Here is a 115,343-nt window from a genome sequence, read left to right on the forward strand (position 1 = left end):
GCGCCCTCCTCGCCGAGGAAGCCGTCCGCGGGCCGGCGCCCGGAGATCAGGTCGGTGATCAGTTTCTCGGCCGCGATGTCCATCTCGGTGACGACGTCGATCGGGCTCGACTTGGTCCTGGCCACCGCCAGGTCGGCGGGACGGCCGTCGCGCAGCAGCTCGCCGGCCCGGCGGGCGGCCTCACGGGCCAGTTCCAGCAGTTCCCGGTGGAGGGGGTCGGTCACGGGTCTCCTCAGGCGAAGGGGCTGTCGGCGCCGGCGGCGGCCGGCCGGGGCGCACGGGCCGGGCAGCAGCCGACGGGGCACAGGTCGTGGCTCGGGCCGAGCGCGCCCAGGGCGCACCTGGTGACGTCCTGCCCGCGTTCAGCCGCGGCCCGCTCCAGGACCAGCTCGCGGACGGCCGCCGCGAACCGCGGATCGGCGCCCACGGTGGCCGAGCGGCGCACCGGCAGGCCCAGTTCGCCGGCCTTGGCCGTGGCCTCGGTGTCGAGGTCGTAGAGGACCTCCATGTGGTCGGAGACGAAGCCGATGGGCGCCATGACGACGGCGGGGACGCCGGCGGCGTGCCGCTCCTCGAGGTGGTCGCAGATGTCCGGCTCCAGCCAGGGGATGTGCGGGGCGCCGGAGCGGGACTGGTAGACGAGCCGCCAGGGGTGCTCGACGCCGGTGCGCTCGCGGACCGCGTCGGCGATCAGCCGGGCCACGTCCAGGTGCTGCGCGACGTACGCCCCGCCGTCCCCGTGGGCCTCTTCCGGGCCGGAGGTGTCGGCCGCGGAGGTGGGGATGGAGTGGGTGGTGAAGGCGATGTGGGCGCCGTCGCGCACGTCGTCGGGAAGGTCGGCGAGGGAGCGCAGCACGCCGTCGATCATGGGCTCGACGAAGCCGGGGTGGTTGAAGTAGTGCCGCAGCTTGTCGACCCGCGGCACCCGCACCCCCTCCTCCTGGAGGGCGGCCAGCGCGTCGGCGAGGTTCTCCCGGTACTGGCGGCAGCCCGAGTACGAGGCGTAGGCGCTGGTGGCGAGCACCAGGACGCGGCGGCGGCCGTCGGCGGCCATCTCCCGCAGGGTGTCGGTGAGGTACGGCGCCCAGTTGCGGTTGCCCCAGTAGACCGGCAGGTCGAGGCCGTGCTCGGCGAAGTCCGCGCGCAGGGCCTTGAGCAGGTCCCGGTTCTGGTCGTTGATCGGGCTGACCCCGCCGAACAGGAAGTAGTGCTGTCCGACCTCCTTGAGGCGTTCCTTGGGGATGCCGCGCCCGCGCGTGACGTTCTCCAGGAACGGGACCACGTCGTCGGGGCCTTCGGGGCCGCCGAAGGAGAGCAGGAGCAGGGCGTCGTACGGGGTGGGATCGAGCGCGTCTGGCATGACTCGATCCTGCCACCCGGCGCCGACAGCCGGTGGACGGCGGGGGGATGAGTCGCGTTCGGGATGCTTGCGGTGCTGTTGCCCGGTTGTGCCCGCGGTGGCGCACCCGACCGTTTTCGGGGGTGCACTTAGGGCTGCCTAACTCGTAAGCTGTACCGATCGCATTCGCGCCTTACGAGCCGCCCCGGAGTCCACGTGCCAAGCCCCTACCGCGCCCTGTTCGCCGAGCCAGGCACCAAGGCCTTCTCCGCCGCGGGCTTCCTCGGCCGTATGCCGCTGTCGATGATGGGCATCGGCGTGGTCACGATGGTCTCCCAGCTCACCGGGCGCTACGGCCTGGCCGGCGCGCTGTCCGCGACCATCGCGCTGTCCGCGGCCGCGATCGGGCCCCGGATATCCCGGCTGGTGGACCGGCACGGGCAGCGCCGGGTGCTGCGCCCGGCGACCCTGGTCGCGCTCACGGCGGCCGCCGGGCTGCTGCTCGCCGCCTACCTCGGCGGGCCGGACTGGACGCTGTTCGTCTGCGCGGCCGGGATCGGCTCGGTGCCGAGCCTGGGCGCGATGATCCGGGCCCGCTGGGCGGCCCTGTACCGGGGGACGCCGCAGTTGCACACCGCCTACTCGTTCGAGTCGGTGGTCGACGAGGTCTGCTTCATCTTCGGGCCGATCATCTCCATCGGCCTGTCCACCGCCTGGTTCCCGGAGGCGGGGCCCCTGCTGGCCGCGTGCTTCCTGGCCGCCGGCGTCTTCTGGCTGACCTCGCAGCGCGCCACCGAGCCGCAGCCGCACCCGCGCGAGAAGCACGGCGGCGGCAGCGCGCTGCGCTCGCCCGGCCTCCAGGTGCTGGTGGCCACCTTCGCGGCCACCGGCACGATCTTCGGGGCGGTCGACGTGGTCACCGTCGCCTTCGCCGACGAACGCGGCCACAAGGCCGCGGCGAGCCTCGTCCTCGCGCTGTACGCGGCCGGATCCTGCGCGGCCGGGGTCGTGTTCGGGCTGATGCGGTTCGCCGGAGCGCCGGAACGCCGCTGGCTCCTGGGCGTGTCGGCCATGGCCGTGAGTATGATCCCCCTCCTACTGGTCGGAAACCTGCCGCTTCTGGCCGTGGCGCTGTTCGTTGCGGGACTGGCCATCGCGCCGACGATGATCACGACGATGTCCCTCATCGAAGAGCACGTACCTCGCGCGCAGCTCACCGAGGGCATGACCTGGGTGAGCACCGGCCTTGCGGTCGGCGTCGCGCTCGGCTCCTCCGTGGCCGGCTGGGTGATCGACGCAGCCGGGGCGCGCGCCGGGTACGGGGTTCCGGCCGTGTCCGGGGCCGTCGCGGTCGCGGTCGGTTTCCTCGGGTACCGCCGGCTGCGCAGGCCGGCCGTCGGTCGGGGAGGCGTCGTTGAGCACCATGTCGAGCGCGAGGAACGCAACCTGGCGTAACTGGGGCGGCAACGTCTCCGCCCGTCCCGCGCGCGAGGTGGCGCCGGCCTCGGTGGAGGAACTGGCAGCGGCGGTGCGCCGGGCGGCCGAGGACGGCCTGAAGGTGAAGGCGGTCGGCACCGGGCACTCCTTCACGTCCATAGCCGCAACGGACGGCGTGCTGATCCGTCCGCGGCTGCTGACCGGCATACGCGCCATCGACCGGGAGGCCATGACCGTCACGGTCGAGGCCGGCACCCCGCTCAAGAGGCTCAACGCGGCCCTGGCGCGCGAGGGGCTGTCGCTCACCAACATGGGCGACATCATGGAGCAGACGGTCTCGGGCGCCACCAGCACCGGCACCCACGGTACGGGCCGCGAGTCGGCCTCGATAGCCGCCCAGATCAAGGGCCTTGAACTGGTGACGGCCGACGGCTCGGTGCTCACCTGCTCCGCGGAGGAGAACCCCGCGGTCTTCGCGGCCGCCCGGATCGGCCTCGGCGCCCTGGGCGTCGTCACGGCGATCACCTTCGCCGTGGAGCCCCTGTTCCTGCTCACCGCGCGCGAGGAACCGATGCCCTTCGACCGGGTCGTCGCCGAGTTCGACGAACTGTGGGCGGAGAACGAGCACTTCGAGTTCTACTGGTTCCCGCACACCGGCAACACGAACACCAAGCGCAACAACCGCAGCGCGGGCCCGGAGCAGCCGGTGGGGCGGCTCGCCGGCTGGTTCGAGGACGAGTTCCTCTCCAACGGCGTCTTCCAGGTGGCCCAGTGGGCCGGCCGCGCGGCCCCGGCGACCGTCCCCGCGATCGCCCGGATCTCCAGCAGGGCGCTGTCCGCGCGGACTTACACGGACATCCCGTACAAGGTCTTCACCTCGCCGCGCCGGGTGCGCTTCGTGGAGATGGAGTACGCCGTCCCGCGCGCGGCCCTGGTGGACACGCTGCGCGAGCTGAAGGCCATGGTCGACCGCTCCGGGCTGCGCGTCAGCTTCCCGGTCGAGGTGCGCACCGCCCCGGCCGACGACATCACCCTGTCCACCGCCTCCGGCCGGGACAGCGCGTACATCGCCGTGCACATGTTCCGGGGCACGCCGTACCAGGCCTACTTCACCGCCGCCGAGCGCGTCTTCACCGCGCACGAGGGCCGGCCGCACTGGGGGAAAGTGCACACGCGGGACGCGGAGTACTTCTCCAGGGTGTATCCGCGGTTCACCGAGTTCACGGCGCTACGCGACCGGCTCGACCCGGAACGCCTGTTCCAGAACGACTACTTGCGGAGGGTTCTGGGAGCGTAGCGATTAGTTCCGTTTCCAGTGACTAAGTGAGGTTCGCCACCTCCAAGATCGCCGCGGCCCGGTTCTGAGGGGCCAAGTCGCACTCCTTGCGAGAAGTTGGGCGGCGCGCCCATCCACGCACATGGCCCAAATGGAGTACTGTTGCGATCCCTGGGTCCGGTCTCCCACCAGGCTGTCCGTGACCTTGCAGGACCGCCGGGAGGGGGCTAGTTGCACAGGGTGACGGATTTGGTCACTTAGCGTTGCGAACAGGTAACCGTGCCATAACGGCGGTCCAGGGCCCGCGCCCGACACGCCGGGCAACTCGGCAAGGTTGTGGCAGGCTGCACCCGGGCAGGCCACACTCGACTAGCGGAAGCAGCGACGCACGTGACGTCGGCAGGCACCACCCGGGAGGTCCCCATGCCCGAACTGCGTGTCGTGGCCGTCTCCAATGACGGCACACGGCTGGTGCTCAAGGCTGCCGACGCGACGGAGTACACACTTCCGATCGACGAGCGGCTGCGCGCCGCCGTCCGCGGCGACCGCCCCCGTCTCGGCCAGATCGAGATCGAGGTGGAGAGCCATCTCCGCCCCCGTGACATCCAGGCCCGTATACGGGCCGGCGCCACCGCCGAAGAGGTCGCCCAGCTCGCCGGCATCCCGGTCGACCGGGTCCGGCGCTTCGAGGGACCGGTGCTGGCCGAGCGCGCCTTCATGGCCGAGCGCGCCCGCAAGACACCGGTGCGCAGGCCGGGCGAGAACTCCGGTCCGCTGCTCGGCGAGGCCGTCCAGGAACGGCTGCTGCTGCGCGGCGCCGACAAGGACACCGTGCAGTGGGACTCCTGGCGCCGCGACGACGGCACCTGGGAGGTCCTGCTCGTCTACCGGGTCGCGGGCGAACCGCACTCGGCGAGCTGGACGTACGACCCGCCCCGGCGGCTCGTCCAGGCCGTCGACGAGGAGGCGCGCTCGCTGATCGGCGAGTCCGACGACCTCGCGGTGCCGGAGCCGAGCTTCCCGTTCGTGCCGCGCATCGCCCGGCTGCCGCGCGACCGGGGCATGGACCGTGCCCTGGAGCGCACCGACAGGGAGCGGCCGAGCCTGCCCGCGCAGGCGTCCGAGCCCGCCGAGGAGAGCACCGGCGAACGCGACTCGCTGACCAGCCTGCTGGAGGCGGTGCCGAGCTTCCGGGGCGACCTGGTGGTCCCGGAACGGCCGGTGGAGGTCTCGGAGGAGCCGCCCGAGGACATCGAGGAGGAGGAGCCCCCGGCGCCCGCGGCGTCGGCCGGGTCCGCCTACGCGGACGTCCTCATGCCGCGCTCGGTGGGCAGCCACCGGGACCGGCTCATCGGCTCCACCGACCGCCAGGCCGAGGCCGACGGCGTCCGCCCCGGCCGGCGCGCGGCGGTACCGAGCTGGGACGAGATCGTGTTCGGCACCCGGCGCAAGAAGCAGGAGTGAACCTGCCGTACGGCCCTGTGAGCCCTCGTACGACCGTGCGATGAATGGGTGGCACGCGCGCGTGCCACCCATTCCGGCCGTCTGCGCCTACCGCGGGTCCGGGCCCACCGCCACCGGACGGGACGGGTCCGAGGACCACTCCGACCAGGAACCGACGTACAGGGCCGCCGGAATGCCCGCGACCGCGAGCGCCAGCACCTCCTGGGCGGCCGACACGCCCGAGCCGCAGTAGACGCCCACCGGGACGTCCGTGGAGACGCCCAGGGCCTTGAAGCGGTCCCGCAGGTCGGCGGCGGGCAGGAACCGGCCGTCCGGCCCCACGTTCTCCGTCGTCGGGGCCGACACGGCGCCCGGGATGTGCCCGCCGACCCGGTCGATGGGCTCCACCTCACCGCGATACCGCTCCCCCGCGCGCGCGTCCAGCAGCACGCCCGAGCCGGCCAGCGCGGCCGCCTGGTCCGCGTCCAGCAGCCCGGCCGGATCCGGCGCGGGCCGGAAGTCGCCCTCGGCCGGAGCGGGCGTCTCGGTGGACAGCGGGCCCTGCCAGGCCGGCAACCCGCCGTCGAGGCACCGCACGTCCGGGTGACCCGTCCAGCGCAGCAGCCACCACGCGCGCGCGGCGGCCCAGCCCACCCCGCCGTCGTAGACGACGACCGGGCGGCCGGCCGACACGCCCGCGCGGCGCATGGCCGCGCCGAACTCGGCCAGGTCCGGCAGCGGATGGCGGCCGCGCTCACCGGGGGCCGAGGCCAGTTCCCGGTCCAGGTCGACGAAGACCGCGCCGGGGATGTGCCCGGCCGTGTACTCGGCCCGCCCGTCGAACTCCGGTTCGCCCGCCGCCTTCGCGAGGCTGAGCCGCCAGCGCACGTCCAGCAGGACGGGCGGGGTGTCCCCGTCGATCTCGTGGGCCAGTTCGGTGGCACTGATGATGGCTGTCATGGCGTCATCCTTACGTCAGGGGTGGCCGCGGCGTCCAGGTACGGCTACTCTCCCGCCACGCAGGTCCGATCACCCGGCGTACGGGATCGGGCACACGCTGTACAACTGTCGGACACTCGCCGGCCATCGTGAGGCAGCGGCGGGAGACGGCGGAGCAGGCATCCTTCCCGGTGCCCCGGGCGGCCGGCGCGGTCCGGCGCGCGGCACCCCGAAGGACGCGGGCCCCGGCGCGGGTGCCCGCGCGCCGACGGCACACCCCTTCCGGCGAGCGGAAGCGACACGGCCCCCGTGAGGGCCGGGGAGAGAGTGACGGATGACCGAGGCACGGGAGCCGGCCGGCCCGCACGAACGGCGTGCGCCCGGGACACCCTGCTGGGTGAGCCTGATGGTGCGCGAACCGGCCGCGACCGAGAGGTTCTACGGGGCCCTGTTCGGCTGGGAGTTCCGGCCCGGTCCGCAGCAGCTCGGGCCCTACGTACGGGCGCTGCTCGACGGCCGCCAGGTGGCCGGCGTCGGCCACCTGCCGCCGGACCGCCGGCTGCCGGTCGCCTGGACGCCGTACTTCGCCTCCAGGGACGTGGACGCAACGGCCGACCAGGTCCGGCTGTGCGGCGGCACGGTGGCCGTGGGCCCGCTGGACGCGGCCGAGGCCGGGCGGCTGGCCATCGCCGCCGACCCCTCGGGGGCGGTGTTCGGCATCTGGCTGGGCGCGGCCCACCTCGGCACGTCGATCGGCGGCGTCCCGGGCACCCCCGTCTGGAACGAGCTGCTCACCTACGAGACTTCCGTCGTCGCGAAGTTCTACGAGACGGTCTTCGGCTACGAGGAGGAACCGGAGGTCTCCGCCGGCCGCGACCACGTCACCCTGCGCGCCGGCGGCTGTCCGGTGGCCGGCCTGAGCGGCCTGGGCCACGCCCTGCCCGGCGACCGCGGCGCCCACTGGCTGACGTACTTCCAGGTCGCCGACACCGGGGAGACGCTGCTTCAGGTCACCGAACTCGGCGGCCGCGTCCTCACCGCACCCCACGACACCCCGCACGGCCGGGTCGCCACGGTGGCGGACCCGGAGGGGGCGGTGTTCTCGGTGGTCGAGGGGGTTCGGTGAACGCCGTCCGGGGTTCCTACTCTCCGCCCAGGGCCGCCTTCGCCTCGTTGCCGTCCCAGCCGGCCGGAGTGCGCCAGATGACATCGACGGTGAACACGTCGCGGATGGCTTGCGCGGACCAGGCCTCAGCCGGCGGCTCGGACAGCACGAGGTAGCGGCGGTCACCCTTGTCCGACACGGCGTGCTCGATCTCCAGGAGCCGGGCTGCTCCCGCACGCAGGTCGGCGTGGGACGACTGGCCGGCGCCGAGGACTTCGTAGTGCGCAAGCCCCTGCTCGGCCCGGCAGCTCACGTCCACGACCGCAGAACTCTCCGGCTGCAGGTCGGCGCGCAGCAGAGCCGCCATCAGTTCGAGACGCACTGCTTCATGCGTCTTGCACTTCCGGTCGGCGGCGACGGTCTCTTCCAGGTGGCGGAGCAGGTCCCCGGCCTGCTGGGGGCTCTGCGCGACGGTGGCCATGGAACCGGGCTCCTTTTCTTCGGACTCTGCGGTCTGGGTGATGACGGTCTGGGGCTCGCCCTCGGTGACTGCCGGCAGAGCCACTTCGGCTTCCACGACGGCCACGCGTTCCTCCAGGGCCTTCCGCGCGGTCGTCAGGGCGTCGGCCCATCCGCTGCTCGCCAGCTCGGCCTGGAACAGGGTCGGGTCGAACGTCCCCGCCTTCAGGGCGTGGTTGGTGCTCACGGCGAGGTTCTGCAGGCGGCTGAGACTCGCCTTGTCGGGAGAGCCGAGAACGCGCCACACGTCCAGCCAGTCGTGCTGGTCGAGTTTCATGCAGCGCGTTGCCATGCCCTTGAGCTCCGAGACCCGGGCACGGGCGTTCTCCGGGGCCTCGGCTCGGGTCAGCTCCTCCACAACACCGAGAGCGTCTACATAGCGCTTCAGCATGGTCGGGGAGATGGGCTGGCGGCCGGAGTCATCGGCTGTGACGAAGGTGGCGTTCGCCGTCTGGCGCATCACCCAGACGTCCAGTTCGGTTCCGATGGCCGGCGCCACGGCGTCCTTGCGTACGGCCACGTAGAGCGGGCGTCCGACGGGCCCCTGAAGGGCCTCGGCCTTGTACCGGCCTCCGCTGATCGAGACCACCCGCACCCGGAGCTCCGCCCCGATATCGAGGGTGCCGGCCGCTTCTCCGGCCTCGGAGGCCGGGGTCGTGGACGGCTCGGGGTGGTCGTCGGCACCGGTCAGCACCGCTGGAAGAGGAGTGGAGTGCATGATCGTGAGGCTCTGGGTGCTTCGGGTCAGGGAGATGTAGAGCAGGCGCAGACCGGCTGGTTCGTGGCCCGCTATGGCGGACGGTTCGACAACGAGGACGTGGTCGAATTCCAGGCCCTTGGCCTGCGAGGCCGGAAGCATGGTGATGGCCTGGCGCTCCTCGGCCGCGAGGCCGTCGGCTTCGTCCAGCCGGCGGTCGATCTCAGCGGTGGCCTCGTAGTCGTCGGGGACGATGACCGCCACCGAACGCATGAGGTTCTGGCCGTCGGTGGTGCCGGTCAGGTGGTGGATACGGGCGATGGTCTCCGCGACGAGTGAGCCCGGTTCGGTTTCGACCAGTCGCACGGCGTCTTCCCCGGCCGCACGGACCGCCTCCGGATACGGCAGCGTGGGTGCGACGGCGCGAGCCAGCGGCGCGGCGAATCGCATGATCTCGGCGGGGACGCGGTAGCTCGTGTTCAGTTCGGCCAGCCGGCAGTCTCCGTGGTCGGAGAGAAGTGTGCCGAGGCGGTCCCAGTCGGTGTAGGCGTGGGGGCCGGTGGCCTGAGCGAGGTCGCCGAGCACCGTCATGGAACCGCCGGCCGCGAGGCGGCGCCGCAGGGACCGGGCCTGCATCGGGGTCAGGTCCTGGGCCTCGTCGATGATGACGTGTCCGTAATGACGTGGGGTCTCACCCGTGATGAGGTACCGGAGCTCTTCGAGGCAGACGCGGTCGTCGAGCGTCCACGGCTCCTCGTCCGCCCTGGTCGCGCGCGGGCGTTGCAGGACATACTGCTCGATGTCCTCCAGGATGCCCTCGGCGCAGGCTCGCAGCAGCTGGGGCGAGTCGTAGAGGGTGCGCAGGGCCTCGGCCGGGCCGGGCGACGGCCAGACGCGTTCTATGAGGCGCTCCACGCGCCGGTTGCGCTCCAGTTCACGACGGATCGTCTGGTCGCGGCTACGCCGTGGCGCGACGGCGACGAGTTCGCGCAGCAGCAGGTCGACGACGAGTCCGCGGAACCGGTCGCGCCGTTCGCGGTAGGACCCTCCCCCCTGCCGCACCTCCTCCAGAGCGGCGAGGATCTCCGAGCGGACTACGCGCAGGGTCGTGCCGGCAGCGGTGACGACGAACGCGGGCTCGTCGCCCTCGAAGGAGGGTGGCGTGGTGAGGTCGTCGAGAGCCGCCGGGCGGTACTCCTTCTCGACACGTCGCCGCAGCAGGGCGCCCATGCGCTCGTCGGACTTCACCAGCCGGGTACGCGCACTGTCGGTGCCCCGGATGTCGCCGTCCCACAGGCGGGACAGCTGCACGGCGTTGACGTCCCGGGTGCCGAGGGTGGGCAGAACCTGGCCGACGTATTCGAGGAACCGCTGGTGCGGGCCGATGACCAGGATGTCCCGCGCCTTGAAGTGGTCGTTGTTCACCAGCCACGTCACGCGGTGCAGACCGACCGCGGACTTACCCGTTCCCGGACCACCCTGTACGACGAGGATCTCGGAGGGCGCCTCGGTGACGAGTGCCATCTGGTCGCGCCGGATCGTCTCGACGATGTCGCGCATGCGGCCGCTTCGTGAACGCTGCAGGTCACGTAGCAGGAGGTCGTCCGGCTGCTGAGGCTTGCGCCGCTGGATGCGGGCGATGTCGCCGGGGGTGGGGCCCGGGCGGCCGGGGGTGTCCGGAGCGGACTTCTCGCCCTCACGGGCCGCCCCGCTCCGGACGGCCGGCCGGCGAACGGCCGTGTCGGTCTCCTCGGACGCCTCCGCCGCGGTGCCCGGTACGGTCACCGGGCTGTCCGGAACCTGCGTCGCCGGTGCGGGAACCGCCGACGCGATGTCATCGGTGTAATCGTCGACGACACGCTGCGAGCAGATCAACCGCCGCCGCAGCACCACTTCTCCTGGTGACTCCGGCGATGCGTCGAACCACGTCCGGGCGAGCTGGTTGGTCCACTCCACGACCACCCGGTTGCTCTCGCTGTCCGAGACGCCTCGGCGCCCGACGTACCAGGTTTCGACCTCCTGGTGGGGAGCTCCGACGTCGACGCGGCCGATGACCAGACTCTCGCCCCCCAATCCGCCGTAGGCGGCCGCCTGCTCCTCGGCCTTGATCCGGTTGGTGACACTGTCCTTACCGCTGGCGGACGCCTTGGCCACGAAGTCGCCGGTCATCTGCGCCAGCCGGGCCTCGTAGCATTCGTAGGCGAAATCCACCTTCTTCTGCTCAGCGGCGATGACTTCCCTGCGCGCGGGCACTCCCATGTACTTCCCCTCCCTCACGGCCCTCCGGCCGCACCGGACGCATGGCGTCCGGTCCCCTTCACAGAATTATCACGTCTTGTCAGTTGCCGGAGGCACAGTCTCTGTTCTCGTCGTCACCGCATGGAGGGTGACGACGGCCTTCGCCGGCGTCTCGGCGAGCGGCGCCCGCCGTACGCCCTTCTGCTGGGGAAGAGTCAGGGTGACCCCGGGTGCAGCGAGTTCTGTGACGAGTGCTGCGACGGCCGCCTGCCAGACGCGCACCTGGGAGTGGCTCGGGCCGATCTCGTCGTGCTGGTACTTGCAGCCCGCGCTGAGCCGGCTCCAGAAGGCGGTGACGCGGTGGGCCAGATCAAGGCCGACGTAATGGCGGAGACAGAGCAGCTTGGCCCGCATGCTGCGGACTCCGCAGAATCCGGCTTCCTTGGACAGCAGGGTCGCGTCGACGGCCGCTTCCAGGGCGATCCGCAGGGCGTAAGCGGCGCCACGGGCGCGGCCCGCCTGGGTCAGGGGACCGCCCAGGCCTTCGCTGAGAAGGGCCTCAGCGGTAGCGAGGAGCCCGGCGATCGCCGGGGCGCCGGTCTCGGGAGCGGTCGTCACTTGGTCACCCCCGGCTTACGGATCTTCTCCGTGAGGGCCTCGATCCTGCGGACGAAGCCGACCCGATCCGTCAGGGGGAGCCCGCTGGGATGTGCACCCCGCTGGCACTGCCGGATCAGGGCCACGCTCTCCTGGCCGTACAGGGCGCCGAGGCGCGCCCTGACCTCGTCATCGGTGACGGACGCGAGGGTGAGGCCGTCGGCGTCGTCCGAGGCGGCCTCGGGGAAGAGAGCGAGGGCCGCGAGCCCGAGGAGCCGATCGGTCCTGTCGACGGCTTCCTGGATCTCCTCGGCAGGCTCACCGGCCCGCCGACGGCTGACCCAGGCCACTTCGACGAACGCCTGCGCCAGCGCCTCCCGGCACAGCGACGGCAGGACGTTGCGCAGCGCCGCCTCGGGGCAGTCACCCGTCTTGGCGAGCGCCATGGCGTCGGAGACGGCCTCCCGCACCGGATCCGTGTCGTCCGTGACCTTCACCCTGGACCGCTCGCCCCGCTCCACCTTCAGCACGGTCACCGGCAGGCCCTGGCTGCGGAAGGCGTGCGGGAGGCGGGTGTCGTGGGTGAAGACGACGACCTGCCGGTCGCGGCCGAGTTCGTCGAGCACCTGGGCCAGTCCGTCGACCTTCGCCGGGTCCATGGACTGCACCGGGTCGTCGATGACGACGAAGCCGAAGGGGCTGTCGGCGGTGGCGGCGCGCGGCAGGAACAGGGAGAGGGCGAGCGAGTGCAGTTCGCCCTGGCTCATGACGCCCAGCGCCGGGGCCTTGGTGTCGTCGACGGTGACGTCCAGGATCAGCTTGCGTACCGTAGCCCGCTCGGTGCCGTGCAGGCCGACGGGCTTGAGGTCGACGCTGCTCTGCTGGCGCAGCTTCTCCCAGATCCGCTGCGTGTGCCCGGCGAAGGCGTTCAGTCTCAGGTCGCGGATCTCGGTCGTGAGGTTCTTGATCCAGGTGTGGGCGGCGTTGGCGGCCGTCTTGCGCGGCTTGGCGGCAACGACCTCGCGGTGGAGCGTCGTCCACTCGGCCAGCAGGCCGACCACCTCACGCCAGCGTTCGTCCAGCGCCGCCAGTTCCGCGCCCGCCGCCCGGGCCACGACGTCGCATGCGTCCGCCAGCGTCACCGCCGCCCGCAGCGCCCGCTCGGCGAGCTCGGCGGGTTCCGTGATCCGCCGGCACTCGCCCCACTCCCGCCACGGGCCGGTGAGCGCGGCCGGGAACTCCCGCGGCACATGCACCAGATCATGCAGTGCGCGCATCCCGTCCCGCACTCCGGCCTCCGCCTTGCGCACGGCCTCGGCCTCCTGCAGGAGGGCGGCGACCTCCGCCTCGGCGCGCCTGGACCACTCCCGGTCCAGGACCTGCTCCGTGCCGCAGACCGGGCAGGCCGTCTCGTCGGCGTGACGGTCGCTGTGCCGCAGGGCCGCCTGGAGCAGCCCTGCCCTGCTGTGGGCATCGGCGGCCGCGGACCCCTTGAGGTCCTCGGCGTCGGCCATGGCACGCCGCAGCGTGTCGACGGCGGCGCCGATCCGGTCGAGGTCGGGGCCCTGGGCGTCGGCCTCCAGCCGCGCCTCGCGCAACCGGCCTTCGTCGGCCGTGGGTACGCCGCTGATCAGGGCGTCGAGTACGGCGTAGTCGGGGCCGCCCTTCTCGTCCATCGCCATCAGGGCCCTGAGCGCCCGGTCGTCGTGCCCGGCGTTCTCCAGGGCCGCGTGCAGGAGCGGCTTCTTCTCCTTCTCGGCCTTCTGGACGTCCTCGAGTTCCTTCTTGACGGCCGCCAGCCGCCGGGCGGCGGCGTTGAGGTGGTCGAGTCCGAGGATCGCGGCGACGTTGTCGTACATCTCGGCCGGCTTGCCGTTGATCATGTTGCCGAGGTCGGCGTACGACAGGAACGGACGGTGGGCGCGCATCGCCTGCTCCCAGCCGGACTGTTCCAGCGGTACGACGCCCTGTCCCGGCCGCTTCAGCACGGCCCGGGAGTCGGTGAAGGCGTCACCGGTCCAGGTACGGGTGAGAGTGCTCGGCGACGGATCGCCCTCTACGGCCAGCTTGGCCTCGACGGCGGTCGTCTCACCGTGGTGCAGGTTGCGCCAGCGGACCGCGTGGCTCGGGTGTCCTCCGGCGCAGTGGGCATTGGTCCCGGTGAACAGGGTCTCGATCGCCTCGGCGAAGCTCGACTTGCCGGACCCGTTGCGCCCGACGACGAGGGTGACCCCCGGCTTCGGCCGCAGGTTCAGCCGCGCCTGGGATCCGACACCGCGGAAGCCGGTGACCGTGACCTTCCCCAGGTAGACGGGGCCGGCGGCGGTACCGGCAGGGCTCTCGGCGCCCTCGGAGCCGCCGAGCGCCTCGCGGACGAGGGCCTTCGCGGCCACGCTGAGCTTCGTGTCGGCGGCCAGCCGGGCCTCGACGAGGTCGGGCAGCGGCAGGGCGTGGGTCGGGTCCGGTTCCATCGCGTCCATGTGGTGTCTCCCGTGGTTTCCGTACTGGTGCGGAAGGGGCGAGCACCGACAGGCCGGGGGCGGTGGGGCCGCCGGTACCTGTCGACGGATGGAACCGTAGGAGCGGACTGGGCTGCTTACGTATGGAGCGGTCGATAACCCGTGTTAGCAGTGCCGTTGACTCTGTGATGCCGGGAATACGTACTCCGCCCAGACGGTCTTGCCCGGACCGTCCGGGCGCGGGTGCCAGTCCCAGCGGGCGGCGAGCTGCGATACGAGAAGCAGTCCCCGGCCGGCCTCTTCCTCGGTGTCGGCTGCGCCCTGCGGAACGGCGGGGCGACGGGGAAGGCGTTCGCCGCGGGTGTCGGTGACCTCGACACGCAGGACGCGGTCGTGGGGCGGGGCGTGGAGGCGCAGGTGGAAGTCCCGGCCAGGGACGTGTCCGTGCCGCACGGCGTTCGCGGTGAGCTCAGCGACGATCAGTACGACCGCGTCGTGCGCGTCGGTGCCGTACGGGATCCCCCACCCATCCAGGCGGACGGCGGCCAGGCGGCGGGCGAGGCGGGCTCCACGGGGTGTGGAGGTGAAGCGCATCTCGAAGGTGTGCTCCGGGGGCGAGGTGCCGGGGGCGCCGGGGCTTAACAGGGCGTGCGGGATGGTGGGTTGGGTGGTGGCGGTGCGATTGATGGGTTTTGCCGTCATGCCGATCACGGTGCCGTCGGTCGCGTAGCGTGACCAGCGGTGACGCAGTGACAGAGCGCGACTGTACGCGCGGTGTCGGGGGGCGTAGGCGCTGTGCGCCGTAACGGCGTTCCTTGCGGGGGCGTTGGGTCGAGGAGGCGGTGATGGCGGACATGGCGGAGCGCGAGGACGCGGGGACCGGGCCGGTCGTGAGTCTCGGGGACGGCTGGGACAACGACGACGCGGCCGGGCGGCGCCCGGAGGACGAGGCCGGGCGCGGGGTCGTGGTCGCGTTCGGGCAGACCCTGAAGACGCTACGGCTGCGGGAGGGCCTGGAGCGCGAGGAGTTCGGGAGACGGCTCGGCTACTCGGCGTCCACGGTCGCGGCGTTCGAGCAGGGGCGGAGGATCCCGTCACCCCGGACGATCGAGCGGGCCGATGAGGTGCTGGGGGCGGGCGGGTTGCTGTGCCTGTGGAAGGACCAGGTGGAGCGGGCTCAGTATCCGGTGTTCTTCCAGGGGATGGCGGTGCTGGAGAAGGAGGCCATGGAGCTGCTTGCCTTTGACACCCTTGTGGTCAACGGCCTGCTTCAGACTCAGGAATACATGCGGGCGCTGCTCACCATGCGACGCCCACCCCTCAAGCAGGACACCATCGAGCAACGCGTGACCGCGCGACTGGCCCGGCAGGACATTCTTGGCAGGGAGCCCGCACCGTTGCTGAGCTTCGTGATGGACGAATCGGTGCTACGGCGTCGCTACGGAGGAACGGACGTACAGCGGGGGCAATTGGAACATCTTCTCCTCATCGGGCAAGAGCGCAACGTTCAGTTGCAAGTCATGCCACTGAGTTGCGAGGAGAGCGCAGGCGTGGACGGACCATTCACCGTCGTCATCCGCCAGGACGGCAAGCAGTTCGTGTACGCCGAAGCACAGGGATCCAGCGCACTCGAAACGGAGCCTGCACGCGCTGCTGTCGCCGCTGCGCGCTATGGGATTATCCGATCACAAGCTCTCACTCCGCGAGAGTCGATGGCGTTCGTCGAAGGGTTACTGGGATCGCTATGAACAACGCTGAGTCCTCGACCGTCGCTACTGGTCTCCTCTGGTTCAAGAGCAGCTACAGCGGAGCCGAAGGTGGGCAGTGCGTAGAGGTCGCCGCTGCTCCGGCAGTCGTGTGCGTGCGTGACTCCAAGGCCGTTGCCGGGCCCACACTGACAATCTCGCGTGAGGCGTGGGCGGGGTTCGTCGGACTGGTCTCATCGGAGCGGTGCGTCTGACGCTCGTACGGACGTGAGAGCCCTGTCAATTCTCTCGAACGGCAGGGCTCTCACGTCGGCGAAGGCCTTTTCAGTCCTCCGGCACCCCGTTCACGGACCACTCGTTGGCGAAGTGCTCCATCTGGCGGAGGACCAGGTCGATGGCCTCTTTCTGCTGGTCCGGCGGGTACTTGTTGCGGGCCAGGAGGCGTTTGATGGTGCTGCGCAGGCGGGCGCGGACGGACTCGCGGGCGATCCAGTCGGGCTTGAGCTGACGGCGGACCTCGGTGACGAGTTCACGGGCGATGCCGGCCAGGACCTCGTCGCCCATGAGCGAGCGGGCCGTGCCGTGGTCGGCGACGGCGTCGTAGAAGGCGAGCTCACGCCAGTTCAGCGGCGGTTCGAACTTCTCGCCGCGCCGGGCATCGGCAGCGACCTCCTTGGCCATCTCCACCAGCTTCGCGATGAGTTCGGCGCTGGTGTACTGCTGGCGCATGTACCGCACCATCAGGTCCTGGAGGCGCTCGGAGAACGTGGTCTGCCGGACGATGTTGTGCCGGGTGACCTCGCGCATCTTCCGCTCGACGAGCCGCCGCAGCGCCTCGGCCGCCAGGTGCGGGGTGTCGCTGTTCTGGAGCTGGGCGACGAGGGCGTCGTTCAGGTGGGTCAGGTCGGCGGTTTCAAGGCCCGCCTCGGCGAACAGGTCCGTCACACCGCCCGTCTCCACGACCGACGAGGTGAGCTGGGCGAGGTACAGCTCGACGTCGCGGGCCACCGGGAGGCCGCGTGCCTCCCGCTCCATGGCGTCCAGCTTGGCCATGTAGGCGCGGACCTCGGCGAAGAACTGAATGTGCCGCTTCCACGCGGGCCGGCCGGCGAAGCGGTCTCCCACGTCCTTCGAGCTGCCGGCCAGGGCCCAGAACCGCTCCAGGCGGTAGGCGTGGTCGCGGAAGCGGCGGCCCAGGGTCTGGCGCGGGTCGTCGAGCAGGTCGGGGTTGTTGCCGGTGGTGCGGGGGTCGCGCAGGTAGTTGGCCGTCTTCAGGGCCGCGTCGACGAACGCGCGGGGGCCGGGGCGGTCGAGCAGGGGCTCCCAGGCGAAGCCGCGCAGGGTGCCGGTGAGGACGTCGTACTCGTTGCGCAGCTCGTCCAGCGCGCGCTCGACGTCCTGGCCCAGAGTGCGGTCGCGCTGGTCCGCCTCGGTGTACTCGGCGATGGCCTTCTGGAGGTTCTCCGTCAGCGGGGCGTAGCCGACGAGGAGGCCGTCCTCCTTGCCGCGAAAACGGCGGTTGACGCGGGCCAGGGCCTGCATCAGGTTGGCGCCCTTGAGCGGCCGGTCCAGGTACATGGTGTGGATCGGCGGGGCGTCGAAGCCGGTCAGCAGCATGTTGTTGACGATGAGCAGTTCCAGCTCGTCGTCGGGGTCCTTGGCCCGGTTGATGACCGACTTGCGGCGGCTGTCGGTCAGGGCGTGAGCGAGCAGCGCGTCGCTGTCCTTGCGGGTGTTCGAAGAGAAGACGATCTTCATCGTTCCCTTGTCGAACTCGTCGCTGTGCCACTCGGGCCGCAGCTCGCGCAGGGCGTCGTAGACGCGTACGCAGATCTCGCGGGTAGCGCACACCACCATGGCCTTGCCGGGCGCCCCGCCCGACTCGGAGGCGCCGACGAACGGCTGCATGCGCTCCCGGCGGGCCTCCCAGTGCTCCACCAGGTCGGCGGCGAGATCCCTTATCCGGGCCGGCGCGCCGTACATCGCGTTCATCGTCGCCACGGCCTGCTCGACGCGGCGGCGCTCGGTGTCGTCGAGGCCGTCGGTGATGCGGTCGGCCTCTTCGTCGATGGTGTTCGGGTCGACGTCGCGGTCCAGGACGAGCTGGATCACGCGGCTCTCGTGGTAGACCTTCACGGTCGCGCCGTCGTCGGCGGCCCGCTTGAGGTCGTACACGTCGATGTAGTCGCCGAACACCTCGCGGGTGTTGCGGTCGGCCTCGGAGATCGGCGTGCCGGTGAACGCGAGCAGGGTGGCGTGCGGGAGCGCGTCGCGCAGGTGGCGGGCGAGGCCGTTGAGGTCGTCGTAATGACTGCGGTGGCCCTCGTCGACGACCACGACGATGTTCCGGCGGTCGGAGAGCATCGGGTGGTCGGTGCCCGACTCCCGCTCCTCCTTGGTCTTGCCGAACTTCTGGAGCGTGGTGAAGAGGATCCCTCCCGTCCTCTTCGCCGCGAGCTCCTCTCGGAGTTCGGCGCGGGTGACGACCTGCTTGGGCGTCTCCGGGAGGATCTCGCTCTCCTGGAAGGTCGAGTAGAGCTGGTCGTCGAGGTCCGTGCGGTCGGTGACGACCACCACGGTGGGGTTCAGCAGGGCCGGATCCCGCATCACCAGGGTGGTGGTGAGGACCATTTCCTCCGACTTGCCGGAACCCTGGGTGTGCCAGACGACGCCGGCCTTGCCGTCACTGGCGGCGGCCGTACGGACAGCCTCGGCGGCGCGGGTCACCGCATGGTACTGGTGCGGTTTCGCGATCCGCTTCATCCGCTTCGACGGGACGAAGTTGACGAACGACTGGGCCAGTTCGAGGAAGCGGGGCTGGTTGAACAGGCCGTGGATCGCCAGGTTCTGTCCCGACTCCGCGAACCCGTCCGCGGTCAGCGGGTCGACGCGGGCGCCGAACTCGTCCGTGTTCCAGGGGGCGAAGTGCTCGTACGGGGTGAACGGCGTGCCGTACTTCGCGGTGATGCCGTCGGAGAGCAGGACGATCGCGTTGTGGCGGAAGGCGGTCGGGAACTCCTCGACGTACCGCGCCACCTGGGCGTGGGCCGTCTGGAGCGTCGCGTCCTCGTCGCCGGCGCGCTTCAGCTCCACGACGGCGAGGGGCAGGCCGTTGACGTACAGGACGACGTCGAAGCGGCGGTTTCTGTCGCCGTCGATCACCGTGACCTGGTTCAGGGCGCGGTAGGTGTTCGCGTCCGGATCGGCCAGGTCGACAAGGCGGATCGTGGGGTTGTGCTCGGCGCCGAAGGAGTCGGTGTAGGTGACCGAGCGTATGCCAGAGGTGAGGTGGCGGTGGGCGGCCCGGTTCTCCTCGTAGGTGTCTTGAGAGCCAGGGGTGGCGGCGGTCGTCAAGGCTTCGTGCACGGCGTCCGGGGGCAGCTCTGGGTTCAGACGCTCGATCGCCTCCCGAAGGTCCGGGTAGAGGATCAGGTCGTCCCAGGACTTCCGGTGCCCGGAGCCGGGCGCGAACTCGTTACCGGAGGCCGGCAGCCAGTCCAACTCCGCTAGCTCGTCGAGAGCGAGCAGCTCCCAGTCTGCTTCGGTGGGGCGGCGGTGGGTTCTGTCATCGGGATCGTCTCCGTCGTGGTGCGTCACCGTCATGTGGCGTCCTCAACAATCTTCTCGGCGTCCTTGACGCGGAGGCGGCCGGACATGAGTTGGGGGAGGAGGGTGTCGCGGAGAGTGGCGAGAGTGCGGCTCTCAACTTCGGTAGCGGTAGCACGCTTGAAGAGCGGTCGCACCGTATCAGCAAGCGCCAGGCGGACATCTACCTCTGGAACGTTAATTTCACACTGCAGCGCCGTTTCTCTATTAAGGCCAGGCACAGCAGAATCACCCACAAGCCTTGGGAGACCAGCATTCTCAAGGATCAAGAAAGCTACTTCCGGCGACATTTCTGCATGCTTCAGCGACGCATAGAAGGCAGTATCGATGATCCAACAAGATTTTTCCGACCATGATACCCATCCGGCATTTGCACCCTTGCGTCCAACGATCACCGTCGATCCGGACGAAAGGCTTGTATCATGCCAACCAACCTGGCCAGTACATCCATAGACAGGAACATCGCCGTTGCGCCGATCAGGCTCACGCAGCGCCTTTCCGTACTTGAACTCAAAAAGGTCCCCTACGTGGATATTTTCAGTTCCTGAGGCAATCGCCTGCCGATAGTAAGCACGGGAGAGTTCGGAAGATATGGCCGCGATTCGCTCATTGACAGAGATCTTGTCATCCAGCGCCCCGAGCAGTGCCGATATGGCTCGCTGATCCTCCCTCGATGGGCAGACGAAGCTAAACTCCTTGATCTGATCCGAGCTGATATGTGGAACTGCGGTTCCTGTCTGCACCCCCTGTACATAGTTACTGAACGGCTTACCGCTGATCACGTATGCGAGGAATCGCTGCTCCAGTGGTTCCCTCGCTCGAAGTCGCGCTACTCGCTGCACAAGTAGGCACGGAAGGTCGGTTTCGCGCACCTCTGCCCACTTCAACCCGGAGGAGATCCATGGGCGATCCATGGCGAGGATTGTGTCGCCATCATGCAGGGCGTAATGCTCGAAGTCTGCAATGTTTTCCTTCGGCCAGTGCTTGGCGCTATCCCAGCGAAGAGTCCCGTGCCCGATGTTGTCGCCCCGCAAGAGTCTCACCCCTTGTGACGCTCCAACGAACTCAGCGCTCTTGAAGGGAAAACCCGTAACAAGTTCGACAACATCCCCCAATCGCGTCAGCTCAGCCACTGACCCTCCCCAACTGCTCGCGCACCGTCTTCTCCAACTCAGCCGATTTACCGAACAGCCCGTACAACTCCTCGGTCAGTGTGCTGATCTGCTCCGCGATCGCCTCCGCGTCCTCTTCCTCTGTCTCAACGGCCCCTACATACCGTCCTGGCGTCAGGGAGTACCCGTACTCCCGTACCTTCTCCAGATTTGCCGAATAGCAGAAGCCCGGCACGTTCTCATACGCCAATCCGGCCTCGCGAGCTGACACCGTTCCGCGCCACGCGTGATAAGTATCGGCAATTTGTCTGAGGTTGGCCTCGGTGAAGAAACGCTCTGTCCGATCCACCATCTCGCCCATGCCACGGGCGTCGATGAAGAGGATCTCGCCGCGCCGGTCGTCGAGCCGCCGTGCGCCCTGGGGGGTCTTATCCTTGGACAGGAACCAAAGACAAGCCGGAATCGGAGTGGTCCGGAACAGTTGGGGCGGCAACGCGACCATGCACGCCACGAGGTCCGCCTCGACCAGCGCCTGCCTGATCTCGCCCTCACCGCTGGACTGGGAGCTCATGGACCCGTTGGCCAGGACGATGCCCGCCGTGCCCTTCTCCCCCAGCTTGGAGATCATGTGCTGGAGCCAGGCGTAGTTGGCGTTGTTCTTCGGGGGGACGCCGTACTTCCAGCGCGGGTCGCTCTCGTCCCTCGCCCAGTCCTTGATGTTGAAGGGCGGGTTGGCCATCACGAAGTCGGCCTTGAGGTCCGGGTGCTTGTCGTCGGCGAAGGTGTCGCCCCAGCGGGCGGCGAGGTTGCCGTCTATGCCGTGGATGGCGAGGTTCATCTTGGCCAGGCGCCAGGTGCGCTCGTTCAGCTCCTGGCCGTAGACGGAGATGTCGGTCTTGTGGCCGCGCCCGCGGTGGGCCTCGATGAACTTGGCCGCCTGCACGAACATGCCGCCCGAGCCGCACGCCGGGTCGTACACCCGCCCCTCGTACGGCTCCAGGATCTCGACGATCAGGCGGACGACGGAGCTCGGCGTGTAGAACTCGCCGCCCCGCTTGCCCTCGGCGCGAGCGAAGTTGCCGAGGAAGTACTCGTACACCTCACCCAGCAGGTCCTGCGCCGGCCGGTCCTCGCTGCCGCCGAAGCGGGCGTCGCTGATGAGGTCGACGAGTTCACCCAGGCGCTTCTGGTCGACGCGGTCCTGGTTGAAGATCTTGGGGAGGACGCCGGTGAGCGCGGCGTTCTCCCGCATGATGGCGTCCATCGCCTCGTCCAGGAGCTTGCCGACGCCCTGGGCCTTGGCGTTGGCGGCGATCCAGGACCAACGGGCGGTCTCCGGGACCCAGAAGACGTGGGCGCCGGTGTACTCGTCTCGGTCCTCCAGGAAGTCGCCGATCTGGTCCTCGGAGATGCCGTCCTCGGCGAGCTCCTTGGCCAGCTCGGTGCGGCGCTCCTCGAAGGCGTCGGAAACGTACTTCAGGAAGATCAGGCCGAGGACGAACTCCTTGTACTGGGCGGCGTCGATGGAGCCGCGCAGCTTGTCGGCCGCCTTCCAGAGGATGTCCTGGATCTCCTTGGCGGTGGAGGCGGTGAACAGCTCCGCCTGGTCGGCGGGCTTCTTGCGTGGAGGCATCGGGTGAACCGTCTCCTTCAGTGGACGTCGGTGTTCGGGAGGTGCTGGATGGTGAGCGTGCCGTCGGCCATGCCGGCCGCCATCACGCGGGCGAGGTCGTCCAGCGCGGCGGTCTGCTCGCGCAGCAGGGCCGCCCGGAACTCGATCTCGGCGAGGACGGCCTCGTAGCGGTCGGCCTCGGCACGGCTCAGGTCGGGGACGACGAGGTCCTCGATGCTGCGGGAGGCGCGCACCGCTCCGCCGGCGCGGGCGTGCTCGGCCGCCGCCGCGCGCAGCAGCGCGGCCAGCACCCGGGGCCGCAGCGGCGGGTCGGCATCGGGGTGGACGCGCAGGATCCGGGCCGGGGCGGCGACCAGGGAGAGGCCCTCCGTGTCGACGTGGACGCCGAAGCGCGGGTGAGCGGTGACCACGAGGTCGCCCGGCTCGGTGAACTGGGCGTGCTCGTAAGCGGTGAGCAGTAAACCGCGATCGATGCGGCGGCCGCCGATGCGGGCCGTGCCGAGGACCTCCTCCGGGGTGAGGACCGTGTAGTGGCCCTCGGAAGTGAGGTGTGCGGGGTCGAAGCGGTGGCCGGGGCGGCGGCGCAGTCGGCGGGTGCGCAGGAGCCGGTCGACGGTGGTGCGGCGTACCGGCTGGTCCTCTGGGCGCAGCTCCGCCTGGGCGTCCAGCCGGAGTTCGCGGGTGCGGCCGCGCTCCTGAAGGTCGCTCAGGTGGCCCTGCAGATCGGCGATGATCGCCGGGCGTTCGACGACGGTGCGGGTGTGGCGGGAGGCGAGCGTGCGGTGCTGCGGAGTGAGAGCGGCGCCGGGGGCGTCGTCGAGGTCGGTGCCGCGGACGATGGCGGCTTGGCGCGGTTCGTGACGCGGGTCGGGCGTCCAGCCGGAGGCGCGCCAGATGGCGATGTCCTCGGCGAGGGTGTCGAGGACGGGTTCGCTGAGGGGCTGGGAGGAGTAGTCGGCGAGGAGGACGAGGCCGGTGCGCTGCTCCTCCCGCACTCGAGCGAGGACCCAGATGGCCGTGCGGTAGCCGGGGCGGTAGGCGTAGGCGCCGTCGGGCAGGCTGATCGCGGCCTTCAGCAGGCCGGGCTTCAGGAAGGAGCGGCGCAGCCGGTCGGCGTCGCCGTGCCGGGCGAGCGGGCCGGTGAGGACGTCGGCGGGGCCGAGGACGACGGCGGTGGAGCCGGTGTCGAGGTAGTCGGTGAGGGCAGCGACCTGGTCCAGGACGGCCTTGGGGTCGCGGGTCTCGGCGGCCTCGTAGGGCAGGGCGCAGACGAGGAGGTTCGGGTAGCCCCACTCGTCGGCGGTCAGTTCCTCGCCGTCGGCGACGTCCAGTCGGAACTCGTACACCCCGCGTACCAGCATCCGCCGGCGCACGAGCCGCACACGGGCCGGGTCGGGGTCGGCGGCGAGGTGGATGTGGCCCGAGTCCTCGGCCGCGCGGTCGTGGAGGGCGGCCAGGAGGTCGCCGGTGCGGGCGTGCGGGACGGCGACGACCGCGCCCTCGTCGAGGGTGTCGACGCCGGAGAGGGCGGCGAGGGCGCGGACCACGGCCGGGACGGGCTCGTCGGCGGCCAGGTCGCGGGAGCCGAGGCGGTGGCGGGCCTGGAGGATCCAGTCGAAGGCCTCGGCGGGGTTGTAGGCGGCGTCGATCAGCTCGTCGGCCAGGTGGGCGAGGGCCGGGCCTGTGCGGTCCGGGTCGGGAAGGGCTCGCAGCTCGGAGACGAGGAAGCGGTCGTCCGGGTCGAGTTCGGCGGCCCGCTCCAGGGTGGTGTCCCAGGGGCGGCCGTCGGCGGCGGGGGCGTCGAGCTGCTGATGGAGGCAGACCAGGGCGGTCAGGGCGCCGATCAGGACGGGCGCCGGCAGGGACGGGGTGCGCCAGGCGGCCAGGGTGTACAGGGCCAGCTCGGCGCGGAGCCGACGGGGGTCGGTGTTGCCGCGGCGGGTCGAGGCGAGCCAGTCGACGACCGCACGGGCGTCGAACAGGGGACGCCCGTCCTCCTGCGTGACCGGGGCGGGAAAGTCGGCGTGGCGGCGGGCCCAGGTGGTGGGCACCGGGCGCTTGACCTGCGCGAGTGCGGCGATCTCGGCATACGTCATCCGCCAGGCAGGGGTTTCGGGCAGGATGGGCGACGTCTGTGAGGGTGCCGGAACGGCGGTGTACGTCGTCAACGGACGTGCCCCCCTCTCCCCTGGCGTCCTGAGGCCGGCGTTCACCGCCTCCGCGCTTCGCGGCCCGCCCCTCGGTGGGGCAGGCGTCAGCAATCTACAGCTGATCAAGGAAGCGTGGCACAGCCCGCTTGATAATACGGGTTATCAGTGGTCCCTAGCGACGTGATCCTGGACGGCGGGCACCTTGAGGTCGCCAAGCGCCGCAACGCCGACCGGAGGATCACCGCCATGAGTCACACGCCCTCGATGCCGCCCAGCAGCCCGCAGCCCTCCGGCGTCGGCGCCGGACCCGGCTGGAGCGCCGCGCCGCCGGTGCCGCCGGCCGGGGGCTGGCAGGTCCCCGCCGGCCCGCCCGCGGGACCGAAGCCGTCGCGCCGCAAGGCGTGGCTGACCCACGGCGCGACCGCGTTCGTCGCGCTCCTGGTCGGCGCCGGCATCGGCGGCAGTGGGGAATCCGACGGTACGGGCGACTCCGCCGCTCCCGCCCCGAGTGTCACCGTCACCAAGACCGCGGCCCCTGCCCACGACAAGCCGAAGCCGAGGGTCACCGTCACGGCGAAGGTCACCGTCAAGCCGAAGCCGGCCAAGAAGCGCGGGCCTGCCACCACGGTCGAGGGCGAAGGCCAGTACCTCGTCGGGGAGGACATGCAGCCCGGGACGTACAAGACCGCCGGGCCCGACAAGGACAGCATCATCGAGAACTGCTACTGGGCCCGCACGAAGAACGCCTCCGGGGAGTTCGACGCGATCATCGCCAACGAGAACCTGCAGGGGCAGGGGCGCGTGACGGTCAACAAGGGCGAGTACTTCGAGAGCAAGGGCTGCCAGAAGTGGACCAAGGTCGGCTGACCGGCCCCCGCATACGCCGCCGCGCTCGTGGGGGGGACGCGGCGGACTCGGTGGGGCGGCTCGGTCCCGGGCCGCCCCACCACCTTCCTTCCCGTCTCTCACTCCGCCACCCGCCCTTCCCTCCCGTTTGAACAGGAGAAACCGCCGATGGGCCGTCGCTCTCCGCTCGCCCGCGCACCCCGCCCCACCGCTCCGGGTCGTCACCAGGTGCACTTCGACAGCTCGGTCAAGGCCGTCGACCGGGCGCCGATCGTCGTCGCCACGGACGCCTCCGTCGCCGCCGGCAAGGTGGGCACCGGTTACCTCGCCACCACCGGTGAGACCGGACTGCGTGCCCACCTCTACCCGCAGTACCTCACCACTCCCCGGGTCCGTGTGGTCGTCAGCGAGCTCCGGGCCGTGTACTGGGGCCTGCGACGTGTCCTCGCGGCACATCCTGGCCGGCCCGTCGAGGTGCGCGTCGACAACCTCGACGCCCTCGACCTCCTGCACCAGTGGCAGAAAGGCGGCGACCGGATGCCCGACGGCTACGAGACCCGGCTGCGCTCGCGAGGCCGGAAGGCCAGCCTCGTCAAGCTGCAGATGTACGCGGAGTACACGCCCGGCCTGACATTCGTCCACGAGAAGGCGCACGTCGGCAACCCGCTCAACGAGGCCGCCGACTCCCTGGCCAAGCTCGGTCTGCGCTCCCTGAACGGCATGGTTCCGGCGACCGAGATACCCCGGCTGGTCCCGCTGTGGGCGGGCGGGGCGCTCGCCGAGTACCGGCGCGGCCGGAGCCGCGGCTGAGCCCCGTCCTCCCCCACCGCTCACTCCTTCCGTCCCACCTCCCTGACTTTCGCACCGAGAGGAAGTCCAGCAATGTCCGTCCCCGAACAGCAGGCGCACAACCCTGCCCCCGCCACGGCCCCCGAGACGGTCCATGAGGCGGCCGAGGCGCCGGCCCCCGCGGCTGCCGAACCGGTACCCGCCCTGCCCGACCACCCGCCCACCTCGCTCGTCCCGTCCGCCTCCCGCTGGTCGCGGCTGTCGCGCGGGACCGTCCTGGCAATCGGCGCCGGCATCGGGGCCGCCGTGGTGGGAGCCTGCTGGGCTGGGTTGTCGCTGGCCGGTAGCGCGGAAGAAACGTTCAGCACCGACGGGACGCTCACCGTCAACGGAATCGGCTCAGGGCTCGACTCCGGCGACCCGTGTTCCGGAACGGACGGCTACTCCGACATCGACTTCGGCACCCAGGTCAGCGTCACCGACGCCGCCGGAACCCTCGTCGCCAAGGGCAGTCTGGGCCTCGGCAAGGAGACCGAGCTGGGCTGCGAGTTCCCCTTCACGGTCGACGACATCACGCCGGGCTCGAAGTTCTACACGGTCGAGGTCTCCCACCGCGGCGGTCTGACACAGACCGAGGACGAACTGCGCGCGGGCGGTCTCGCGTTCACCCTCGGCGACTGAGCGGCGGCCGAAGGGCACGGGACAACCGCCCAGTGCCTTCCTTGCGCATCCCCGCCCCTTTGGGAACTTGTTACTGGAACGATGGACTTCGCCCACATGTCGGTTGGCAGGGCGTGGTGGGCCCGGCGATGGCAGTCGAATTGGAGACCCTCAGTGAGCACTTACGTCGACCCACTCGTCGATGGTGCGACCCCGATGAGCGAGTACGAGAGGCAGGTATGGGACACGCTCAACGAGCACTGGCAGCGCCGCAGCGACCGCCGTGGTCTGCCGAACTGGGCGAGCACTGCACTCGGTCGCACCGGTGAGGCCGCGGGAAACGCGGCGAGACGGGTCAAGGACGCTGTGCCGGAGGCGGTCGCGGAGCCTATCCGTCGCGCAGGTGACGCGGTTGCCGACACGGCCCTGCGGCCGGCGCTCGCAGGCGCGGCCGCGTTGCTCGAGCTGGTCAATGACAAGGCCATGGATCTCAACGACCCGAAGGGCGTGGAGGAGCTCGCCCGCAAGCAAGGCCTCGACATCGACAGTTTCACCGAACTGCGGCAGCAGGACCTCAAGGTCTGCGACCGGCTGCTGACCCGCAACACCCTCAAGTGGCGGACCACCGGCGCGGTCGAAGGCGGCGCCATGGGCCTGCTGGCCCTGGTGCCCGTCGCCGGTATCCCCGCTGCGATGACAGCGGACATCCTGGTCGTCCAGGTCCTGAGCACGTCGATAGCCGCGCGCATCGCGTACTCCTACGGCTACGACGCCAAGGATCCCCTGGAGCAGGAGTTCATCCAACGCCTGGTACAGCGGTCCTTCATGGCACAGGCGGCCAAAGCCAAGCCGTTGCGGGACACCGCACGCGCTGCGAATGCGATCAAAGGGCGCATAAGGTGGTCGGACAAGCTTCGCCAGGACCACCGTCTCCTGGCCGCCCTTGAGAAGCTGATGCAGCAGCTGGGCCCGACCGGCTCCAGGGTGCCGGTTCAAAACGTCGCCAAGGTCGTGCCGTTCGTGGGAATCCTCATCGGTGCCGGAATGAACTCCGCGGTCCTCGGCAGGGTCGCCGCCGACGCCCAGCGGTACTGCCAGACCCGCTTCCTGTGCGACAAGTACGGGATGCCGCTGCCGACCACACTGGCGACCGACCGGGACGACGACCTCCAGACCGACGCCACGTGACCGATGGCCGCTCGGTCCACGAGGTGCCCTCCGGAATAGCCGCGACACCGCCCCGTGTTGCCGCGTGCATGACGACCAACGCGCCACGGCCCGAGGTACTGCGCTACACCGCCTTCTCCAGTGACCCCGTCGGCGGGAACCCCGCCGGCGTCGTGCTGGACGCCACCGGCCTGGACGACGATGACATGCTGGCCATCGCCGCCGAGCTCGGGTACTCGGAGTCCGCGTTCCTGACCGCACCCCCGGAAAGCCTCGGTGGCCGGCAGGGGCGGGCTTACGGCATCCGTTACTTCAGCCCCAAGGCCGAGGTGCCGTTCTGCGGGCACGCCACCGTTGCGACCGCCCTCGCGCTCGCCGAGCGGCTCGGCCCCGGTGAGCTGGTGTTCGCCACACCTGCCGGCACCGTGCCGGTGGAGGTCACCGAGGAGGACGGGACGGTGCGGGCCACGCTCACCAGCGTCGAGCCGCACATCGAGGAGATCGCCGACGCCGATCTCGCGGAGGCGCTCACCGCGCTCGGCTGGCCGGCCGGGGATCTCGATCCGGCCTTCCCGCCCCGCATCGCGTTCGCCGGAGCCCGCCATCTCGTCCTCGCCGCGGCGACCCGCGCCCGCCTCGCGGACCTCGCGTACGACTTCGCGCGCCTCGAAGCCCTGATGCACCGCCTGGACCTGACCACGGTCCAGTTGGTGTGGCGGGAGTCGGCCACCGTCTTCCACGTCCGTGACCCGTTCCCCGTCGGCGGCGTCGTCGAGGACCCGGCGACCGGAGCGGCGGCCGCCGCGTTCGGCGCGTACGCCCGTGAGCTGGGCCTGGTCCCCGAGGACGCCGTCCTCACCCTGCACCAGGGCGAGGACCTGGGCCGTCCCGGCGAGCTCACGGTGACGCTGCGCGCGGGCGACCCGCGCGTCCGGGTCGGCGGCGCGGGGACTCGCATCGGCTGAAGCGCCGGTGACGCGCCACGGACGGCTCCCAGGCCGACGGGGAGGCACGGCGCCGAACGGCTGCGCCTCCGCGACGGTGTCAGGCCGGGGACACCGGCAGCACGTCCGGGGACAGGGCCGCCGCGCGGGAGGTCGCGGCGGTCATGCGGCGGCGGTGGTGGCGGCGGCACAGCACCTCGTAGCCGATCTCGCCCGCCGCGTGGTTGACGTCGCCGACGACCACCTGGGCGCCCTCCACGACCATCTCGCCGCCGACCGTGCGGGCGTTGTGGGTGGCGCGGGCGCCGCACCAGCACAGCGCCTCGACCTGGAGCACCTCTATGCGGTCGGCCAGTTCGACGAGGCGCTGGGAGCCGGGGAAGAGCTTGGAGCGGAAGTCGGTGGTGATGCCGAACGCGTAGACGTCCAGGCCGAGGTCGTCCACCACGCGCGCGAGCTGGTCGATCTGCTCCGGCGCGAGGAACTGCGCCTCGTCCGCGATGACGTAGTCCGCCCGGCCGCCCTGGGAGAGGTGGTCGACGAGGTAGGCGTACAGGTCCTGGCCGTCCTCGACCTCCACCGCATCGGTGACCAGGCCCAGCCGGGAGGACAGCTTGCCCTCGCCCGCGCGGTCGTCCCGGGTGAAGATCACGCCGGCGAGGCCGCGCGTGGAGCGGTTGTGCTCGATCTGCAGAGCCAGGGTCGACTTCCCGCAGTCCATGGTTCCGGAGAAGAACACCAGCTCGGGCATGAGGGGATGAGCACCTTTCGGCGAGGTCGGGCGGGGGGGTTCAGGAGCGTACTTCGAGCAGCGGGACGAGCTGCTCGGCGGGGGTCATCGAGCCGTGGTTGCCGACCAGCGCCGATTCCTTGGGCTCCCGCCGGGAGGCGATGACCAGGACGTCGTCGTGCGCGGCCGCGATCACGTCGCCGAGCCGCGCGTACACGCGCTCGTCGACGCGCGGCCCGAACCAGCCGGCCTCGATCGCCTCGTCCCGCGAGGCCACCCAGAACTGCTCGCCGAGCACCTCGCGCCAGACGGTCAGCACGTCGGCCTCGGCGCCCGGCACCGCGTACACGTGCCGCGCCCGGCCCTCGCCGCCGAGCAGGGCGACGCCGGCGCCCAGCTCCCAGTCCTCGTCGAAGTCGATCCGGTGCTCCTCGTCGAACGGCACGTCGACCATGCCGTGGTCGGCGGTGACGTACAGGGCGCTGCGCGGCGGGAGCTGCTCGGCGAGGCGCTGGGCGAGCCGGTCGACGTTCATGAGCTGGCCGCGCCAGGTGTCGGAGGCGACGCCGTAGCGGTGTCCGGCGCCGTCCAGCTCGGCGTAGTAGGTGTACACCAGCGAGCGGTCGCCGGCGGCCAGTTGCCCGGCCGCGAGGTCCATGCGGTCCTCGCCGGTGAGCCTGCCGTGGAAGGTGCCGCCGCTCAGCGCGACCTTGGTCAGCGGGGTGCTCGCGAAGGTGGGCGAGGACACCTGGGCGGCGTGCACACCGGCGTCGTGGGCCAGTTGGAACACCGTGGGGTACGGCTGCCAGAGGCGCGGCGGGGCCCAGGGCTGCCAGCGGAGCTGGTTCATCAGCTCGCCGGTGTCGGGGTTGCGCACGGTGTAGCCGGGCAGGCCGTGCGCGCCGGGCGGCAGGCCGGTGCCGACGGAGGCCAGGGAGGTCGCGGTGGTGGCCGGGTAGCCGGCGGTGAGCGGGCGGCCGGTGCCGCCGCGCGAGCTGCCGAGCAGCGAGTTGAGGAAGGGCGCCTCCTCGGGGTGCGCCCTGAGCTGCTCCCAGCCGAGTCCGTCGACCAGGAAGACGCAGACCCGGTCGGCCGGGGTCAGTTCCCCGATCGTGGCGGTCATGCCGGGGACGCCGAGGCCCGCGGCCAGGGTGGGCAGCAGGTCGGCGAGCGAGCCGCTGCCGTACTGGGGCAGCGGCGCGGTGTCCAGGGCGAGGGGCTCCGGGTGGTCCCAGGCGGAGAGCTGCGCCATCAGCGCGTGGTGTCCGCGGTCGCCTCGGAGATGGCCTGTGCGAAGGCGAGCGCCTGGCGCACCGTCTCGGGGCCGTCGCCGGCCTCGCTCACCCGCAGGCTGAGGTCGTCCGCCGTGGAGCTGCCCGTGTAGCCGTGGTCGGCCTCGCAGTTGGGGTCGCCGCAGGCGGCGGGCTCCAGGTCGATGCGGCTGACCGCGCCCCAGCCGATGGTCAGCACGATCTCGCGGGGCAGGGTGCCCGGCTTGTACTGCTCCGGGTTGGCGACCACCCGGCTGACCACGACGGACGAGATCCGGCCGAGCTTCACGGACTCCGTGGAGGTGGTGGCGTACGGCGTCGGGGAGGTGCTGTCGGCGGCCTGCTCGTCGGTGTGGCTGACGATGAAGCGGTTGCCGGTGAGGACCAGCACGGTCACGTGCCGGCGGACCTCGTTCTGGTCGAACGTCGTCTCCTGGTGGACCAGGTACGACCGGATGGGTTCGCCGCCCACTGCGGCCTCCACCGCCTCGGCCACGAGGGCCGGGTAGTAGCCGCTGCGCTCGATCGCCGCGCGCAGCCCCTGGGTCGTCGTACTGGTCTTGGCCATGGCGTCCATCCTAATCCGTGGGCAAGGGCGGTCCGGGCCAGTCGCCGCCACCCGCGACTGCCCGGCCCGCCCGCGCGCGGGCGCCGTGCCACGGACCCCGGCGGGCGGCCCGGACACTTCCCGTCCGGCGGGCCCGGGCGCTCCCCCGTCCGACGGGCCCGGGCGCTTCCCCGCTCAGTACGCCGGCATGGTGCGCGGGCCGTGGTCGTCGCGGGCGGGTGGCGGCGCGAGACGGACGGTGGCGCCGAGGACGCTCACGCCCCGCTGGGCGACGACGACGGGCTCCAGGGTGACGGCGACCACCTCGGGGTGGTCGTCCACCAGCCGGGACACGCGCAGCAGCAGCCGCTCGAGCGCGGGGGTGTCCACGGGTGCGGAGCCGCGCCAGCCGAACAGCAGCGGCGCGGTGCGGATGGAGCGCACCAGCGAGGTCGCCCCCCGGTCGGTGACCGGGACCAGACGGTGCGCGGTGTCGTCGAGCAGTTGCGAGGCGGGGCCGGCGAGCCCGAAGGACAGCACGGCGCCGGCCGCCGGGTCGATCACCGCGCGTACCACCGTGTCGACGCCCCTGGGCGCCATGCCCTGCACCACCGGCCGCAGCTCGTCGGGCTTGCCGAACAGCCCGGTCAGCTCCGCGTACGAGCGGCGCAGCTGCTCCTCGTCCGCGAGGTCGAGGCGTACCCCGCCGAGGTCGGCCCGGTGTCGCAGGTGCGGGGCGGTGGCCTTGAGGGCCACCGGGTAGCCGAGGGTGCGGGCGGCCTCGGCGGCCGCGTCCGGGGTGGGCGCGGGCAGGGAGCGGCGGACCGGGATGCCGTACTTGCCGAGCAGCTCGCAGGTCTCCGCCTCGCCGAGGGTGAGCCCCTGGCCGCGTTCGAGCAGGACGCCGATCAGTTCGGCGGCGCCCTTCTCGTCGATGTCGTCGTACTCCGGGACCTTGCCGGGGTCGGTGGCGTCGCGGCGCCACTGTCCGTACTTCACCACTTCGGCGAGGGCGCGGACGGCGCGCTCGGCGGCCGGGTAGGCGGGGATGAGGCGGCTGCCGTCCCCCGGCGGAGGGGCCGGCGCCTCCGGAGCGGCCGGCGCCTCGGCAGCGGTGAGCACCTGTGCCGCGGCGGGCGTCTCGGACGCAGCGGGCACCGCAGGCGCGGCGGGCGTCTCGGACGCGGCGGGCCCCGGGGCCGGTGGCCGGTGCTCGGGGCGGGACGGGCCGGTGCCGTCCGGGGTGCCGGGTGCCGGGGTGGACCGGGGCGGGGCGCTGGTGGCGCCGGGCGCCTGCGGGGCCGTGCTCGCCGCGGCCGACAACGCCTGCGCGAGCCCCCCGAGTTCCACGTGCACCACCAGCACGGGCTTGCCGGGCGCCCCGGCCGCCGCCGACCGCAGCGCCTCCGCCAGTTCCGCGTCGCCCGGCGAGCCCTCCCCGATCGCGGGGATCGCCGTGACCACGACCGCGTCGCACGTGTCGTCGGCCAGCGCCCGGGACAGCGCGCGGTGGAAGTCTTCCGCCGTCGCGCCGGTCGTCAGGTCCAGCGGCGGCGAGGGCCGCAGTCCCTCCGCGAGGCAGCGGTCGTACGTCAGCAGGCCCAGCGACTCGGAGTTGCCGAGGATGGCCACCCGGGGTCCGGCGGGCAGCGGCTGCCGGGCCAGCAGCAGGCCCGCGTCGACCAGTTCGGTGATCGTGTCGACCCGGATGACGCCGGCCTGCCGGAGCAGCGCGGACACGGTCGCGTGCGGCAGCCGCGTGGCCCGTACCGCGTGGCCCTGCGGCGCGGATCCCGCGCTCTGCACCACGACCAGCGGTTTGGCCGCCGCCGTGCGCCGGGCGAGGCGGTTGAACTTGCGGGGGTTGCCGATGGTCTCCAGGTACATGAGGACCACGTCGGTGTCGGGGTCGTCGTACCAGTACTGGAGGACGTCGTTGCCGGAGACGTCGGCCCGGTTGCCGGCCGACACGAAGGTGGAGACGCCCGTGACGCCCGTGACCCCTCCCCCGCGCCGGTGCAGCCGGGACAGCAGGGCGATGCCGATGGCGCCGGACTGGGAGAACAGCCCGATGCGGCCGGGCCGGGGCATCTCGGGGGCCAGTGAGGCGTTCAGCCGGACGCCGGGCGCGGTGTTGATGACCCCGAAGGCGTTGGGGCCGATGATCCGCATGCCGTACGCGCGCGCCTGCCGCACCAGGGCCCGCTGCCGCTCGCGCCCCTCGGGCCCGCTCTCGGCGTACCCGGCGGACAGCACCACGAGCCCCTGCACCCCGTGTGCCCCGCACTCGTCGACGACCGCGGGCACGTGCTCGGCCGGGACGGCGACGACGGCGAGGTCCACGGGCTCAGCGATCTCCCGCACCGAGCGGTGCGCGGGCACCCCGTCGACGTCCTGGACGTCCTCGGGGAACGCCTTGTTGACGGCGTGCAGCCGGCCCGGGTAGCCGGCCTCGCGGATGTTGCCGAGGACGCTGCGGCCGACTCCGCCGGGCGCGCGGCCGACGCCGACGACGGCGACGGAGCCGGGCGCCAGCAGCCGGCGCACCGAGCGCGCCTCGGCGCGCTGCTCGCGCGCGAGCTGGACGGCGACCGAGCGGTCGGTGGGCTCGAGGTCCAGCTCCAGGCGTACGACGCCGTCCTCGAAGCTGCGCTTCTGGGTGTACCCGGCGTCCGTGAACACCTTGATCATCTTGGTGTTGGCGGGCAGCACCTCGGCGGCGAAGCGGCGGATGCCCCGCTCGCGGGCGACGGCCGCGACGTGCTCCAGCAGCGCGGAGGCGACCCCGCGGCCCTGGTGGGCGTCCTGGACCAGGAAGGCGACCTCGGCCTCGTCGGCGGGCGCGGAGGCTGGCATGCCGTCGGTGCCGATGCGGTCGTAGCGTACGGTGGCGATGAACTCGCCGCCGACGGTGGCCGCGAGTCCCACCCGGTCCACGAAGTCGTGGTGCGTGAAGCGGTGGACGTCCTTGGCGGACAGGCGTGGGTACGGCGCGAAGAAGCGGTAGTACTTGGACTCGTCCGAGACCTGCTCGTAGAAACTGACCAGGCGGTCGGCGTCATCGACGGTGATGGGCCTGATGCGCGCGGTACCCCCGTCGCGCAGCACCACGTCCGCCTCCCAGTGAGCGGGGTACTCGTGCCGGTCCTGCCGGTCCGCCGGGCTCTGCATGGGCCCCAGGGTACGGCTCGCGTCGGACAGCGTCGCGAGGCAGTCTGTGGGGGACGACAGCCGGACCGAGGCCGCGGTCCGGCGGCACACCCCGGCGGGGCACGGGACCGCGCGGGGCATGCTTCGCGATATGGGAAACTGGTCTAGACAACCTGAACACCGAAGGGCAGCAACACATGGCTGAGCGCCGCGTCAACATCGGCTGGGCCGAGGGCCTCCACGCCCGCCCCGCCTCCATCTTCGTCCGAGCCGCCACGGCCACAGGCGTCCCGGTGACGATCGCCAAGGCCGGGGGCGACCCCGTCAACGCGGCCTCCATGCTGGCCGTCCTGGGTCTGGGCGCCCAGGGCGGGGAGGAGATCGTCCTCGCCTCCGACGCCGAGGGCGCGGACGTCGCCCTGGACCGGCTGGCCAAGCTGGTCGCCGAGGGCCTTGAGGAGCTGCCCGAGACGGTCTGACCGCCGGCTCGCCGACAATTCCGGAGCCGTGCCGCCCTTTACGGGTGGCACGGCTCCGGCATTTCACCGGGCATTCAGGAGGAGCGGGAAATGCGGGCAGCGAGAAATACCCGCCGCCGAATTACCTCCTCTTTGTATACGGTGCCCGTGTTAATGCCGTGGGCCCGACATGTTTACAGCATGTTGCGAAGTCCTCACACGGTCAGGGCCGGCCCCGCCCCCGGAAAAGCGCAGCCGGTGCGCGGCCGTCGTCCGCTCGGTGTGCAGGGCCGTGATCGCACGCGCGCGTTCGACGTCGCCGCGCGCCACCGCGTCCGCGATCGCGCCGTGCTCGGCCCACAGGTCCACCGGGCTCGGCGGGGCGGCCACCGCGTACATCCAGGCGATCTTGTGCCGCAACTGCGTCAGCGCCGACGCCAGCGAGGGGCTGCCCGAGGCCTGGGCGAGCGTCTCGTGGAACCAGCCGCCCAGCGCGCGCAGATCCTCGCTGTTGCCCCGCCTGGCCCGCTCCTGACCCAGCCTGACCAGGCCGCGCAGCACCTTCAGATGGGCCTCGGTGCGCCGCTGGGCGGCCCGGGAGGCGCCGAGCGGCTCCAGCAGCACGCGCATCTCCAGCAGGTCGGCGGCCTCCTGCTCGGTCGGCTCGGCCACACACGCGCCCGCGTGCCTGCGCGTCACCACGAAGCCCTCCGCCTCCAGGGTGCGCAGGGCCTCGCGGACAGGGACGCGCGAGACGCCGTAGCGGCGGGCCAGGACCTCCTCGGTGAGCCGGCCGCCGCGCTCGTGGACGCCGGCGACGATGTCGTCCCGGATCGCGGTGCACACCGAGTGCGCCGGAATACGCATGACCGACCTCCGCCTTGAATCCCCGTGAAACGCCGACGATGGACGTGTTGACCTGTGACTCTATTCCAATGCCGTGGAATTTCCGACGGCGGGCCGGAATCCATGCCTGTTTTTTGGACAGCGGGTCCCGTGGGTTCCGTGGAAAACGGCGAAAGCCCCGGCTCGGGGAGCCGGGGCTTTCGGTTGCGCGCGGGGAGCGGTCAGACGTGCACGCCGTGCTCGCGGAGATAGGCGACGGGGTCCACGTCGGAGCCGTACTCGGGGGAGGTGCGGGCCTCGAAGTGCAGGTGCGGGCCGGTGACGTTGCCGGTCGCGCCGGACAGGGCGATCTGCTGGCCGGGGGTCACCTTCTGTCCCACCGTGACGCCGATGGACGACAGGTGGCCGTACTGGGTGTACATGCCGTCCGCCATCCGAATCACGATCTGGTTGCCGTACGCCCCGCCCCAGCCGGTGGAGACGACGGTGCCGGCGCCGACCGCGTGCACCGAGGTGCCGCTGGCGGCGTGGAAGTCGATGCCCGTGTGCGAGCCGGACGACCACAGGGAGCTGCTGGCCTGGTAGGCCGTGGAGACGAACGAGTGCACGATCGGGGCGACGAACGCGTTCAGGCGCTTGCGCTCGGCCTCACGGGCGGCGCGCGCGGCAGCCGCGCGCTCCTTCTTCGCCTCCTCGACGGCCGCCTTGGCGGCGGCCTCCTCGGCCGCCTTCTGCTCGGCGGCCTGGGTCTGGGCGATGGCCTGCTCGTCGATCTGCGCGGCGACCTGGTCGCTGACGGTGATGACCGGGGTGAGGCCGCTCTGCTCGACCGGCTTCTCCGCGGCGAACGCCGGGGAGGCGGCGAGGGTGCCGATGACACCGGTGGTGGTGAGGGCGGCGACACCCGCCGCCTGAGCGGTGGTGCGCTTGACGCGGCCGGGCTTGCGGTGCTTCCCGGAGGCGCACATGAACGCCATGAAGTGGCTGGTCCTTTCCTTCCCTCTCGCCTACCGGGTTAGCTGACGGGTTCGGAGCAGGAAGGTCTCCTACGGACCCCCTCGCTCGCGCGCGGGCGTCCGATTCACCCCAGGGATCACGATGGGTCCCCGGCTCCCCTGGCTCGCGCCGTGCGGGGACTCGGCGATGACTGTCCGGTGCCGCGGGTGCGGCGCAGTGCCTGACGGACAGCCCGGAAGACGCTAAGCGGCCCGGTCTCCGGCGCCCAAACGGATCCGGGCTTTTGTAGCGCATCCCACAGGGCAGACAGGCAACCTCCGCCTCAATTCGGACATTCGAACAAAGGCGGCTCACCCGCTTCGGGAAGGGCCGCGTACACGAAGGGGACCTGACGGCACGTCGGCCGCCGGGTCCCCCGCGCGCGTGTGAGCGTCCGGCGCTACTCGGCGGCGACGACGGTGACTTCGCCGATGCCGAGCGCCCGCACGGGCTCCTTGATCTGCGACGCGTCACCGACGAGGACGGTCACCAGGCCGTCCACCGGGAAGGCGCTGACGACCGCCGCGGTGGCCTCCACGGTGCCGGTGGCCGCGAGCTGCTGATACAGCGTCGCCTGGAAGTCGTCGGGCAGGTGCTGCTCGACCTGGTCGGCCAGGGTGCTCGCGACGGCCGCCGCGGTCTCGTACTTCAGCGGCGCCACGCCGACCAGGTTCTGCACGGCGACGTCCCGCTCGGCGTCGGTCAGGCCCTCGGCCGCGAGGGTGCGCAGCACCTTCCACAGGTCGTCGAGCGCCGGACCGGTGTTCGGGGTGTCGACGGAGCCGCTGATGGCGAGCATCGCGGCGCCGGTGCCGTCCGGGGCCGACCGCAGGACCTGCCCGAAGGCGCGCACGCCGTAGGTGTAGCCCTTCTCCTCGCGCAGGACGCGGTCCAGCCGCGAGGTGAGCGTGCCGCCGAGGCAGTAGGTGCCGAGCACCTGGGCGGGCCATACCCGGTCGTGCCGGTCGGGGCCGATGCGGCCGATGAGCAGCTGCGTCTGGACGGCGCCGGGCCGGTCGACGATGACGACACGGCCGGTGTCGTCGGCGGTCACCGGCGGCACCGGACGCGGCTCGGCGGCGGTGCCGGACCAGGCGCCCAGGGTGTCGGCGAGCAGGGCGTCCAGGTCGGTGCCGGTGAGGTCGCCGACCACGACGACGGTCGCCGTGGCGGGGCGCACGTGCCGGTCGTAGAAGGCGCGCACCGCGGCCGCGTCGATCTTCTCGACCGTCTCCTCGGTGCCCTGGCGCGGCCGCGACATGCGCGAGGTGGCCGGGAACAGCTCCTTGGAGAGCTCCTTCGCGGCCCGGCGCGAGGGGTTGGCCAGCTCGTGCGGGATCTCGTCCAGCCGGTTGCGCACCAGCCGTTCGACCTCGCTCGCGGCGAAGGCGGGGGCGCGCAGGGCGTCGGCGAGCAGGCCGAGTCCCTTGGCCAGGCGGGAGGCCGGCACCTCGAGGCTGAGCCGGACGCCGGGGTGGTCGGCGTGCGCGTCGAGCGTGGCGCCGGCCCGCTCCAGCTCGGCGGCGTACTCCTCGGCCGAGTGCTTGTCGGTGCCCTCGGAGAAGGCCCGCGCCATGATCGTGGCGACGCCGTCCAGACCGGCCGGCTCGGCGTCCAGGGGCGCGTCGAGCAGCACCTCGACGGCGACGACCTGCTGGCCGGGGCGGTGGCACCGCAGCACGGTCAGGCCGTTGTCCAGCGTGCCGCGCTCGGGGGCCGGGAACGCCCAGGGCCTGGCCTCGCCCGGCTGCGGCTGGGGGTGGAAGTCCATCGGGGCGAGCTCGCTCACTTGGCCGTCTCCTCGTTGTCGTGTCGGCCCTCCACGGTCGCCTCCGCCTCCGGGTCCTCGGGGACGCGTGCGTCCTCGACGGTCTCCGGGGACTTGGGCTCGTACACGAGGACGGCGCGGTTGTCCGGGCGCAGGCGCGCCTTGGCGACCGCCTGCACCTGCTCGGGGGTCACCTCCAGGACGCGCTCGACGGCCGTCAGGGCGAGCTGCGGGTCGCCGAACAGGACGGCGAACCGGCACAGTTCGTCCGCGCGGCCGGCGACCGTGCCCAGCCGGTCCAGCCACTCGCGCTCGAGCTGGGCCTGGGCGCGCTCCATCTCCTCGGGCGTGGGGCCCTCCTCGGCGAACCGGGCCAGCTCCTCGTCGATCGCGGCCTCGATCACCGGCACCTCGACGTCGCCGGAGGTCTTCACGTCCAGCCAGCCGAGCGAGGGCGCGCCGGCCAGCCGCAGCAGGCCGAAGCCGGCCGCGACGGCCGTACGGTCGCGGCGCACCAGCCGGTTGTAGAGCCGGGAGGACTCGCCGCCGCCGAGGACGGTCAGGGCCAGGTCCGCCGCGTCCGCCTCGCGGGTGCCGTCGTGCGGGAGCCGGTAGGCGGCCATCAGGGCGCGCGCCGGGACCTCCTCCTCGACGACCTCGCGGAGCTGGCCGCCGACGACCTCCGGCAGCGAGCCGTCGCGGGGCGCGGGCTTGCCGTCGTGGCCGGGGATGGAGCCGAAGTACTTCTCGATCCAGGCGAGGGTCTGCTTCGGATCGATGTCGCCGACCACGGACAGCACCGCGTTGTTGGGCGCGTAGTAGGTGCGGAAGAACTGACGCGCGTCCTCCAGGGTGGCCGCGTCCAGGTCCGCCATCGAGCCGATCGGCGTGTGGTGGTAGGGGTGGCCCTCCGGGTAGACCAGGGCGGTCAGCTTCTCGAAGGCGGTGCCGTAGGGGACGTTGTCGTAGCGCTGGCGGCGCTCGTTCTTGACGACGTCCCGCTGGTTCTCCATGGACTCCTCGTCCAGGGCGGCCAGCAGGGAGCCCATGCGGTCGGCCTCGAGCCAGAGCGCGAGCTCGAGCTGGTGGGCCGGCATGGTCTCGAAGTAGTTGGTGCGCTCGAAGCTCGTGGTGCCGTTCAGCGAGCCGCCGGCGCCCTGCACCAGTTCGAAGTGGCCGTTGCCCGTCACCTGCGCCGAACCCTGGAACATCAGGTGCTCGAAGAGGTGAGCCAGGCCGGTACGCCCCTTGACTTCGTGGCGGGAGCCGACGTCGTACCACAGGCAGACCGCCGCCACCGGAGTCAGGTGGTCCTCGGAGAGCACCACGCGAAGACCGTTGGCCAGGCGGTGCTCGGTCGCTGTCAGGCCCCCGGAGCCTGCCTCGGCTGTGGTCGTGTGACCCATGGGCATGTACGTCCCTTCGCGAGCGGAGGCGGTTGATGGAAACCGCGGTTTTCCTGCCGGTCCTGCCACTGTATGCAAGCGTGCGCGGCCTCGGCGAAGTTCCCGCCGGACGTACGCCCACAGCGGATCGCGTAGCCTGCGTCCCGCGTGCCGTGGGACGGCTTCCCGGCACCGGGCGAGACCGCGGGGGACCGGGTCGCGGCCCGGGTTGTCAGTGCCGCGGTCCACAATGGTCCGCGTCAGGTCCGTCAACCGCGAGCGAACAGAAATCTGGAGGAGCCGGCAGCGATGGCCCGCCGCAGCACGAAGACCCCGCCGCCCGACGATTCGTACGAGGAGAGGATCCTCGACATCGACGTCGTGGACGAGATGCGTGGCTCCTACCTCGAGTACGCGTACTCGGTCATCTACTCGCGCGCCCTGCCGGACGCCCGTGACGGACTCAAGCCCGTGCACCGCCGGATCGTCTACCAGATGAACGAGATGGGCCTGCGCCCTGACCGGAGCTACGTGAAGTGCGCCCGCGTCGTCGGCGAGGTCATGGGCAAGCTGCACCCGCACGGCGACTCCTCGATCTACGACGCCCTGGTGCGCATGGCGCAGCCGTTCTCGATGCGCGTCCCGCTGGTCGACGGCCACGGCAACTTCGGCTCGCTGGGCAACGACGACCCGCCGGCCGCCATGCGGTACACCGAGTGCCGCATGACCGAGGCGACGAGCCTGATGACCGAGTCGATCGACGAGGACACGGTCGACTTCGCGCCCAACTACGACGGCCAGGAGCAGGAGCCGGTGGCGCTGCCGGCCGCCTTCCCGAACCTGCTGGTCAACGGTTCCTCGGGCATCGCGGTCGGCATGGCGACGAACATGCCGCCGCACAACCTGCGCGAGGTCGTGGCGGCGGCCCGCCATCTGATCAGGTACCCGAACGCGGACCTGGACGCGCTGATGAAGCACGTCCCGGGCCCCGACCTGCCCACCGGCGGCCGAATCGTCGGCCTGGACGGCATCCGGGACGCGTACGCGTCGGGACGCGGCACGTTCAAGATCCGGGCGACGGTCGCCGTCGATACCGTGACCGCCCGCCGCAAGGGCCTCGTCGTCACCGAGCTGCCCTTCGCGGTCGGCCCGGAGAAGGTCATCGCCAAGATCAAGGACCTGGTCAACTCGAAGAAGGTCCAGGGCATCGCCGACGTCAAGGACCTCACCGACCGTGAGCACGGGCTGCGCCTGGTCATCGAGATCAAGAACGGCTTCGTGCCGGAGGCGATCCTGGAGCAGCTCTACAAGCTGACGCCGATGGAGGAGTCCTTCGGCATCAACAACGTCGCGCTGGTCGACGGCCAGCCGCTCACGCTGGGTCTGAAGGAGCTGCTGGAGGTCTACCTCGACCACCGTTTCGACGTGGTCCGGCGCCGCAGCGAGTTCCGCCGCGGCAAGAAGCGCGACCGGCTGCACCTGGTCGAGGGCCTGCTCACCGCCCTGGTCGACATCGACGAGGTCATCCGGCTGATCCGGTCCAGCGAGAACTCCGCGCAGGCCAAGCAGCGCCTGATGGAGCGGTTCTCGCTGAGCGACGTCCAGACGCAGTACATCCTCGACACGCCGCTGCGCCGGCTCACCAAGTACGACCGCATCGAGCTGGAGGCGGAGAAGGACAAGCTCACCGCGGAGATCGAGGAGCTGACCCGGATCCTGGAGTCGGACGCGGAGCTGCGCAAGCTGGTCTCGGCCGAACTGGCCGCCGTGTCCAAGAAGTTCGGCACCGACCGACGCACGGTCCTGCTGGAGTCCGCGGGCACGCCGGTGGCCGCGGTGCCGCTCCAGGTCGCCGACGACCCGTGCCGGGTGATGCTGTCCTCGACGGGTCTGCTGGCCCGTACGGCGTCCGACGAGCCGTTCGCGGAGGCGGCCGGCGCCAAGCGCGTGAAGCACGACGTGATCCTCTCGGTGGTCCCCGCCACGGCGCGCGGCGAGATCGGCGCGGTGACCTCTGCGGGCCGGCTGCTGCGGATCAACGTCGTCGACCTTCCGCAGCTGCCCGCGGCCGCGACGGCGAACCTGTCCGGAGGGGCGCCGCTGGCGGAGTTCGTCTCCCTGGAGGACGACGAGACGGTGGTCTGCCTGGCCACGCTGGACGAGTCGTCCCCGGGCCTCGCGCTCGGCACGGCGCAGGGTGTCGTCAAGCGCGTGGTGCCCGACTACCCGTCCAACAAGGACGAGTTGGAGGTCATCACGCTCAAGGAGGGCGACCGGATCGTCGGCGCGGTGGAGCTGCGCACCGGCGAGGAGGACCTGGTGTTCATCACGGACGACGCGCAGCTTCTGCGCTTCCAGGCGTCCGCCGTGCGCCCGCAGGGCCGGCCGGCCGGCGGCATCGCGGGCATCAAGCTGGCCGAGGGCGCCAAGGTCATCTCGTTCACGGCGGTCGACCCGGCCGTCGACGCGGCGGTCTTCACGGTGGCGGGCTCGCGCGGCACGCTGGACGACTCGGTGCAGACGACGGCCAAGCTGACCCCGTTCGACCAGTACCCGCGCAAGGGCCGCGCCACCGGCGGCGTGCGCTGCCAGCGGTTCCTGAAGGGCGAGGACTGCCTGTCGCTGGCCTGGGCGGGCCCCGTCCCGGCGCGGGCGGCGCAGAAGAACGGCACCCCGGTGCAGCTCCCGGAGCCGGACCCGCGCCGCGACGGCTCGGGCACGTCGCTGCCGAAGACGGTGGCGGTGGTCGCGGGACCGGTGGCGTAGGGCGCCCGCCCGCGCGCCCCGCGGCCGCTACGCCCCGTAGGTCTCCGTGCCCGGCTCCTCCTCGGAGCCGGGCACGTAGCGCAGGACGCCCCACATGCCGTGCTCGTCGGCGTGCGGGGCGTCGTTCCCGCACGCCTCGAGTTCCTTGTGGAGGGCGTCCGCGTCGATGCCCGAGCCGATCAGCACGAGCTGGGTGCGGCGGGAGCCGGCCGCCGGCCAGGGCTCGGGCCGAAAGCGCAGGAACCGGCCCACGGCGTGCACGGCGTACCGGTTGAGGGGGTCGTACGGCCCGAAGTCGACGTATCCCTTGATCCGGTAGAGCCCCTCGGGGCGGCTGTCCAGGAAGCGCATCAGCCGGCGGGGGTCCATCGGCGGCCCGGAGGCGAAGGACAGGCTGTCGTAGCCGGTGTGCAGGTGGCCGGCGTGGTCGTCGTCGCGGTGCTCGTGCAGGTCGTCGAAGGAGAGCTGGCCGATGCGCTCCTCGCTCGGCCGGCAGTCGAAGAGGAACTCCGGGTCGACACGGCCGTAGGTGGCGGGGAGGACCGCGGCCCGGTCGGTGAGCGAGCGGACCAGCGCGAGCACCCGGCCGGCGTCCGGAGCCCGGTCCAGCTTGTTGACCACGACCAGGTCGGCCAGGGCCAGATGCCGGTCGATCTCCGGGTGCCTGGTGCGGGTGTCGTCGAACTCGGCGGCGTCGACGACCTCGACGAGGCCGCCGTAGACGATCCCCGGGTGCTCGCTGGCCAGCACCATCCGCACCAGTTCCTGCGGCTCGGCGAGTCCACTGGCCTCGATGACGATGACGTCGACGCCGGCGGCGGGCGCGGCCAGCCGGTCCAGGTAGACGTCGAGTTCGCTCGCGTCGACGGCACAGCACAGGCAGCCGTTGCCGAGCGAGACGGTCGAGTCGCCGAGGGCGCCGGCCACCGCCATCGCGTCGATCTCGATGGCGCCGAAGTCGTTGACGATCGCCCCGATGCGGCTGCCTCCGCTGTGGTGCAGCAGGTGGTTGAGGAGCGTGGTCTTGCCGGAGCCCAGGAATCCGGCGAGCACGACCACCGGGATCTGCTGCGGGCTGCGGCTGTTCGCCGGGCTGTTCCCCAACGGGCGACCTCTCTCACGCGGACGCGCACGCCGGATCGTGGCCCGGCGCGCGGACGGAAACTGACTGGGCGACCAGGATACGAGCGGGCTGAAACCCGGCGAAGTGAACGATTGTCGGCAGGCCGCGCCGGGCACACGTTGGACAAGGCGCCGGAGTGTGCGACCCTCGCATCCCTCCGTGCGCCTTCTCTCCGCCTCCCCGCCGGTCAGAGCCGCTCGGCACTCTGGGAGACGGCAAGCGCCGCCCTTAGCTCGCCGGTCCCCTACCGTCGACCCGCACTCCGACGACCGGCGGACGGCCGCCTGATTCGGGGGTTGACATGGCCACACAATTTTTTGGTTCCCAGGGGCCGTCGCGCATGGCGGCCGCCCTCGCGCTCTCGGTGGCCGGCACCGTGACCTCGTTCCTCGTCCACCGCCGGGCCGTGGACGCCCTCTCCCGCGCCGGCGTCGAGGTGCTGCGCCGTCTGGACGCCCTCGAGGAACAGCGCCGGGAGGCCTCCCGGCACGAGGACCGCGTCGAGTACCAGCGGGAACACCGGCGGCTGCTGCTGACCGCGATGGAGGACCGGGATCTGCTGCCCCTGCTGGACGCCTACGAGGGCGACCTGCCGCCCGAGGTCCAGAAGCAGTACCTGTTCGCCAACACCCTGTACGTGCACGCCGTGCACGGCCACCGGATCGGTCTGTTCGGCGCGGCCGAACTGCGCGGGCACCTGCGGGGTCTCTTCCAGAGCCGGACGATGCGCGCCTACTGGGAGGCCACCCGCCATCACCGTGCGACCCTGCCGCCCGACTCGGAGGAGGCCCGGATCGGCCGCATGACCGACGACCTGCTGGCCGAGCTGGACGACGCGGACACGGACGAGTGGTGGGTGGTGGGCGGCACCGACGACGACTGACACGGTGTCACCCCGCGTTCTCACGACATCATTCACCCGGATTCACTCGTTCGGCGGTCGAAGTCCGTCGCCGGAGCGCGATCAGTGCGGCTAGGTTGTCCCCACCTGCCTGGCGCACACCCCGCTCGCCTCTCCAGCAGGCCTTTCCACGTCCTCGCCGCCCCGGGCGCACCCCTTCCGGCGGCCGGCCGGGGGCAGCCACTGACCATGAACCAACCAAGGACCGGGATCCACTTGAAGATCGTGCGCCGCATCGGTGTCCCACCTCGTGACAGAGGCAGCGTCAACGGGCAGACCTGCCCGGACATCTTTGAACTGCAGGACGGCAGTTTCGCCGTGATCGGCACCGACCGGACGGCCCAGCTCGACGCCGAGCTGCCCGCCGACGCGGCACGTGCCGACCACGAGCGCATCGTGGTGATCGACCGCGAGACGCTGCTGCGCGCGAAGGCCGACATCCCGGACGCCTGAGGCCTCCCGTCCGGACGATGCCGAACCCACGGCGCCCTCCCCGCCGGTCCGGCGGCCGCGGGGTGCCGGGCTCGGCCCGGGGCGGCCAGGGGTGGGCCGAGGGCCGCGGGGTGTCCTCGTCGTCTCAGGCCGCCGGCGGCACCGCGACCGGCGGCTCCGGACCGACGTACCGGGCGACCGGCCGGATGATCTTCGGATCCGCCGCCTGCTCCAGGACGTTGGCGCTCCAGCCCACCACCCGGGCGGCCGCGAAGGTGGGGGTGAACATCTCCCGGGGCAGGCCGCACAGTTCCATGACCACGCCCGCGTAGTACTCGACGTTGGTGTGCAGTTCGCGGCCCGGTTTCAGCTCGGCCAGAACCGCCTCGACGTGCTTCTCGACCTCGACGGCCAGGTCGACGCGCGGGCCGCCGAAGCCGAGGGCGATCTCCCGCAGCATCCGGGAACGGGGGTCCTCCGTGCGGTAGACCGCGTGGCCGAAGCCCATCACGCGGTCACCGGCGAGGACCCGCTCCCTGATCCATGCGTCGGCCCGGTCCGGCGTTCCGATGGCGTCCAGGGTGTCGAGCGCGCGGCTCGGCGCCCCGCCGTGCAACGGCCCGGACAGGGCGCCCACGGCTCCCGCGAGACAGGCCGCCACATCGGCGCCCGTGGAGGCGATCACCCGTGCGGTGAACGTCGACGCGTTGAAGCCGTGGTCGATCGTTGAGATGAGGTATTGCTCGACGGCCCGGGCCCGCCGCGGGTCCGGCTCCTCGCCGGTGAGCATGTACAGGTAGTTCGCCCCGTACGGCAGGTCCTCGCGGGGCTCCACCGGCTCCAGGCCCCGCCCGAGCCGGTGGAGCGCGGTCAGCAGCGTGGGCACGGCCGCGCAGGCGGCGATCGTGTCGGCACGCCGCTGCTCCGGGTCCGTGTCGTAGACCGGGCGGAACCCGCGGGCGGCTCCCAGCAGCGAGAGCGCGGTGCGCAGACCGGCCAGCGGCCCGGAGCCGCGGCCGGCCGCCGCGACGGCGGGCAGGGCCGCGCCGACCTCCGCGGGCAGCCGGCGCAGCTTCGCGGTCTCGGCGGCGAAGGACGCGGCTCGCTCGGGCTCCGGCAGGGCACCGTGCACCAGGAGGTGCCAGACGTCCTCGAAACCGCGGGTCCGCGCGAGCTCGACGGCCGAGTACTGCCGGTAGTGGTAGAAGCCCTCGATACCCCGGACATCCCCGACCCGGGTGTCGGTGACGACGACCCCCGCGAGGCCACGCGGTACCTCGACCCGGGGTGCGGTCCTGTTGACGGACATGGTGTCTCCTCCTTGGTCTCGATCCGACTGTCCATGCTTGACTTAATCCGTGTCAATATTGATTCTGTCAACATGTACCGATCAAGGTATGAAGAGACAGCTACGGTGGCCTCCATGCGCGATCACGAACCCGCTCACGACCGGCGTCCCGGACGAAGGCTGAGCACCAGGGAGACCGCCGAACTGCTCGGCGTGAAGCCGGAGACGGTGTACGCCTACGTGAGCCGCGGCCTGCTGAGCAGCAGACGCGAACCCGGCGGCCGCGCCAGCACCTTCGACGCGAAGGACGTCGAGGCGCTCGCCCGGCGCAACCGCCGGGAGGCCGCGGGGAGTCCGGGCTCCGGAGGCGACCTGTCCGTACGGACCCGCATCACCCTCATCGAGGAGGACCGCTACTACTTCCGCGGCGTGGACGCCACGGAGCTGGCCGCACGGCACTCCTACGAGGAGGTCGCGGAGTGGCTGTGGACGGGCCGGCTGACGCCGGGCACGGCCTTCACCGCACCCGGGACCACCGTCGAGGTCGCCCGCCGCGCCGTGAACGCCCTCCCGGGGCACACCTCACCGGCCGACCGGCTGCGGGTGGCGGCCATCGCCGCGGCGGCCGAGGACCCGCTGCGCTTCGACCTCTCCGAGGAGAGCGTGCTGGGTACCGGGCGCATCCTCATCCCCACGCTCGTGGCCGCGCTGCCGCCCGTCCGGCACGACCACGAGGACGGCGGCCCGCTGGCTCACCGCCTGTGGGGCCGCCTGACCGGCCGCCGCCCCGACGACGCCTCGCTGCGCGTCCTGGACACCGCCCTCGCCCTCCTCGCCGATCACGACCTGGCCGCCTCCACGCTCGCGGTGCGGGTCGCCGCCTCGGCCCGCGCGCACGCGTACGCGGCCGTGTCGGCGGGGCTCGGCGTCCTGGAGGGCCCGCTGCACGGCGCCGCGAGCGGTCTCGCCCACCGGATGCTGCTCGACGTCCTTGACCAGGGCACCGCGGTCCCGGTGATCGCGGACGAGCTGCGGGCCGGGCGCCGTGTCCCCGGGCTGGGCCACCCGCTCTACACCGGCGAAGACCCCCGCGCGCGCGTGCTGTTCGCACTGCTGGAGCAGGTGCCGCAGGCGGAGCCCGCGCTCCTCGCCGCGCGCGACGTCGTCGCCACCACCGCGCGGCACGCTCCGCTGCACGCCAACGTCGACCTCGCGCTCGCGGTGTTCACCGTCTCCAGCGGCATGCCCGCCACCGCCGGGGAGACCATCTTCGCGGTCGCCCGTACCGCGGGCTGGATCGCCCACGCCCTGGAGGAGTACGGCGAACGCCCGCTGCGCATGCGCCCGAGCGGTCACTACGTCGGCCCGCGTCCCCCGCAGCCCCTGCCGTAGGAGGCCGTCCGTGCCTGCGGCTCGGCGGACACGGGGCCCGGCCGGAAGTCGCCCCAGGGAGAGTCAGGTTAGGCTCACCTCTGTGAGTAGGTGTGCGACCGTCTCCCGGAGTCTCGACGAGCCCGTGTCCGCCACGGCCGCCACGGCGACGACGTGGCTGCTGCTGGAGCAGTCCGGGCCCTGGGGCGCCAAGGCGCTCACTTCGAGCCATCTCGACCCCGCGCTCGGCCGCGCGCTGGAGGCCGCCGCCGAGGGGACCGGCGTCCGCGTCGCGCTCATCCGGCGCCCCGGCCGGCACGCCGACCCCGGCACCCCGGAACCGCGGCAGGTGTACGCGGCCCACACCGTCCCCGGGAACGTATGGCTGCACAGCGCCACCGCCGACGACCCGCGCCGTCTGCTGGACCTCGACCTCGCCGCGCTCGGCGCCGGCGACCACCGCTCCTTCGGCACCGCGCTCGGCGGCGCGCCGCACACCGGCGACCCGCTCGCCCTCGTCTGCACCAACGGCAAGCGTGACCGCTGCTGCGCCCTCCTCGGCCGTCCGCTGGCGGCGGAGCTGGCCGCCTCCGGCGTGCGGGGCGTCTGGGAGGTCACCCATCTGGGTGGTCACCGTTTCTCCCCGACGGTGCTCGTGCTGCCGTACGGCTACTCCTACGGCCGGGTGGAGGCGGACACGGTCGAGGCGGCCCTGCGGGGCGTGCGGGAGGGGAGCGTGGTGCTGGAGGGCTGCCGCGGGTGCTCCGCCTGGGAACGGCCGGGCCAGACCGCCGAGCTGGCCGTGCGTTCGGTGGCGGGGGTCCGCCGGGCCGGCGCGCTGAGGGTCGTGCGGACCGAGGGCAGGGCGCCCCGCTGGCAGGTCACCGTCGCGCACGCCGACGGCCGCCGCTGGCGCGTCTCGGTGGCGCAGGGCGCGTCGCTGCCGCCGCGCCCCGAGAGCTGCGGCGCCGAGGTGCTCGGCGCGCCGGCGCGCATGGACGTGGTCGCGGTGCGCGAGCTCGGGACGACCGCGCTGGCGAGCTGAGACCCGGCGTCACCGGCCCCGCGCGGAAGAGGGCGGGAGATCCGTGCCACACCCGCTGGGGGCGGCCAGGCTCGCCCACGTACCGTCTTGGGCATGAGCCCCAGTCTCCCCGTACGCCGCCTGCGCCTCGGCCTGCCCCGGCGGGTGTTCTCGCAGGTGCTGCTAATGCAGGTGGCGATCGCCGCGGGAGTCGCGGTGCTCGCGACGGGGCTGTTCCTGGCACCGCTCAGCAAGCAGCTGGACCAGGAGGCGATGCGCCGGGCGCTGGCCATCGCCCAGACCACGGCGCAGGACCCGGAGATCGCCGAGGGCGTGCTGACCACCCCGCCGAGCCGGAACGGCCCGGTGCAGGAGAAGGCCGAGCGGATCCGGCACGCCACCAACGCCGAGTACATCGTGGTGCTGGACCGCCACTGGGTGCGCTGGTCGCACCCCACGCCCGAGCGGATCGGCCAGCGCGTCTCCACCGATCCCCGGGACGCGCTGGGCGGCCGCGATGTCATGGAGATCGACCGGGGCACCCTGGGCCGCTCCGCGCGCGGGAAGGTGCCGCTGTACGACGCCGACCACCGGATCATCGGGGCGGTGTCGGTCGGCATCGCCTACGACAGCGTGCGCGCCCGCCTGCTCGCCGCGATACCGGGGCTGCTCGCGTACGCGGGCGGAGCCCTCGCGGTGGGCGCGCTGGCCGCCTGGCTGATCTCCCGCCGGGTGCAGCGCCAGACCCGCGACCTGGCCTTCTCCGACATATCGGCGCTGCTCGCCGAGCGCGAGGCGATGCTGCACGGCATCCGGGAAGGCGTGGTCGCCCTCGACCGCGGCGGCCGCATCCGCCTGCTGAACGACGAGGCGCGGCGGCTGCTCGGGATCGGTGACGAGGCCGTCGGCAAGTCGCTGGACGAGGCACTGGGCGAGGGCCGCACAGCCGCCGTCCTGGCCGGCCGGGTGACCGGCACCGATCTGCTGACCGTGCGCGGGCAGCGCGTCCTGGTCGCCAACCGCATGCCCACCGATGACGGGGGCGCCGTGGCCACCCTGCGCGACCGCACGGAGCTGGAGCAACTGGGCCGTGAACTCGACTCAACCCGCGGTCTGATCGACGCGCTGCGCGCGCAGGACCACGAACACGCCAACCGCATGCACACCCTGCTCGGCCTGCTGGAGCTGGAGATGTACGACGACGCCGTGGAGTTCGTCGGCGAGGTGGTCGGGGACCACCGGGTCACCGCCGAGCAGGTCACGGAGAAGATCCAGGATCCGCTGCTGGCCGCCCTGCTGGTCGGCAAGGCGACCGTCGCCGCCGAGCGCGGCGTCGCCCTGTGGGTGTCGGAACGCACCCGGCTCCCGGACCGGCTCGTCGACCCGCGGGGACTGGTGACGGTCGTGGGGAACCTGGTGGACAACGCGCTGGACGCGGTCGCGGGCACCCCGCACGCGCGCGTGGAGGTCGAGTTGCGCACCGAGGGCCGCACGGTCGTGCTCAGGGTGCGCGACACCGGGCCCGGCATCCCGGCGGACCAGCGGGAGCTGGTCTTCACCGACGGGTGGTCGACCAAGAAGCCGCCCGCGCACGGCAAGCGGGGCCTGGGCCTGCCGCTGGTGCGCCGGCTCGCCGAACGGCAGGGCGGCGGAGCGACGGTGGGCACGGCGGACGGCGGCGGCGCGGAGTTCACCGTCGTACTGCCCGAGGCGCTGACCGACGCGCTCGGCGGGCCGGAGGAGGAACCCGCGCCCGGCGGGACGGACACGTCGGAGGCGGGCACGGCCGGGGTGCCGGCCCAGGCCGCGGAGGAGGCACGGTGATCGAGGTCCTGGTCGTGGACGACGACATCCGCGTCGCCCGGGTCAACGCCGCCTACGTCGAGAAGGTGCCCGGCTTCCACGTGGCCGGCGAGGCGCACAACGCGGCCGAGGCGCTGCGCCGGCTGGACTCGCTGCCCCGGCTCGACCTGGTCCTCATGGACCACTACCTGCCGGACGACACCGGGCTCGCGGTCGTCCGGGAGATGCGCCGGCGCGGCCACCAGACCGACGTCATCATGGTGACGGCCGCGCGGGACGTCTCGACCGTCCAGGCGGCCATGCGGCACGGTGCCCTGCAGTACCTGGTGAAGCCGTTCGCGTTCGCGGGACTGCGCGCCAAGCTGGAGGCGTACGCCGTGCTGCGCCGCAAGCTGGACGGCGGGGGTGAGGCCGAACAGGCCGAGGTGGACCGCATCTTCGGCGCCCTGTCCGTGCCGTCGGAGCCCGGGCTGCCCAAGGGGCACTCCCCCACCACGGCCGAGCTGGTGCGCCGGGCCCTGGTGCAGGCCGAAGGCGCCCTGTCCGCGCAGGAGATCGCCGAGCTGACCGGAGTGAGCCGGCAGACCGCCCAGCGTTACCTCAAGCTCCTGGAGCGGACCGGACGGGCCCGGCTGACCCTGAGGTACGGCGACGCGGGCCGCCCGGAACACCGTTACGTGTGGGCGGCCCGCGCCTGAGCGGGTCGGTCGCGGACGCTACTTGGCGGCCTCGACGAACTCGGTGGTGTACGTCTTCTTCAGGTCCACCTTGGCGTTCTTGATGTTGGGGTTGAACGCCTTGAGGACCTTCTCGACGGTCTCGGGGCCGTTCGCCGGCATCACGCCGTCCTTGGTGAACATCGGCAGCGTGCTCTTGATGGCGTCCGCGTAGAGCGCCTTGTCGCCCTGGGAGTAGTCGGCGGGCATCTTGGCGGCGATGTCGGCGGCGCTGTGGGTGGACATCCACTTGAGCGTCTTGACGAAGGCGTTGGCCAGCTTCTGGACGGTGTCCTTGTGGCTGTTCACCCACTCCGTCTGCATGTACAGGCTGGACGACGGGTACGGCCCGCCCAGCGCCTCCTGGGAGCCCTCGGGGGTGCGCATGTCGAGGAGGATCTTCCCGGCCTTCTTGTCCAGGATGGTGGCGACGGTCGGGTCGGTGGTCATACCGGCGTCGATCGAGCCCTGCTGCAGCGCCGCGATGAAGGTGGGGCCGGCGCCCACGGCGACCGGGGTGAACTCGCTGACGTTCACGCCGTTCTTGACCGCGAGGTACTTGGTGAGGAAGTCGGTCGACGATCCGAGACCCGTGACGCCGAGCTTCCTGCCCTTGAAGTCCTTCGGCGAGGTGACGTCCCCCGCGCTCTTGCTCGAGACCACCTCCACCTCGCCGGGGGCGTGCGAGAACTGCACGACGGACTCCACCTCCTTGCCCTTCGTCTGCAGGTCGAGGGTGTGGTCGTAGAAGCCGACGGCGCCCTGGACCTGGCCGGAGACCAGCGCGGTCTCGGCCTGGACGCCGGCGGGCTCGCTGAGCAGTTCCACGTCGAGGCCCTCGGCGCCGAAGTAGCCCAGGCGCTGGGTGAGCATGGCCGGCAGATAGATGACCTTGTCCAGGCCACCGACCATGATCTTGACCTTCGTGCCCTTGCCGTCGCCCTTGCCGCCGGCGGCCGAGGTGCTGCTCGCCGCGTCATTGGCGCAGGCGGTGAGCGAGGAGAGGGCCAGCAGGCCGGAGACGGCGAGCGAGGCGTATCTGGCGGTCTTGCGCATGGAGGTTCACGTCCTTGTGAGTGTGCGGGGAGGAGCAGATGCGTACGACGGCGCCGCGGCTGCACGACAGCGCCGGGCGGGCCGGGCTCAGTGGTCGGAGCCCGCCGGCTTCCAGCGGAAGATGCGTCGTTCGGCGAAGGTCAGCAGGCCCTCGGCGAGGAGCGCGACGACCGCGAGGATGACCATCGCGGCGTAGACGCCGGCGGCGTTGAAGGTGCCCTGTGACGCGGCGACGAGCAGGCCGATGCCCTTCGTGGCGCCGATGTACTCGCCGACGATGGCGCCGATGAGGGCGAAGCCGAAGCTGACGTGGAGGCTGGTGAAGATCCACGAGGTCGCCGACGGCACGACCACCTGAAGCGTCACCTTGCGGTCACTCGCGCCGAGGATGCGGGCGTTGGCGACCAGGTTGCGGTCGACCTCACGGGCGCCCTGGAAGGCGTTGAAGAACACCGGGAAGAACACCAGCACCACGGCCGACGCGACCTTGGAGGCGGGACCGAGGCCGAACCAGATCACGAAGATCGGCGCCAGGACGATCCTGGGCAGGGAGTTGAGGACCTTGATGTACGGGCCGAGGACATCGGCGAGGAAGGCGATCCGCCCGAGAGCGATACCGAACACCACACCGGCGACGACGCCGATGCCCCAGCCCAGCAGCGCCTCGTGCAGCGTGTACCAGACCTGCTCGCCCAGCGAGCCCTGTGCCGTCCCGTGCATCACCCAGGTGCTGATCTGGTCCCAGATCTTCGAGGGCATCGAGAAGTTGAACGGATCGATGACCTCGGCCCGGGACAGCACCTCCCACAGGCCGAGCACGACCACCAGGAGGAGCACCCGCGCGGCGGTGACGACCACCTTGCGTCTGCGGGCGGCCTGGGCCCGCGACTCCGCGCGGCCCGGAGCCTTCACCGTGTCGACGACCGGCGTGCTGAGCACCTCAGGCGACATTGGCGGCACCCCTTTCCCGGGTGATGCGGACCTCTTCGCCGAGCGACTCCCAGATCTCGCGGTAGATCTCGATGAACCGCGGCTCGAGCCGGATCGACTCGACCTTGCGCGGCCTGGGCAGATCGATGTCGAAGACATGCTTGACAGTCGCGGGCCCCGCGGTCATCACGACGACCTTGTCGGCCAGCGCGATCGACTCCTCGAGGTCGTGGGTGACGAAGACGACCGAGGCGCCCGTGCCCTCCCACAGCTCCAGCAGTTCGTCCGACATCAGTGCCCGGGTCTGCACGTCGAGCGCCGAGAACGGCTCGTCCATCAGCAGGATCTCGGGGTCGTTGACGAAGGTGGCGGCGAGGGCGACGCGCTTGCGCTGGCCGCCGGAGAGCTGGTGCGGGTAGCGGTCCTCGAAGGCCGCGAGGCCGACCCGGGCCAGCCACTCGCGTGCCTTCTCCTTGGCCTCCGCCTTGGGCACGCCCCGGAAACGGGGGCCGGCCATCACGTTGGACAGCACCGTCCGCCAGGGAAAGGTGGCGTCCTGCTGGAAGACGAAACCGACCTTGTCACCGACGCCGTCGACCGGCTCCCCGGCCACCAGCACCTCGCCCTCGCTGGGCTCCTCCAGGCCGCTGACCAGGGTCAGCGTGGTGGACTTCCCGCAGCCGGTCGGACCGACGACGGCCACGAACTCGCCGCGCTGCACGGTGAGGTCCAGGCCGCGCACGGCCGTGTGCAGACCCCCCGACGGGGTCCTGAAGGTTTTGCTCGCGCCCCGTAGCTCGATGGCGGGGCTGGTGTCTGTGCTCATGGCCCGGGACGGTAGATGTGGCCCCCGCCACAGCAGCAGTCTTGTGAGCACATGCCGTTCTTTTGCTCGCAAGCACCTGTTGTGCTCATTTTGCTCGCGTTAGAACTGCGGAGCCGAAACACGGGCTTAACGCTCGCCGGCCTTGGAGGAGAGGCCCGATGATTGACGTCCTGGTCGTGGACGACGACTTCCGCGTCGCTGAGATAAACGCGAAGTACGTGGGAAAGGTTCCCGGTTTCCGGGTGGCCGCCCGCGCACACAGTGCCGCCCAGGCACTGGCCGCCCTCGAACGCGCCGCCATCGACCTGGTCCTGCTCGACCACTACCTGCCGGACGGGACCGGTCTCGAACTCGTCCACCGCATGCGGGAGCTGGGGCACGGCACCGACGTCATCATGATCACGGCGGCCGGCGATGTGGCGACCGTCCAGCGGGCCATGCGCCTGGGCGCGCTGCACTACCTGGTCAAGCCCTTCACGTTCGCCGCCCTGCGCACCCGGCTGGACTCCTACGCGGCCCTGCGCCGCACCGTGGACCGGGTCGGCGGCCGGGGGCTGACGGGCCAGGAGCAGGTCGACCGGATCTTCGGCGCGCTGCGCACCTCGACGGTGCCGTCCGCCCCGGGCCTGCCCAGCGGCCATTCGGAACCCACCACGGACCTCATCTGCGGTGTGCTGCACGGCGCGGACCAGCCGCTGTCCGCGCACGAGGTCGCGGCACGCACCGGGCTGAGTCGCTCCACGGCCCAGCGCTACCTCCGCCACCTGGAACAGGCGGGCCGCCTCAGCCTGTCCCTGAAGTACGGCGACACCGGCCGCCCGGAACACCGGTACGCATGGGTGGCGCCGTAGGCGCGGGGCCACCGAGACGCGGGTGACCGTCGCCTGCCGCGCGGTACGTCCGCCCCTGCCCCCCTGCTACACGGCGCCCGCGCCGGTCAGCGAGCGGACCTCCGTTTCCGCGTACCCGGCCTCGTCGGCGACCTCGTCCGAGGTGATCGTGCCCAGCCAGCCGGCCAGGAAGCCCAGCGGGATGGAGACGATGCCCGGGTTCTGCAGCGGGAAGTACTGCAGGTCGATGTCCGGGAAGAGCGATCCCGGGCTGCCGGACACCACCGGCGACAGCAGCACCAGCACGAGAGCCGGGACCAGCCCGCCGTATACGGCCCACACCGCACCGCGTGTGGTGAAGGCGCGCCAGAACAGCGAGTACACCAGCACCGGCAGGTTCGCCGACGCGGCCACGGCGAAGGCCAGACCGACGAGGAAGGCGACGTTCAGGTCGCGGGCCAGCAGACCGAGCGCGATCGCGACGACGCCGATGCCCACGGCCGCGGTCCGGGCCACGGTGACCTCGCCGTGCGCCCTGGTGCGCGGCCGCCGCAGTGAGGCGTACAGATCGTGCGCCACGGACGCCGAGGAGGCGAGCGTGATCCCGGCGACCACCGCGAGGATCGTCGCGAAGGCGACGGCGGCGACCACCGCGAACAGCACCGTCCCGCCCGTGGATCCGACACCCCCGCCGAGGTCGAGGGCGAGCAGGGGCATCGCCGTGTTACCGGCCGCGTTCGAGCGCTTCAGCGCCTCCGGGCCCACCACGGCGGCGGCCCCGAACCCGAGCACGATCGCCATCAGGTAGAAGGCGCCGATCAGGCCGATGGACCACACCGCGGAACGGCGGGCGGCCCGCGCGGTGGGCACGGTGTAGAAGCGGGAGAGGATGTGCGGCAGCCCCGCCGTGCCCAGCACCAGGGCCAGCCCCAGACTGATGAAGTCGAGGCGGGCGGTCCAGCTCCCGCCGTACTTCAGCCCCGGCGCCAGGAACGCGTCCCCGTGGCCGCTGCGGGCCGCCGCGGTGACCAGCAGCCGGTTCACGTCGCCGTGGAAGCGCACCAGCACCAGCACGGTCAGCGCGACCGTCCCGCCGAGCAGCAGCACCGCCTTCACGATCTGGATCCAGGTGGTGGCCCGCATCCCGCCCAGGGACACGTAGGTCACCATCAGGGCGCCGACCGCGATGACCGCCCACGTCTGGGCCGTCCCGCTGGTGCGCCCCAGCAGCAGTGCCACCAGGCTGCCGGCGCCCACCATCTGGGCCACCAGGTACAGCACGGACACCGTGACCGAGGAGGTTCCCGCCGCGATCCGCACCGGCCGCTCGCTCATCCGCGCGGCGACCACGTCGGCCAGCGTGAACCGCCCGCAGTTGCGCACCAGTTCCGCCACCAGGAACAGCACGACCAGCCAGGCCACGAGGAAGCCCACCACGTACAGCAGCCCGTCGTACCCGTACAGCGCGATGAGCCCGGTGACCCCGAGGAACGAGGCGGCCGACACGTAGTCGCCCGAGACCGCGAAACCGTTCTCCATCGGGGAGAACAGCCGCCCGCCGGCGTAGAACTCCTCCGCGGAACCCTGCCGCCTGCGGCTCACCCATGTCGTGATCGCCAGGGTGACGGCCACGAACCCGATGAACAGCAGCAGCGCCAGTGTCTGGTGGTCGCCGGTCACGAGGCGCCTCCCCGGGCTCCACGGGTCAGTTCCTGCGTGTCCCAGCGCAGTTCCAGCGCGAGCCGGTCCCGGCGCAGCCGGGCGTGCCGGGCGTAACCCCAGGTGAGCAGGAAGGTGCTGAGGAACTGCCCGAGCCCGGCCAGCATCCCCACGTTCACCGCACCCGTCACCGGCCGGGCCATGAGCCCTGGAGCGGTCGTGGCGACGACCACGTACCCCACGTACCAGACCAGGAAGATGGCGGCACCCGGCACCACGAACCTCCGGTACCTGCCGCGCACTTCCTGGAATGCCTCGCTGCGCTGCACCTCGAGGTACACGTCGCGGGCTCGGGCCGTCTCCGTGTCCCGCTCCCCGCGCGGGGCCGGTACGGCCCGGGCCGGCGTGCCGGCGCCTTCCGGTTCGCCCCAGCCGGAGGCCAGGGAGTCGTACCAGGGGTCCTCGTACCTCACCTCGCGGGAAGCCGTGCCGTGGTCTTCGTGATTGCCGGCCGAACTCCCGGCACCGTCCCCGGCTCCCCGGGCACGACCGTCGCTTGACTGCATGCCCAAGGATGGACAGACCGGGAAGATCCGTGACTTCTCTTCCCCGGGCACTTCACCCCATCAGGTGACTCATTTCACGGGAGGCCGCACCAGTCCCTTCGCATAGGCGTAACGCACCGCCTGCGCACGGTCCTTGAGGCCCGTCTTGGCGAAGAGATTGTTGATGTGGGTCTTCACGGTCGCCGTGGAGACGTGCAGCCGGCGGGCGATCTCCTGATTGCTCAGGCCCTCGGCGATCAGCACCAGGACCTCGGCCTCCCGCGCGGTCAGCCCGTCGGGCGCCTCGGTCACGGCGGCCGCGGGCGCCGGTTCGGACAGTCTCTCCAGCAGCCGGCGCTGGACGCTCGGCGACAGGCCCGCCTCGCCCGACAGAACGCTCTCCACGGCCCGCACGATCTCGTCGCCGCCCGCGTCCTTGGTCAGATAGCCGCGGGCTCCCGCGTGCAGCGCTGGGAACAGCGAATCGTCGTCCCCGAAGGTGGTGAGCACCACCACCTGGGTGCCGGGGTACTCCGAGCGGATCCGGCGCGTGGCCTCCACTCCGTCGCAGCGGGGCATCCGCAGGTCCATGAGCACCACGTCCGGGGCCAGTTCGGCGACCAGGCGCACCGCCTCCTCGCCGTCCTCGGCGGATCCCACGACCTCGAGACCCGGCAGCAGACCCAGCAGCATCACGATGCCTTCCCGGACCACGGTCTGGTCGTCGGCGACCACGACCCGGGCGGGCTTCTTCTCCCCCGGCTCCGTCATACGGGCACCTTCAGCGTCACCACGAACCCTTCCTCGTCCGGCCCCGCGTCGAGCGATCCGCCCAGCAGCTCGGCTCGCTCCCGCATCCCCCGCAGACCGTACCCGCCGCCGGATCCGGTGAGTTCTCCCGGACGGCCGCCCGAGTCCCGCACACCCAGTGTCACTTCGTGCTCGCCGTAGTCGAGGCGCAACTGCACCTTGGCGCCCTGGGCGTGCTTGCGGACGTTCGTCAGCGCCTCCTGGGCGACCCGGCGAACCGCCTGCGACGCCTCGGCCGGCAGGGGTCTGCGCTCACCCGTGACGGTGACATCGGCGCCGTCGGCCGTACTGACGAGCCCGGTCAGGAACTCCTCCAGCGGGGTCAGCTCGCCGCGCAGGGCGCTCAGCGCCTGCCGGGTCTCGGCAAGGCCGTCGCGGGCCATGCCGCGGGCGGCCACCACCCGCTCCAGGATCTGGTCCCGGTCGGCGCCGCGCTCGATCAGCAGCCTGGCGGCCTCCAGGTGCACGAGCTGCGCCGAGAGGCTGTGCGCGAGTACGTCGTGGATCTCCCGGGCGATCCTCGCCCGCTCGGCCAGCGCCGCCGACTCCGCCTCGGCGGCCCGGGCGGCGCGTTCCTGGGCGAGCAGCCGCTGTGCGCCGCCCCGGGCCTCCGCGTCGAGCCGCAGGACGTATCCGGCGAGGGCCATGCCCGCCACCGTGGCGGCCGTGGTGAGCCACACATCGTTGTTGAACGCGGAGAACGAGGCCAGCGCCACGGACGTCACCGGCAGTGCGGCGCCCAGGGGCAGCCGTTCCAGGGCGGAGACTCCGCAGCCGCACCAGATCACCAGGGCCGGACCTCTGAAGCCGGTGGCCTCGGCCGCTACGGCGATGCCCAGGAGCACCGCCATGAGGGCCAGCGAAGGCATCAGCCGGTGGTCATAGGTGGTGCGGAAGAACGCCCAGGAGACGAGGCCGGCCAGCAGGACGCCCGCCACGGCCGCGAGCATGCCCCAGACACCCACGTGTCTCTGGCTGACGGCGGCCCACAGCAGCAGGGCGAGTACCAGCACCCGGACCGCCTGGGCGAGCATCCGCCGGGGCCGGCCGGCGCCCGCCTTGGCGAGTGCCTCCCGGGTGGGCCACCGGGTCAGAGCGTGCTCCGTCACACGCGCTCCTTCCACGCGAGCCGCATGCCGTCACCGTACGCGGGGGCCGGGCGGTCAGAGGCGCCGAGGGACCGCGCCCGCCGGTTCACGACCCCGGCGCGCACCAGCAGCATGGCGGCGAGGCCGAGCACCAGCGCGGAGCCGTCCTGGTGCACACCGGACGCGACGCCGAGGGCGAAGACGCCTGCTCGCAGGGCTATGCCCGCGATCCAGACGGCGGCGCCCGCCTTGGTGCCCCTGGTCCACACGGCTCCGTCCGGCTCGGTCCAGATCCGCGTGGTCCAGGCCCAGCCGGCCCCTGTCAGCGCGGCGATGAGCAGTTCGACGGCGAGCAGGGCCACCGAGACGGTGGGGTGGTGGTCGTCGAGTATGCCGGGTTCGCGCAGGGCCACCACCGCGAGGATCACGGGGAGCAGCCACCAACGCCGGTCCGTGTTGATCGCGCGGGCGCGAAACTGCCGCACGATCACCACAGCGACGACGGCCACGATCACCAGCGCGTTGACGAACCCGGACATCACTGCCTCCGTAGGCGGGAAGACGGTGTCGGGAGCGGGTGCCGCCGACACCATCGAAGCTACGGAAAGCGGCCGGTCGGGAGATCGGAGCGGGGGTGGACCGAAGGTGGATTCCGGAGGCCGGACCGTCTCCACCCACGGGTGGAGACCGCGCGGCCGGCCGGTCTCCTCCACGCGTGGGAACCCCGGGATCTACCGGCCGGTCCCCTCCACGCATGGGGACCCCAGGATCCACCGGCCTCCTCGCCGGGGAGGACCACATGGCGGCAGGCCGGTCCGCTCACCTCGGGCGGACCGGCCTGCCTGGCCGACCACTGCGGCTACGCGTCGATCCGCGACCTGTCCAGGGTCGCCGCCGAACCGGAGATGAACTCCTTGCGCGGCGCCACGTCGTTGCCCATGAGCAGGTCGAAGACCTGCTCGGCGGCCTCCAGGTCGGAGAGGTTGATCCGGCGCAGGGTGCGGTGGCGCGGGTCCATCGTGGTCTCGGCGAGCTGGTCGGCGTCCATCTCGCCCAGGCCCTTGTAACGCTGGATGGAGTCCTTGTACCGGACGCCCTTGCTCTGGAACTCCATGAGCTTGTCGCGGAGCTCGCGGTCCGAGTACGTGTAGACGTACTTGTCCTGGCCCTTCTTCGGCTGGATCAGCTCGATGCGGTGCAGCGGCGGCACCGCGGCGAAGACCCGCCCGGACTCGACCATGGGCCGCATGTAGCGCTGGAACAGCGTCAGCAGCAGACAGCGGATGTGCGAGCCGTCCACGTCGGCGTCGGTCATCATGATGATCTTGCCGTAGCGGGCCGCGTCGATGTCGAAGGTGCGGCCCGAGCCCGCCCCTATGACCTGGATGATCGCGCCGCACTCGGCGTTCTTGAGCATGTCGGTCACCGACGACCGCTGCACGTTGAGGATCTTGCCCCGGATGGGCAGCAGCGCCTGGAACTCGGAGTTCCGGGCCAGCTTCGCCGTGCCGAGAGCCGAGTCGCCCTCGACGATGAACAGCTCGCTGCGGTCGACGTCGTCGCTGCGGCAGTCGGCGAGCTTGGCCGGCAGGGACGAGGACTCGAGGGCGGTCTTGCGCCGTTGCGCGTCCTTGTGCTGCCGGGCCGCGACCCGGGTGCGGGCGGCGGCGACGACCTTCTCCATCACGACCCGGGCCTGGGCGGCCGCGTCCCGCTTGGTGGAGGTCAGGAACGCCTTCAGCTCCTTGGTGACCACGTTGTTCACGATCCGGCGGGCCGCCGAGGTACCGAGTACCTCCTTGGTCTGGCCCTCGAACTGCGGCTCGGCCAGGCGCACCGTGACGACGGCGGTGAGGCCCTCCAGGGCGTCGTCCTTGACGATGTTGTCCTCGGCGACCCGGAGCATCTTCTTGGCCCGCAGGACCTCGTTCATGGTCTGGGTGATGGCCTGCTCGAAGCCGGCGACGTGGGTGCCGCCCTTGGGCGTGGCGATGATGTTGACGAACGACCGCAGCTTCGCGTCGTAGCCGGTGCCCCAGCGCAGCGCGACGTCGACGCCGAGTTCACGCGCGACCTCGGTCGGGGTCATCTGGCCGTGCTCGTCGAGGACCGGGACGGTCTCCTTGAAGGTCCCCTGCCCGGAGAAGCGGAGGACGTCGCAGACCGCCTTGTCGCTCGCCAGGTACTCGCAGAACTCGCTGATGCCGCCGTCGAAGCGGAAGGATTCCTCGCCCTTGCTGCCGCCCTCGCCGAGTCCGAACTCGTCGCGCACGACGATGGTCAGGCCCGGCACCAGGAACGCGGTCTGCCGGGCACGCTGGTGCAGCGTCTCCAGGGAGAGCTTGGCGTCCTTCAGGAAGATCTGCCGGTCCGCCCAGTACCGCACGCGCGTGCCGGTACGCGACTTGGGGATCTTCTTGCCCTTGGCCAGGCCGCTCCCGGGCTCGAACTTGGCCTCGGCGCCGTTCCCGCGGAAGGCCCCGGGGACGCCGCGCCGGAAGCTGATGGCGTGGGTGTTGCCACCGCGGTCCACCTCGACGTCGAGGCGGGCCGACAGGGCGTTGACCACGGAGGCGCCGACGCCATGCAGGCCGCCGGAGGCGGCGTAGGAGCCACCGCCGAACTTGCCGCCGGCGTGGAGCTTGGTCATCACGACCTCGACGCCGGAAAGGCCGGTCTTGGGCTCCACGTCCACGGGGATGCCGCGGCCGTTGTCCCGCACCTCGACGGAGGCGTCGTCGTGGAGGATCACCTCGATGTGGTCGCAGTAGCCGCCCAGGGCCTCGTCCACTGCGTTGTCGATGATCTCCCAGAGGCAGTGCATCAGACCGCGGCTGTCGGTCGAGCCGATGTACATGCCCGGGCGCTTCCGCACGGCCTCGAGGCCCTCGAGGACGAGCAGGTGCCGCGCGGTGTAGTTGGAACCGTCCCGGTCTGCTCCTGCCAGCAGCGCTGTGGACGGCACGGACGTATCGGCGGTCACGCGGTTCGCTCCTCGCTGAATTTCAGGTGACCCCCTCGTGGGTAAGGGGGCGGCTTCGGTTGCCGCTCAGAGGGTACCGAGGCCTGGTAGAGCCGTTGTAACGCCACCCTCGTCGAAATCTCAGCCTAGTCCACGGTCGCATGGATGTTCGATCCCTCGATGGAGTGAAGTCCACATCACGTTCCCTTGGAGGCATGAACCATTTAGGCTCCGGGCACGTCCTCATGAACAACCGGCAACCCGGCCGGGAGGACTGAGACCGGATACAGCGCGAACCCGTAAAGCACACAAGACACGCACTACGGCACATTCGCCGCCACCCGGCAGCAGACAGCCGCCCCGAAAGATTTTTTCGAGGAAAAGCCACGAGCGGGAACGTTTTGGGGCTGGTTGGATGTTGACCCTGGTACGACAGCTCGTCGAGCTAGAGAAGAGGCGACGTGACTACTGTTCTGACCCCCGCGAGCCCACTGACGGCCGCCGATCGCTGCGACCGCTGCGGCGCCCAGGCATACCTGCGCGTCGTCCTGCTGAGCGGCGGAGAACTGCTCTTCTGTGCCCACCACGGGCGCAAGTTCGAGCCGGAACTCAAGAAGATCGCCGCTGAGATACAGGACGAGACGGAGCGGCTGACGTCCGCCCCGAGCAGCACCGCGAGCGACGAAGAGCGCTGAATCTCGCAATCACGACGAGCCAGCCCCGGTACAGGCCGGTGAACGGGCGGCCGCTCCTCTCCCAGGAGCGGCCGCCCGTGCTCATGCCCCGCTGAACGCCCTCAGGAGCCCCTGTGGGGCCGCTGGGGCCCTGCGGCAGCTCTTCCCAGGTCCCGGAGGATGTCGGACACCCGTGTGTACACACCGGGACTTCCGGGCTGCCCGCATCCGCTTCCCCAGGACACCAGCCCGATCAGCCGGCCCGACGCCACGAGCGGGCCCCCGCTGTCGCCCTGGCAGGCGTCCGGACCGCCCGCGGGTTCTCCCCCGCAGAGCATGGTGTCGGCCCGGTAGGTCCCGTCCGGGCCGTCCCGGTACGCACGGGCGCAGACGTCGTCCGCCAGCACCCGCACGTGTGCGGCGTGGAGGCGGTTCGGGTACGCCCCACCGCCCGTGGTGTCGCCCCAGCCGGAGACCAGGGCGCGTGTCCCCGGCCTGTACGCGGGGTCGCCCTCCGGCGCCATCGCCACCACGGCGCCGCCAGGCAGCGGCTCGGCGAGGGTGAGCACCGCGTAGTCGCCGGAGTTGGCAGTAGGGTCGTAGCGCGGGTTCACCCGAACGTCCCGGACGGCGATCTCCTTGCCCTTGGTGGAGAGCAGGTCCGTGCGGCTCGCTATGACCCGCAGGTCGCGCACCCGGTCCGGGGGCGCCCCGAGGACCTCGTCGGCCATGCAGTGGGCCGCGGTGAGCACGGTGGTCCGCGAGATCGCGACGCCGCCGCAGAACTGTCCTGCCCGCGTACCCCCGAACCGGTCACGGCTGGACAGCGCCACGGTCCACGGGGCCTGCGAGACGTCGATCGGGAATCCCCCGACGACTACTCCATCGGGGGCCGCGGACGCCGGGGTGGTCAGGGGTATGGCGGTCATCGCGGCCGCTAGGGCCGCTGGCCCGATCAGTGCCCGGGCGATCGAACGACGCATACGGCTTCCTCACTCTGGGAGTGGTACTGGAACACCCAGAGTCATTCAGTCCGCCGTGGCGCGCAGCACGAAGGCCCGGCCCCCGAGGGGGGCCGGGCCTTCGGTGCCGCGGAGCCGGGTCCTAGTCGAGGTAGTCGCGCAGCACCTGCGAACGCGACGGGTGGCGCAGCTTCGACATGGTCTTGGACTCGATCTGGCGGATGCGCTCGCGCGTCACGCCGTAGACCTTGCCGATCTCGTCGAGGGTCTTCGGCTGGCCGTCGGTGAGGCCGAAGCGCATGGAGACGACGCCCGCCTCCCGCTCGGACAGGGTGTCCAGGACGGAGTGGAGCTGCTCCTGCAGCAGCGTGAAGCTGACCGCGTCGGCGGGGACGACGGCCTCGGAGTCCTCGATGAGGTCACCGAACTCGCTGTCGCCGTCCTCGCCCAGCGGGGTGTGCAGCGAGATGGGCTCACGGCCGTACTTCTGGACCTCGATGACCTTCTCCGGGGTCATGTCGAGTTCCTTGGCCAGCTCCTCCGGGGTGGGCTCGCGGCCCAGGTCCTGGAGCATCTGGCGCTGCACGCGCGCGAGCTTGTTGATGACCTCGACCATGTGCACCGGGATACGGATGGTGCGGGCCTGGTCGGCCATGGCGCGGGTGATCGCCTGCCGGATCCACCAGGTGGCGTACGTGGAGAACTTGTAGCCCTTGGTGTAGTCGAACTTCTCGACCGCGCGGATCAGACCCAGGTTGCCCTCCTGGATGAGGTCCAGGAAGAGCATGCCGCGGCCGGTGTAGCGCTTGGCCAGGGAGACCACCAGTCGGAGGTTGGCCTCCAGCAGGTGGTTCTTGGCGCGGCGACCGTCCTCGGCGATGATCTCCAGCTCGCGCTTGAGCTTGGGGGCGAGCTTGTCGGAGTTCGCCAGCTTGTCCTCGGCGAACAGACCGGCCTCGATGCGCTTGGCCAGCTCCACCTCCTGCTCGGCGTTGAGCAGGGGGACCTTGCCGATCTGCTTGAGGTAGTCCTTGACCGGGTCGGCGGTGGCGCCGGCCGCTGCGACCTGCTGGGCCGGGGCGTCGTCCTCGTCCTCGTCGGACAGGACGAAGCCCGCGTTCTCGGTGCCCTCGGGCTCGTCGGCGACCTTGGTGTCCTCGAGGACCTCGTCCTCGATCAGTTCGTCGTCCTTCTTCGCCGCGGTCTTCTTGGCGACCGTCTTCTTGGCGACGGTCTTCTTCGCCGTGGCCTTCTTCGCGGTCGCCTTCTTGGCTGCGGCCTTCTTGGCGGGTGCGGCTTCTTCCGCGGGCTCGTCGGCGGCAGGAGCGGCGGGCGCGACCGGGGCGGCCGTGGTGGCGGTGGCCTTCCTGGTGGTGGTCACCGTCTTCGCCGCGACCGTCTTGGTGGCGGTGCGCTTGGCCGGACTCTTCGCCGCGACGCTCTTTCGGGTGCGCTTGGGCTCTGCTGCACTGACCATCAGCGTCACACCCTCTTCCTCAAGAATCTGGTTGAGGCTGCGCAGTACGTTTTTCCACTGAGTGGCCGGAATCTGGTCGGCTTCGAAGGCCCGACGCACATCGTCGCCGGCGATCTGCCCCTCAGCCTTTCCCCGCTCGATGAGCGCCATGACAGAGACGGACTCGGCGATCTCCGGCGGGAGCGTACGGGATGTGCTGGCCGACACGAACAACCTCTCGGAACGTTGGAAAACGACTTCCGGCCCCGTCCACAGCGGACAGGAGCCGACCACCGGCCGGGGGTGGGCCGACGGAGCGGGCGGGGGCCGGGGAGATGCACAGCGCCTTGCCAGGCGTCCGTATTCCTCCGCGGCTGTCACCTCTTAGGTCATCGCACTGCTCCCACGAGCGTTACGCCCAATCTGCGTGGCCCGAGTCACACCCCATAAGCAGCCAAAGCCTGTCGAAGGCAGGCGTAAGGGATCACTGGTGCGGCCGGCCCGTCAGACGCTGCCGGTCACGTGAGCCGCGGCGGACCAGGCCCCGCCGGTACCCCGGGAACCCGGCGGGGGCCGGCGACGGCCGGCCCCCGAGCCCTGCCGTCGCGCCGGCCACCACACCACGGCGCATCCGCGAGCGATCCGCCGGGTCCGGTTCAGTGCTCGCGCGGCGCGGGGACCACGCGCTCCACCTCGGGGTGGACGGTGAGGAGCTGGCGCATCGCCGTCTCCGCCGCCGTGCCGTCTCCGGTGCCCAGCGCGTCGACGATCCGGGCGTGCAGCGCGAGCGAGGCCTCGTTCGGCCGGTCACAGCCGGTGACCGGACCTCCGGACACCTGGAGTGCGGCCGAGACGATCCCGGAGAGGTGCTCGAGCATGCGGTTACCGGCCATCTGGATGAGCAGCCCGTGGAACTCGGCGTCGGCGCGCGAGAACGTCAGCGCGTCGCCCTGCGCCATGGCGTGACTCATGATCTCCACCATGTCGGACAGGCGCTGCTGCACCTCCTCACGTCCGTGCCCGGCGGCGAGGCGGGCGGCGAGCGGCTCGATCGTCCAGCGCAGCTCGCTCAGCTCGCGGCGCTGGTCGTCGCGCTGCGGCCCGAAGGCCCGCCACTCGATGATGTCCGGGTCCAGGAGGTTCCAGTCGCTGACGGGACGCACGCGCGTGCCGACGTTCGGACGGGCGCTGACGAGGCCCTTGGCCTCCAGGACGCGGAGGGACTCGCGGACGACGGTGCGGGAGACCTCGAAACGCTGGCCGATCTCCTCGGGGACGAGCGGGCGGTCCGCCCCCAGGTCACCCGATACGATCATCTGACCCAGCTGCTGAACGAGTTGGCCGTGCAGTCCGCGTCCGCGGCTGCCCGCGGCGCGCCGGCCCACGCGGCCCAGCTCGGACTCCCCTCCCTCCCAGGCGGGCGCTCCGACCCGGTCGGTCACCGGGGCGTCGGTGTAGGGGTAGCGGTCGAGTTCGCCCGGGCCGGCCAGACCGGAGTCTGAGGAGCGGGCGGCGGTCATCATGGTGTGCGCAAGGGTACTCACGCATCCTTTGTCGGCGTCGTTTCCAACTCCCTTGAGGTCTTTGGTGAAAAGCACACGAAAGGGTGATCGCTCACCCCGTCGCAATTGACGCCTTATCGGAAGGAAACGAGCCGTATTCGGGGAGTAGTTGGCACGGCGGGACCGGATGCGTTCGCGAGGGGTGTCATCGGACCCTGGTTCGCACGGTCGTGACCAGAAAGGCGCACAACAGCGCGGTCAGGGACAACGTCAGCGCGCTGCCGACGGGTTGGGCCACGATCCGGGCCGTGGCCAGGAGGTAGCGGTCACCCCCGAAGGGCCACTGCATCAGCAGTAGCTCCCGCATCCGCATCGGAAACCCGGCGGCGGTATGCGCGGCCGGGCCGGCCAGCACCCACTGCAGGACGGGGACGATGACGACGGGTACGGCGAGGACGGCCGCGAGACCCGCCGTGGTGGACCGGAAGATTCCGGCCGCGAGCACCCCGGCCCAGGCGCATCCGGTCATGAGCCCGAACCAACTCGCGCTCAGGGAGAGCCAGTCCGAGGGGATCCGGGTCAGCTCCCGCCCGTATACGAGGTAGAGGACCTCGGCGTCGCAACCCAGCGTGAGGAAGGCCAGCACGACGGCGGTGACCCCGGAGACGAGGAGTTTGGCGGTGAGCAGCCCGAGCCGGCGGGGAACGGTGCCGCGGTCCGCCGCCAGCGCGGGGTGACGGAACTCGTCGCCGAAGGCCAGGGCACCCAGCAGCCCCGCCGCGAGCGCCGCGGGTGGCAGCGGCAGTTCCCTCGGCCAGGCGGCGAACAGCCGTGCCTGTGGGGTGTGACCGACCCGGGCGAGGAGGACGGTGGTGAGCGCGGACACCAGCAGTGCGGCCCCGCAGGTGAGGAACCCGGTGCCGATTCCCACGGCGCGCCGCAGTTCGTAGCGCAGTGGGCGGAGGGGGCCGCGGGCGGTGCGGACCGTGATCGGCGGTGGCAGGAGGGACAGGGCGTCGAGGGCCCGGTCCGCGCCGGCCGGCGAGCGCGGCGGCGGTTCGGCCGCCGGCTGCCCGCCGCCGGCACGCCCGGAGCCCGGATTCCGTGCGCCTGGGACGGTGGTGGCGGCCGCGGGTGCGCCGGCGGCGACCATGGTCGTGACGTGGGCTCTGGCTTGCGTTCCGGTAGCCGCCTCGGAGGAGCCGGCCTCCGCGGAGGGCGCGACCGGGCGGGCGCCGGAGGTGATCACGGAGGCGCTGGTGGCCGCCGTGTCGGCGCCGTCCTCCGGTGTCTCGGCGGCCGAAGCGGCGGGGGGTGCTGGGTCGGCAGCGGGGGCGGTGCCGGGTTTCGACGGGCCCTCGGTCTGCGCCTCCGTGAGGGTGTCGGCGCTCCCGGTGGGAGCAGCGTGCTTCCCCGTGGGTGCCGGACACGGGCTTCCGGCTTCCTGCTCCAGCGTGTCGCCCGGCAGGGAGACACGGGACACCAGCCGTTCGCACTCGTCGGCGGGAGGATCGGAAACCGCCGACGCCGCCGCGGCACTTCTCTGCGGTGACGCGCCGGACGCGGCCTGCGTCCGGGCCTGCGGAGTGCGGGCCAGAACGGCCCGGTCCCGCTCCGCGGACGTCGCTCCCCCGCCCGCGGTCTCACCGCCTTCGGGTTCCGCCCCCGACCCCATGTCACCGATCTCGTCCGCGAGTTGGTGTACCAGGATGCCGTGCCGGAAGGCGATCTCACCGACATCGGCGGTCGTGCTGCCGTACACCGACAGGTGGTTGCCGGCTTCCCGTACGACCTCGACGGAACGCTGCGCGGTACGGGCCTCCTTGGTAAGCAGGGCCGCGAGACGCGCGGCGTGGGGGCTGCGGACGGCGACGCGCGGACGCAGCCGGGTGCGGGCGAACTCCCCACCCTCCTGGTCCGCGGCGATTCGGCCGCCGTCCAGGGTGACGACCCGGTCGCCCGTACGAGCCGCTTCCTTGGGATCGGCCGTCGTGAGCAGGACCGTGCCGCCCTGGTCGGCGTGCGCGCGCAGCATGCCGTGCAGCCAGCGTGCCTCACGGGCGGACAGACACGCGGCGGGTGCGTCCAGGACGAGCGTGTGCGGGTCGGCCAGCAGAGCGCAGGCCAGTCCGAGCCTGCGGTCCATGCCGCGCGAGAGGGTCCCGAGGCGTTCCTCCCGGAGGCTGACGAGACCGACGACTTCGAGCACCTCGTCCGCACGGCGGACGGGGACGCCGGCCGCCGCGCACAGCATGCGCAGGTGGCCGCGGACCGAGCGGGCCGGGTGACCGGGCACGTCCCCGAGGAGCACGCCGACTTCCCGTGACGGATGAGCGATCCGGTGCAGCGGCCGTCCCCGGAAGCAGGTGATGCCGCGGCCCTGTTGCAGTTCGAGCATCAGCCTGAGCGTCGTCGTCTTGCCCGCGCCCCCGGCTCCGTGGAGCACGGTGACATGACCGGCGCGCGCCTCGAAGGAGACGTCGTCGACGGCGGGCGGGTGCGCCTTGCGGGGGTTGCTGGTCAATCCGAAGGCCTGGATCACCCGCAGAAAGATAGCGCGCTATGTCCTGTTTTTCTGGTATCCCCCTATCTGTTCTTCGGCGGTGCGCAAGTCGAGCGGGACACGCGTCCGCCATTAGGCGGACAGGGTCCCGGCGCGCACCTTCCGGCGCCCGCCTGACGGGTGCCGGTCGCCGTTCCGGTCAGACCTCGGGACGGAGCATCGGAGGGTTGAGCAGGGTGGCGCCGCCGGCCCTGAAGAGCTGGGCCGGCCGGCCGCCCTGGCGGGTGGTGGTACCGCCGGTGGGCACGAGGAATCCCGGTGTCCCGGTGACCTTGCGGTGGAAGTTGCGCGGGTCGAGAGCGACCCCCCACACGGCCTCGTACACCCGCCGCAGCTCCCCCACGGTGAACTCGGGCGTGCAGAACGCGGTGGCCAGCGAGGAGTACTCGATCTTGGACCGGGCCCGCTCCACGCCGTCGGCGAGGATCTGGGCGTGGTCGAAGGCGAGCGGCGCCACAGGCTCGCCGTCGCGGCCGTATCCGCCCTGCTGGAGCAGTTCCTCGACCGGCGCCCAGCGCGCGTTGCTGGCGTCGCCGCCGGCACGGGGCGCCGGCAGGTCGGGAGCGAGTGCGAGGTGGGCGACGCTGACGACCCGCATCCGCGGGTCCCGTTTCGGGTCCCCGTAGGTGGCGAGCTGTTCCAGATGGGCGCCGTGGTCCTGGGCCGGAGCCGAGGGCTCATGAGCACACAGCCCGGTCTCCTCGGCCAGCTCCCGCGCCGCCGCCTGGGACAGGTCCTCGTCGGCCCGCACGAATCCGCCGGGCAGCGCCCACCGCCCCTGGAACGGCGCCTCGCCCCTGCGCACCGCCAGCGCGCACAGCGAATGGCGGCGCACGGTCAGCACGACCAGGTCCACGGTGACGGCGAAGGGCGGAAAGGCTGACGGGTCGTAGGGCATGCCGCGATCATAGTCGTCTGCCTGACGATAAACACTCCCTCCACAGGCCGCACCGGCACCGGATCCGCGTCGTTCCACTGAGGGGTGCATAGCGGGCTCACCGCTCTCGCTGCCTACCCCGTCGGGCTCCCCGCCCTAGTGGTCTCATCCGTCGCCCTCGCTCTCCCGGGGTCCACTCGCCGCCGCGATGCCGCGGGGTGCACCGTCGCCCGCACGCACCCGGGCGGCACCCGGCTCGGCTCCGCCCGGACGCGAGGACCCGGTGGACGGCGCCTGGGGATGGGAGCCGGCCGGGCGCCTCCGCCGTTCGGACCCGTCCCCCGGCCGAGCGGCGCTGTCACCGGTGCCCCCGGCGCGGGTCCGCCGCCGGCGCCGTGAACCACCGGCCGGCTCGGCGCGCACGGTGGCGTGATCCTCGGGCCATGGGGCGGTTCCCGGCCCCTCCACGGATGTGGGCGCGGGCTCGTCGGGAGCGGACTCGGTCGCCGGAGCGGCCGGCTGCGCCGTCTCCGGCCGGGCAGGCCGCTCACGTTCCGCGCGCAGGCAGCGGCGGATCGACTCGGGGTCGAGCCCTTCGTTGCAGGCCTGGTGGAGCAGCCGGGCGAACAGGTAGTCGGGGTCGGCGCCGAGCGCCATCGCGAACGCCTCCCTGGCCTCCAGTCCGTCGCCGGACGACCAGGCCACCCAGCCCGCCAGGGTCAGCGGGGCGGCGGCGTGCTCGCCGTAAGGACCCACGCAGCGGCGGGCCAGCGCGCGCCACAGCCTCAGGGCGGGACCGGCCTCCTCACCCTCCATCCAAGCGGCCGCGCGGTCACGGGTGGTGCGGTCCTGGAGCCCGAGAATCAGCGTCGCCGCCTCGTCGTGGGCGAGCAGGCCGTCGTCGCGGAGGTCCGCCTGATGGTTGCCGGACACCGGCGCCGCCGCGGTGAACCGGCGGATGACACGGCCGGCGAGGTCGAGGGTCTCCTCGGCGACGGACACGCGCTCGGCGTCGTCCAGGATGCGGGGCACCAGGGACATGCCCGCCGCGTCCAGGGCGATCTCCTGTTGCAGGGCGGCGCCCGTCTCCCAAGGCAGCAGCCTGGCCCGCAGTTCGCGGAGCGTGCCGCGCACCTGGAGTCCCGCATAGGTGGCCGCGGCGGCCAGCACGGAGGTGCCCGGCAGGCCCATCGGCGTCCCGTCGTCGGGGCAGCACCCTTCGGCGACCGGGCAGCAGTACGACCAGAACCTGCCGTCCGAGACGCACAGCGCCTCGATCACCGGTACGTCGAGGCTGCCGCACTCGGTGCGCAGCAGTTGGGCGAGCGGCTCGAGACGCTTCATCACGTCCCGGCCCGTCTCGCCGGGGCCCGGCTCCTGGCAGACGTAGGCGACCATCCGCTCGGGACGTGCGCCCCGTCGTTCGCTGCCGGTGACCAGGCCCCGGGCCAGTTGGCGGGCGGCCCCGGTCCAGTCCTCCTGGCTCGCGGGGATGCCCAGCCGGGCGCGGCCGCCGAACCTGCCGCCGCCCTCCCGGTCGTGCAGGGCCACGAGCACCATGCTGTCCTCCGGCCGGTAGCCGAGCAGGTAGGGCAGCGCGTCGGCCAGCTCGGCGGGGGTGCGTAGCGTGACCTGGGAGTCGTGTGCGGGCCGGTCGTCCGGCGGGCCGCTGAGAGGCTCGCGCCCCGCGATATCGCCGTTTTCGAAGGGTCCGGTCATTTCGCCGTGATTCGTCATGCGCCGACGATCTCGCGGATGCTGAGATTCCGCTTGAGCCTGTGGACAAGTCGAATCAGGTGCACGACAAGGCACGCGGCGAGCGGGTCCCGTCCCGGACGCTTTTCCACAGCCCGGCCGCCGTGGCCGCCCGCTCGCCGCAGCCGTCCCGCCCGTTTGTCAGTCCCGTCCTGTTGTATGGGACCCATGGAGCACACCAGCAACGCGGACCTCCGGGCACAGGCCGACGCCGTCCTCGCCCGGCTCGTCGGGGACACCACGGCCACGGCGCGGCTGCGCGAGGACCAGTGGCGGGCGATCGAGGCGCTGGTCGCCGACCGGCGCCGGGCCCTGGTCGTGCAGCGCACGGGATGGGGAAAGTCCGCGGTGTACTTCGTGGCGACGTCGCTGCTGCGGGCCAGAGGCAGCGGCCCCACGGTGATCGTCTCGCCGCTGCTCGCGCTCATGCGCAACCAGGTGGAGGCCGCGGCCCGGGCCGGCATCCACGCCCGGACCATCAACTCGGCCAACACCGAGGAGTGGGAGGCCGTCCAGGCCGAGATCGAGCGCGGCGAGGTAGACGTGCTGCTCGTCAGCCCGGAGCGGCTGAACAATCCCGACTTCCGTGACCAGGTCCTGCCCAAGCTCTCCGCGGCGACCGGGCTCCTCGTGGTGGACGAGGCCCACTGCATCTCCGACTGGGGCCACGACTTCCGTCCGGACTACCGCCGGCTGCGCACCATGCTGGGCGACCTCCCGCCCGGTGTCCCCGTGCTCGCCACCACTGCCACGGCCAACGCCCGCGTGACCGCCGACGTCGCCGAGCAGCTGGGCACCGGCGGCACGTCCGACGCCCTGGTGCTGCGGGGGCCGCTGGACCGGGAGAGCCTGAGCCTAGGCGTGCTGCGGCTGCCGGACGCGGCACACCGGATGGCCTGGCTCGCCGACCACCTGGACGACCTGCCGGGCTCCGGCATCGTCTACACGCTCACCGTGGCGGCCGCCGAGGAGGTCACCGCGTTCCTGCGGCAGCGCGGCCACACCGTCGCCTCGTACACGGGCAGGACGGAGAACGCCGACCGGCAGCAGGCCGAGGACGACCTGCTCGCCAACCGGGTCAAGGCGCTGGTCGCCACGTCGGCGCTCGGCATGGGCTTCGACAAGCCGGACCTCGGTTTCGTGGTGCACCTCGGTTCGCCGTCCTCCCCCATCGCCTACTACCAGCAGGTCGGCCGCGCGGGCCGTGGCGTCGAGCACGCCGAGGTACTGCTGCTGCCGGGCAAGGAGGACGAGGCGATCTGGCAGTACTTCGCCTCGCTCGCCTTCCCCGCCGAGGACCTCGTGCGCCGCACGCTGGACGTCCTCGCCCGGGCCGACGGACCGCTGTCCCTCCCGGCTCTGGAGCCCCTGGTCGAACTGCGTCGGTCCCGCCTGGAGACGATGCTGAAGGTCCTCGACGTGGACGGGGCGGTACGGCGGGTCAAGGGCGGCTGGACCGCGACCGGCCGGCCGTGGTCCTACGACACCGAGCGCTACGACTGGGTGGCCAGGCAACGAGGGGCCGAGCAGCAGGCGATGCGTGAATACGCGTCCACCACGGGCTGCCGGATGGAGTTCCTGCAACGCCAACTGGACGATGAGGGCGCCAAGCCCTGCGGTCGCTGCGACAACTGCGCGGGACCCCGCTTCACCGCCGACGCCACGACGGCGGCACTGGACGCCGCGCGTGTCGACCTCGGCCGCGCCGGGGTCGAGGTGGAGCCCCGACGCATGTGGCCGACCGGGCTGCCGGCGATCGGCATCAACCTCAAGGGCCGCATCGCGGCCGCTGAACAGGCCGCGCCCGGGCGAGCCCTGGGCCGGCTGTCGGACATCGGCTGGGGAAACCGGCTGCGGCCCCTGCTCGCGCCCCAGGCACCGGACGGGCCGGTACCCGACGACGTGGCCCGAGCCGTGGTCGACGTACTGGCCGACTGGGCGAAGGGCCCGGGCGGGTGGGCCACTGGGGCGGCCGACGCCCAGGCCCGGCCGGTGGGTGTGGTCACCGTCGCCTCCCGCTCCCGGCCCGCGCTGATCGGCTCCCTGGGCGCCCGCATCGCCGAGGTGGGCCGGCTGCCGCTGCTCGGCTCCGTCGAGTACGCCGGGGAAGCGCCCCGGGTACCGCGCAGCAACAGCGCCCAGCGACTGAAGGCCCTGGACGGCTCACTGACGTTGCCGCCGGCCCTCGCCTCCGCGCTCGCCGAGGCCGGCGGTCCCGTCCTGCTGGTGGACGACTTCACCGAGACCGGCTGGACCCTCGCCGTCGCGGCGCGCCTGCTCAGAAGGGCCGGCGCCGAAAGTGTGTTGCCGCTGGTGCTGGCCGTCCAGGGGTGACGGCGCACCGCGCGCACCGGGCCGGAGCGGCTCGTCGGGCACCGACTTGCCGCGGCCGGACGTCACAGGGGTCGCCGGCGTCTGCTGTGGGTAGGGATATAAGCCACGCACCACCAGATAACCGTCGGCGGCTCCAATTGCTCGTTGCCGCATCCAAGTTCGACAGGAAGAATTGAAGTCCGCTCCCCGCACGGCTCGCCCACGATCCGTGGGCTTCGCCGCGGTGCGCGCTCCCCCGAATCCGACCTCGCCCGCAGTGTGGGCGCGTAGCCGAAGGGAGGAACGTGACCTTCGGATTCGCCTCGTCCTCGGCGGCCTCCTTGTCGACGTCCGCGTCCGCCGCTTCCGCCAGTCGCCTGCTCGAGCCCGCGGAGTGGGCAGCCGCCGGGATCCCACTGCTGCGCAACCCCCGTGAGGTGGTCAGCGGGCTGCACGCCCGCCACCGTCCGCGGCCGTCCATGGCGGTCGTGGCCGTCCTGGATCCGGACGAACGGCTTTGCGCCAGCGCGTCGTTCATACGGCGTCCCGCGCCGGCCGACGGCTGGATGTTCCGCAACGCGCTGCTCGCCCAGTTGCGCCGGGTCATCCCGCACGACCTGCGCCGGCGCACACCGGTGCGCACCGCCGTGCTGCTCTACTGTCGTGACGGCGACGCGCATTGGACCGAGGAGGACGGCGCCTGGATGTGGGGGCTGCGCGACGCGTGCACATTGCACGGGCTGCGCTGCGGCGCGTACATCACGCTGACCGGGGACGGCTGGCAGGTGCTCGGCGAAGGGCGGGGCGGACGCCATCCGAACGCCCACTCGGAGCCCGAGTCGTTCGCGATGTCTCAGGCCGCGCCCCTGCCTCCGCGCACCGGTGGCCCGGTCTCCGAGGTCCTGCGCCGCGCGGCTGCCCGCTGACGCCGGCCCGGGCCGAGGTCACTGAGTTCCAGGGGTCCGGGTGCGGCGGCAGCGATCCGGCACGCCACGAGCCGGTCGCCGGCGTGCCACGACGACGGCTGCCGGCCCTGCGGGCTTCCGCACCGCTGACGCTGACTCCTGCGGGCCGCCCGCACCGTCGACGCCGGCTCTCGCGGGCCGCCCGCAGCACTAACGCCGGCTCCCGCGGGGCTTCTCGCGCCGCCGCCGCGGGCACCTGCCCACGAGTCCGGCGCACGCCGTACGGGACGGCCGCTGCCGGTCGTCCGGGCATGCCGAAAGCCGCACCGTACTGATGTCGCCGGAGCGGCTCTTCGTCATGCCCGGCCCCGACGGGCCCGGGCGTACCTCAGACGCCCGTACCCAGCACCGCGTTGATCTGCTGCGGGTCACCGCAGACGATCAGCAGCGCACCGGCCCGGGCGTGGGCCGGCGGAAGGACGGAGGCGGCAGTGGAGGCGGCGCCGTTGACGGCGACGACGACCACGGGACGGGTCGCGGCCCGGGAGAGGCGGGCGGCGTCCGTGTAGAAGACGTCGTCACCGGCGTCGTGCTGCGTCCAGTAGGAGGCTTCGCCGAAGGACAACTCGTGCTCCGCCCACGGGTGCTGGGAACCGGTGGTGACCACCAGCACCTCTCCGGGGGCGCGGCCCGAGTCCAGGAGCAGGTCCACCGCTTCGTCGGCGGCGTCGAGCGCGCCGTCGGCCGAGGCAGGGATCAGCTGGATCTGCGGAGTCGCCTTCGTGGCGGCGGGAGCGGCCGGGCCCGACGGGCCTGGCTTGGCCGGAGCCGCGTCTCGCGTAGCGCGCTGCGCCGGCGGCACGGGCCGCGGGGGGCCAGGACGGCCGGGGCGGGACGGAGCCGCGGGACGGGGGCCGGGTACGGGGCGTGGGGTCGGCGCGGTGCGGCCGCTGGCCGGAGTGGCGCGGGGACCCTGGGCACTCTCGTGAATCTGAGGCTCCTCGGGAATGAGAGGCATGAGCTGATTTTTATCAAACGTTGGTGCGGCACGGTTGGCCGGGTGGCACATCAGTGCGAGCGGAACCGTCAGAAGTCGAAGCCGAGCTGACCCTCGATCTCCGGAACGCTTCCGTCCGCCCAGCTACGGACCTTCTTGAGGTGCCGCCACTGGGGCAGCGCATCAAGATACGCCCATGACAAACGGTGGTACGGGGTGGGCCCCCGCTCCTCCAGTGCCGCCTTGTGCACGGGCGACGGATACCCGGCGTTGTCCGCGAATCCGAAGTCTGCATGGTCGACACCCAGTTCGGCCATCATTTTGTCGCGCTGCACCTTGGCGATCACCGATGCCGCCGCGACGGCCACGCAGGACCGGTCACCCTTGATGACCGTGCGCACCCGCCACGGGGCCCCGAGGTAGTCGTGCTTGCCGTCGAGGATCACGGCGTCCGGGCGGACCGGCAGGAGGTCCAGGGCGCGGACGGCGGCGAGCCGCAACGCGGCGGTCATCCCCAGCCTGTCGATCTCCTCGGGGGAAGCGTGCCCCAGGGCATAGGCCGTGACCCACGAGTGCAGTATCCCGGCCAGTTCCGTACGCCGTTTCACCGTCAGCAGCTTGGAGTCGGTCAGACCCTCGGGCGGCCGACGCAATCCGGTGATCGCGGCGCAGACGGTGACGGGACCGGCCCAGGCGCCCCTCCCCACCTCGTCGACACCGGCGATGACCTTCGCTCCGGTCGTGGCGCGCAGGGAACGCTCGACGGTGTGAGTGGGTGGTTCGTACGGCATGGCGCCCTTAGATTACGCCGCCGGGAGGGCCGTGCGACACCCCGGTCCCCCTGGATCGGGCCCCGGGCGCCGCGGACCGCGGTCAGGACCCGTGCGGCCGCAGCAGCGGCATCATCAGCCGGTCGATCATCTCCTCGAGATCGTGATCGCTCCATTCGCTGGCGCACATCTTGGATCTGTACATCATCATGGCCGGAACAGCGTCGAAGACGTAGCCGTTGTCCGCGTCGGGACGCACCTCCTCCCGCCTGATTCCACGGATGATGACCTCTCGGAGCTGGTCGATCATCGGCTCGACCACCCCCTCGAAGATCACGGCATGGAAGCGCTCCACCTGCGCCGGATCGCATTCGTGAATCACCGCGCGCAGGGCGGAGCCGGGACGCGAGAACATGGCGTCCCGGGCCCGCCGGCACAGGGCCAGCAGATCCTCCCGGACGCTGCCGAGGTCTGGGATCTCCTCGACCGGGGGCAGCCCGGCCTCGAGCGCATCGGCGACCAGGTCCTCCTTGGAGGACCAGCGGCGGTAGACCGCGGCCTTGCCCGTCTGGGCGCCGACCGCGACGCCCTCCATCGTCAGGCCGTTCCAGCCGACCGTGCTGAGCTGCTCCAGGGCGGCGTCAAGGATCGCGCGCTCGAGCACCGCGCCGCGCCGACGGGGAGAGGCCGCCTGAGCGGGAGCGGCCGTGCAGCGCGAGATGTCCATCCGTATCTCTCCAGCAGGCAAGGGGAAGCGGGGGTTCCGGGGCGGGGCCGCGCCACGTCGCAGGGAGGGGGAGGCGACACGTGACGCGGAATCAAGTGAACGCTTGCGTTCACTGTCGGGGACTCATTACCGTTGACGCGGAAGTGAACGCGAGCGTTCACTAAAGCCTTCGTGGGGGACTCACAGTGACAACCTCTCAGCTCCTTCAGGAACAGAAACCGGGTGCGGCCCGCCGGGTGGGGCACCCCGGCATCGCGCTCACCGTCATCGCGGCCTGCCAGCTCATGGTGGTACTCGACGCGACGATTGTGAACATCGCGCTGCCGCACATTCAAGACGCTCTCGCGTTCAGCACCACCGACCTCACCTGGGTGGTCAGCGCCTACACGCTCACGTTCGGCGGCCTGCTGCTGCTCGGTGCGCGGGCCGGCGACATCCTCGGCCGGCGCCGGGTGTTCATGGCCGGCATCCTGCTGTTCACCTTCGCCTCGCTGCTGGGCGGACTGTCCCAGGAACCCTGGCAACTGCTCGCGGCGCGCGCCCTGCAGGGAGTCGGCGGCGCCATCGCCTCGCCCACCTCGCTCGCCCTGATCACCACCACGTTCCCGGAAGGCCCGGAACGCAACCGGGCCTTCGGCGTGTTCGCGGCGGTGTCCGCGGGCGGCGGCGCCATCGGCCTCCTCGCGGGCGGCATGCTCACCGACTGGCTCGACTGGCGGTGGGTGCTCTTCGTCAACGTGCCCATCGGCCTGCTGATCGCGTTCCTGGCCCCGGTGTACATCAGCGAGTCCGAACGGCACCCGGGACGGTTCGACATCGCCGGTGCGCTCACGTCGACGACCGGTATGGCCGCCCTGGTCTACGGGTTCATCCGCGCCTCGGAGGACGGCTGGCGGGACGGTCTCACGCTGGGGTCCTTCGGCGCCGCGGTGGTGCTGCTGGTGGCGTTCGTCCTCATCGAGCTGCGTGCCAGGGAACCGATCACCCCGCTCAGGATGTTCGCCGACCGCAACCGCTCCGGCACGTACGTGATCATGCTCAGCCTCGCGGCGGCGATGTTCGGCATGTTCTTCTACATCGTGCTGTTCGTGCAGAACGTGCTCGGCTACAGCGCCATCAAGGCCGGTCTCGCCTTCCTCCCCGTGACCTTCGCGATCGCGGTCGGCGCCGGCCTGTCCCAGCGCTTCCTGCCCACGCTGGGCCCCAAGCCCTTCATGATGACCGGCTCGGCGCTCGTGGTGACGGGACTGGTCTGGCAGACGTTCATCACGCCCGACAGCTCCTACCTCGGCGGGGTGCTGGGGCCGATGCTGGTGTTCGGCTTCGGCATGGGTCTGAACTTCGTGACGGCCACCGTCACGGCCGTCTCCGGTGTGGCCCAGCACGAGGCGGGCGCGGCCTCCGGGCTGCTCAACGCCATGCAGCAGGTCGGCGGCTCGCTGGGCCTGTCCATCCTGACCACCGTCTTCGGCTCCGCGAGCACGGACGAGGCGAAGAAACAACTGCCGAAGTTCCTCGCCGGCGGTACGCCCGAACAGCAGGCGCAGTTCGCGAAGACGCACCAGTTGCCCGCGCCCTGGGGGCACGAGGTGCTGGCTCACGGGATCTCCGCGGCCTTCGTCCCGGCCGCCGCGATGGCCGGGCTCGCGTTCCTCACGGCATGGCTGGTGATCAGGGTCCGCAAGAGCGATCTCGATGCCCTCGCCGGGACGTCCGGCCCGGCCATCGGCTGATCGCCGCGCCGCCCGGCGAAGCCACGGCAGGCCGGACCGCGGCCGGGAGCAGGACCGAACCCACCGCGGCCCGGCCGGCCGCGTCGCCCGCGCGGCCGCGGCCAAGAAGACCAGGAGCGCGACGAGCGCGATCGGCACAGCGTCGACGACCACCATCACCCACGCCCCCTCCCGGCCTCGCCCGTCACCAGGACGGACCGTGTCACCGTCCGCCCCGAATATCGCGGCGGTCATCTGAGCAACGGTGGACGGTCACGCAGAGTTCCCAGCCGGTACGGAGAGTCCCGACTGTCCGTGACTCGGGGCGACTATGAGGGGCTCAGAGCGCTGTCGGCACCCAGCCGGGCAGGGCCTCGGTGCGCTCCACCCACTGAGCGGGGGGTGTGCCCGCCTTGCCGGAGCCGAGGACGCCGCCCATGATCGCGCAGGTCGTGTCCACGTCGCCGCCGACCTGGGCGGTCGTCCAGAAGGCCGTCTCGAAGTCGCCCAGCGACCGCGCGGCGGACCAGAGGGCGAACGGGACGGTGTCGTGGGCCGAGGTACGGCGTCCGCAGCCGAGCACGGCGGCGACGGTGCCCGGATCCCCGTAGTCGAGCATGTCGCGGGCCCGGCGCAGACCCGCGCCGACGGCGCTCTTCGGCACGAGCGCGATGACGCCGTCGAGGAGCGCCTCGGGGCCGGGCGGCCCGCCCGGCGAGGCGGCCAGCGCGGCGGCAGCGGCGACGGCCATCGCTCCCACCACGGCCTCGCGGTGCTGGTGCGTGGGGTACGCCGAGATCTCGGCCTGGTGGGTCGCCTGCTCCGGATCGTCGGCGTACCAGGCGCCCAGCGGCGCGATGCGCATCGCGGCGCCGTTGCCCCAGGAACCCCGGCCGTTGAAGAGGCCGGCCGCCAGTTCGCGCCAGTCCTGACCCTCGCGGACGAGGCGGAGCAGCCGGTTGACGGCCGGGCCGTAGCCGCGGTCGAAGTCGTGGTGCTCGGCGAAGGAGCGGGCCAGGGCGTCCTGGTCGAGGCGGTGGTGGGCGGCGAGGACGGCCACCACGGAGCAGGCCATCTCCGTGTCGTCCGTCCACTGCCAGGGGCCCGCGGGCAGTTCGCGGCGCTTGAGCAGGGGGTGGTTCACCGGGACGAAGAACTGCGAGCCCAGCGCGTCTCCCACCGCGAGTCCGCGCAGGCTGGCCAGGGCACGGTTCAGGCGCCCGAGAGAAGAGGAATCAGCGGTCATCGGTCTGCCACTCTATCCGGAACCCCAGTGCGGCACCGGATCCCGCCATCGCTCGAAGGGCCGGTCGAGGCTGTATCTGCCGTCCTCACCGAGAACGAGCATCCGCATCTCGGCGTTCCCGGGATTCGACAGCGACTCGAATTCCGCCACCGTCCAGTGGAACCAGCGCATGCAGAACAGCCGCATCGCGAGCCCGTGCGTCACCAGGAGCACGTTCGGCGGATGGTCCGGGGCCTCGAAGCTGCGGAACAGGCTCTCCAGGAAGCCGCCGACCCGGTCGTAGACGTCGGCGCCGGACTCTCCCTGCGGGAACCTGAAGAAGAAGTGGCCGTAGGCGTCCCGGTAGGCCTTCTGCAGGCGTACGTCGTCGCGGTCCTGCCAGTTCCCCCAGTCCTGCTCGCGCAGCCTGGGCTCCTCCCGTACCCGTATGAGGCCCGGGTCGAGGTGGAAGGCGCGCAGTGTCTCGTGGGTGCGGCGGTACGGGGAGACGTACACGCTCACGCGTTCCCGGCCGAAGACCTCGCGGAGCTCCTTGCCGGTCTCCTCGGCCTGCCGCAGGCCGCGCTCGGTCAGCGCGAGAGCGTGGTCGGGCTCCCGCTCGTACACGGAGTCATCAACATTGCCCGTTGACTCGCCGTGCCGGACAAGGACGATGCGCCGTGGTCGTGCCATGCCGAAACCCTAGATCGAACGGGGGACGGTCGGGCACTCGAGCGGGTCCCGTACGGCGTAAGTCACACGCGTCCCGCACGTACCGGCACGATCAGACCGTCCAGGACGGCTCCAGCTCGACTATGTCCCCGGTGAGCGCCTCGATGTCCGCCTCCGTCTGGGCGCGCAGCGCGAGGCGTTCGATCCGCTCGGTGCGGTACTTGCCGTGCTCGGCCGCCGACCGCCACATGGACAGGATGAGGAACTCCTGCTCGGGCGCCTCGCCGAACATGCCCCGGATCATGCCCGGCGACCCGGCCATGGCGGGGTTCCAGACCTTCTCCTGCATGAGGGTGAAGTGCTCCACCCGCTCCTCGTGGACCCGGCACAGGGCGACCCGGACCAGGTCGGAGTCGGTGAAGCGCGGCTCGAAGCCGGTCTTCACGTCGAATCGGTACTCGAACAGCTTGACCTGCGGATCCTTGAACGTGCCGGACTGGGCGGCCGCGAGCCGGTCGTGGGAGCGGGCCATGAAGGAGTCGTAGAAGGCGCGGCTCTCCCAGAAGGAGAAGACGTGCGCCACCCCGGGCCGGTGCCGGCTCCAGCCTCCGCCCTGCCCCCGGAAACCCGGCTCCCCGGGAAGCCCCGCCCACTTCCGCTGCCCGCGCTCGAATCCGCGGCGGTCCACCACGGTGCAGCGAATCCACTTGACCAGCACCGCGCCATCGTAAGGCCACCGGGCGTGGCGCCGGTCACGCTCCGGCTGAGATCACCCGCGCACGCTCCGCGCGCGCGTGGCACGATGAACAAACGGCCCTGTCTTCAGGGCAGTTGGCAGACACGGCACTTCAAGGGGGTGGCGAAGCCCGGTGGCTGGCTTCAGCAAGGGAATCCGCAAGGTCGAGGTCGCGCTCAAGTGGGACCCCAGTCCCGCGGGCCGACCGCCCACCGATCTGGACATCGTGGCGGGACCGTACGAATCCGGCGACCCGTACGGGGCGCCGGCCTATCTGGTGCACTTCGACAGCCGTTCGCCGGACGGCACCATCTTCCTCAACCGGGACAGCACCGACGGCAAGGGCTTCGGCTGGGACGAGGTCATGACGATCGAGCTCGACCGACTCGACGGCCGCTACACGCGCGTGGTGGCCGGTGCGGTCATCCAGCAGGGGGCGGGGCGCCGGACTTTCTCCGACGTGCTCAACCCGGCCCTGCGCATCCGTGAGGGCTACACGGTGCTCGCCGAGGACGACTTCGGCTCGGTCGCCGGGGCCACGGCGGCCACGATCGGCGAGTTCCTGCGGGACGAATCCGGCGGCTGGACGTTCCACGCGGGGGTCCACGGCTACGACGAGGATCCGGCGGCCTTCCCCCGGGTCATGGGCAGCAGGCGCCGGTCCTGACGCGGGCACCCGCGGGTGAGGGGCGCCGGCCGTGGCCGGCGCCCCTCACCTCAGGTACGGCGTGTGATCAGCTGCAGCCGCTGGTCGAGCCGCAGCCCTCGCAGATGTAGCAGGAACCGGCCCGCTGCATCTTCGTACCGCAGGAGAAGCACAGCGGGGCGTCGGCCTGGATGCCCAGCTGCATCTCCACCAGCTCGGCGCTGGTGTGCGCCTGCTTCGGGGCCGGCTTGGCCACCTCGGACTCGGCCTTCGGCGTGGCGACCGCCTTCAGCTCCTGGGCGCGCGGCGCCGACTGGGCCAGGCCCTCGACGTCGACCTCGTCCTCGGCCGGCTCGTAGGAGCCGGTCTCCAGGTGCCGCTGACGCTCCTCGGCGGAGTGGATACCGAGCGCGGAGCGCGTCTCGAAGGGCAGGAAGTCCAGCGCCAGGCGGCGGAAGATGTAGTCGACGATCGACTGCGCCATCCGCACGTCCGGGTCGTCCGTCATGCCGGCCGGCTCGAAGCGCATGTTGGTGAACTTCGAGACGTACGTCTCCAGGGGCACGCCGTACTGCAGACCCACGGAGACGGCGATGGAGAAGGCGTCCATCATGCCCGCGAGGGTCGAGCCCTGCTTGGACATCTTCAGGAACACCTCGCCGAGACCGTCGTCGGGGTAGGAGTTGGCGGTCATGTAGCCCTCGGCGCCGCCGACCGTGAAGGACGTGGTGATGCCGGGGCGGCCCTTGGGGAGGCGCTTGCGGACCGGGCGGTACTCGACGATCTTCTCGACCGTCTCGCGGATGGCCGCCTCGGCCTTCTCCGTGACCTCGGCCTTCTCCTTCTCCTTGGTCTTGGCGGAGAGCGGCTGGCCGACCTTGCAGTTGTCGCGGTAGATGGCGAGCGCCTTGACGCCCAGCTTCCACGCCTCGTAGTAGATCTCCTCGACCTCCTCGACGGTCGCCGTCTCCGGCATGTTGACCGTCTTGGAGATGGCGCCGGAGATCCACGGCTGGATCGCCGCCATCATGCGGACGTGGCCCATCGGGGAGATGGCGCGCTCGCCCATGGCGCAGTCGAACACCTCGTAGTGCTCGGGCTTGAGACCGGGGGCGTCGATCACGTTGCCGTTCTCGGCGATGTGGGCGACGATCGCCTCGATCTGCTCCTCCTGGTAACCCAGGCGGCGCAGGGCCTGCGGGACGGTGCCGTTGACGATCTGCATCGAGCCGCCGCCGACCAGCTTCTTGAACTTCACCAGCGCGAGGTCGGGCTCCACACCGGTGGTGTCGCAGGACATCGCCAGACCGATGGTGCCGGTCGGGGCGAGCACGGACGCCTGGGAGTTACGGAAACCGTTCTTCTCGCCGAGACGCACCACGTCCTGCCAGGCCTCCGTGGCGGCGGCCCAGACCGGGCTGTCCAGGTCGTCCATGCGGACGGCCCCGCCGTTGGCGTCGGCGTGCTGCCGCATGACGCGCTTGTGGGCGTCGGCGTTGCGGGCGTAGCCGTCGTACGGGCCGACGACGGCGGCCAGCTCGGCGGAGCGGCGGTAGGCCGTGCCGGTCATCAGCGAGGTGATGGCGCCGGCGAGGGCGCGGCCGCCGTCGGAGTCGTAGGCGTGGCCGGTGGCCATCAGCAGGGCGCCGAGGTTGGCGTAGCCGATGCCGAGCTGGCGGAACGCGCGCGTGTTCTCGCCGATCTTCTGGGTCGGGAAGTCCGCGAAGCAGATCGAGATGTCCATCGCGGTGATGACCAGCTCGACGACCTTCTGGAAACGCTCGGTCTCGAAGGACTGGTGGCCCTTGCCGTCGTCCTTGAGGAACTTCATCAGGTTCAGCGAGGCCAGGTTGCAGGACGTGTTGTCCAGGTGCATGTACTCGCTGCACGGGTTCGACGCGGTGATCCGGCCGGACTCGGGGCAGGTGTGCCAGTTGTTGATCGTGTCGTCGTACTGGATGCCCGGGTCGGCGCAGGCCCAGGCGGCCTCGGCGATCTTGCGGAAGAGCGCCTTGGCGTCGACCTCCTCGATGACCTCACCGGTCATGCGGGCACGCAGGCCGAACTTGCCGCTCGACTCGACCGCCGTCATGAACTCGTCGTTCACCCGGACCGAGTTGTTGGCGTTCTGGTACTGGACGGAGGTGATGTCGTCCCCGCCCAGGTCCATGTCGAAGCCCGCGTCGCGCAGGACGCGGATCTTCTCCTCCTCGCTGACCTTGGTCTGGATGAAGTCCTCGATGTCGGGGTGGTCGACGTCGAGCACGACCATCTTGGCGGCGCGGCGGGTGGCGCCGCCGGACTTGATGGTGCCGGCGGAGGCGTCGGCGCCGCGCATGAAGGAGACGGGACCGGAGGCGTTGCCGCCGGAGGAGAGCAGCTCCTTGGAGGAGCGGATGCGGGAGAGGTTCAGACCGGCGCCGGAACCTCCCTTGAAGATCATGCCCTCTTCCTTGTACCAGTCGAGGATCGACTCCATGGAGTCGTCGACGGACAGGATGAAGCAGGCGGAGACCTGCTGCGGCTGCGGGGTGCCGACGTTGAACCAGACGGGGCTGTTGAAGCTGAAGATCTGGTGCAGGAGGGCGTAGGCCAGCTCGTGCTCGAAGATCTCGGCGTCGGCGGGCGAGGCGAAGTACTTGTAGTCCTCACCGGCCTTCCGGTACGTCTTCACGATGCGGTCGATCAGCTGCCGAAGGCTGACCTCGCGCTGCGGGGTGCCCACGGCACCGCGGAAGTACTTGCTGGTGACGATGTTGACCGCGTTCACCGACCAGAAGTCGGGGAACTCGACGCCACGCTGCTCGAAGTTGACCGAGCCGTCGCGCCAGTTGGTCATGACGACGTCACGGCGCTCCCAGGCCACCTCGTCGTACGGGTGCACGCCGGGGGTGGTGTGGATGCGCTCGATGTGCAGTCCCTTGCTACCCGCCTTGGCTCCCTTGGCTCGGGAACCTCGCGCCGGACCGCTCGCCGTCTCTGTCATGCCGCCTCCCTGTACGGGCGAAAACGCCCTGAAGTGCCCCGATGTTCCTGGGCACGGTGTTCTGTCTTGTGTTGCGGGCTCCCTCATCTGCCACCCGCAACAGGTCTTGGTCGCCGCCGTCCGAGGCGGAACCCGGCCCTCCGTCCGGGTTCCGCAGCGCCGGTCAGTCGGCGGCGTGGGCGGGCACGGGGACCTCCGTGGTCCCTCCGGGCCCGCGCGCGTCTTCCTGGCTCCCCGCTCCCGCGTCCTCGTCGTCCGCGGCGGGGCCTCGTGCCTGCCTCAGCTCCGCGATGGCGGCCTCGAAGTCGTCCAGCGAGTCGAAGGCCCGGTAGACGGAGGCGAACCGCAGATAGGCGACGAGGTCGAGTTCCTGCAACGGGCCGAGTATGGCCAGACCTACGTCGTGAGTGGTCAGCTCGGCGCTCCCGGTGGCCCGCACCGCCTCCTCGACCCGCTGGCCGAGTTGGGCGAGCGCGTCCTCGGTGACCGGCCGTCCCTGGCATGCCTTGCGCACACCGTTGATGACCTTGGTACGGCTGAAAGGCTCGGTGACCCCCGACCGCTTCACCACCATGAGCGAGCACGTCTCCACGGTCGTGAAACGACGGGAGCAGTCAGGACACTGGCGGCGCCTGCGGATCGACGTGCCGTCGTCGGTCGTACGACTGTCGACCACACGGCTGTCGGGGTGCCTGCAGAAGGGGCAGTGCATGGATCTCCAACCCTCCTCACAGCAGACTCAACAGCCTCGCTGGGCCACATGGGCCCCGCGAAGCAGCCCTAAGCATAGGCGATGACTGAGCCGTCCAAGACCCGGGGGACCACAACTTGTGGGCCCGGGTAAGCATCCAACCACTAGATGTAGGGCCTGGCCCATACATCGAGGCAATCACGCGTGTCGCCCTGACGGAGCACGCCTCGAATACCCGCGCGCTGCAATTCCGAACACGCGGGCGCCGGGGCGTACCGATCCGCCGGTTGCGGAGATACCGTGGGCGCCGCACGGAGGCCGCGTGGCACTCCGGCACAGAAGGGAGCCCGGATCCAGGAGGACGGGGTTCCGGATGGCAGACTGAGGGCACGACCCACAAGGTCACCGATCCCGGCGGTGAAGAGTACAACAAATGGGCACTTTTGCCCGCCAGGTGCCGCGTTAGCTATACACCCAGACACGTGATCGCGTCAGGTGATTCGCACTTTTTCACTCGAACGTGTGTTTGGCGCAACCTTTCGAAAGCAACTACCGTTGTCCAGCAGGGAGACCATCGAGAGGGGCCGACGTGACCACCACCGCAGACAGTGCCACCATCACCGCCCAGGACCGCTCCATGGGCCGAGTCGAGCCGGTACATGCGATGAACGAAGCCACGAATCCCGAGGGGCACAAGCGCTCCCTGCCTGGCCGACCTCCAGGCATCCGGGCGGACAGCTCGGGGCTCACCGACCGGCAGCGCCGGGTGATCGAGGTCATCCGGGATTCCGTGCAGCGGCGCGGTTACCCGCCGTCGATGCGCGAGATCGGCCAGGCCGTCGGCCTCTCCAGCACCTCCTCGGTCGCGCACCAGCTGATGGCGCTGGAGCGCAAGGGCTTCCTGCGCCGCGACCCGCACCGTCCCCGCGCGTACGAGGTCCGCGGCTCCGACCAGGCCGTGACGGTGCAGCCCACCGACACCGCCGGCAAGCCCGCCGCGTCCTACGTCCCGCTGGTCGGCCGCATCGCAGCCGGCGGACCGATCCTCGCGGAGGAGTCGGTCGAGGACGTGTTCCCGCTGCCCCGGCAGCTCGTCGGCGACGGCGAGCTGTTCGTGCTGAAGGTCGTCGGCGACTCCATGATCGAGGCCGCGATCTGCGACGGCGACTGGGTCACCGTCCGCCGTCAGCCGGTCGCCGAGAACGGCGACATCGTCGCGGCGATGCTCGACGGCGAGGCCACCGTCAAGCGCTTCAAGCGCGAGGACGGCCACGTCTGGCTCCTGCCGCACAACGCGGCCTACGAACCGATCCCCGGCGACGACGCCACCATTCTGGGCAAGGTCGTCGCCGTACTGCGCCGCGTGTGACGGCGCGGCGGGCGGGCCGGACACGGCCCGACCCCCTTGACCGGGCCCCGGAACCCCTGCGCCGGTTCCGGGGCCCTGTGCTGTCCGGACTCCCCCGGAGCCGCCCCTGTGCACGCATGGACCGCCGAGCAAGGCGCGGGGCCGGCATCGGCCGCCCCGCCCCGCCCCGCTCCGCTTCGGACCGGCCCGGAGATCACTGTTCTTGGCCGGACCAGCCCAAGATCACTGCTCCTGCGTCTGCGCCTCTTCCGTCTTCCGGGCGGCCGCGTCGATGGCCGCGAGTGACCTGCGCACCTGGTTGCGGTCCGTGGTGTACCAGAAGTCGGGCAGCGAAGCCTTGAGGTAGCCGCCGTACCGCGCGGTGGCGAGTCGCTGGTCCAGTACCGCGACCACGCCGCGGTCCCCCGAGGCGCGGACCAGACGGCCTGCGCCCTGGGCCATGAGTAGGGCCGCGTGTGTCGCGGCCACCGCCATGAAGCCGTTGCCGCCCGCGTCCTCCACCGCCTTCTGACGGGCGCTCATCAGCGGGTCGTCGGGGCGCGGGAAGGGGATCTTGTCCATGACCACCAGCTGGCAGCTGGGACCTGGTACGTCCACGCCCTGCCACAGCGACAGCGTGCCGAACAGGCAGGTCCGCGGGTCGGCGGCGAAGTTCTTGATCAGCTCGCCGAGGGTCTCCTCGCCCTGCAGCAGGATCGGGAACTCGGGGATCCGGGAGCGCAGCTCCTCCGCCGCGAGCTGGGCGGCACGCATGGAAGAGAACAGTCCGAGGGTGCGGCCGCCGGCCGCCTGGATCAGCTCGGTCAGCTCCGTCAGCATGTCGGAGCGCTCGCCGTCCCGGGCCGGGCGCGCGAGGTGCTTCGCGACGTACAGGATGCCCTGCTTCGGGTAGTCGAACGGCGAGCCGACGTCCACCCCCTTCCACTGCGGCAGGTCCTCGCCCTGCGTGCCCTCGGGGCCGAGTCCCAGGGAGGCGCCGACGCCGTTGAAGTCGCCGCCGAGCTTGAGCGTCGCGGACGTGAGGACGACGCTGCGGTCCGCGAAGAGCTTCTCCCTGAGCAGCCCGGAGACCGACATGGGCGCGACGCGCAGGGAGGCGCCGAAGCGGTCGTGGCGCTCGTACCAGACCACGTCCCACTCGGAGCCGTTGACCACCCGCTCCGCCACGTCGTGCACGGTCTCCACCGAGGCCAGCGCCTGCTTGCGGACCGCGTCCTCGTCCTGGACCGACTTGTCGCGGGTCGAGCCGAGCGCGGTGATGACCGTGCGCGCGGCGTCCCGCAGCGCCATCAGCGCGTAGCCGAGGTCCTCCGGGATCTCCTCGAGCCGGCCCGGCAGAGCCAGTTCCATCAGCCGCTCGAAGCCCTCCGCGGCGGTCTGGAGCTGGTCGGCGGCCTTCTCGTTGACGAGCTTGGCCGCCCGGCGCACGGCACGGTTGACCTGGCCGGGCGTGAGCTCCCCGGTGGCGACGCCGGTGACACGGGAGACGAGTTCGTGCGCCTCGTCGACGATCAGCACCTCGTGCTGCGGCAGTACCGGGGCGCCCTCGATGGCGTCGATCGCCAGCAGGGCGTGGTTGGTGACGACGACCTCGGCGAGCTTGGCACGCTCACGCGCCATCTCCGCGAAGCACTCGGCGCCGTAGGCGCACTTCGACGCGCCCAGGCACTCGCGCGAGGACACCGACACCTGCGCCCAGGCACGGTCGGAGACGCCCGGCGTGAGGCCGTCGCGGTCGCCAGTCTCCGTCTCGTCGGCCCAGTCGCGCAGGCGCAGCAGGTCCTGGCCCAGCTTGCTGGTGGGCGCGGCGGCCTCGAACTGGTCGAAGAGCCCGTCCTCCTCGTCCTGCGGCATGCCCTCGTGCAGGCGGTGCAGGCACAGGTAGTTGGACCTGCCCTTGAGCATCGCGAAATCCGGGCGGCGGCGCAGCAGCGGGTGCAGCGCGTCGACTGTGCGGGGCAGGTCGCGCTCCACGAGCTGGCGCTGCAGCGCCAGCGTCGCCGTGGCGACGACCACCCGCTCCCCGTGCGCGAGCGCGGGCACGAGGTAGCCCAGCGACTTTCCTGTGCCGGTGCCGGCCTGGACCAGCAGGTGGGATCCGTCGTCGATCGCCTCGGCGACCGCTTCGGCCATGGTCACCTGGCCGGGGCGCTCCGTGCCGCCGACGGCTGCGACGGCGGCGTGCAGGAGCTCGGGGAGTGAGGGCTTCGTCATAGCCCGACCACCCTACGGCCCGGCACTGACAAACGGGCGGTCGCGGCGGGGGCGGGGGGTGGGATCACGGCCGGGGCTCCTGGGGCGGTGGGCCGGCTGCCGCGGCGGCTCGGCGAGTTTCTGAGATTTCTCACGACTGCCGGGAACGTCGCCGAACCGCCGTTCGTACTCAATGTGACGACGCCATCACGAGTCGTCACATCGTCCGGTGCGGGACGCGCTCGCGGATCACGAGGGCGGCTCGCTTGCCGGGGAGGTCGACCTCCCCGGCAAGCCGGAAGCCGGCACGCAGGAAAGCGGCGACGGAGGGGGTGTTGCGAAGATCGGGCTCGGCGATCACCCGGGAGCAGGCGGGGCGACGGGCCAGCACGAGACCGGACACGGCTTCGAGCAGAGCGGAGCCCAGTCCCCGCCGCCGGTCGGCGGGCTCGCCGATGAGGAGGTGGATCCCGGTGTCGTGCGGCCGGATCGGGCAGTGGCGGGCCAGTGGATCGAGGTCGGCACGGTAGATCTCCCAGTAGCTCATGGGGACGCCGTCCAGCACGCCCAGGCACGGCACGCTTCGGCCGTCGCCTTCGAGTTGGGCGCGCAGATGGTCCGCCGTCGTGTCCGGGGGCCCCGCCAGCTCCCAGTACTCGGCCACAGCGGGGTCGTTCATCCAGCGGTGGACGAGAGGGAGGTCGGCCGCCAGGCGCACGGGGACGAGTTCGAAGAGACCCACGGGTGTGACGGCCGGCCCCCAGCCGGAGACGTCGTCGAGCAGGTCGGCCGTGGCGAAGAGGGCCACGAACTCGTCGGGCAGACGCAGGTGCAGCGTGGCCTCGCCGTCCTCGGGAGAGGCGGTGTCCGCGCTGGTGTCGGTGGAGGGCACGGCGCGCTCCTTTCGGGAGAGGGAGGTGGTGCTCCGCGGGAGATGCGGAGGAGCAGGGAGGTGGGTTCAGGAATGCAGGTGGGTTCAGGAATGGAGGGGGTTGGCGATGGTGACGTAGACGGACTGGGTGTCGACCGGGCCGACGAGTTCGTCCATGCCGTGCAGCCGGGTCAGCAGGTTGGCCTTGCAGCGCAGGACAGGTGAGTCGAGCAGCAGGCCGGGCAGCGGGGTGCGCAGGGCGAGCGGCCCCGAGGCGGCGTCGGAGAGGAAGCCGCGGAACGCCGCGAGGAGCAGCCGCTCGTCGGCAAGCCGCTGGGAGCCGAAGGCGCCGATCAGCCCGAGCACGTTGTTGACGGCGAGGTAGTACGCGAAGCGTTCGTCGGTCACCTCGTCCGCGACGAAGGTGTCGCTGCGCACGCCGACGCCGGGCAGCCTCGCGTCTAGTTCGGCCCGCCTGGACTCGCGGAAGTAGTAGCCCTGGTTGTCTCGGTACCGGCCGCCGGCGGGCCAGCCGTCACGGTCGAGCAGGACCAGCGTGTTCTGCTGATGGGCTTCGAGGGCGACCCCGGCCTCGCTGTCCAGCCAGAGCACGGGCCGGACGACCTGTTCCAGGTAGCGCAGGAACCACTCCGCGGCGACGGCTTCGACAGGACGCCGGGTGCGTGCGGCGAGCCGTGTCACGAGCTGAGACAGGCGGGACCGCAGGGCCCGGGGTTCCGTCGCGGGCCGGGCGTCGGTGTCCGGTTCGTCGAGGGGCCGGGGCGAGACGAGTCCGGCCAGGCAGCCGACGTCGTCGGACGGGGCGAACGGGTTGTGCCGGATCATGACGTCGAGGCCGGCCAGGGGCCGCCCGTCCGGGTCGTCGACGGCGAGCCAGGCGGGGTCGCGGACGATGTCGAAGGCGGGGTGTGCGGCGTGCCACTGGCGGGCGAGGCCGCCGCGCAGCAACCGGTGCACCTCCACTCCGCGGTGGAGTTCCTTGCGCAGGTTCTCGCGACGGGAATTGGTGATGCGCAGGCCCAGCGACAGCTTGAGCATCGCCGGGGCACCGGACCGGTGGACGGTGCGAACGGAGGAGGTGGGGTGCCAGGGTGCGCCGAGCGGTCCGAGGTCGCGGAGCGCTCCGGAGTCGAGCAGGGCGGCGACCGCCTCGCGGTGCCTGATCTCCCTCGCCTGCCAGGGGTGCAGCGGCAGCACGGCGTAGCCGTCGGGCAGGGACGGAGTGGTTCCGGCGAGCCGCTGGGTTAGCCGGTCGGCGGGTACGGGACGGCCGCGCTCGGTCCAGGCCGAGTCGGTCGCCAGCAGAGAGGGGGCCACGGCCCACCAGTGCAGCGGGAACGAGCCGCGTGACTCCGGTGAGTACAGCGGGCCCTCGGCCTCCGTCAGGCCCTCACGACTCTTCGGGGCCGGGTGCAGGGGGTGTCCGAGCAGGAGGGACTGCTCGGCGCCGAGGAAGAGGTCGGGGCCGTCGGCAGGACGGGCGCGGCGGTCGCCGATGAAGGCCGCGGTGCGGCGCAGCGAGTCGGCGACCCTGGCGACCAGGTCACCGCCGTCGCCCGTGGCCCCCGGCTGCTCCGGCGCGCCGGGCATGCCGTGGGCGCCGCCGGGGGTCTCCCTGGCGAGGAGGGCCACGAGCGTGGTCGCGTCGACGGGCGATGCCGTCTCGGCGCCGGCGAGGCGGACCGGTCCGAAGCGGTGCCAGCCGGCCGGGGACCAGTACCGCACCTGGACGATCAACGCGGTGCCGCTGCGGAGGAGCGGGATGCGAAGGATGCCGGTGGCGGGGGCGGCGAGGTCGTTCTCCCGCACCCAGCAGCGCAGGAGGTTCTCCACGGCGGCGGCCTGAGCGGCGGCGCCGGGATCAGGGTCCTCCAGCGGGTCGGCGCCGGGCACTTCCGCGGGGCCGGGGTCCTCCAGCGATTCCGCGCCCGGCTCTTCCGCGCTCACCTCGTCAGGGGCCCGTCGCTTCTGCTGGGGGAACGACTCGGGGAGCGGCACGGGAGCCGGCTGGGCGCCGGAGTCGCCATGGTCGTCGGGACTGCCGGAACGGCCGTCGGGTGCGGGGGTGGCGTTCAAGACGGCTCCTCGGGAGGGGGCGGGGTGGGTTGTGCAGGGGGCTCGTCGGGCGAGCCGTCACACGCTCGGCCGGCGCGCGGTTGCGCGGTCGTGCGGTTGCGCGTGCGGTTGGGCTGCCATGTGGTCGTGCTGCCGTGCGTCGTGCTGCCATGCGGTCGTCGTGCCGCGGTGCCGGCGTCGTGTGGTCGGGTCGCCGTGCGAGTCACGCTGCGCTGCTCGGGGTCCGCGTGCTTCCGGGCGACCGAGCCGCGCGTGCCTGTGGTGCGCGCTGCTCACGTCTGACCGCGGGCGGGAGCACCGGGCGTGGGCGGGCTCAAGGCCTCGCTGGTGGGGCCGTCGCGGTGGTCCGGCTGCTAGCCGTTGCCGGGGCCAGGGCCGTCAGGATGACGGTGCCCGCGGCCGTGGTCCTGCTGTCGGCGGGCCGCCGCCACCGCGTCGGCCAGGCGGTCCATGACGGCTTCCGCCTGCTCGTCGGAGATGGTCAGCGGCGGCAGAAGCCGTACGACGCCCGCGTGGCGGCCGCCGAGTTCCACGATGAGCCCCCGGTCCAGGCACTCCCGTTGGACGGCCGCGGCGAGCTGGGGGTCGGCGCGGTGCGGGGTGCGGTCGGGCCCGGGGCCGTCGGCGGCGTGCCGGTGATCACCGGCGGAGGGGTCACCGGCCGGTCCGGGCGTCGGCCTCTCGCTCTCCGGGTCCACGAGCTCGATGCCGAGCATCAGCCCGCGCCCCCGTACGTCGCCCACGCACGGGAACGCGTCCCGCAACCGGCTGAGCTGGGACAGCATCCGGGAGCCGAGGGCGGCGGCTCGCTCCGCGAGCGCGTTCTCCCGGACATGGGCGAGGGTGGCGGTGCCGGCGGCCATGGCCAGTTGGTTGCCCCGGAAGGTGCCGGCGTGGGCACCGGGCTGCCATGCGTCGAGGTCCTCGCGGTAGACGACCACGGCCAGCGGCAGGCTGCCGCCGATGGCCTTCGACATGACCATGACGTCGGGGACGACACCACTGTGCTCCACGGCCCAGAAGGCGCCCGTACGGCCGACGCCGGTCTGGATCTCGTCGGCGATCAGCGGGACGGACCGCTCGGCGGTGATCTCGCGCATGCGGCGCATCCAGCCGTCCGGCGCCGGGAGCACGCCGCCCTCGCCCTGGACGGGTTCGACGATCATCCCGGCGGGGAGCGGTACCCCCGACTTCGGGTCGTCGAGGAGGGACTCGGTCAGGCGGGCGCCGAGTTCCGCGCCGCGCGGACCGCCGACGCCGAAGGGGCAGCGGTAGTCCTGCGGGAACGGCAGCCGCGCGACCCGTACGTCGCCGGCTCCGCCGGAGGCCGCCATGGCCCCGGCCGTCATGCCGTGGTAGGCGCCGGTGAAGGCGAGCATGCCGGTGCGTCCGGTCGCGGTGCGGACCAGTTTGAGCGCGGCTTCGACCGCGTCGGTGCCGGCCGGCCCGCAGAACTGCACCCGGGCACGGTCGGCGAGCCCGGCCGGCAGGGTGCGGAACAGCTCGGTGATGAAGGCGTCCTTCACCGGCGTCGCCAGGTCGAGGACGGAGAGCGGGGCGCCGGAGTCGAGGACCCGGCGGATGGCCTCCAGGACCACTGGGTGGTTGTGGCCGAGGGCGAGGGTGCCGGCTCCCGAGAGGCAGTCCAGGTAGCGGCGTCCGTCGGCGCCCTCGATGGTCATCCCCCGCGCCCGCACGGGCACGATCGGCAGGGCCCGCGCATAGGTGCGTGCCGCGGACTCACGCGCCGACTGGCGCCTGAGGATCCCCTCGTGCACGGCGCGCTCTTCCGCGTGCGCACCTTCAGCCACCGACTCGGTCACGGCCACGACTCGCTTTCCTCCCGCTGTCCTGAGGCGAGTTGATCCGCGGGGACCGGGCACAGGCAGCGGACCCCCCACCCCTACAACCGCGCAGCGGCCCACGGGTTACGGGTTTCCCGCAATCTCCGCGTGCGACCGTCGTCGCCCGCAGGATCGCCGTGGGCGCCGTCGCAGGCGCCGTCAGGGCCGCCCCGCACGGCGACTGAGGCTGGTGTGCGTCCAGGTCAGACCGCTTGTGGCCGAACCGTTGCCGGACCGTCGGAACTCCCCCACAGCGAGCGCATAGTGTGTGATGCCGTTCCCAGCGGGCCAGGGGACCGGCGTCAACTCCCCTCGGGTGCGGTGCCGGTGCCCGGGCCGAAGCGCCGAGTACCTTCACCTCAGGGGGAGTCCACACCATGCGATCCATACGGCCGTCGTCCACCGTTCGGCGAGGGAGGGGCGCGCCGCGCCGGTCCTCCCCCGTGCTGGCGACGGTCGCCCTCGTCTCGGCGCTGGCGCTGACCGCCACGGCCTGCAACGGCGACGGTGACGACAGCGCCGACGGCAGGCCGACCGCCGCCGCCACCCGGAGCGGCACCGGCGACGGCAAGATCAAGATCCCGGACGACATCCGTCAGAAGCTCAAGGAGCACGGGATCGACGTCGACAAGTGGAAGGAAGGCGCCTGGAAGAACTGGAACCGGGACGACTGGCTGCGCGAGGCCAACGACTTCATCAACCCCATCATCAAGGGGCTGTGGAACCCGGACCGGATGCGGCGCGCCGACGACCCGGCCAAGCACGTGGACGACAACGACCTCTCCGGTGACCAGGGCGTGACGGACCCGACCCCGGCGCCGGTGGACGCGCAGGCGGTCAAGCCGCCGTACCACACCAGCGCGGCCACCTCGGGCAAGGTCTTCTTCGACTCCCCCGAGGGCACGATGGTCTGCTCGGCGACGGTCGTTCAGGACCCGGCGCATCCCGGCAAGTCCAACCTCATCTGGACGGCCGGCCACTGTGTGCACGCCGGGAAGAGCGGCGGCTGGTACCGCAACATCGCGTTCGTGCCGTCGTACAACAACCAGGGCAAGTCGAACGCGCAGCTGCGGGACGCCAGCCGGGCCGAGGTCGCCCCGTACGGCGTCTGGTGGGCGGACGCGGCGAAGACCTCGCAGCAGTGGATCGACCAGGGCGGCCGCACCGGCGGCAACGGCGCCTCGTACGACTTCGCGGTCATCCACGTGACGCCCGAGCAGGGCAGCGCGGGCAAGTCGCTGGAGGAGACGGTCGGCGGGGCGCTGCCGGTGAACTTCGGCGCCCCGGCCGTGCCGAAGGTGCAGAGCATCACGGCGACGGGCTACCCCGCCGCGGCTCCCTACGACGGCCAGCTCGCCTACCAGTGCCAGGACAAGCCGGGCCGGCTGTCCCTCGGCAAGGCGGACCCGACGATGTACCGCATCGGCTGCACGATGACCGGCGGCTCCTCGGGCGGCGGCTGGGTGGAGACCGGCCCGGACGGCAAGTCCGCCCTGGTGTCCAACACCTCGATCGGCCCGGTGCGCGCGGGCTGGCTGGCGGGCCCCCGGCTGGGTGAGGTGGCCAAGGGCGTCTACGACTCGGTCAGCGAGAAGTTCGCGAGGCGGTGACGCCCGCCTCGCCGGGCCGCGGCCCAGGCGGCCGTGGTGCTCCGCCGGAACGTGGACCGCGCTCGCGGCGGACGCCGGCGGGACCCGCTGAGCGATGACGAGAGGCCCGCCACCCCATCCGGGTGGCGGGCCTCTCTCACGCGGTGTCGCGCTGCGGTCAGGCCGCGGGCGTCGGCGTGTAGGGCGCCAGATCCGCGGCCAGCTCCTCGTGCACCCGGGCCTTGAGCAGGGTGCCCTCCGCGGTGTGCTCCTCGGAGATCACCTCGCCCTCGGTGTGGGCGCGGGCGACGAGCTTGCCCTGGGTGTACGGGACGAGCGCCTCGACCTCGACCGACGGACGGGGCAGCTGGTCGTCGATCAGCGCGAGCAGTTCCTCGATGCCCTGGCCGGTGCGGGCCGAGACGGCGATGGAGCGCTTCTCCACCCGCAGCAGCCGCTGGAGCACCAGCGGGTCGGCCGCGTCCGCCTTGTTGATCACGACGATCTCGGGTACGTCGGTGGCGCCGACGTCCCGGATCACCTCGCGCACCGCGGCGAGCTGCTCCTCCGGCACCGGGTGCGAGCCGTCCACCACGTGCAGGATGAGGTCGGAGTCGCCGACCTCCTCCATGGTGGAGCGGAACGCCTCGACCAGGTGGTGCGGCAGATGCCGGACGAATCCGACGGTGTCGGCCAGTGTGTACAGCCGTCCGCTCGGGGTCTCGGCCCGGCGGACGGTCGGGTCGAGGGTCGCGAACAGCGCGTTCTCGACCAGGACGCCGGCGCCCGTCAGACGGTTGAGCAGGGAGGACTTGCCGGCGTTGGTGTAGCCCGCGATGGCGACGGACGGCACCTTGTTGCGCCGGCGCTCCTGTCGCTTGATCTCGCGGCCGGTCTTCATGTCCGCGATCTCCCGGCGCATCTTCGCCATCTTCTCGCGGATCCGCCGCCGGTCCGTCTCGATCTTGGTCTCACCGGGACCGCGGGTGGCGAGGCCGCCGCGGCCGCCGCCCATCTGTCGGGACAGCGACTGACCCCAGCCTCGCAGCCTCGGCAGCATGTACTGCATCTGCGCAAGGGCGACCTGCGCCTTGCCCTCACGGGACTTGGCGTGCTGCGCGAAGATGTCGAGGATCAGGGCCGTACGGTCGATGACCTTGACCTTGACGACGTCCTCGAGCTGGATGAGCTGGCCGGGGCTCAGCTCACCGTCGCAGATGACGGTGTCCGCGCCGGTCTCGATCACGACGTCGCGGAGTTCGGCCGCCTTGCCGGAGCCGATGTAGGTGGCCGGGTCGGGCTTGTCGCGGCGCTGGATGACGCCGTCGAGCACGATCGCGCCCGCGGTCTCCGCGAGGGCCGCCAGCTCCGCGAGGGAGTTGTCGGCGTCCTGCGCGGTGCCGGTGGTCCACACCCCGACGAGCACGACCCGCTCCAGCCGGAGCTGCCGGTACTCGACCTCGGTGACGTCCTCCAGCTCGGTGGACAGACCCGCCACCCGGCGCAGGGCCGCACGCTCGGAGCGGTCGAACTGGTCGCCGTCCCGCTCGCCGTCGATCTCGAAGCTCCAGGCGACGTCCTCTTCCATCAGGGCATCGGCCCGAAGACCTTCGGGATAGGCGTGCGCGAAGCGCTTGGTGTCCTGGGAAGGGGAAGAAGAGGAGGTCATTGGATCCTTACGTCGGTGGGAATGCCGATTCGGCGGTCATCAGGGACAACGCACGAGTACCCCGGGGGATTCCCGTGTCCCGTGCCGCGCCGACCCGACGATGGTCGCACGGCACGGGACGTCTCGTCACCGTCTTATTCCCGGCCCGGACCGCCCTGGCACCCCTGCGGCGCTACTTTCCGCCCGGGCCCGCGTGCCCGTGACCAGGTGCCTCGGCACGGCTCCGTGACCGCCCGCTCTGCTTGCCGTGCTTGTCCCGCTCGGGCTCCTTGGCGTTCCGGCCGCTCTTCCAGTCCGGGTGGCCGGGCATCGGCGGGGTCTTCTCGCCGTACAGCCAGGGCTGGAAGAAGCCGGTGAGGTCGCGGCCGGCGGTCGCCGAGGCCAGCCGGACGAAGTCGGCTGTGGTGGCGGTCGAGTCGCGGTGCTGCCGGACCCAGGCCCGCTCCAGGCGCTCGAACGCCGGCGTGCCGATCTCCTGGCGCAGGGCGTAGAGCACCAGCGCCGCGCCGTCGTAGATGTTCGGCCGGAAGATGCTGATCTTCTGGCCGGGCGCGGGCGCCTTGGGCCGGGCCGGGGGGCCGCCCTCGGCCCGCCAGCGGTCGGAGGCCCCGTAGGCGGCCTTCATGCGGTCCTGCATGGACCGCTTCTCCTTCTCCTGCGCGTAGAGGGACTCGTACCAGGTGGCGTGCCCCTCGTTGAGCCAGACGTCGGACCAGGTGCGGGGGCTGACGCTGTCGCCGAACCACTGGTGGGACAGCTCGTGCACCATGATCGAGTCGACGTACCAGGCGGGGTAGGCGGGCTTGGTGAAGAGGTCCTTCTCGAACAGCGAGAGGGTCTGCGTCTCCAGTTCGAAGCCCGTCGAGGCCTGGGCCATGAGCACGCCGTACGTCTCGAACGGGTAGGCGCCGACCTTGCTCTCCAGCCAGGCGATCTGGCCCGGCGTCTTGGCGAGCCACGGTTCGAGCGCCTTGCGGTCGGCGGCGGGCACGACGTCGCGGACCGGCAGCCCGTGCGGTCCCTCGCGGCGGACGACCGCTGAGCGGCCGATGGACACCTGGGCGAGCTCGGTGGCCATGGGGTGCTGGGTGCGGAAGGTCCAGGTGGTGGCGCGGCCTACGCGCTCGGCGCCGGCGGGCAGGCCGTTGGCCACGACGGTGTAGTCGTCGGGGGCGGTGACCCGGACGGTGAACATCGCCTTGTCGGACGGGTGGTCGTTGCACGGGAAGACCAGGTGGGCGGCGTCGGCCTGGTTGGCCATCGCAAGGCCGTCGGCGGTGCGCACCCAGCCGCCGTCCTGGCCCTTGGCGCTGACGGGGTCGCTGGTGTGCTTCACGGTGATCCGCGTCCAACTGCCTCGCGGCAGCGGGTGGTCGGGGGTGACCACCAGGTCCTCGCCCGCGCTCGTGAAGGCGGCGCGGCGGCCGTCCACCTCGACGGACTCGACGGTGCCGTGCGCGAAGTCGAGGTTGAGGCGGTCCAGGGCGGTGGTCGTCCAGGCGCTGATGGTCGTGACGGCCCGCAGCGGCTTGTCGTTCTTGCCGGAATAGGTGAAGGACAGGTCGTACGACGCCACGTCGTACCCGGGGTTGCCCAGGTACGGGAAGAGCCGGTCACCGACGCCCAGGGGCTCGGCCGGGGCGGCGGCGGCGAGCAGGCAGACGGAGACGGCGGAGGCGAGCAGGGCGGCCTTCCGGCGGCGGAGGGGGCGGTGGTTCCGGCCCCGGCGGAGGGTGAACGGCATGCACCACGGCTACCAGCGCGCTCGTGCGCCATGACGGCGGCGCGCGCCCGGCCCACCCGATCGGGTCGGTCCGGTTGCGCCCGGTTCGGGCATCCGGGCGTGTTCGGCGCCCGCTCAGGGAGCGGGCGCCCGGTGCTGGGCGCGGGCCACGTCGAACACCCCGGGCACGTCGCGCATCGCCCGCATGAGGGCCGGGAGCCGGGCGGCGTCGGGGAGCTGGAGCGTGTAGGTGTGACGGACCCGCTGCTGGCTGGGGGGTTCCACGGTCGCGGAGACGATGTCCACGCCGGCCAGGGCGATCGCCTCTGTCAGGTCGGCCAGCAGATGCGGGCGGCCGAACGATTCGGCGACCAGGGTGACCCGGCACTCGGTGGTGTCTCCCCAGCGCACGTCGATCTCGGTGCGTCCCCGGCTCTTCATCTGCGCCACCGCGGCGCACTCCGCGCGGTGCACGGTCACCACTCCCCCGCGCACGGCGAAGCCGGTGATCCGGTCGGGCGGTACGGGCGTACAGCATCCCGCGAGACGCACGGTGGCCCCCGGCCGGTCCAGGCGCACGTCGGCGGCGCGCGGGCGGGTGGCGCCGGCGCCCTCGGACGCGGCGGGCCGGACGGCCGGCTCGCCGGCGGCACTCCCGGCGGCCCGTTCCGCCTCCTCGGCGTGCGCGTCGCCGGTACCGCCCGGATGTGCGGCCAGCCACCGCTGGATGGCGATCCGCGCGGCCGCGGTGTGGGCGTGCTCCAGCCACTCGCGGGAGGGTTCGGAGGCCGGGTCCTGACCCATGAGCAACTGCACCGTGTCACCGTCCCGGAGCACGGTGCTGAGGGTGGCCAGGCGGCCGTTGACGCGGGCGCCGATGCAGGCGTGGGCGTCCTCGCCGTACTGGGCGTAGGCGGCGTCCACGCAGCTCGCGCCCTCGGGCAGGCCGAGGGCGCCGCCGTCGGGCCGGAACACGGTGATCTCCCGGTCCTGGGCGAGGTCCTCGCGCAGGGTGGACCAGAAGGTGTCGGGGTCGGGCGCCGCCTCCTGCCAGTCCAGGAGGCGGGACAGCCAGCCCGGGCGGGTGGGGTCGGCGCGCTCGCCGTCGGCGGGATCGTCGGTTCCCGGGGCGTAGGGGTTGCCGAGCGCCACGACGCCGGCCTCGGCGACCCGGTGCATCTGGTGGGTGCGGATGAGCACCTCGACGACCTGTCCGTCCTCTCGGGCGACGGCGGTGTGCAGCGACTGGTATAGGTTGAACTTTGGTACGGCGATGAAGTCCTTGAACTCGGAGACGACCGGCGTCATGCAGGTGTGCAGCTCGCCCAGGACGCCGTAGCAGTCGGCGTCCTCGGCGACGAGCACCAGCAGCCGGCCGAAGTCGGCGCCGCGCAGCCGCCCCCGTTTGCGGGTCACCCGGTGGACCGAGACGAAGTGCCTAGGGCGGATGAGGACTTCGGCGGCGATGTCGGCCTCGCGCAGCACCGCGCGGACCGAGTCGGCGGTCTGTGCGAGGGTGTCGTCGGGGCCGGCCGCGTTCCCGGCGATCAGTTCCCGGGTGTGTTCGTACTCCTCGGGGTGGAGGATGGCGAAGACCAGGTCCTCCAGTTCGGTCTTCAGCGCCTGCACGCCCAGGCGTTCGGCGAGCGGGATGAGGACGTCGCGGGTGACCTTGGCGATCCGCGCCTGCTTCTCGGGGCGCATCACGCCGAGGGTGCGCATGTTGTGCAGACGGTCGGCGAGCTTGATCGACATCACCCGGACGTCGCTGCCCGTGGCGACGAGCATCTTGCGGAAGGTCTCGGGTTCGGCCGCCGCGCCGTAGTCGACCTTCTCCAGCTTGGTGACGCCGTCGACGAGGTAGCGCACCTCCTCGCCGAACTGCTCCCGCACCTGCTCCAGCGTCACGTCGGTGTCCTCGACGGTGTCGTGGAGCAGGGAGGCCGTCAGGGTGGTGGTCTCCGCGCCGAGTTCGGCGAGGATCAGGGTCACGGCCAGGGGGTGGGTGATGTACGGCTCGCCGCTCTTGCGCATCTGGCCGCGGTGCGAGGACTCGGCCAGGACGTAGGCGCGGCGCAGCGGTTCGAGGTCCGCGTCGGGGTGGTGGGCGCGGTGCGCCTCGACGACGTGGCCGATGGCGTCGGGCAGCTTGCCGCGCGCGGCGGGGCCGAGCAGCGCGGCCCGGCCGAGCCGGCGCAGGTCGATCCTCGCCCGTGACTTCCGGCGGGCCGCCGCGGGCGCGGCCGCGGGCGCCGCCGGACCAGGGTTCGCAGGGTTCGTGGCCTCCGCACTCATGGGCACCTCCGGCTCGTGGACCGGCGGACGGAGCCCGGGGCGTGCGCGGCTCAGGGTTGGCGACGTTCCCCCGTCCGTGCCGGTGCTTGATGCTACCGAGCCCATCACGTGCGGCTGACCGCCTCCCGCCGAGCGTGAAACGGATCACCCAATCGAGCGACGACATCGAGGTTTAGAGTTTGCGTCACCTGCACTGCGCTCGGCCGCCGTTTCGAACGGCCCCCGGCCCCCGGCCCCCGGCAAGCACCGGCCCGGGCGTCCCGGAGCCCGCACGGCCGGCGTCTCACCAGGTCAGCGGAGCGCGCTCGCCAGCCACTCGGCGTCGATCTCGCCCTCGGCGACGATCACGGCGGGTCCGGTCATCTCGATCTCGCCGTCGGGGCGCTCGGTGATGACCAGCCGGCCACCGGGCACGTCGACGGTGTACGTCGCCGGGGTGCCGGTGCCGGCCGGGTCGGCGCCGTCGCGGCGGGCGGCGGCCACGGCGACGGCGCACGCGCCCGTGCCGCAGGAGCGGGTCTCGCCGGAACCGCGCTCGTGCACCCGCATCGCGACGTGCCGGGGGCCGCGGTCCACGACGAACTCGACGTTGACGCCCTCCGGGTAGGCCGCGGCGGGGGCGACCGGCGGCGGCGAGAGCAGGTCACCGGCGTGCGCGAGGTCGTCGACGAAGGCGACGGCGTGCGGGTTGCCCATGTTGACGTTGCGCGCCGGCCAGCTCCGCCCGCCCACGCTCACCGTGACCTCGCCCTCGGGCAGACGGGCGCCGCCCATGCCGACGGTGACGTCCCCGTCCTTGGCGATGTGGACGCGCTTCACGCCCGCGCGCGTGGCGATGGCGATGTCGCCTTCGGCCGCATGACCGGCGTGCTGGAGATAGCGGGCGAACACACGGGTGCCGTTGCCGCACATCTCCGCGATCGAGCCGTCGCCGTTGCGGTAGTCCATGAACCACTCCGCCTCGGCCGCCATCCGCTTCGCCTCGGGGTGCGCGGCGGACCGCACGACGTGCAGCACCCCGTCGCCGCCGATGCCGGCCCGGCGGTCGCACAGGGCGGCGACCGCGGCCGGGGTCAGGTCGAGGGTGTTCTCCGGGTCCGGGACGATCACGAAGTCGTTCTCGGTGCCGTGACCCTTGAGGAAGGCGATCCGCGTGCTCATTCCTCGATCGTACGGGGTCGGTACGACACCGCAGGCGGGCGCCGGGCGCGGCTAGCGCAGCCGGGCCACGCGCCACACCGCGAGGACGGCCACGACGGCCACCAGCAGCACGTAGGCGAGGACGACCCGCCAGTCGGGGCGGCGGCCCGAGCCGCGCGCCGGCAGCCCCGGCCAGGTGTAGCCGACCCGGCGGGCGGCCATCATGCCCCAGCCCGCGGCGCAGGAGCAGATCAGCAGGCCCAGCATGGCGATGACCGCGCCGCTGTCGCCGAAGTCGAAGGCGAGCGGGAAGGCGAACATCAGGGAGCCGCCGGCGGCCAGGGCCACGATGGGCGCGAGCTGCCAGATGCGCAGCCGCCGCTGCGGACGCAGCTCGACCTCGACCTCCGGACCGCCCGCGTACATCTCCTCGGGCGCCGGGCCGTCGGCGGTGACACCGCCCTCGGTGTCGTCGGGGCCGTCGTCGGCGAGACGTCCCACGTCCTCGGCCAGAGGGTCCTCGGTCTGTTCCGGTTCACCGGGACCGGTCGTGATCTCGGCACTTCGTGCGGTGTCGCGAGGGCCGGCCTCCATCGCCACGCGCCCTCCCAACTAGGACTCCACTTGGTCGATCGAAGCTCGATGATGGCACGGCGTCAGAGGCCGCGTTGACCGGCGGCGCATCCCGATGCCATCACGTGATCAGGCTGTAACCGGTCGTTCGACCAGAGTCAGCGCCAGTCGCGGGAGATCCTCCCGGTCCGCCATCGCGCCGCTCAGCCAGTGGACCCGCGGATCGCGCCGGAACCAGGAGTCCTGGCGGCGCGCGAAGCGTTTGGTGGCGCGTACGGTCTCGGCCCGCGCTTCCGCTTCGGTGCACTCCCCGGCGAGCGCCGCGAGCACCTGCTGGTAGCCCAGCGCGCGCGAGGCCGTGCGGCCCTCGCGCAGTCCCCGCGCCTCCAGCGCGCGCACCTCGTCCACCAGCCCCGCCTCCCACATCCTGTCGACGCGGCGCGCGATCCGCTCGTCGAGTTCGGGACGGGCGACGTCCACGCCGATCTGCACGGTGTCGTAGACGGAGTCGTGGCCGGGGAGGTTGGCGGTGAAGGGCTGCCCGGTGAGTTCGATCACCTCGAGCGCGCGGACGATGCGGCGGCCGTTGCTGGGCAGGATGGCGCGGGCGGCGTCGGGGTCTGCGACGGCCAGGCGGGCGTGCAGCGCGCCGGGGCCGCGCAGCGCCAGCTCCTCTTCCAGCCTGGCCCGGATCACGGGGTCGGTGCCGGGGAACTCCAGGTTGTCGACGGCTCCGCGGACGTACAGTCCCGAGCCGCCGACCAGGATCGGCCAGCGGCCCTCGGCGAGCAGCGCGTCGATCCGCGCGCGGGCCAGTCTCTGGTACTCGGCGACCGACGCGGCGGCTGTCACGTCCCAGATGTCCAGCAGGTGGTGCGGGACGCCGGCCCGCTCCTCGGGCGTCAGCTTGGCGGTGCCGATGTCCATCCCGCGGTAGAGCTGCATGGAGTCGGCGTTGACGACCTCGCCGCCGAGTCGCTGGGCCAGGAAGACGCCGAGATCGGACTTTCCGGCCGCGGTGGGGCCGACGACGGCGATGACGCGGGGGGCGGGGGGTGCGCTGCTCACCGCACCAGTCTCGCAAACGCGTCGGCCGCGCCTCGAACGAGTTACGTGACGGCGCGCATTCCGGTTCGTTGCACCGAGATACCGCCCGCTCGGTCTGAGGAGGCGGTGACCCGGGTGGCGCAAACGGACGCACCGCTTGACGCGGGTTTTCGCCCGCACGAGTAACGTATGGAGTTGAAATGGGCGTTTTTGCACGGCTTCTCGGCAGGTCGAAGCCGAAGCCGGAGGCACCGGCCGCCGTGGCGCGGACCGGCGACGGCCCCGGAGAGGCGGCGGCGCCCGAGGTGGTCGAGGTGGTCGCGGAGGCGGCGGACGCGGCGGACTCGTCCGGGGACGGGCACGAGGACGCGGCGGCCGGGGCGCAGGCCGCCGGGGCCCGCGGTGCGGAGGGCGGCGAGGGCGCCGACATCCCCAAGCAGCAGTCCGCGGACGAGGCCGCCGACAGCGAGGCCGGCGAGGGCGCCCGCAGGTGACCGTCCCCGTCAGGGAAGGTGGAGCATGGGTCTCTTCGAGCACATGAAGGCCAGGCTGGGTCCGGCCAGGGACAAGGTGTCGGATCTGGCGCGTCAGCACGGGGACAAGGTGCAGCACGGCATCGACAAGGCCGCGCGCGCCGTCGACGAGCGGACCAAGGGCAAGTACACGGACCGGATCCACGCCGGGACGGGCAAGGCGAAGGAGGCGATGGACCGCCTCGCGCAGAAGGAGGAGCCGCACGTCAGCGGCGCGAATCCGCCGGCCCGTCCGGAAGGCCCGCCGCCCACCTCCTGAACGGCGCACGGATCGGCGGACGGCCGCGGAGCATTCACGGCTCCCGGCCGTCCGCCGTTTCGCCCGCCCGCGTCCCGGCGGCGGTCCGCCCCGCGCCCTAGGACCAGGCGGCGACCAGGTACCCCACGCCGTAGGGCGCGTCGTCGTACAGCAGCGTGCCCCCGAGGCCGGCGCCTTCCGCCGCCCCCGCGAGGACCTGCCAGGGCGCGCGTCCGGAGGCCTTCAGCTCGTATGCGAGCCCGGGGTCCAGCGCGTTGAGCGCCGCCACGTCCGCCGAGCCCAGGGCGCGCGCCGCGGCGGCGTCGAAGGGGGCGGCCCGCTCGTCCAGGTAGCCCGGCGCCTTGAGCGAGCGGCAGGCGCTGGCGTCTCCCATGACGAGCAGCGCGACCCGCCCGGCCCGGGCGGCCAGCTCCCTGCCGGTCTCCAGGCACCGCTCGGGCTCCAGCGGTTCCCCGACCCCGAGCGCCTCGATCGGGGCGTCCGCCCAGCCGGTGCGCTCCAGCAGCCAGGCCGCCACGGCCAGCGACGGCGGCAGTTCACGCTCGTCGTCCTCGCCGGTGGCGGGACCGAGCCGTACGGCGACGTCGACGCCGAAGCCGCTGAAGGAGCCCCGGGCGCCCTGCGGGTGCCGTCCGCGTCCGCTGCGCCCGGCGGGCCCGACGACCACGAGCGTGTCGGGGCGGGCGGCGGCGAGCACGCCCAGCGCGTCGTCGCACGCCGAGCGCACGGGGTCCAGCTCCGGGGCGGCACCCGCGGCCACCTCGGGCACGAGCAGCGGCGGACAGGGACAGACAGCGGCGGCGACAAGCATGACCGGCAGGGTAACGCGACCGGTGTTCATCCGGCCCCGGGCCGGGCGACCATGCGTTCAGCCGACCCCGGCGGGCGGCCATGTCGTCCAGCCGGCCCGGCGGGCGGCCATGTCGTTCAGCCGACCCCGGCCGGGCCTCCGTGTCGCTCAGTCGCAGCCGCAGCCGCTCGCCGCGGCCGGCAGCGGTGCCGGGACGCCGATCTTCGGCAGGCCGAGCAGCACGCCCGCCGGCTTGGCGGCCTCGGCGGCGTTGCGCTTCTCCCAGGCGTCGCCCGCGCGCGTGCGGCGCACGTCCAGGACGGGGCCCTCGGCGAGGAGGTGGTGCGGGGCGGCGTAGGTCACCTCGACGGTGACCACGTCGCCGGGGCGCACCTCCTGCTCCGGCTTGGTGAAGTGCACCAGGCGGTTGTCGGGGGCGCGGCCGGAGAGCCGGTGCGTGGCGCCGTCCTTGCGGCCCTCGCCCTCGGCCACCATCAGCTCGAGGGTGCGGCCGACCTGCTTCTTGTTCTCCTCCCAGGAGATCTCCTCCTGGAGGGCGACCAGCCGCTCGTAGCGGGCCTGGACGACCTCCTTGGGGATCTGGTCCTCCATGGTCGCGGCGGGGGTGCCGGGCCGCTTGGAGTACTGGAAGGTGAAGGCCTGCGTGAACCGCGCCTCGCGGACGACGTGCAGCGTCTGCTCGAAGTCCTCCTCGGTCTCGCCGGGGAAGCCGACGATGATGTCGGTGGTGATCGCGGCGTGCGGGATGGCGGCGCGGACCTTCTCGATGATCCCGAGGTAGCGCTCCTGCCGGTAGGAGCGGCGCATCGCCTTCAGCACGGTGTCCGAACCGGACTGCAGCGGCATGTGGAGCTGCGGCATGACGTTCGGCGTCTCGGCCATGGCGGCGATGACGTCGTCGGTGAAGTCGCGCGGGTGCGGGGAGGTGAACCGCACCCGCTCCAGGCCCTCGACGTTCCCGCAGGCGCGCAGCAGCTTGCTGAAGGCCTCGCGGTCGCCGATGTCGGAGCCGTAGGCGTTCACGTTCTGCCCGAGCAGGGTGATCTCGCTGACGCCCTCGGCGACCAGCGCCTCGACCTCGGCGAGGATGTCGCCGGTGCGGCGGTCCTTCTCCTTGCCGCGCAGCGCCGGGACGATGCAGAAGGTGCAGGTGTTGTTGCAGCCGACGGAGATCGACACCCAGGCCGCGTAGGCGCTCTCGCGCCGGGTCGGCAGCGTGGAGGGGAAGGCCTCCAGCGACTCGGCGATCTCGACCTGCGCCTCCTCCTGGACGCGGGCGCGCTCCAGCAGGACGGGCAGCTTGCCGATGTTGTGCGTGCCGAAGACGACGTCCACCCAGGGCGCCTTCTTCACGATGGTGTCGCGGTCCTTCTGCGCCAGGCAGCCGCCGACCGCGATCTGCATGCCGGGCCGGGACGCCTTGCGCGGCGCGAGCCGGCCGAGGTTGCCGTACAGCCGGTTGTCGGCGTTCTCGCGCACCGCGCACGTGTTGAACACGACGACGTCGGCGTCCCCGTCGGATCCCTCGGGCGCCCGGACGTACCCGGCGTCCTCCAGCAGTCCGGCCAGTCGCTCCGAGTCATGGACGTTCATCTGGCATCCGTACGTGCGGATCTCGTAGCTCTTGGGTGCGGGCACGTCCACTGCGGGGCTCCGGTCGCTGCTGCTGGTCATGGGACAAGGGTAGGCGCTCACGGGAAGAGCGCCGTCCCGGTCTCCGGCAGGGAAACGAAGGGCGGCGGCCCCGGCCGGACAGGACCGGCGGGGCCGCCGCGGGCAGGCGGGTCAGCCTTGCCGCGTCCCGGGTGGGATCAGGTGCGGCGCACGCGCTCCGAGGATGCCGAGCACCTCGTCCAGGGCCGGGCCCCGGAGCTCCGGGAAGAAGGCCTCGTCGATCCTGCCCTCCCTGGCCCAGATCTCCGCGAGCGACTCGGCACACAGCTGGGCGAGCACGCTCCGGAAGTCCTCGCGCCGCAGGATCTCGAAGACGGCCTGCTCCAGCCAGGGACCGGAGTGCTCGTACAGGTCCATGGCCGCGTCCAGTTGATCCCCCTCCGGTACCGCGGGGTCGTTGAGGGCGGCGATCAGCTGCACCGCCACGGGGTCGTCGGGGGGTGGCGTCATCGGCATCGCCGTTGTCGCTCCTCTCAGAAGAGATCCTTGATTCCGTCGGCGATGCTCTCACCGACGCCGCTGCCGATCACGCCGCCGACCAGTCCGCCGACCACACCGCCGACCACGCTGCCGGCCGGGCCGAACGCGAAACCTATGGCCGCCCCGGTCTCGGCTCCGTAGGCCGCGCCGGCCAGGCCTCCCGCGAGGCCTGCCGCATCGCGCGTGGCCGTGCTGACCTTCTGGTCGCTCGGCGCGGTCGCGACGTCGTAGACGTCGTAGGCCACCGCCGCTCCGACCATGAGCTTGCCGCCGACCCGGACCCCGGACTTCAGCAGGTCGAGGCTGCCTGGTTTCACCCAGGGCTCGTCGAGCGGGATGTGCGAGAGGTTGGCGTTGGGATCGCTGGACCCGAGAAGCGCGTCGCCCTTAGCTCCCTCCTGGCCGGTGAACGGGTTGGTGTACTTGCCCTTCAGGTCGAGCCGGGCGGAGACGCGCGGCTGGGTGCTGCCGGCGTGCAGTCCCGCTGTGGTGCTCCCCTGGAACTTGAGCTGGAGCATCCAGACGAAGTCGCCATCGGCCTTGTAGTAACCCCACTTCTCCACCGGGGTGTTCGGGTTCAGGACCCAGCCCTGGGTGGCGGCCCAGTTGCGCAGCCACCCGGCGTTCCGCTCCGCCGTGGTGAGCATCTTGACCAGGTTCGTGCCGGCGTGGACGCCGCCCACCGTGCCGTTGACGAGCACGGAGGTGGCGGTGCTGTTGTCGCTGCCGTGCGTCTCGCTGTAGTGCGAGCTCCCCTTGTAGTCCGGCGAGGCCGGGTCGTTCTCCGAGTGGTAGGTGCCGTACGTGCCGTTCGTCCCGGAGCAGTAGTGCGGGTAGCAGCTCTCCAGGCCGGTCGGGTCCTCGGAGGTCACGGGGTTGTCGCCGGCGTAGGTGTAGCCGCCGAGCTCCTGCGGGCTGTCGGCCTCGAAGACCGGGTCGGCGCTGATGAACCGGCCGAGGGAGGCGTCGTACTTGCGGGCGCCGACGTCGGTGTACCCGGTGCTCGTGTCCTGTGGCTTGCCCAGGTAGGAGCGGGTCGGGTCGGGCCAGGACGTGCTGTTGGCACTGCCCCGTGTCTGGCCGTAGGGGGTGTACTGCCGGCGGGCGACGGCCTGCGTGGTGGCGTCCATGGCGAGGGTCGCGGTGCCGTGGGCGTCGGCGAAGAGGTACTTCAGTCCGCCGCCCGACAGGCTGGAGCGGACCGCGACGGGCTGTCCGGTGCCGCCGCCGTGGGTGTAGGACCGCACGGCGCCGAGCAGGACGTTCGGGGTGACGCCGGTGTTGACGACGATCTCGGTGTCGCCGGCGAACAGGGTCGTCTGCCCGGGGTCGCGGCGGATGAGCTGGTTGCCGTCGGCGTCGTAGAGGTACGTGGTCGCCTTCGGGCTGGAGCCGCCTGTGTCGACCTCGGCCAGGTGTCCTTCGTCGTCCCAGGTCAGGCTCTGGGACGGGCTCCCGGCCGGTGTGCGGGTGAGCAGGTTGCCCGCGGTGTCGTAGACGAAGTGGGTCGGGTCGGTGCCGCCGGTGGTGTCGGTCAGGGTGTGCGGCTGGACGCCGGTGGAGTTGCAGTTGGCGGTGCAGCCGTTGGTGTAGCCGGTCGTGGTGGTGGTGCCGCCCTGCCCGACGGCGTGATCGACCGTCTGGAGCCGGTCGCCGACCGCGTCGTAGCTGTAGGACTGCCAGTAGGAGCCGGCGGTGGTGGACAGGGTCGAACCGGTGGGCGGGGCGGCCGCGCACTTGTCGGTCGCCGTCCAGGCCGAGGCCAGCCGGTTCAGCGTGTCGTAGGCGAAGCACTGCTGGTCGGTGACGGTGTTGCCGGTCTCCGACTGCCGGTCGGTGATGGAGGTCGGGTTGCCGGCGTCGTCGTAGGCGTACCCGGTGTCGTCGACCGTGGGCCCGGGCGCCTGGGTCCGCGAGACGACGCGGCTCGTCGGGCGGCGGGTCTGGTCGTCGTAGCCGTAGGTGGTCCAGGCCGGGTTGGTGGAGGCGCCCAGCGTGAGCTGGGACGGCTCGCCGTAGTTGGTGTACGTGGTCGCGCTGACGTAGGAGAAGGCGCTGCTGGCCGTGGTGGTCGGGCTGCCCAGGGCGTCGCGGCCGTAGGTGATGACCTCGCTGTTCAGTCCCTGGGTGCGGGGGTCGGTCTGGGTCTTCAGGAGCTGGTCGTTGGTGGTGTACGTGTACGTCGTGGTGTACGTCGAAGGCAGCGGCGCCTCGGACGACGGCAGGGTGATCTTCGCTCCGGTGGACTTGCCGAGGCTGGTGTAGCCGGTGGTGGCCACGGTGTATCCGCCGGTCGTGCCCTGGACGTACCGGGTCGAGGAGGTGAGCTTGCCGACGCGCAGGGTGTCGTACGTCCAGGAGGCGAACTGGAAGTCCGACTTGGCCTTGTCGGAGCCGGTGAGCTTGCGGCCCAGCAGGTCGTAGGTGTAGTCGAGTTCGACGTTGCGCGCGTCGGTGGTGGAGACGAGGTCGCCGGCGTCGTCGAAGCCGTACTTGCTCGGGCCCGCGTCGGGGTCGGACTGGGAGGTCTTGCGGCCCAGCAGGTCGTAGCCGAACTTCCAGACCGCCTTGTCCGGCCCGGTGACCCGGTTCTGCTGACCGGCGGCGTCGTAGCCGTAGGTGGTGGCCGAGGGGGTGCCGCCGGTGGTGGTGAAGCCGGAGGCGGCGGACCCGGAGACGGCCGGGACGGCGGTGTACTGGTCCAGCTCGGTCTTCTGGCCGCGGGCGTTGGTGACCGTGGTCGTGGCCACGCCGCCCTTGGGCGGCAGGACGGTGGTGCGGTCCCCGGTGTAGGCGGTGGTGGTGGTCCAGGTCTTCGCGCCGTCGTGCTCCTCGGTGACCAGGTCGGCGCGGCCCTGCCCGTCGTGGTCGGTGACCGTGGTGTCCGGGATGGAGACCTGGGAGACCGAGATCAGGCTGCTGCCGGGGTTGCCGCCGACGTTGTAGGCGTTGTTGGTGACGACCGTCCAGCCGTGCGAGTCGTACTGGGTGTCGGACACGGTGGCCGTGCCGTTCTCGGCGGTGTCCTGGGTCTGCAGCGTGCGCAGCAGCGCGTCGTGCAGAGTGACGCTGGACTTGTAACTTCCGTCGTCCAGCAGCGACTTCTCGGTGATGACGGAGGGCCCGGTCTGGGACAGCTGGTAGCCGTACGTCATGTTCGCCGGCGCGCTGTTGGCCTTGATCTCGTTGGGCAGCCACACGGCCGTCAGGCGGCCGAGCGCGTCGTAGGTGAGCGAGGTGAGCAGGTTCGCCTCGTCCGTCTTGGCCACCGGCAGGGCCCGGGCGGGGTCCAGCGTGGTGCTGGTGACGTGGCAGTCCTTGGAGCTGGTGCTGCTGGTGGTGCAGGCCGAGCCGGGCGTCACCTGGGTGGCCGTGACGGTGCCGGTGGGCAGGGCGCCGCTGCTCGGGCTGAAGGCCGTGGTGACGGTCTGCGCGAGGCTCTTGCCGTCGGGCGAGGTGGACTTGGGGGTGCGGGTGACCGTCGTGGCGCGACCGTACGAGTCGTAGCCGGTGGCGGTCTCGTCGACGAAGGCGGTGGCGGTGGCGCCGCTCGATGCGGAGGCCTTGCGCACCAGGGTGGGGTCGCCGTGGTCGGGCAGTGCCGGGTTCTGCTGGCCGTCGCCGTCGTAGGCGAAGGGGTTGCCGTCGAAGGAGGTGCGGGTGTCGGAGATCAGCGTGCCGCCTGGGGTGGCACCGGCCGCGGAGCAGTCCTGGGCCGTGGTGATGGTCTCGGCCGCCAGGGTCAGCAGCGGCTTGCTGTTGGACAGGTAGCGGGTGTAGGTGCACTTGGCGACGTTGTCGCTGTCCGCGGTCTCGCCCCGGTCGTCGACCTGCACGGGCAGGCCGGTGGTCGGCTTGCCCAGGGTGGTGTCGTAGAAGGTGTCCGTCTCGGTCTTGCGCCAGCCGTACGACACGGCCTGGCGGGTGAGCGACTTGGCCGGGCGGACCATCTGGGCGGTCAGGTCGGGCAGGCCGCTGCGTTTGCGGCCGGCCGTCGGTCCGATGACCCTGGGCACGTTCACGACTGCCTTGTCCAGGCTGCCGCCCGAGGCGGTGTAGGTGTCGGTCTCGAAGACCTCGCCCGCCAGAGCGTCGTCGTCGGTGACCGAGGTCGCGCCGTCCTGGCTGGTCACATCCGGCACCGAGCGGGTCTTGCCGCCGGGCAGCGTGTCGCCGTTCATGCCCAGGAGGTAGTAGGTCTTCGTGAGCGTCTTCTGGTCGTGGACCTTCACGCCGTCGGTGTAGTGGAAGACGTTGGGGTCACCGGTGGTGACGTCCACCTCCGGGTAGCCCCGGAACTGGCCCCAGGTGCGGTTCTTGGCCTTGACGACCTCGTTGTCGTCGTAGTGCCAGCCCGGCTTGCCCTTGTAGGCGTAGTCCGTCTCCAGCTCGGGCTGGGTGCCGTCCTGGTAGGAGTTGTGCGGGTCGGTGGTGACGACCGAGGAGACCTTGTACTTGTAGAACCAGTCCATCCACGGCGCGGGCTGCCCGTACGGGGTCCAGTACACCGGGAAGCAGGACAGCGTGTTGGTCGAGGCGAACGTCCTGGCCGCCGTGTCCGTGGGGTCGTTCGGATCGCTGGCCGGGGCGCTGGAGCAGTCGGGCCGGTCGTAGGAGACGGTGGTCTCGGCGCCGGTCTCGCTGGTGACCGTCTGGATGCGGTCGTGGTACATCAGCGGCATCTGCGGGATCGTGCCCACGCGGTTGGGCAGTTGCAGCGGCGGGTCGAAGCTCACCGCCGGGGTGGACGTGCTGTCCGAGGCGCCGCCCAGGGTGTCGAGACCGGTGCGCTTGACCGAGTCGAGCCACAGGGTGGGGGCGTGGTCCCCGCCGTCGGGGAAGGACTGGGTGAAGCTGTACTTGTCGACCTGCTTGGTCGCGCCGCCGGTCTGGATCTGTGTGGTGACGGCGGTCAGGCGCTTGCGCGACCAGAAGCTCGGGCTGTGCGTGGTGCAGGTCGAGCCGGAGGTGCAGTTCAGGTCGACCGGCACATCGGGCCAGTAGGCGGCGTTGGCGGTGGTGAACTGGCTGTCCGCGCAGGTGTTGCCTGTGGGGGTGCCGGGGATGCAGCGCTCGGCGGTGTCGAAGAGGATCTGTTCCGGGGCCGTGCCCGAGAGGACCGTCGAGGACGTCATGCCGTAGTCGATCCGGGACAGCGTGCCGCCACGGGTGTACGAGACCGCGGTGTCCTTCATGTCCGCGCCGTAGTAGCCCGTCTCCGGCTTGTAGTACCAGGCGGAGGCGTTGCCGTGCGTGTCGACCGCGTAGTCGAGGTTGAACCGGTAGCCCAGCGTGCAGGAGCTGGAGGCGAAGTCGGTGCCGTCGGGGCACGCCGGCACACCGCCGTGCGCTTTGTAGACGGGCACCGTCCAGGCCGACTTGGTCTCCTCCTTGCCGGAGGACCAGCCCGGCAGGCGGTTGTACCCGAAGTAGTACTGGACACCGCCCTCGGTGACCCTGAAGTACTCCCCGTTGTCGGTGCCGTTCGTGGTGCCCGTCAGGTCCTCCACCTTGGTGGTGGCGTCGTCCTGGACCGGGCGGAAGGTCTTGGTGTCGTCGTCGTAGACGATCTGGGTCGACTTCCCGTTCATCGACAGGGTCAGGATCTGGCCCGCCCAGCACTGGTCGCCGTCGTTCTTGGGCGCTCCGGAGGAGGAGTCGTCGTTGCACGGTTTGTACGTGCGCTCGATGAAGTTCTCCGTCGAGGACCAGCCGTCGCCCAGCCACGAGGACTGGTTGTTCGTGCCCTCGGTCCGTGCGTCCTGGCTGGAGGAGTCGTACGACAGGCTCACCTGCGGGGTGACGCCGGCGATCGCGGCGGGCACCGTGATCGGGTAGCTGTAGGTGAACGCGCCGGTGTTGCCGGACGTCGACCAGGTGCCCGCGGGTGACAGGCTCGTGGCGGAGTAGTCGCCCGACGAACCCGACGTGTCGGCGGCGGCCGCCAGGACCGTCATCGCGCCGGACGCCGCCGTCGCCCCGCTGCCGCGCGCCGTGCCGCCGGTGCCGACGCCCGGCACCCCGACCTGTGCGGACAGCGGTGTGCCGGGCGCGGTGCGCACCGGGGACTGGGTCTGGCACCTGGCCAGCTTCGGTGTGGTCAGCGCGCACTGGGGCAGCTCGACCAGGTGCAGGCGGGAGGCGAAGTCACCGCCGAAGGCGTAGCGGAAGGAGGAGTCGTCCACCCGCAGTGCGACCTTGCCGCTGCCGGGGCCGGTGCGCCGCAGGGTGAAGAGCAGGCCGTGGACGCCCGCGGCGCGTGCGCTCTTCTGGTCCAGCACGGTCACCCGCAGGCGCTGTGTGCGCTTGACGGCGGCCGCCTGGGGCCGCACGGCGGCGCCGGCGCCGAGCAGAACCGGCGTCTTTCCGGCCCGTACCTGGGTGGCGTCGGCGGCCGGCCGCGTGGAGGCGGCCGCTACGGGCACGGTGACCTCCGCGCTGCCCGGCGCCGGCAGCTTGGTGTGCCCGGTGGGGTCGAAGTGCTTGAAGCCCTTGTGCCCGGCGCCGCGCTTCGGCGTTCTGTGGGTGAAGGGGATCGACTTGTCGTGCGGGGCCGCGGGAGCCGAGACGTGGCGTTCGGCCGCGGAGGCCGCGGTGGCCGTCCCCGCCGGCAGCAGTCCCGTCACCAGCAGGGCGCCGACCGCGGCGAAGACCGTACGGCGAGGTCTTCGAGTGCGGGAAGCCGTCCGGCCGCGTCTCCACCCCGTTGTCCGCACCATCGTGTGGGATCCCTCCCCCAAGCAGGGCACACGACTCGCGTCAGGAAAAGGCGAGTTCACGTGCACGCCAAAACGGGGGCACACGTCGGTCACGCCCCCCGCGACGAGTCACGCTAGGGCCTGGGGTGATCTGTGAAGGCAAAGTGATTCTTGTGAAATAGCCAAGGAATCGCGGGAGTTGGAACCCAAGCCGTACCGCATACGCCAAAAGCGGACTACGGAGCGGTACTTCGCGGTCACGCATTGATGGATTCCGTTCAGTCAGGCCCGCAGAATGCACAGCGGCGCGGACCCACGGGGGGACCGCCCGATACCTGCGAAGGATCCCAACGTCGATGTCCGCCT

87 protein-coding genes, 1 pseudogene and 1 riboswitch (2 of these 89 only partly in view) are annotated in these 115,343 nt (G+C 71.8%); of the genes and pseudogenes, 30 read left to right on the forward strand and 58 right to left on the reverse strand.

Translation table 11 applies throughout. The annotated features are described in order from the left end of the window. Together TNCT1_RS26745 and TNCT1_RS26750 are read right to left on the reverse strand one after the other, a co-directional pair. On the reverse strand, positions 1–224 hold the 5' portion of the coding sequence (locus tag TNCT1_RS26745) for an inositol monophosphatase family protein (RefSeq protein ID WP_143636687.1). 592 nt of this gene lie to the left of the window's left edge; the window shows 224 of its 816 coding nt (coding positions 1–224); the start codon lies at positions 222–224; its stop codon lies beyond the left edge, outside the window. Positions 225–232: 8 nt separating this feature from the next. Then, positions 233–1,360, reverse strand: a complete 1,128-nt coding sequence (locus TNCT1_RS26750) for a ferrochelatase (protein ID WP_143636689.1) — start codon at positions 1,358–1,360, stop codon at positions 233–235. Between the two features lie 195 nt (positions 1,361–1,555). Here TNCT1_RS26750 and TNCT1_RS26755 point away from each other — a divergent pair, with 195 nt between their 5' ends. The 3 genes from TNCT1_RS26755 to sepH all read left to right on the forward strand — a co-directional run bounded on the left by TNCT1_RS26755 (position 1,556) and on the right by sepH (position 5,516). Beyond that, positions 1,556–2,794 carry an MFS transporter gene (locus TNCT1_RS26755; RefSeq protein ID WP_143636692.1) on the forward strand — a complete coding sequence of 413 codons (1,239 nt, stop codon included), beginning with the start codon at positions 1,556–1,558 and terminating at the stop codon, positions 2,792–2,794. After that, positions 2,763–4,073, forward strand: coding sequence for a D-arabinono-1,4-lactone oxidase (locus TNCT1_RS26760; protein ID WP_373920509.1), 1,311 nt, complete (start codon positions 2,763–2,765; stop codon positions 4,071–4,073). Before TNCT1_RS26755 ends, TNCT1_RS26760 begins: the two co-directional genes overlap by 32 nt. 402 nt (positions 4,074–4,475) lie before the next feature. Next, complete coding sequence (gene sepH, locus TNCT1_RS26765; protein WP_143636695.1) at positions 4,476–5,516, forward strand: septation protein SepH; 1,041 nt, start codon at positions 4,476–4,478, stop codon at positions 5,514–5,516. Between the two features lie 87 nt (positions 5,517–5,603). Here sepH and TNCT1_RS26770 read toward each other — a convergent pair whose 3' ends face one another. Further along, entirely contained in the window at positions 5,604–6,455 is an 852-nt protein-coding gene (locus TNCT1_RS26770) for a sulfurtransferase (RefSeq protein ID WP_143636697.1), read from the reverse strand. Positions 6,456–6,768: 313 nt separating this feature from the next. Here TNCT1_RS26770 and TNCT1_RS26775 point away from each other — a divergent pair, with 313 nt between their 5' ends. Next, complete coding sequence (locus TNCT1_RS26775) at positions 6,769–7,560, forward strand: VOC family protein (RefSeq protein WP_143636699.1); 792 nt, start codon at positions 6,769–6,771, stop codon at positions 7,558–7,560. A 16-nt stretch (positions 7,561–7,576) separates the two neighbouring features. Here TNCT1_RS26775 and TNCT1_RS26780 read toward each other — a convergent pair whose 3' ends face one another. From TNCT1_RS26780 to TNCT1_RS26795, 4 genes are all read right to left on the reverse strand, one after another. Beyond that, positions 7,577–11,014 carry an AAA family ATPase gene (locus TNCT1_RS26780; protein WP_143636701.1) on the reverse strand — a complete coding sequence of 1,146 codons (3,438 nt, stop codon included), beginning with the start codon at positions 11,012–11,014 and terminating at the stop codon, positions 7,577–7,579. Positions 11,015–11,083: 69 nt separating this feature from the next. Next, the gene (locus TNCT1_RS26785; RefSeq protein WP_143636703.1) at positions 11,084–11,611 is read right to left on the reverse strand and encodes a hypothetical protein; all 528 of its coding nucleotides are present in this window, start codon (positions 11,609–11,611) and stop codon (positions 11,084–11,086) included. Beyond that, complete coding sequence (locus TNCT1_RS26790; protein ID WP_143636705.1) at positions 11,608–14,070, reverse strand: ATP-binding protein; 2,463 nt, start codon at positions 14,068–14,070, stop codon at positions 11,608–11,610. The genes TNCT1_RS26785 and TNCT1_RS26790 overlap by 4 nt, the downstream gene beginning before the upstream one ends. A 144-nt stretch (positions 14,071–14,214) precedes the next feature. Beyond that, positions 14,215–14,751, reverse strand: coding sequence for an ATP-binding protein (locus TNCT1_RS26795; RefSeq protein WP_174266467.1), 537 nt, complete (start codon positions 14,749–14,751; stop codon positions 14,215–14,217). A 152-nt stretch (positions 14,752–14,903) separates the two neighbouring features. Between TNCT1_RS26795 and TNCT1_RS26800 the strand changes: the two genes are divergently transcribed. Both TNCT1_RS26800 and TNCT1_RS26805 read left to right on the forward strand, forming a co-directional pair. Continuing rightward, on the forward strand, positions 14,904–15,797 hold the full coding sequence (locus TNCT1_RS26800; RefSeq protein ID WP_143637093.1) for a helix-turn-helix transcriptional regulator: 894 nt from the start codon (positions 14,904–14,906) through the stop codon (positions 15,795–15,797). After that, a complete protein-coding gene (locus tag TNCT1_RS26805) occupies positions 15,794–16,009 on the forward strand; it encodes a DUF397 domain-containing protein (protein WP_143636707.1) in 216 nt (71 codons plus the stop codon). The genes TNCT1_RS26800 and TNCT1_RS26805 overlap by 4 nt, the downstream gene beginning before the upstream one ends. 70 nt (positions 16,010–16,079) lie before the next feature. Here the strand turns inward: TNCT1_RS26805 and TNCT1_RS26810 are convergent, their stop codons facing one another. The 4 genes from TNCT1_RS26810 to TNCT1_RS26825 are packed head-to-tail and all read right to left on the reverse strand — an operon-like array spanning position 16,080 to position 24,202. After that, a complete protein-coding gene (locus TNCT1_RS26810; RefSeq protein ID WP_143636709.1) occupies positions 16,080–19,358 on the reverse strand; it encodes a type I restriction endonuclease subunit R in 3,279 nt (1,092 codons plus the stop codon). Further along, a complete protein-coding gene (locus TNCT1_RS26815) occupies positions 19,355–20,494 on the reverse strand; it encodes a restriction endonuclease subunit S (protein ID WP_160160433.1) in 1,140 nt (379 codons plus the stop codon). The genes TNCT1_RS26810 and TNCT1_RS26815 overlap by 4 nt, the downstream gene beginning before the upstream one ends. Then, entirely contained in the window at positions 20,487–22,106 is a 1,620-nt protein-coding gene (locus TNCT1_RS26820; RefSeq protein ID WP_143636713.1) for a class I SAM-dependent DNA methyltransferase, read from the reverse strand. Before TNCT1_RS26820 ends, TNCT1_RS26815 begins: the two co-directional genes overlap by 8 nt. A gap of 17 nt (positions 22,107–22,123) precedes the next feature. Then, on the reverse strand, positions 22,124–24,202 hold the full coding sequence (locus tag TNCT1_RS26825; protein WP_143636715.1) for a hypothetical protein: 2,079 nt from the start codon (positions 24,200–24,202) through the stop codon (positions 22,124–22,126). A 300-nt stretch (positions 24,203–24,502) separates the two neighbouring features. On the opposite strand from TNCT1_RS26825, the gene TNCT1_RS26830 reads away from it, so the two are divergent. The 5 genes from TNCT1_RS26830 (at position 24,503) to TNCT1_RS26850 (ending at position 28,683) form a co-directional block, all read left to right on the forward strand. Beyond that, positions 24,503–25,123, forward strand: a complete 621-nt coding sequence (locus TNCT1_RS26830) for a hypothetical protein (protein WP_235902917.1) — start codon at positions 24,503–24,505, stop codon at positions 25,121–25,123. Between the two features lie 147 nt (positions 25,124–25,270). Further along, positions 25,271–25,912, forward strand: a complete 642-nt coding sequence (locus TNCT1_RS26835) for a hypothetical protein (RefSeq protein ID WP_143636717.1) — start codon at positions 25,271–25,273, stop codon at positions 25,910–25,912. 72 nt (positions 25,913–25,984) lie between these two features. Next, on the forward strand, positions 25,985–26,572 hold the full coding sequence (locus TNCT1_RS26840) for a hypothetical protein (protein WP_143636719.1): 588 nt from the start codon (positions 25,985–25,987) through the stop codon (positions 26,570–26,572). A 195-nt stretch (positions 26,573–26,767) separates the two neighbouring features. Further along, positions 26,768–27,739 (forward strand): EcsC family protein, encoded by a 972-nt coding sequence (locus tag TNCT1_RS26845; protein WP_235902918.1) that lies wholly within the window; start codon positions 26,768–26,770, stop codon positions 27,737–27,739. Positions 27,740–27,807: 68 nt separating this feature from the next. Further along, on the forward strand, positions 27,808–28,683 hold the full coding sequence (locus TNCT1_RS26850) for a PhzF family phenazine biosynthesis protein (RefSeq protein ID WP_143636723.1): 876 nt from the start codon (positions 27,808–27,810) through the stop codon (positions 28,681–28,683). Between the two features lie 79 nt (positions 28,684–28,762). Here TNCT1_RS26850 and TNCT1_RS26855 read toward each other — a convergent pair whose 3' ends face one another. From TNCT1_RS26855 to TNCT1_RS26870, 4 genes are all read right to left on the reverse strand, one after another. Continuing rightward, positions 28,763–29,413, reverse strand: a complete 651-nt coding sequence (locus TNCT1_RS26855) for a thymidine kinase (RefSeq protein WP_143636725.1) — start codon at positions 29,411–29,413, stop codon at positions 28,763–28,765. A gap of 40 nt (positions 29,414–29,453) precedes the next feature. Further along, positions 29,454–30,644, reverse strand: a complete 1,191-nt coding sequence (locus TNCT1_RS26860) for an alkaline phosphatase family protein (protein WP_143636727.1) — start codon at positions 30,642–30,644, stop codon at positions 29,454–29,456. Next, a complete protein-coding gene (locus TNCT1_RS26865) occupies positions 30,644–31,240 on the reverse strand; it encodes a DUF5998 family protein (RefSeq protein WP_174266469.1) in 597 nt (198 codons plus the stop codon). The genes TNCT1_RS26860 and TNCT1_RS26865 overlap by 1 nt, the downstream gene beginning before the upstream one ends. Positions 31,241–31,405: 165 nt before the next feature. Beyond that, complete coding sequence (locus TNCT1_RS26870; protein ID WP_143636731.1) at positions 31,406–34,381, reverse strand: bifunctional GNAT family N-acetyltransferase/acetate--CoA ligase family protein; 2,976 nt, start codon at positions 34,379–34,381, stop codon at positions 31,406–31,408. 176 nt (positions 34,382–34,557) lie between these two features. On the opposite strand from TNCT1_RS26870, the gene TNCT1_RS26880 reads away from it, so the two are divergent. Continuing rightward, positions 34,558–34,839, forward strand: coding sequence for an HPr family phosphocarrier protein (locus TNCT1_RS26880; protein WP_143636733.1), 282 nt, complete (start codon positions 34,558–34,560; stop codon positions 34,837–34,839). Between the two features lie 150 nt (positions 34,840–34,989). On the opposite strand, the gene TNCT1_RS26885 is transcribed toward TNCT1_RS26880, so the two are convergent. The 4 genes from TNCT1_RS26885 to TNCT1_RS26900 form a co-directional block, all read right to left on the reverse strand. Continuing rightward, entirely contained in the window at positions 34,990–35,685 is a 696-nt protein-coding gene (locus TNCT1_RS26885) for a GntR family transcriptional regulator (protein WP_143636735.1), read from the reverse strand. A gap of 200 nt (positions 35,686–35,885) precedes the next feature. Continuing rightward, positions 35,886–36,641 carry a M23 family metallopeptidase gene (locus tag TNCT1_RS26890; protein ID WP_143636737.1) on the reverse strand — a complete coding sequence of 252 codons (756 nt, stop codon included), beginning with the start codon at positions 36,639–36,641 and terminating at the stop codon, positions 35,886–35,888. Positions 36,642–36,653: 12 nt separating this feature from the next. Continuing rightward, a riboswitch (cyclic di-AMP (ydaO/yuaA leader) is annotated at positions 36,654–36,817 on the reverse strand. 243 nt (positions 36,818–37,060) lie between these two features. Beyond that, positions 37,061–38,449 carry a pitrilysin family protein gene (locus tag TNCT1_RS26895; protein ID WP_143636739.1) on the reverse strand — a complete coding sequence of 463 codons (1,389 nt, stop codon included), beginning with the start codon at positions 38,447–38,449 and terminating at the stop codon, positions 37,061–37,063. Next, positions 38,446–39,840 (reverse strand): pitrilysin family protein, encoded by a 1,395-nt coding sequence (locus TNCT1_RS26900; protein ID WP_143636741.1) that lies wholly within the window; start codon positions 39,838–39,840, stop codon positions 38,446–38,448. Before TNCT1_RS26900 ends, TNCT1_RS26895 begins: the two co-directional genes overlap by 4 nt. Positions 39,841–40,122: 282 nt before the next feature. Between TNCT1_RS26900 and TNCT1_RS26905 the strand changes: the two genes are divergently transcribed. Next, on the forward strand, positions 40,123–42,579 hold the full coding sequence (locus TNCT1_RS26905) for a DNA topoisomerase (ATP-hydrolyzing) subunit A (protein WP_143636743.1): 2,457 nt from the start codon (positions 40,123–40,125) through the stop codon (positions 42,577–42,579). Positions 42,580–42,606: 27 nt separating this feature from the next. Here TNCT1_RS26905 and TNCT1_RS26910 read toward each other — a convergent pair whose 3' ends face one another. Beyond that, on the reverse strand, positions 42,607–43,683 hold the full coding sequence (locus TNCT1_RS26910) for a GTP-binding protein (RefSeq protein WP_143636745.1): 1,077 nt from the start codon (positions 43,681–43,683) through the stop codon (positions 42,607–42,609). Between the two features lie 359 nt (positions 43,684–44,042). On the opposite strand from TNCT1_RS26910, the gene TNCT1_RS36435 reads away from it, so the two are divergent. Further along, positions 44,043–44,585 carry a DUF6082 family protein gene (locus tag TNCT1_RS36435; protein ID WP_235902920.1) on the forward strand — a complete coding sequence of 181 codons (543 nt, stop codon included), beginning with the start codon at positions 44,043–44,045 and terminating at the stop codon, positions 44,583–44,585. Between the two features lie 234 nt (positions 44,586–44,819). Continuing rightward, positions 44,820–45,056 carry a hypothetical protein gene (locus tag TNCT1_RS26920; RefSeq protein WP_143637101.1) on the forward strand — a complete coding sequence of 79 codons (237 nt, stop codon included), beginning with the start codon at positions 44,820–44,822 and terminating at the stop codon, positions 45,054–45,056. Between the two features lie 124 nt (positions 45,057–45,180). On the opposite strand, the gene TNCT1_RS26925 is transcribed toward TNCT1_RS26920, so the two are convergent. Beyond that, positions 45,181–46,344 (reverse strand): citrate synthase/methylcitrate synthase, encoded by a 1,164-nt coding sequence (locus TNCT1_RS26925; protein WP_143636747.1) that lies wholly within the window; start codon positions 46,342–46,344, stop codon positions 45,181–45,183. Positions 46,345–46,458: 114 nt separating this feature from the next. Here TNCT1_RS26925 and TNCT1_RS26930 point away from each other — a divergent pair, with 114 nt between their 5' ends. From TNCT1_RS26930 to TNCT1_RS26945, 4 genes are all read left to right on the forward strand, one after another. Then, a complete protein-coding gene (locus TNCT1_RS26930; RefSeq protein WP_143636749.1) occupies positions 46,459–47,715 on the forward strand; it encodes a citrate synthase in 1,257 nt (418 codons plus the stop codon). Between the two features lie 82 nt (positions 47,716–47,797). Continuing rightward, on the forward strand, positions 47,798–48,739 hold the full coding sequence (locus TNCT1_RS26935; protein WP_143636751.1) for a sucrase ferredoxin: 942 nt from the start codon (positions 47,798–47,800) through the stop codon (positions 48,737–48,739). A 93-nt stretch (positions 48,740–48,832) separates the two neighbouring features. Beyond that, complete coding sequence (locus TNCT1_RS26940) at positions 48,833–50,542, forward strand: sensor histidine kinase (RefSeq protein ID WP_143636753.1); 1,710 nt, start codon at positions 48,833–48,835, stop codon at positions 50,540–50,542. After that, positions 50,539–51,219: a response regulator gene (locus TNCT1_RS26945; protein ID WP_143636755.1), complete on the forward strand. Its 681-nt coding sequence runs from the start codon at positions 50,539–50,541 to the stop codon at positions 51,217–51,219. The genes TNCT1_RS26940 and TNCT1_RS26945 overlap by 4 nt, the downstream gene beginning before the upstream one ends. Positions 51,220–51,237: 18 nt before the next feature. Here TNCT1_RS26945 and TNCT1_RS26950 read toward each other — a convergent pair whose 3' ends face one another. The 3 genes from TNCT1_RS26950 to TNCT1_RS26960 all read right to left on the reverse strand — a co-directional run bounded on the left by TNCT1_RS26950 (position 51,238) and on the right by TNCT1_RS26960 (position 54,049). Beyond that, positions 51,238–52,293, reverse strand: a complete 1,056-nt coding sequence (locus TNCT1_RS26950; protein WP_143636757.1) for an ABC transporter substrate-binding protein — start codon at positions 52,291–52,293, stop codon at positions 51,238–51,240. Between the two features lie 87 nt (positions 52,294–52,380). Next, positions 52,381–53,244 carry an ABC transporter permease gene (locus TNCT1_RS26955; RefSeq protein WP_143636759.1) on the reverse strand — a complete coding sequence of 288 codons (864 nt, stop codon included), beginning with the start codon at positions 53,242–53,244 and terminating at the stop codon, positions 52,381–52,383. After that, a complete protein-coding gene (locus tag TNCT1_RS26960) occupies positions 53,234–54,049 on the reverse strand; it encodes an ABC transporter ATP-binding protein (protein WP_143636761.1) in 816 nt (271 codons plus the stop codon). The genes TNCT1_RS26955 and TNCT1_RS26960 overlap by 11 nt, the downstream gene beginning before the upstream one ends. A 158-nt stretch (positions 54,050–54,207) precedes the next feature. Here TNCT1_RS26960 and TNCT1_RS26965 point away from each other — a divergent pair, with 158 nt between their 5' ends. Then, entirely contained in the window at positions 54,208–54,900 is a 693-nt protein-coding gene (locus TNCT1_RS26965) for a response regulator (RefSeq protein WP_143636764.1), read from the forward strand. A gap of 66 nt (positions 54,901–54,966) precedes the next feature. On the opposite strand, the gene TNCT1_RS26970 is transcribed toward TNCT1_RS26965, so the two are convergent. The 6 genes from TNCT1_RS26970 to TNCT1_RS26995 all read right to left on the reverse strand — a co-directional run bounded on the left by TNCT1_RS26970 (position 54,967) and on the right by TNCT1_RS26995 (position 61,964). Beyond that, complete coding sequence (locus tag TNCT1_RS26970; protein WP_143636766.1) at positions 54,967–56,559, reverse strand: cation acetate symporter; 1,593 nt, start codon at positions 56,557–56,559, stop codon at positions 54,967–54,969. Next, on the reverse strand, positions 56,556–57,104 hold the full coding sequence (locus TNCT1_RS26975) for a DUF485 domain-containing protein (protein WP_174266470.1): 549 nt from the start codon (positions 57,102–57,104) through the stop codon (positions 56,556–56,558). Before TNCT1_RS26975 ends, TNCT1_RS26970 begins: the two co-directional genes overlap by 4 nt. A gap of 69 nt (positions 57,105–57,173) precedes the next feature. Beyond that, positions 57,174–57,854, reverse strand: coding sequence for a response regulator transcription factor (locus TNCT1_RS26980; protein WP_143636770.1), 681 nt, complete (start codon positions 57,852–57,854; stop codon positions 57,174–57,176). Continuing rightward, positions 57,851–59,002: a sensor histidine kinase gene (locus TNCT1_RS26985; RefSeq protein ID WP_174266471.1), complete on the reverse strand. Its 1,152-nt coding sequence runs from the start codon at positions 59,000–59,002 to the stop codon at positions 57,851–57,853. Before TNCT1_RS26985 ends, TNCT1_RS26980 begins: the two co-directional genes overlap by 4 nt. Beyond that, positions 58,999–59,520, reverse strand: coding sequence for a DUF1453 family protein (locus TNCT1_RS26990; protein ID WP_143636772.1), 522 nt, complete (start codon positions 59,518–59,520; stop codon positions 58,999–59,001). The genes TNCT1_RS26985 and TNCT1_RS26990 overlap by 4 nt, the downstream gene beginning before the upstream one ends. 320 nt (positions 59,521–59,840) lie before the next feature. Next, positions 59,841–61,964, reverse strand: a complete 2,124-nt coding sequence (locus tag TNCT1_RS26995; protein WP_143636774.1) for a type IIA DNA topoisomerase subunit B — start codon at positions 61,962–61,964, stop codon at positions 59,841–59,843. A gap of 440 nt (positions 61,965–62,404) precedes the next feature. Between TNCT1_RS26995 and TNCT1_RS27000 the strand changes: the two genes are divergently transcribed. Continuing rightward, a complete protein-coding gene (locus TNCT1_RS27000) occupies positions 62,405–62,638 on the forward strand; it encodes a hypothetical protein (RefSeq protein ID WP_143636777.1) in 234 nt (77 codons plus the stop codon). 101 nt (positions 62,639–62,739) lie between these two features. On the opposite strand, the gene TNCT1_RS27005 is transcribed toward TNCT1_RS27000, so the two are convergent. The 6 genes from TNCT1_RS27005 to TNCT1_RS27030 form a co-directional block, all read right to left on the reverse strand. Continuing rightward, positions 62,740–63,600: a serine protease gene (locus TNCT1_RS27005; RefSeq protein ID WP_143636779.1), complete on the reverse strand. Its 861-nt coding sequence runs from the start codon at positions 63,598–63,600 to the stop codon at positions 62,740–62,742. 121 nt (positions 63,601–63,721) lie between these two features. Beyond that, a complete protein-coding gene (locus TNCT1_RS27010; protein WP_143636781.1) occupies positions 63,722–65,263 on the reverse strand; it encodes an RNA polymerase sigma factor in 1,542 nt (513 codons plus the stop codon). A gap of 428 nt (positions 65,264–65,691) precedes the next feature. Beyond that, positions 65,692–66,579 (reverse strand): FadR/GntR family transcriptional regulator, encoded by an 888-nt coding sequence (locus TNCT1_RS27015; protein WP_143636783.1) that lies wholly within the window; start codon positions 66,577–66,579, stop codon positions 65,692–65,694. 163 nt (positions 66,580–66,742) lie between these two features. Further along, the gene (locus TNCT1_RS27020; RefSeq protein WP_143636785.1) at positions 66,743–69,079 is read right to left on the reverse strand and encodes an ATP-binding cassette domain-containing protein; all 2,337 of its coding nucleotides are present in this window, start codon (positions 69,077–69,079) and stop codon (positions 66,743–66,745) included. Positions 69,080–69,239: 160 nt separating this feature from the next. Continuing rightward, entirely contained in the window at positions 69,240–69,998 is a 759-nt protein-coding gene (locus TNCT1_RS27025) for an NUDIX domain-containing protein (protein ID WP_143636787.1), read from the reverse strand. A 144-nt stretch (positions 69,999–70,142) separates the two neighbouring features. Then, positions 70,143–71,714 carry a DUF4192 domain-containing protein gene (locus TNCT1_RS27030; protein WP_143636789.1) on the reverse strand — a complete coding sequence of 524 codons (1,572 nt, stop codon included), beginning with the start codon at positions 71,712–71,714 and terminating at the stop codon, positions 70,143–70,145. Between the two features lie 186 nt (positions 71,715–71,900). Here TNCT1_RS27030 and TNCT1_RS27035 point away from each other — a divergent pair, with 186 nt between their 5' ends. Further along, positions 71,901–74,066 carry a RecQ family ATP-dependent DNA helicase gene (locus TNCT1_RS27035; RefSeq protein WP_143636791.1) on the forward strand — a complete coding sequence of 722 codons (2,166 nt, stop codon included), beginning with the start codon at positions 71,901–71,903 and terminating at the stop codon, positions 74,064–74,066. A gap of 284 nt (positions 74,067–74,350) precedes the next feature. Continuing rightward, the gene (locus tag TNCT1_RS27040; protein WP_143636793.1) at positions 74,351–74,971 is read left to right on the forward strand and encodes a hypothetical protein; all 621 of its coding nucleotides are present in this window, start codon (positions 74,351–74,353) and stop codon (positions 74,969–74,971) included. Positions 74,972–75,338: 367 nt separating this feature from the next. Here TNCT1_RS27040 and TNCT1_RS27045 read toward each other — a convergent pair whose 3' ends face one another. From TNCT1_RS27045 to TNCT1_RS27055, 3 genes are all read right to left on the reverse strand, one after another. Beyond that, the gene (locus TNCT1_RS27045; protein ID WP_143636795.1) at positions 75,339–75,968 is read right to left on the reverse strand and encodes a hypothetical protein; all 630 of its coding nucleotides are present in this window, start codon (positions 75,966–75,968) and stop codon (positions 75,339–75,341) included. A 68-nt stretch (positions 75,969–76,036) separates the two neighbouring features. Beyond that, complete coding sequence (locus tag TNCT1_RS27050; protein WP_143636798.1) at positions 76,037–76,738, reverse strand: ribonuclease HII; 702 nt, start codon at positions 76,736–76,738, stop codon at positions 76,037–76,039. 82 nt (positions 76,739–76,820) lie between these two features. After that, positions 76,821–77,444: a TetR/AcrR family transcriptional regulator gene (locus TNCT1_RS27055; RefSeq protein WP_143636800.1), complete on the reverse strand. Its 624-nt coding sequence runs from the start codon at positions 77,442–77,444 to the stop codon at positions 76,821–76,823. A 185-nt stretch (positions 77,445–77,629) separates the two neighbouring features. Between TNCT1_RS27055 and TNCT1_RS27065 the strand changes: the two genes are divergently transcribed. Beyond that, positions 77,630–79,177, forward strand: coding sequence for an MFS transporter (locus tag TNCT1_RS27065; RefSeq protein ID WP_143636802.1), 1,548 nt, complete (start codon positions 77,630–77,632; stop codon positions 79,175–79,177). Positions 79,178–79,496: 319 nt separating this feature from the next. Here the strand turns inward: TNCT1_RS27065 and TNCT1_RS27070 are convergent, their stop codons facing one another. The 3 genes from TNCT1_RS27070 to TNCT1_RS27080 form a co-directional block, all read right to left on the reverse strand. Next, positions 79,497–80,402 (reverse strand): ADP-ribosylglycohydrolase family protein, encoded by a 906-nt coding sequence (locus tag TNCT1_RS27070; protein WP_143636884.1) that lies wholly within the window; start codon positions 80,400–80,402, stop codon positions 79,497–79,499. A 12-nt stretch (positions 80,403–80,414) separates the two neighbouring features. After that, a complete protein-coding gene (locus TNCT1_RS27075) occupies positions 80,415–81,074 on the reverse strand; it encodes a histidine phosphatase family protein (protein ID WP_143636887.1) in 660 nt (219 codons plus the stop codon). Between the two features lie 91 nt (positions 81,075–81,165). Then, positions 81,166–81,771 (reverse strand): YdbC family protein, encoded by a 606-nt coding sequence (locus tag TNCT1_RS27080; protein ID WP_143636890.1) that lies wholly within the window; start codon positions 81,769–81,771, stop codon positions 81,166–81,168. Between the two features lie 124 nt (positions 81,772–81,895). On the opposite strand from TNCT1_RS27080, the pseudogene TNCT1_RS27085 reads away from it, so the two are divergent. Then, a pseudogene (locus tag TNCT1_RS27085) lies at positions 81,896–82,456 on the forward strand (TerD family protein); the annotation flags it as partial. Positions 82,457–82,523: 67 nt separating this feature from the next. Here the strand turns inward: TNCT1_RS27085 and TNCT1_RS27090 are convergent. Together TNCT1_RS27090 and nrdR are read right to left on the reverse strand one after the other, a co-directional pair. Further along, on the reverse strand, positions 82,524–85,421 hold the full coding sequence (locus TNCT1_RS27090) for a vitamin B12-dependent ribonucleotide reductase (protein ID WP_143636896.1): 2,898 nt from the start codon (positions 85,419–85,421) through the stop codon (positions 82,524–82,526). A 163-nt stretch (positions 85,422–85,584) separates the two neighbouring features. Next, positions 85,585–86,133: a transcriptional regulator NrdR gene (gene nrdR / locus TNCT1_RS27095; protein ID WP_143636906.1), complete on the reverse strand. Its 549-nt coding sequence runs from the start codon at positions 86,131–86,133 to the stop codon at positions 85,585–85,587. A 568-nt stretch (positions 86,134–86,701) separates the two neighbouring features. Here nrdR and lexA point away from each other — a divergent pair. Beyond that, positions 86,702–87,481 (forward strand): transcriptional repressor LexA, encoded by a 780-nt coding sequence (gene lexA, locus TNCT1_RS27100; protein ID WP_014675455.1) that lies wholly within the window; start codon positions 86,702–86,704, stop codon positions 87,479–87,481. 222 nt (positions 87,482–87,703) lie between these two features. On the opposite strand, the gene TNCT1_RS27105 is transcribed toward lexA, so the two are convergent. The 4 genes from TNCT1_RS27105 to TNCT1_RS27120 all read right to left on the reverse strand — a co-directional run bounded on the left by TNCT1_RS27105 (position 87,704) and on the right by TNCT1_RS27120 (position 94,471). Further along, positions 87,704–89,695, reverse strand: coding sequence for an ATP-dependent DNA helicase (locus TNCT1_RS27105; RefSeq protein WP_143636909.1), 1,992 nt, complete (start codon positions 89,693–89,695; stop codon positions 87,704–87,706). Between the two features lie 196 nt (positions 89,696–89,891). Continuing rightward, positions 89,892–90,566 (reverse strand): GNAT family N-acetyltransferase, encoded by a 675-nt coding sequence (locus TNCT1_RS27110; RefSeq protein ID WP_143636912.1) that lies wholly within the window; start codon positions 90,564–90,566, stop codon positions 89,892–89,894. An 84-nt stretch (positions 90,567–90,650) separates the two neighbouring features. Then, positions 90,651–92,642, reverse strand: a complete 1,992-nt coding sequence (locus TNCT1_RS27115) for an IucA/IucC family siderophore biosynthesis protein (protein ID WP_143636916.1) — start codon at positions 92,640–92,642, stop codon at positions 90,651–90,653. Between the two features lie 353 nt (positions 92,643–92,995). Further along, positions 92,996–94,471 carry a diaminobutyrate--2-oxoglutarate transaminase family protein gene (locus TNCT1_RS27120; protein WP_143636918.1) on the reverse strand — a complete coding sequence of 492 codons (1,476 nt, stop codon included), beginning with the start codon at positions 94,469–94,471 and terminating at the stop codon, positions 92,996–92,998. Positions 94,472–94,863: 392 nt separating this feature from the next. On the opposite strand from TNCT1_RS27120, the gene TNCT1_RS27125 reads away from it, so the two are divergent. Beyond that, entirely contained in the window at positions 94,864–96,096 is a 1,233-nt protein-coding gene (locus TNCT1_RS27125; protein ID WP_174266472.1) for a serine protease, read from the forward strand. Positions 96,097–96,253: 157 nt separating this feature from the next. On the opposite strand, the gene hflX is transcribed toward TNCT1_RS27125, so the two are convergent. From hflX to miaA, 6 genes are all read right to left on the reverse strand, one after another. Next, on the reverse strand, positions 96,254–97,582 hold the full coding sequence (hflX, locus tag TNCT1_RS27130) for a GTPase HflX (RefSeq protein WP_373920510.1): 1,329 nt from the start codon (positions 97,580–97,582) through the stop codon (positions 96,254–96,256). 334 nt (positions 97,583–97,916) lie between these two features. Beyond that, on the reverse strand, positions 97,917–99,488 hold the full coding sequence (locus TNCT1_RS27135) for a M1 family metallopeptidase (RefSeq protein WP_143636924.1): 1,572 nt from the start codon (positions 99,486–99,488) through the stop codon (positions 97,917–97,919). A 114-nt stretch (positions 99,489–99,602) separates the two neighbouring features. Next, positions 99,603–101,762, reverse strand: coding sequence for a bifunctional (p)ppGpp synthetase/guanosine-3',5'-bis(diphosphate) 3'-pyrophosphohydrolase (locus TNCT1_RS27140; protein ID WP_143636927.1), 2,160 nt, complete (start codon positions 101,760–101,762; stop codon positions 99,603–99,605). Positions 101,763–102,053: 291 nt separating this feature from the next. After that, entirely contained in the window at positions 102,054–102,923 is an 870-nt protein-coding gene (gene dapF / locus TNCT1_RS27145) for a diaminopimelate epimerase (RefSeq protein ID WP_143636930.1), read from the reverse strand. A 51-nt stretch (positions 102,924–102,974) separates the two neighbouring features. Then, positions 102,975–103,496, reverse strand: a complete 522-nt coding sequence (locus TNCT1_RS27150; protein WP_143637111.1) for a hypothetical protein — start codon at positions 103,494–103,496, stop codon at positions 102,975–102,977. 108 nt (positions 103,497–103,604) lie between these two features. After that, entirely contained in the window at positions 103,605–104,543 is a 939-nt protein-coding gene (gene miaA / locus TNCT1_RS27155) for a tRNA (adenosine(37)-N6)-dimethylallyltransferase MiaA (protein WP_143636934.1), read from the reverse strand. 179 nt (positions 104,544–104,722) lie between these two features. Here miaA and TNCT1_RS27160 point away from each other — a divergent pair, with 179 nt between their 5' ends. Next, positions 104,723–105,016, forward strand: a complete 294-nt coding sequence (locus TNCT1_RS27160; RefSeq protein WP_143636940.1) for a hypothetical protein — start codon at positions 104,723–104,725, stop codon at positions 105,014–105,016. Between the two features lie 25 nt (positions 105,017–105,041). Further along, the gene (locus tag TNCT1_RS27165) at positions 105,042–105,314 is read left to right on the forward strand and encodes an antitoxin (protein ID WP_143636944.1); all 273 of its coding nucleotides are present in this window, start codon (positions 105,042–105,044) and stop codon (positions 105,312–105,314) included. Positions 105,315–105,411: 97 nt separating this feature from the next. Here TNCT1_RS27165 and TNCT1_RS27170 read toward each other — a convergent pair whose 3' ends face one another. From TNCT1_RS27170 to TNCT1_RS27185, 4 genes are all read right to left on the reverse strand, one after another. Beyond that, positions 105,412–106,125 (reverse strand): class III extradiol dioxygenase subunit B-like domain-containing protein, encoded by a 714-nt coding sequence (locus TNCT1_RS27170; RefSeq protein WP_143636949.1) that lies wholly within the window; start codon positions 106,123–106,125, stop codon positions 105,412–105,414. Positions 106,126–106,272: 147 nt separating this feature from the next. Further along, positions 106,273–107,799 (reverse strand): tRNA (N6-isopentenyl adenosine(37)-C2)-methylthiotransferase MiaB, encoded by a 1,527-nt coding sequence (gene miaB, locus TNCT1_RS27175; protein ID WP_143636953.1) that lies wholly within the window; start codon positions 107,797–107,799, stop codon positions 106,273–106,275. A 111-nt stretch (positions 107,800–107,910) separates the two neighbouring features. Next, positions 107,911–108,255: a hypothetical protein gene (locus TNCT1_RS27180; protein ID WP_143636955.1), complete on the reverse strand. Its 345-nt coding sequence runs from the start codon at positions 108,253–108,255 to the stop codon at positions 107,911–107,913. 17 nt (positions 108,256–108,272) lie between these two features. After that, a complete protein-coding gene (locus tag TNCT1_RS27185; RefSeq protein ID WP_143636959.1) occupies positions 108,273–114,998 on the reverse strand; it encodes an RHS repeat domain-containing protein in 6,726 nt (2,241 codons plus the stop codon). A gap of 335 nt (positions 114,999–115,333) precedes the next feature. Here TNCT1_RS27185 and TNCT1_RS36440 point away from each other — a divergent pair, with 335 nt between their 5' ends. Continuing rightward, positions 115,334–115,343, forward strand: the 5' end (the start) of a protein-coding gene (locus tag TNCT1_RS36440; protein WP_235902921.1) for a LamG-like jellyroll fold domain-containing protein. 6,119 nt of this gene lie beyond the right edge of the window; only the first 10 of its 6,129 coding nucleotides appear in the window; the start codon lies at positions 115,334–115,336; its stop codon lies beyond the right edge, outside the window.

Origin of the sequence: Streptomyces sp. 1-11, from assembly GCF_007176755.1 — a bacterium.
Taxonomy (GTDB): Bacteria; Actinomycetota; Actinomycetes; order Streptomycetales; family Streptomycetaceae; genus Streptomyces.

Bases quoted from the DNA above. Each gene is read 5' to 3' on its own strand.
- TNCT1_RS27075 (WP_143636887.1), bottom strand. From the start codon at position 81,074: ATGGCACGACCACGGCGCATCGTCCTTGTCCGGCACGGCGAGTCAACG.
- TNCT1_RS26990 (WP_143636772.1), bottom strand. From the start codon at position 59,520: ATGTCCGGGTTCGTCAACGCGCTGGTGATCGTGGCCGTCGTCGCTGTG.
- TNCT1_RS27180 (WP_143636955.1), bottom strand. From the start codon at position 108,255: ATGCCGATGACGCCACCCCCCGACGACCCCGTGGCGGTGCAGCTGATC.
- TNCT1_RS27125 (WP_174266472.1), top strand. From the start codon at position 94,864: ATGCGATCCATACGGCCGTCGTCCACCGTTCGGCGAGGGAGGGGCGCG.
- TNCT1_RS36435 (WP_235902920.1), top strand. From the start codon at position 44,043: ATGGCGGCCGCCCTCGCGCTCTCGGTGGCCGGCACCGTGACCTCGTTC.
- TNCT1_RS27050 (WP_143636798.1), bottom strand. From the start codon at position 76,738: ATGCCGTACGAACCACCCACTCACACCGTCGAGCGTTCCCTGCGCGCC.
- miaB (WP_143636953.1), bottom strand. From the start codon at position 107,799: ATGACCAGCAGCAGCGACCGGAGCCCCGCAGTGGACGTGCCCGCACCC.
- TNCT1_RS26865 (WP_174266469.1), bottom strand. From the start codon at position 31,240: ATGGACGCCATGGCCAAGACCAGTACGACGACCCAGGGGCTGCGCGCG.
- TNCT1_RS27025 (WP_143636787.1), bottom strand. From the start codon at position 69,998: ATGCCCTACGACCCGTCAGCCTTTCCGCCCTTCGCCGTCACCGTGGAC.
- TNCT1_RS26925 (WP_143636747.1), bottom strand. From the start codon at position 46,344: ATGTCCGTCAACAGGACCGCACCCCGGGTCGAGGTACCGCGTGGCCTC.
- TNCT1_RS26835 (WP_143636717.1), top strand. From the start codon at position 25,271: ATGGGCCGTCGCTCTCCGCTCGCCCGCGCACCCCGCCCCACCGCTCCG.
- TNCT1_RS26900 (WP_143636741.1), bottom strand. From the start codon at position 39,840: ATGCCCATGGGTCACACGACCACAGCCGAGGCAGGCTCCGGGGGCCTG.
- TNCT1_RS27150 (WP_143637111.1), bottom strand. From the start codon at position 103,496: ATGGAGGCCGGCCCTCGCGACACCGCACGAAGTGCCGAGATCACGACC.
- TNCT1_RS26830 (WP_235902917.1), top strand. From the start codon at position 24,503: ATGAGTCACACGCCCTCGATGCCGCCCAGCAGCCCGCAGCCCTCCGGC.
- TNCT1_RS27135 (WP_143636924.1), bottom strand. From the start codon at position 99,488: ATGCCGTTCACCCTCCGCCGGGGCCGGAACCACCGCCCCCTCCGCCGC.
- TNCT1_RS26770 (WP_143636697.1), bottom strand. From the start codon at position 6,455: ATGACAGCCATCATCAGTGCCACCGAACTGGCCCACGAGATCGACGGG.
- TNCT1_RS26845 (WP_235902918.1), top strand. From the start codon at position 26,768: ATGAGCGAGTACGAGAGGCAGGTATGGGACACGCTCAACGAGCACTGG.
- TNCT1_RS26790 (WP_143636705.1), bottom strand. From the start codon at position 14,070: ATGGACGCGATGGAACCGGACCCGACCCACGCCCTGCCGCTGCCCGAC.
- TNCT1_RS26950 (WP_143636757.1), bottom strand. From the start codon at position 52,293: ATGCGCAAGACCGCCAGATACGCCTCGCTCGCCGTCTCCGGCCTGCTG.
- TNCT1_RS26840 (WP_143636719.1), top strand. From the start codon at position 25,985: ATGTCCGTCCCCGAACAGCAGGCGCACAACCCTGCCCCCGCCACGGCC.
- TNCT1_RS26885 (WP_143636735.1), bottom strand. From the start codon at position 35,685: ATGCGTATTCCGGCGCACTCGGTGTGCACCGCGATCCGGGACGACATC.
- TNCT1_RS26805 (WP_143636707.1), top strand. From the start codon at position 15,794: ATGAACAACGCTGAGTCCTCGACCGTCGCTACTGGTCTCCTCTGGTTC.
- TNCT1_RS26795 (WP_174266467.1), bottom strand. From the start codon at position 14,751: ATGACGGCAAAACCCATCAATCGCACCGCCACCACCCAACCCACCATC.
- TNCT1_RS26820 (WP_143636713.1), bottom strand. From the start codon at position 22,106: ATGCCTCCACGCAAGAAGCCCGCCGACCAGGCGGAGCTGTTCACCGCC.
- TNCT1_RS27160 (WP_143636940.1), top strand. From the start codon at position 104,723: ATGGGCGTTTTTGCACGGCTTCTCGGCAGGTCGAAGCCGAAGCCGGAG.
- TNCT1_RS26980 (WP_143636770.1), bottom strand. From the start codon at position 57,854: ATGACGGAGCCGGGGGAGAAGAAGCCCGCCCGGGTCGTGGTCGCCGAC.
- TNCT1_RS26890 (WP_143636737.1), bottom strand. From the start codon at position 36,641: ATGGCGTTCATGTGCGCCTCCGGGAAGCACCGCAAGCCCGGCCGCGTC.
- TNCT1_RS27035 (WP_143636791.1), top strand. From the start codon at position 71,901: ATGGAGCACACCAGCAACGCGGACCTCCGGGCACAGGCCGACGCCGTC.
- TNCT1_RS26905 (WP_143636743.1), top strand. From the start codon at position 40,123: ATGGCCCGCCGCAGCACGAAGACCCCGCCGCCCGACGATTCGTACGAG.
- TNCT1_RS26870 (WP_143636731.1), bottom strand. From the start codon at position 34,381: ATGCAGAGCCCGGCGGACCGGCAGGACCGGCACGAGTACCCCGCTCAC.
- dapF (WP_143636930.1), bottom strand. From the start codon at position 102,923: ATGAGCACGCGGATCGCCTTCCTCAAGGGTCACGGCACCGAGAACGAC.
- TNCT1_RS26960 (WP_143636761.1), bottom strand. From the start codon at position 54,049: ATGAGCACAGACACCAGCCCCGCCATCGAGCTACGGGGCGCGAGCAAA.
- TNCT1_RS26750 (WP_143636689.1), bottom strand. From the start codon at position 1,360: ATGCCAGACGCGCTCGATCCCACCCCGTACGACGCCCTGCTCCTGCTC.
- TNCT1_RS26810 (WP_143636709.1), bottom strand. From the start codon at position 19,358: ATGACGGTGACGCACCACGACGGAGACGATCCCGATGACAGAACCCAC.
- nrdR (WP_143636906.1), bottom strand. From the start codon at position 86,133: ATGCACTGCCCCTTCTGCAGGCACCCCGACAGCCGTGTGGTCGACAGT.
- TNCT1_RS27170 (WP_143636949.1), bottom strand. From the start codon at position 106,125: ATGCTTGTCGCCGCCGCTGTCTGTCCCTGTCCGCCGCTGCTCGTGCCC.
- TNCT1_RS27045 (WP_143636795.1), bottom strand. From the start codon at position 75,968: ATGCCTCTCATTCCCGAGGAGCCTCAGATTCACGAGAGTGCCCAGGGT.
- TNCT1_RS26775 (WP_143636699.1), top strand. From the start codon at position 6,769: ATGACCGAGGCACGGGAGCCGGCCGGCCCGCACGAACGGCGTGCGCCC.
- TNCT1_RS26855 (WP_143636725.1), bottom strand. From the start codon at position 29,413: ATGCCCGAGCTGGTGTTCTTCTCCGGAACCATGGACTGCGGGAAGTCG.
- TNCT1_RS26930 (WP_143636749.1), top strand. From the start codon at position 46,459: ATGCGCGATCACGAACCCGCTCACGACCGGCGTCCCGGACGAAGGCTG.
- TNCT1_RS27185 (WP_143636959.1), bottom strand. From the start codon at position 114,998: ATGGTGCGGACAACGGGGTGGAGACGCGGCCGGACGGCTTCCCGCACT.
- TNCT1_RS26940 (WP_143636753.1), top strand. From the start codon at position 48,833: ATGAGCCCCAGTCTCCCCGTACGCCGCCTGCGCCTCGGCCTGCCCCGG.
- TNCT1_RS26880 (WP_143636733.1), top strand. From the start codon at position 34,558: ATGGCTGAGCGCCGCGTCAACATCGGCTGGGCCGAGGGCCTCCACGCC.
- TNCT1_RS27005 (WP_143636779.1), bottom strand. From the start codon at position 63,600: ATGCGTCGTTCGATCGCCCGGGCACTGATCGGGCCAGCGGCCCTAGCG.
- TNCT1_RS27140 (WP_143636927.1), bottom strand. From the start codon at position 101,762: ATGAGTGCGGAGGCCACGAACCCTGCGAACCCTGGTCCGGCGGCGCCC.
- TNCT1_RS26825 (WP_143636715.1), bottom strand. From the start codon at position 24,202: ATGACGTATGCCGAGATCGCCGCACTCGCGCAGGTCAAGCGCCCGGTG.
- TNCT1_RS26955 (WP_143636759.1), bottom strand. From the start codon at position 53,244: ATGTCGCCTGAGGTGCTCAGCACGCCGGTCGTCGACACGGTGAAGGCT.
- TNCT1_RS27030 (WP_143636789.1), bottom strand. From the start codon at position 71,714: ATGACGAATCACGGCGAAATGACCGGACCCTTCGAAAACGGCGATATC.
- TNCT1_RS26760 (WP_373920509.1), top strand. From the start codon at position 2,763: ATGTCGAGCGCGAGGAACGCAACCTGGCGTAACTGGGGCGGCAACGTC.
- TNCT1_RS26800 (WP_143637093.1), top strand. From the start codon at position 14,904: ATGGCGGAGCGCGAGGACGCGGGGACCGGGCCGGTCGTGAGTCTCGGG.
- TNCT1_RS26780 (WP_143636701.1), bottom strand. From the start codon at position 11,014: ATGGGAGTGCCCGCGCGCAGGGAAGTCATCGCCGCTGAGCAGAAGAAG.
- TNCT1_RS27055 (WP_143636800.1), bottom strand. From the start codon at position 77,444: ATGGACATCTCGCGCTGCACGGCCGCTCCCGCTCAGGCGGCCTCTCCC.
- TNCT1_RS26965 (WP_143636764.1), top strand. From the start codon at position 54,208: ATGATTGACGTCCTGGTCGTGGACGACGACTTCCGCGTCGCTGAGATA.
- TNCT1_RS27165 (WP_143636944.1), top strand. From the start codon at position 105,042: ATGGGTCTCTTCGAGCACATGAAGGCCAGGCTGGGTCCGGCCAGGGAC.
- TNCT1_RS26860 (WP_143636727.1), bottom strand. From the start codon at position 30,644: ATGGCGCAGCTCTCCGCCTGGGACCACCCGGAGCCCCTCGCCCTGGAC.
- TNCT1_RS27105 (WP_143636909.1), bottom strand. From the start codon at position 89,695: ATGACGAAGCCCTCACTCCCCGAGCTCCTGCACGCCGCCGTCGCAGCC.
- TNCT1_RS26975 (WP_174266470.1), bottom strand. From the start codon at position 57,104: ATGCAGTCAAGCGACGGTCGTGCCCGGGGAGCCGGGGACGGTGCCGGG.
- sepH (WP_143636695.1), top strand. From the start codon at position 4,476: ATGCCCGAACTGCGTGTCGTGGCCGTCTCCAATGACGGCACACGGCTG.
- TNCT1_RS27090 (WP_143636896.1), bottom strand. From the start codon at position 85,421: ATGACAGAGACGGCGAGCGGTCCGGCGCGAGGTTCCCGAGCCAAGGGA.
- TNCT1_RS26850 (WP_143636723.1), top strand. From the start codon at position 27,808: ATGACGACCAACGCGCCACGGCCCGAGGTACTGCGCTACACCGCCTTC.
- TNCT1_RS27070 (WP_143636884.1), bottom strand. From the start codon at position 80,402: ATGACCGCTGATTCCTCTTCTCTCGGGCGCCTGAACCGTGCCCTGGCC.